This window comes from Arthrobacter sp. TB 23 (genome assembly GCF_000294595.1).
Classification (GTDB): Bacteria; Actinomycetota; Actinomycetes; order Actinomycetales; family Micrococcaceae; genus Arthrobacter_D.
Map to the genome: position 1 here is coordinate 59,493 of NZ_ALPM01000056.1, position 82,579 is coordinate 142,071.

Annotated in this window: 82 protein-coding genes, 2 pseudogenes and 2 riboswitches (2 of these 86 only partly in view); of the genes and pseudogenes, 41 read left to right on the forward strand and 43 right to left on the reverse strand. The window is 62.1% G+C overall.

The window, feature by feature from the left end; all coding sequences use genetic code 11:
• Positions 1–29, forward strand: partial view of a VOC family protein gene (locus B384_RS0107535; protein ID WP_019482507.1) — the final stretch only. The gene continues 331 nt to the left of window position 1, outside the view; 29 of the gene's 360 nt are visible here — the last part of the coding sequence; its start codon lies beyond the left edge, outside the window; its stop codon occupies positions 27–29.
• 203 nt (positions 30–232) lie between these two features.
• On the forward strand, positions 233–898 hold the full coding sequence (locus B384_RS0107540; RefSeq protein ID WP_024477427.1) for a hypothetical protein: 666 nt from the start codon (positions 233–235) through the stop codon (positions 896–898).
• 39 nt (positions 899–937) lie between these two features.
• On the opposite strand, the gene B384_RS0107545 is transcribed toward B384_RS0107540, so the two are convergent.
• The 4 genes from B384_RS0107545 to B384_RS0107560 form a co-directional block, all read right to left on the reverse strand.
• Positions 938–2,191: an ABC transporter permease gene (locus B384_RS0107545; RefSeq protein ID WP_019482508.1), complete on the reverse strand. Its 1,254-nt coding sequence runs from the start codon at positions 2,189–2,191 to the stop codon at positions 938–940.
• On the reverse strand, positions 2,188–3,069 hold the full coding sequence (locus B384_RS0107550; protein WP_019482509.1) for an ABC transporter ATP-binding protein: 882 nt from the start codon (positions 3,067–3,069) through the stop codon (positions 2,188–2,190). The genes B384_RS0107545 and B384_RS0107550 overlap by 4 nt, the downstream gene beginning before the upstream one ends.
• Positions 3,070–3,150: 81 nt before the next feature.
• Positions 3,151–3,840, reverse strand: a complete 690-nt coding sequence (locus B384_RS0107555; RefSeq protein WP_019482510.1) for a response regulator transcription factor — start codon at positions 3,838–3,840, stop codon at positions 3,151–3,153.
• Positions 3,841–3,856: 16 nt separating this feature from the next.
• Positions 3,857–5,203 (reverse strand): sensor histidine kinase, encoded by a 1,347-nt coding sequence (locus B384_RS0107560; RefSeq protein WP_019482511.1) that lies wholly within the window; start codon positions 5,201–5,203, stop codon positions 3,857–3,859.
• A 289-nt stretch (positions 5,204–5,492) separates the two neighbouring features.
• On the opposite strand from B384_RS0107560, the gene B384_RS18165 reads away from it, so the two are divergent.
• Positions 5,493–7,514: a S8 family peptidase gene (locus tag B384_RS18165; protein WP_083850879.1), complete on the forward strand. Its 2,022-nt coding sequence runs from the start codon at positions 5,493–5,495 to the stop codon at positions 7,512–7,514.
• Between the two features lie 32 nt (positions 7,515–7,546).
• Here the strand turns inward: B384_RS18165 and B384_RS0107570 are convergent, their stop codons facing one another.
• Positions 7,547–7,936 carry an SHOCT domain-containing protein gene (locus tag B384_RS0107570; RefSeq protein WP_019482513.1) on the reverse strand — a complete coding sequence of 130 codons (390 nt, stop codon included), beginning with the start codon at positions 7,934–7,936 and terminating at the stop codon, positions 7,547–7,549.
• A 63-nt stretch (positions 7,937–7,999) separates the two neighbouring features.
• On the reverse strand, positions 8,000–8,389 hold the full coding sequence (locus B384_RS0107575) for an SHOCT domain-containing protein (RefSeq protein ID WP_019482514.1): 390 nt from the start codon (positions 8,387–8,389) through the stop codon (positions 8,000–8,002).
• A gap of 209 nt (positions 8,390–8,598) precedes the next feature.
• On the opposite strand from B384_RS0107575, the gene B384_RS19645 reads away from it, so the two are divergent.
• Positions 8,599–9,699, forward strand: coding sequence for a GGDEF domain-containing protein (locus B384_RS19645; RefSeq protein WP_237715259.1), 1,101 nt, complete (start codon positions 8,599–8,601; stop codon positions 9,697–9,699).
• Between the two features lie 74 nt (positions 9,700–9,773).
• Positions 9,774–10,796, forward strand: coding sequence for a DUF808 domain-containing protein (locus B384_RS0107585; protein WP_019482516.1), 1,023 nt, complete (start codon positions 9,774–9,776; stop codon positions 10,794–10,796).
• Positions 10,797–10,841: 45 nt separating this feature from the next.
• On the opposite strand, the gene B384_RS20520 is transcribed toward B384_RS0107585, so the two are convergent.
• The gene (locus B384_RS20520) at positions 10,842–11,084 is read right to left on the reverse strand and encodes a hypothetical protein (protein ID WP_156809012.1); all 243 of its coding nucleotides are present in this window, start codon (positions 11,082–11,084) and stop codon (positions 10,842–10,844) included.
• A 781-nt stretch (positions 11,085–11,865) separates the two neighbouring features.
• Between B384_RS20520 and B384_RS18175 the strand changes: the two genes are divergently transcribed.
• Entirely contained in the window at positions 11,866–13,785 is a 1,920-nt protein-coding gene (locus B384_RS18175) for a CBM96 family carbohydrate-binding protein (RefSeq protein WP_237715260.1), read from the forward strand.
• Between the two features lie 456 nt (positions 13,786–14,241).
• Positions 14,242–14,391, forward strand: coding sequence for a hypothetical protein (locus B384_RS20530; protein ID WP_019482518.1), 150 nt, complete (start codon positions 14,242–14,244; stop codon positions 14,389–14,391).
• A 230-nt stretch (positions 14,392–14,621) separates the two neighbouring features.
• Here the strand turns inward: B384_RS20530 and B384_RS0107600 are convergent, their stop codons facing one another.
• Positions 14,622–14,936 (reverse strand): hypothetical protein, encoded by a 315-nt coding sequence (locus B384_RS0107600; RefSeq protein ID WP_019482519.1) that lies wholly within the window; start codon positions 14,934–14,936, stop codon positions 14,622–14,624.
• Between the two features lie 897 nt (positions 14,937–15,833).
• Here B384_RS0107600 and B384_RS18180 point away from each other — a divergent pair.
• A complete protein-coding gene (locus B384_RS18180) occupies positions 15,834–16,142 on the forward strand; it encodes a hypothetical protein (protein ID WP_019482521.1) in 309 nt (102 codons plus the stop codon).
• Positions 16,143–16,231: 89 nt separating this feature from the next.
• Here the strand turns inward: B384_RS18180 and B384_RS0107620 are convergent, their stop codons facing one another.
• The 7 genes from B384_RS0107620 to B384_RS0107650 form a co-directional block, all read right to left on the reverse strand.
• Complete coding sequence (locus B384_RS0107620) at positions 16,232–16,753, reverse strand: hypothetical protein (protein WP_019482522.1); 522 nt, start codon at positions 16,751–16,753, stop codon at positions 16,232–16,234.
• Positions 16,750–17,139, reverse strand: coding sequence for a hypothetical protein (locus B384_RS18185; RefSeq protein ID WP_156809013.1), 390 nt, complete (start codon positions 17,137–17,139; stop codon positions 16,750–16,752). Before B384_RS18185 ends, B384_RS0107620 begins: the two co-directional genes overlap by 4 nt.
• Before the next feature lie 77 nt (positions 17,140–17,216).
• Complete coding sequence (locus B384_RS0107630; protein ID WP_019482524.1) at positions 17,217–18,278, reverse strand: nucleotidyltransferase domain-containing protein; 1,062 nt, start codon at positions 18,276–18,278, stop codon at positions 17,217–17,219.
• A gap of 121 nt (positions 18,279–18,399) precedes the next feature.
• Positions 18,400–19,461 (reverse strand): ImmA/IrrE family metallo-endopeptidase, encoded by a 1,062-nt coding sequence (locus B384_RS18190; RefSeq protein ID WP_050994889.1) that lies wholly within the window; start codon positions 19,459–19,461, stop codon positions 18,400–18,402.
• Positions 19,451–20,341 (reverse strand): hypothetical protein, encoded by an 891-nt coding sequence (locus tag B384_RS18195; protein WP_019482526.1) that lies wholly within the window; start codon positions 20,339–20,341, stop codon positions 19,451–19,453. Before B384_RS18195 ends, B384_RS18190 begins: the two co-directional genes overlap by 11 nt.
• A complete protein-coding gene (locus B384_RS0107645) occupies positions 20,338–21,354 on the reverse strand; it encodes a hypothetical protein (RefSeq protein WP_019482527.1) in 1,017 nt (338 codons plus the stop codon). Before B384_RS0107645 ends, B384_RS18195 begins: the two co-directional genes overlap by 4 nt.
• A 704-nt stretch (positions 21,355–22,058) precedes the next feature.
• Positions 22,059–25,427 (reverse strand): NACHT domain-containing protein, encoded by a 3,369-nt coding sequence (locus B384_RS0107650; protein WP_019482528.1) that lies wholly within the window; start codon positions 25,425–25,427, stop codon positions 22,059–22,061.
• 291 nt (positions 25,428–25,718) lie between these two features.
• Here B384_RS0107650 and B384_RS0107655 point away from each other — a divergent pair, with 291 nt between their 5' ends.
• From B384_RS0107655 to B384_RS20915, 3 genes are all read left to right on the forward strand, one after another.
• Positions 25,719–26,060 carry a hypothetical protein gene (locus tag B384_RS0107655; RefSeq protein WP_019482529.1) on the forward strand — a complete coding sequence of 114 codons (342 nt, stop codon included), beginning with the start codon at positions 25,719–25,721 and terminating at the stop codon, positions 26,058–26,060.
• Positions 26,061–26,294: 234 nt separating this feature from the next.
• A complete protein-coding gene (locus B384_RS21280; protein WP_019482531.1) occupies positions 26,295–26,609 on the forward strand; it encodes a DNA-processing protein DprA in 315 nt (104 codons plus the stop codon).
• A 22-nt stretch (positions 26,610–26,631) separates the two neighbouring features.
• Positions 26,632–27,279, forward strand: coding sequence for a DNA-processing protein DprA (locus B384_RS20915; RefSeq protein WP_083850870.1), 648 nt, complete (start codon positions 26,632–26,634; stop codon positions 27,277–27,279).
• Here the strand turns inward: B384_RS20915 and mobF are convergent.
• A complete protein-coding gene (mobF, locus tag B384_RS0107665; RefSeq protein WP_035766706.1) occupies positions 27,209–30,739 on the reverse strand; it encodes a MobF family relaxase in 3,531 nt (1,176 codons plus the stop codon). The genes B384_RS20915 and mobF overlap by 71 nt on opposite strands.
• Positions 30,740–31,339: 600 nt before the next feature.
• On the opposite strand from mobF, the gene B384_RS21060 reads away from it, so the two are divergent.
• From B384_RS21060 to B384_RS0107685, 4 genes are all read left to right on the forward strand, one after another.
• Positions 31,340–31,645, forward strand: coding sequence for a response regulator transcription factor (locus B384_RS21060; protein ID WP_237715265.1), 306 nt, complete (start codon positions 31,340–31,342; stop codon positions 31,643–31,645).
• Positions 31,646–31,866: 221 nt separating this feature from the next.
• On the forward strand, positions 31,867–32,097 hold the full coding sequence (locus B384_RS18205; protein ID WP_019482534.1) for a hypothetical protein: 231 nt from the start codon (positions 31,867–31,869) through the stop codon (positions 32,095–32,097).
• Between the two features lie 144 nt (positions 32,098–32,241).
• A complete protein-coding gene (locus B384_RS0107680; protein ID WP_202802714.1) occupies positions 32,242–33,471 on the forward strand; it encodes an XRE family transcriptional regulator in 1,230 nt (409 codons plus the stop codon).
• 3 nt (positions 33,472–33,474) lie between these two features.
• A complete protein-coding gene (locus B384_RS0107685; RefSeq protein ID WP_019482536.1) occupies positions 33,475–33,762 on the forward strand; it encodes a hypothetical protein in 288 nt (95 codons plus the stop codon).
• Between the two features lie 1,185 nt (positions 33,763–34,947).
• Here the strand turns inward: B384_RS0107685 and B384_RS0107690 are convergent.
• Together B384_RS0107690 and B384_RS0107695 are read right to left on the reverse strand one after the other, a co-directional pair.
• Positions 34,948–35,373: a DUF302 domain-containing protein gene (locus tag B384_RS0107690; RefSeq protein ID WP_019482537.1), complete on the reverse strand. Its 426-nt coding sequence runs from the start codon at positions 35,371–35,373 to the stop codon at positions 34,948–34,950.
• Between the two features lie 38 nt (positions 35,374–35,411).
• Entirely contained in the window at positions 35,412–35,669 is a 258-nt protein-coding gene (locus tag B384_RS0107695) for a metal-sensitive transcriptional regulator (protein ID WP_019482538.1), read from the reverse strand.
• A 126-nt stretch (positions 35,670–35,795) separates the two neighbouring features.
• Here B384_RS0107695 and B384_RS0107700 point away from each other — a divergent pair, with 126 nt between their 5' ends.
• From B384_RS0107700 to B384_RS0107720, 5 genes are all read left to right on the forward strand, one after another.
• A complete protein-coding gene (locus B384_RS0107700; protein WP_019482539.1) occupies positions 35,796–36,419 on the forward strand; it encodes a rhodanese-like domain-containing protein in 624 nt (207 codons plus the stop codon).
• Positions 36,416–37,330, forward strand: a complete 915-nt coding sequence (locus B384_RS0107705; RefSeq protein WP_019482540.1) for a sulfite exporter TauE/SafE family protein — start codon at positions 36,416–36,418, stop codon at positions 37,328–37,330. The genes B384_RS0107700 and B384_RS0107705 overlap by 4 nt, the downstream gene beginning before the upstream one ends.
• Before the next feature lie 90 nt (positions 37,331–37,420).
• Positions 37,421–37,747 (forward strand): rhodanese-like domain-containing protein, encoded by a 327-nt coding sequence (locus B384_RS0107710; RefSeq protein WP_019482541.1) that lies wholly within the window; start codon positions 37,421–37,423, stop codon positions 37,745–37,747.
• Positions 37,748–37,947: 200 nt separating this feature from the next.
• Positions 37,948–39,351: an MBL fold metallo-hydrolase gene (locus B384_RS0107715; RefSeq protein ID WP_019482542.1), complete on the forward strand. Its 1,404-nt coding sequence runs from the start codon at positions 37,948–37,950 to the stop codon at positions 39,349–39,351.
• Positions 39,352–39,441: 90 nt separating this feature from the next.
• Positions 39,442–40,725: an MFS transporter gene (locus tag B384_RS0107720; RefSeq protein ID WP_026041034.1), complete on the forward strand. Its 1,284-nt coding sequence runs from the start codon at positions 39,442–39,444 to the stop codon at positions 40,723–40,725.
• Positions 40,726–41,760: 1,035 nt separating this feature from the next.
• Here B384_RS0107720 and B384_RS0107725 read toward each other — a convergent pair.
• The 3 genes from B384_RS0107725 to B384_RS0107735 all read right to left on the reverse strand — a co-directional run bounded on the left by B384_RS0107725 (position 41,761) and on the right by B384_RS0107735 (position 44,467).
• Positions 41,761–42,150 (reverse strand): peptidoglycan DD-metalloendopeptidase family protein, encoded by a 390-nt coding sequence (locus B384_RS0107725; protein WP_035766709.1) that lies wholly within the window; start codon positions 42,148–42,150, stop codon positions 41,761–41,763.
• 500 nt (positions 42,151–42,650) lie between these two features.
• A riboswitch (cyclic di-AMP (ydaO/yuaA leader) is annotated at positions 42,651–42,819 on the reverse strand.
• 124 nt (positions 42,820–42,943) lie between these two features.
• Positions 42,944–43,858, reverse strand: a complete 915-nt coding sequence (lgt, locus tag B384_RS0107730; RefSeq protein WP_019482545.1) for a prolipoprotein diacylglyceryl transferase — start codon at positions 43,856–43,858, stop codon at positions 42,944–42,946.
• Positions 43,859–44,083: 225 nt separating this feature from the next.
• Positions 44,084–44,467 carry a DsrE family protein gene (locus B384_RS0107735; protein ID WP_237715261.1) on the reverse strand — a complete coding sequence of 128 codons (384 nt, stop codon included), beginning with the start codon at positions 44,465–44,467 and terminating at the stop codon, positions 44,084–44,086.
• 90 nt (positions 44,468–44,557) lie between these two features.
• Between B384_RS0107735 and B384_RS0107740 the strand changes: the two genes are divergently transcribed.
• From B384_RS0107740 to B384_RS0107770, 6 genes are all read left to right on the forward strand, one after another.
• Entirely contained in the window at positions 44,558–45,817 is a 1,260-nt protein-coding gene (locus B384_RS0107740) for a hypothetical protein (protein ID WP_192813070.1), read from the forward strand.
• A 70-nt stretch (positions 45,818–45,887) separates the two neighbouring features.
• Positions 45,888–46,049, forward strand: a riboswitch (cyclic di-AMP (ydaO/yuaA leader).
• A gap of 4 nt (positions 46,050–46,053) precedes the next feature.
• A complete protein-coding gene (locus B384_RS18210) occupies positions 46,054–46,899 on the forward strand; it encodes a C40 family peptidase (protein ID WP_083850871.1) in 846 nt (281 codons plus the stop codon).
• Positions 46,900–48,248: 1,349 nt separating this feature from the next.
• Positions 48,249–48,995 (forward strand): DsbA family protein, encoded by a 747-nt coding sequence (locus B384_RS0107755; RefSeq protein ID WP_019482549.1) that lies wholly within the window; start codon positions 48,249–48,251, stop codon positions 48,993–48,995.
• A complete protein-coding gene (locus tag B384_RS18215) occupies positions 48,995–49,861 on the forward strand; it encodes a cytochrome c biogenesis CcdA family protein (RefSeq protein ID WP_019482550.1) in 867 nt (288 codons plus the stop codon). Before B384_RS0107755 ends, B384_RS18215 begins: the two co-directional genes overlap by 1 nt.
• A complete protein-coding gene (locus tag B384_RS0107765; protein WP_019482551.1) occupies positions 49,858–50,379 on the forward strand; it encodes a hypothetical protein in 522 nt (173 codons plus the stop codon). Before B384_RS18215 ends, B384_RS0107765 begins: the two co-directional genes overlap by 4 nt.
• 139 nt (positions 50,380–50,518) lie before the next feature.
• On the forward strand, positions 50,519–51,289 hold the full coding sequence (locus B384_RS0107770; protein WP_019482552.1) for a sulfite exporter TauE/SafE family protein: 771 nt from the start codon (positions 50,519–50,521) through the stop codon (positions 51,287–51,289).
• Between the two features lie 128 nt (positions 51,290–51,417).
• Here B384_RS0107770 and B384_RS0107780 read toward each other — a convergent pair whose 3' ends face one another.
• Positions 51,418–52,212, reverse strand: coding sequence for a GntR family transcriptional regulator (locus tag B384_RS0107780; protein WP_237715262.1), 795 nt, complete (start codon positions 52,210–52,212; stop codon positions 51,418–51,420).
• A 525-nt stretch (positions 52,213–52,737) separates the two neighbouring features.
• On the opposite strand from B384_RS0107780, the pseudogene B384_RS21065 reads away from it, so the two are divergent.
• A pseudogene (locus tag B384_RS21065) lies at positions 52,738–52,928 on the forward strand (hypothetical protein); the annotation flags it as partial.
• Positions 52,929–52,960: 32 nt separating this feature from the next.
• Here B384_RS21065 and B384_RS0107785 read toward each other — a convergent pair.
• The 3 genes from B384_RS0107785 to B384_RS0107795 all read right to left on the reverse strand — a co-directional run bounded on the left by B384_RS0107785 (position 52,961) and on the right by B384_RS0107795 (position 55,122).
• Positions 52,961–53,188: a hypothetical protein gene (locus B384_RS0107785; protein ID WP_019482555.1), complete on the reverse strand. Its 228-nt coding sequence runs from the start codon at positions 53,186–53,188 to the stop codon at positions 52,961–52,963.
• Positions 53,179–53,529 (reverse strand): hypothetical protein, encoded by a 351-nt coding sequence (locus B384_RS18220; RefSeq protein WP_019482556.1) that lies wholly within the window; start codon positions 53,527–53,529, stop codon positions 53,179–53,181. Before B384_RS18220 ends, B384_RS0107785 begins: the two co-directional genes overlap by 10 nt.
• 237 nt (positions 53,530–53,766) lie before the next feature.
• Positions 53,767–55,122, reverse strand: a complete 1,356-nt coding sequence (locus tag B384_RS0107795; protein ID WP_019482557.1) for an MBL fold metallo-hydrolase — start codon at positions 55,120–55,122, stop codon at positions 53,767–53,769.
• 1,203 nt (positions 55,123–56,325) lie between these two features.
• Here B384_RS0107795 and B384_RS0107805 point away from each other — a divergent pair.
• The 3 genes from B384_RS0107805 to B384_RS20535 all read left to right on the forward strand — a co-directional run bounded on the left by B384_RS0107805 (position 56,326) and on the right by B384_RS20535 (position 58,580).
• Positions 56,326–56,601, forward strand: a complete 276-nt coding sequence (locus B384_RS0107805) for an SHOCT domain-containing protein (RefSeq protein WP_019482559.1) — start codon at positions 56,326–56,328, stop codon at positions 56,599–56,601.
• A complete protein-coding gene (locus B384_RS0107810; protein ID WP_019482560.1) occupies positions 56,598–58,064 on the forward strand; it encodes a multicopper oxidase family protein in 1,467 nt (488 codons plus the stop codon). Before B384_RS0107805 ends, B384_RS0107810 begins: the two co-directional genes overlap by 4 nt.
• Positions 58,065–58,295: 231 nt before the next feature.
• Positions 58,296–58,580, forward strand: a complete 285-nt coding sequence (locus B384_RS20535; RefSeq protein ID WP_156809015.1) for a hypothetical protein — start codon at positions 58,296–58,298, stop codon at positions 58,578–58,580.
• Positions 58,581–58,601: 21 nt separating this feature from the next.
• On the opposite strand, the gene B384_RS18225 is transcribed toward B384_RS20535, so the two are convergent.
• A complete protein-coding gene (locus B384_RS18225; RefSeq protein ID WP_202802715.1) occupies positions 58,602–58,892 on the reverse strand; it encodes a hypothetical protein in 291 nt (96 codons plus the stop codon).
• 25 nt (positions 58,893–58,917) lie between these two features.
• On the opposite strand from B384_RS18225, the gene B384_RS20080 reads away from it, so the two are divergent.
• Positions 58,918–59,097, forward strand: a complete 180-nt coding sequence (locus B384_RS20080) for a tyrosine-type recombinase/integrase (protein ID WP_202802716.1) — start codon at positions 58,918–58,920, stop codon at positions 59,095–59,097.
• Between the two features lie 322 nt (positions 59,098–59,419).
• Here the strand turns inward: B384_RS20080 and B384_RS0107830 are convergent, their stop codons facing one another.
• The 7 genes from B384_RS0107830 to B384_RS0107870 all read right to left on the reverse strand — a co-directional run bounded on the left by B384_RS0107830 (position 59,420) and on the right by B384_RS0107870 (position 68,237).
• Complete coding sequence (locus B384_RS0107830; protein ID WP_026041039.1) at positions 59,420–60,130, reverse strand: hypothetical protein; 711 nt, start codon at positions 60,128–60,130, stop codon at positions 59,420–59,422.
• 395 nt (positions 60,131–60,525) lie between these two features.
• Positions 60,526–61,284: a TatD family hydrolase gene (locus B384_RS0107840; protein WP_019482565.1), complete on the reverse strand. Its 759-nt coding sequence runs from the start codon at positions 61,282–61,284 to the stop codon at positions 60,526–60,528.
• The gene (locus B384_RS0107845; RefSeq protein WP_019482566.1) at positions 61,281–62,555 is read right to left on the reverse strand and encodes a hypothetical protein; all 1,275 of its coding nucleotides are present in this window, start codon (positions 62,553–62,555) and stop codon (positions 61,281–61,283) included. Before B384_RS0107845 ends, B384_RS0107840 begins: the two co-directional genes overlap by 4 nt.
• A gap of 840 nt (positions 62,556–63,395) precedes the next feature.
• Positions 63,396–65,132, reverse strand: coding sequence for a KAP family P-loop NTPase fold protein (locus B384_RS0107855; RefSeq protein ID WP_019482568.1), 1,737 nt, complete (start codon positions 65,130–65,132; stop codon positions 63,396–63,398).
• Complete coding sequence (locus B384_RS0107860; RefSeq protein WP_019482569.1) at positions 65,132–65,986, reverse strand: TIGR02391 family protein; 855 nt, start codon at positions 65,984–65,986, stop codon at positions 65,132–65,134. Before B384_RS0107860 ends, B384_RS0107855 begins: the two co-directional genes overlap by 1 nt.
• A 236-nt stretch (positions 65,987–66,222) precedes the next feature.
• Positions 66,223–66,453, reverse strand: a complete 231-nt coding sequence (locus tag B384_RS18230; protein ID WP_019482570.1) for a hypothetical protein — start codon at positions 66,451–66,453, stop codon at positions 66,223–66,225.
• A 278-nt stretch (positions 66,454–66,731) separates the two neighbouring features.
• Entirely contained in the window at positions 66,732–68,237 is a 1,506-nt protein-coding gene (locus B384_RS0107870) for an ATP-binding domain-containing protein (protein WP_019482571.1), read from the reverse strand.
• Between the two features lie 75 nt (positions 68,238–68,312).
• Between B384_RS0107870 and B384_RS18235 the strand changes: the two genes are divergently transcribed.
• Complete coding sequence (locus B384_RS18235) at positions 68,313–69,554, forward strand: MFS transporter (RefSeq protein ID WP_156809023.1); 1,242 nt, start codon at positions 68,313–68,315, stop codon at positions 69,552–69,554.
• Positions 69,551–69,910, forward strand: a complete 360-nt coding sequence (locus B384_RS0107880) for an ArsR/SmtB family transcription factor (protein WP_019482572.1) — start codon at positions 69,551–69,553, stop codon at positions 69,908–69,910. Before B384_RS18235 ends, B384_RS0107880 begins: the two co-directional genes overlap by 4 nt.
• 30 nt (positions 69,911–69,940) lie before the next feature.
• On the opposite strand, the gene B384_RS0107885 is transcribed toward B384_RS0107880, so the two are convergent.
• Together B384_RS0107885 and B384_RS0107890 are read right to left on the reverse strand one after the other, a co-directional pair.
• On the reverse strand, positions 69,941–70,294 hold the full coding sequence (locus B384_RS0107885) for a hypothetical protein (protein ID WP_019482573.1): 354 nt from the start codon (positions 70,292–70,294) through the stop codon (positions 69,941–69,943).
• Complete coding sequence (locus tag B384_RS0107890) at positions 70,288–70,653, reverse strand: hypothetical protein (RefSeq protein ID WP_156809017.1); 366 nt, start codon at positions 70,651–70,653, stop codon at positions 70,288–70,290. Before B384_RS0107890 ends, B384_RS0107885 begins: the two co-directional genes overlap by 7 nt.
• 318 nt (positions 70,654–70,971) lie before the next feature.
• Here B384_RS0107890 and B384_RS18240 point away from each other — a divergent pair, with 318 nt between their 5' ends.
• The 6 genes and pseudogenes from B384_RS18240 to B384_RS18250 all read left to right on the forward strand — a co-directional run.
• Complete coding sequence (locus B384_RS18240) at positions 70,972–71,370, forward strand: ArsR/SmtB family transcription factor (RefSeq protein WP_050994891.1); 399 nt, start codon at positions 70,972–70,974, stop codon at positions 71,368–71,370.
• A complete protein-coding gene (locus tag B384_RS0107900) occupies positions 71,367–73,283 on the forward strand; it encodes a heavy metal translocating P-type ATPase (protein ID WP_019482576.1) in 1,917 nt (638 codons plus the stop codon). Before B384_RS18240 ends, B384_RS0107900 begins: the two co-directional genes overlap by 4 nt.
• A 17-nt stretch (positions 73,284–73,300) precedes the next feature.
• The gene (locus B384_RS0107905) at positions 73,301–73,759 is read left to right on the forward strand and encodes a hypothetical protein (protein ID WP_019482577.1); all 459 of its coding nucleotides are present in this window, start codon (positions 73,301–73,303) and stop codon (positions 73,757–73,759) included.
• Between the two features lie 471 nt (positions 73,760–74,230).
• Complete coding sequence (locus tag B384_RS18245; RefSeq protein WP_019482578.1) at positions 74,231–74,449, forward strand: hypothetical protein; 219 nt, start codon at positions 74,231–74,233, stop codon at positions 74,447–74,449.
• Between the two features lie 50 nt (positions 74,450–74,499).
• Positions 74,500–74,886 (forward strand): YkvA family protein, encoded by a 387-nt coding sequence (locus B384_RS0107915; protein ID WP_237715263.1) that lies wholly within the window; start codon positions 74,500–74,502, stop codon positions 74,884–74,886.
• A gap of 361 nt (positions 74,887–75,247) precedes the next feature.
• A pseudogene (locus B384_RS18250) lies at positions 75,248–75,601 on the forward strand (phosphatase PAP2 family protein); the annotation flags it as partial.
• Positions 75,602–75,611: 10 nt separating this feature from the next.
• Here the strand turns inward: B384_RS18250 and B384_RS0107925 are convergent.
• The 7 genes from B384_RS0107925 to B384_RS19655 all read right to left on the reverse strand — a co-directional run bounded on the left by B384_RS0107925 (position 75,612) and on the right by B384_RS19655 (position 81,194).
• The gene (locus B384_RS0107925; protein ID WP_019482581.1) at positions 75,612–75,923 is read right to left on the reverse strand and encodes a hypothetical protein; all 312 of its coding nucleotides are present in this window, start codon (positions 75,921–75,923) and stop codon (positions 75,612–75,614) included.
• Positions 75,924–76,073: 150 nt separating this feature from the next.
• Complete coding sequence (locus tag B384_RS0107930) at positions 76,074–76,367, reverse strand: hypothetical protein (protein ID WP_019482582.1); 294 nt, start codon at positions 76,365–76,367, stop codon at positions 76,074–76,076.
• Positions 76,301–77,443, reverse strand: coding sequence for a DedA family protein (locus B384_RS19650; protein ID WP_019482583.1), 1,143 nt, complete (start codon positions 77,441–77,443; stop codon positions 76,301–76,303). Before B384_RS19650 ends, B384_RS0107930 begins: the two co-directional genes overlap by 67 nt.
• A complete protein-coding gene (locus tag B384_RS18260) occupies positions 77,440–78,936 on the reverse strand; it encodes a sensor histidine kinase (RefSeq protein WP_019482584.1) in 1,497 nt (498 codons plus the stop codon). The genes B384_RS19650 and B384_RS18260 overlap by 4 nt, the downstream gene beginning before the upstream one ends.
• Positions 78,926–79,603, reverse strand: a complete 678-nt coding sequence (locus B384_RS0107945) for a response regulator transcription factor (protein WP_019482585.1) — start codon at positions 79,601–79,603, stop codon at positions 78,926–78,928. The genes B384_RS18260 and B384_RS0107945 overlap by 11 nt, the downstream gene beginning before the upstream one ends.
• A gap of 33 nt (positions 79,604–79,636) precedes the next feature.
• Positions 79,637–80,380, reverse strand: coding sequence for a DedA family protein (locus B384_RS0107950; protein WP_019482586.1), 744 nt, complete (start codon positions 80,378–80,380; stop codon positions 79,637–79,639).
• Positions 80,381–80,615: 235 nt separating this feature from the next.
• Positions 80,616–81,194 (reverse strand): PepSY domain-containing protein, encoded by a 579-nt coding sequence (locus B384_RS19655; protein WP_019482587.1) that lies wholly within the window; start codon positions 81,192–81,194, stop codon positions 80,616–80,618.
• A 263-nt stretch (positions 81,195–81,457) separates the two neighbouring features.
• On the opposite strand from B384_RS19655, the gene B384_RS0107960 reads away from it, so the two are divergent.
• Positions 81,458–82,129, forward strand: a complete 672-nt coding sequence (locus B384_RS0107960; RefSeq protein ID WP_083850882.1) for a VIT1/CCC1 transporter family protein — start codon at positions 81,458–81,460, stop codon at positions 82,127–82,129.
• Positions 82,130–82,224: 95 nt separating this feature from the next.
• Here the strand turns inward: B384_RS0107960 and B384_RS0107965 are convergent, their stop codons facing one another.
• Positions 82,225–82,455 (reverse strand): ferredoxin, encoded by a 231-nt coding sequence (locus tag B384_RS0107965; protein WP_019482589.1) that lies wholly within the window; start codon positions 82,453–82,455, stop codon positions 82,225–82,227.
• A 110-nt stretch (positions 82,456–82,565) separates the two neighbouring features.
• Here B384_RS0107965 and B384_RS21490 point away from each other — a divergent pair, with 110 nt between their 5' ends.
• Positions 82,566–82,579, forward strand: the 5' end (the start) of a protein-coding gene (locus B384_RS21490) for a recombinase family protein (RefSeq protein ID WP_443110855.1). It continues 1,474 nt past the right edge of the window; only the first 14 of its 1,488 coding nucleotides appear in the window; it begins with the start codon at positions 82,566–82,568; its stop codon lies off the right edge, out of view.

Below are 82,579 nucleotides of genomic sequence, written 5' to 3' on the forward strand. Positions count from 1 at the left end.
GCCACCCCTTCTGCCTGTGTGTCGCGTAGACAGCGCCATGCAGATAGGATCCCTGGCTGATATCGAGCTGAACATTCCTGAGCAACTGATCCGCAACGGGTAGGAGCACACCACGAGGCACCAGGACGTTGTATAACGGTTGGCTCACGTAACCAAGTCGTGCTGTCGGTTGGCGCGCCGCATCGGTAGTGTCCAAGCTATCTACCGACCAATCCTTACGAAAGCACAGCCCGTGAAGAAGTTCTCGCCCCTTCTTGCCCTCCCCATCGCAGCCCTGCTCCTTGCCGGCTGCGTTTCCAACACTGAGCCCTCGGCGGAGGTGACCAGTTCAGAGTCGAGCGCCTCCCCCGCCACCACGTCGTCGGCCACCCCCACGCCGACCGCTGAGGGTTCGTCGTCGCCTGCGGAAACTCCTGACGCTCCCGAATCGGCTGGTCCCGTACCGGGCGCCGAACCGTCAACAGCACCGGCGCCCGAACCGACCGAGGACGCTACCAATGTCACAGCGCCGACAGAAGCGCCAATCACCGAAACGTCCGAACCTCCGATTCCCGGGTTGTCGGGTTCTTACGATGACCTCGAACTGGTCTCCACCTGGGATGGGCTACGGGTGGTCCGCCATGTCGGAACCACCTGGAACGTCGTCGGCTCCGGCTATGCACCCGGTGCGGAAATCCAGATGAACTTCGGACCCGCCCAAACCGATTCGTCGCTGATCGGATACCCCCTTGTGTATGCCGACGCCAACGGCAATTACACCTTCCAGATCAGCCTGGCACCAGATCTCGCGCCCGGCGATTACGGCCTCATGGCCATTCCTACGGGTCTTGGTTTCGAGGAGTCGGAGGCAGCCAAGCGGTTTGCCCTCATTGAGGTTGTCTCCACCTGGGCGCCGTAAACCGCCCAGGTGGAGACACCGCCGGCTCCCCTCGGGATGCTACTGCTCCAGCTTGATTGCTTTCCGTAAGCTCAGCGCCCCACCACCCTGCATGACTGCACGTCGGTAGATCTTCTCGCCGACGTGCAGCAAGGCAACGGCTGCCGCCAAGGCGATCACCAGTGATAGGAGTGGCTCCCAGAGAGCCACCGGCGAGTTCAGTACCCGGATCGGCATCGCCACCGATGACACCACGGGGAGGTAGGAAGCCACCACCAGGAGTTGGCCGGAGGCGAACAATCCGACAAAGAGAGCCGCAAAGATCAGGGCCATCACCGGCGTCGAATTATTGTTCAGATCCTCCGGCCTGCTCGCCAGCGACCCGAGAACAGCCCAGATCGCGGCGAGGATCAGAAATCCGAAGAGGAAGAACACCAGGAACCAGCCCGAAGCCGGAATGATACTTCCCACCAGATCGGCTGTGTCAGTCAGGTTCAGGGCCAGCAGGGCAGCACCGCCGTAGAGGGCTAGCTGGACCATGGCCAGGATGGTGTTGCCCAACACCTTGCCGTAGAGCAGTTGGCGGATCGGGATTGCGGTAGCCAGGATTTCCACCACCCGGTTCTGTTTTTCCTCGACCACCGAGTTGGCAATGGCCATGCCGAAGATGATTGATGCCATATAGAACAGGAAGCTGAAGACGAATCCGGCGATCGTAGCGAGCAACTGGTTTTCTTCGCTGCCTTCCAGTAGGGATTGTTCCAGGTCGGCCCCCGATAGCAGCTGCTCCGCCGTGGTTCCTGCCGCAGCGGCGTTCTGGCCCAACACATACTCGTTGAGCGACTCGTCAATCTGCTGGCTGATCCCCGAATCGACCTCGGTCTTTCCCGTGAGCTGCCAGCTACCGTCGGTTTCCCGCAGCAACGCAGCGTCAGCTTCCTCGGCACGTACCAGTTCCACGGCAGCATCCGCGGACGCTGCGACGACGGCGGTGAAGGTGACGTTCCCGTCGTCGGCCTGGCCCGCCTGATCGGCGAGCTCGACGACGGCAGCGGCCGCTGAATCGGACTGCACGGCAACCGTGAAGTCGTCGCCGCGGTTCATCATGAAGGCGTTGAACACAACGCCAGCGACGATCAGCACCAGCGTGACGACCGTGCTGATCGCATAGCTGCGATCCTTCGCCTTGATCATGACCTCACGCAGCGTCACGATCAGCCAGGGCGGTTGGGTTCCTGGTGGCTGCGGTCTGGGCCCCGATGCTGGCGACGGCGCGCCGCCGTCGCGCTCTTTGACTGGCGTTTCGGTGCTCATTGGGAGACCTCCCGGTAGATTTCGCTCAGGCTGGGCCTGATCCGGCTGAATTCGTGCACACTGCCGCGGGTCATCGCTGAGGCGAGCACGCGCTGCGCGGCGTCGTCGTCGTCGAATTCCACCACCGCGTCCTGTCCTGCGACGTCGATGACCCGCACCTCGGCTTCCTCACGCACCCAGCCGGCATCGGGGGTGACCGTCATCCGGTGGCGCCGGGGTGCTTTTGCCCGGAGGTCGTCGCCGGAGCCGGACGCTACGAGGCGCCCTTGCCGCAGGACCACCAGGTTGTCGCACAACCGGTCCACCAGGTCCAACTGGTGGCTGGAGAACAGCACCGGCACTCCGTCGGCTGTCCGGTCGCGCAACAGTTCGACCATCGAGTCGACTGCTACCGGGTCCAGCCCGGAAAACGGCTCATCGAGGATCAGAACCGTGGGCCGGTGAAGCAGCGACGCGGCAATCTGGACGCGCTGCTGGTTCCCGAGGGACAACGATTCGAGTTTGTCCTTGCCGCGGCCGCCGAGCTGAAACCGATCCAGCAGGTCCTGCGCTTGTGCCCGCGCGTCGGAGGCCGTCATCCGATGCAGTTGGCCGAGGTAGACCAGCTGATCGAGAATGGGCTGCTTCGGGTACAGTCCCCGCTCTTCGGGCATGTAACCAAAGGTTGACCGGTCGTCGGCTGTAATGGGTCGGCCGTCCATCAGCACCTGCCCACCATGCGATGTGAGCACCCCCATGATCATCCGCATAGTGGTGGTTTTACCGGCACCGTTGGCGCCAACAAATCCGGTCATCTGACCGGACGGGATGGTGAAGCTGACGTCGTCGACAGCGGTATTCTCACCGAATCGTCGCGTGAGGTTCTGGACCTGCAGCATGTGGTGTCCTCCTGTAGATTTCCCTGGAATCAACCCTAGGCAACGCCCCCGCCCGGGGGATGAGTCAAAAGGCTGAACCTGCTACTCCCCCGGACGGATGAGACCACTTTCGTAGGCGAAGACCACGGCCTGCACCCGGTCCCGAACCTGCACCTTCGCCAGCAACGATGACACATGCGACTTGACGGTGGCCTCCGCCAGAAAGAACCTACCGGCCAGTTCGGCATTGCTGAGACCGGTCGCCAGGCTGGAGAGAATTTCCTTCTCCCGCTGTGTCAGCGAGTCAAGCCGTTTGCGGAGTTCAGCGCTGGGCTGGGCACCGGGGGTGGTCTCCCCCGCAACCTCGAGGGACCTGGCGAAGCGTTCGATCACACGAACGGTCACCTCGGGTGCGAGCAGTGCGTACCCGCCGGCAACCGCCTGCACCGCGGCGATCAAATCGTCAGGATCGGCGTTCTTCAGGAGAAACCCGCTGGCACCACTGCGGATAGCGTCAAAGAGATAGTCATCGCGTTCGAAGGTAGTCAGGATGATGACTTTCCCGCGGCCGGCCCGGGTGATCAGCTCGGTAGCCTGGATGCCATCCATGAGTGGCATCTGCACGTCCATCAGGATCACATCGACCTCGTGCCGGTGGGCGAAATCAACCGCCTCCTGACCGTTGGTGACCTGACCGACCACCTCAATGTCCTCCTCGATGGAGAGCATGGTGGCGAAGCCTGCCCGAACCAGGGCCTGGTCATCGGCAAGCAGAACGCGGATCGAATCCATGGAATGTCTTTCTGGGTTAGTGAACGAGGAACCTGGCACGGACACGCCAGCCGCCTTCGGAGCGTGGTCCAATTTCGGCAGTGCCCCGGTGCAGTGCCACCCGTTCTCGGATGCCCTGCAGACCAAACCCGGACCCTGGCTCGGATTTGGGACGCGGCATCCCATTGTCCACTGTTTCGAGCTCGACCCACCGCTGGTCGCCGACGAGTCCGGTCCGCAGCGTCATCACCGCGGAACCGGCGGTCGAATGGCGCCGCACGTTGGTGAGCGATTCCTGGGCCGTCCGGAATAGCGAAAGGGCCAGTGGTGCCGAAACTCTGGCCAGTGCGCCGGGGATGTCTTCCACCATGCCAAACTTGACGGTCAGCCCAAGCTCCCGATGCTGGCGGGCCAGTGCTTCCAGATCGTCCAGGCCGGGTTCGGGGCGCCGCCCGCCGTCGTCGGTGTCGCCGAGATCGGTGCTCTCGGATCGGAGCACGCCAAGGAGGTTCCGCATATCCGTCACTGCTTGCCGGCTCGCTTGCTCGATGGTGCGCAGTGATTCGACGGCGACCTCCGGCCGCTTCTCGATAACCCGGCGTGCCGCACCCGCCTGAACGCCGATCACCGAGACGTGGTGCGCGACGACGTCGTGCAGTTCACGCGCGATTCGCAGCCGTTCCTCCACCACCGCACGCCTCGCCAGCTCGTCGGCCTGACGGGTGATCTCCGCGGCCTGTTCGGCGAGCTGGGTTCGCTGCAAGGCGTTGCGCCACGAGGTCATTCCGGCCAGGATGGCGCCGCCAAAGTAAGCGAAGTTCACCAGAAAGTTGTAAAGCGCCACCGATGCCAACGGATCGAGGATCCCGCCAACGAAATCAGGGTTGTCTTCACTCTGCGCCAGGACACCGTCGAAGGTGTTGGCCACCGTCAGGGCGAGGATGAGCCACAGGGCCATCGCCGCCACCACCACCGCGATGCCCAGCCACAACATCCGACGGTCCTTGGCCCACGCAATAGCCGAATACAGGGAGGCGAAATACGCCACCTGGTACGAGAGCTGAAGCGACACCAGGGGTGACAGCAGGCTCAGCCCGATGAAGAGGGCTGACATCGCCAGCATCACCAGGACCGGGTATTTGCGCCGGAGCACCAGGGGAACGATCATCAGTGCCAGCACTCCGTGCTGGACCCATACCGGGTGGTTGTCCTCCTCCACCATCCCAAAGCCGCGGGTCAGTTCCAGGGCGAACGCGCTGACCAGCGCGAAGATGACGACGCCGATGACGTCCCTGCGGAGCTCATCCTTTGTGGGACCGGGGCGTTCCCAGTTGTTGTCGTGGTCCCCGACCGTCTGGGATTTCAGCCGGGCGAGGAGGTTCACCGGTCCGGCCTTCCGGGAGCAGGGCGCGCGGGATCCATCATGAGTGCCAGTTTAGTCAGCGGGTGGTGCGCCCCGACTCCCCCGCACGGCCTAGTCCGATCGGATGACCTCCCCCCTCCTCGCTTTGGATCGAGTCAACACATATGGCAGGTTTGGTGCCGGAATGTGGCTATTTGTGTTGACTCGATCCGGGTTGGGGTGGGGCTGGGAAGTGGAACGCTGACCGGTTGTATGATTCCGGTGGGGGATGTCATGGTGGTCCCTTGACCTCGCTCTCAAGGAACTTGTTATGACGTTTGGCCCCAGTCCCCGGCATCCGAAAAGTTCCTGGCTGACTCGATCAATCGCTTCCGCTGCTGCTGCAGCCCTGCTGGCCGGGTCGATCACGGCGCTGCCCGCCTTCGCTGGGCAACAGTCCGACAAAACCGCTGGGGTTGCCGAGGCGCTGACTACGGACACCAATCCCGCAGACCATCCTGCTGACCGCTTCATTGTGAAGTTCGACGGCAACGGCGACGGCACCAGCGAACGGGGTAGGACCTACCAGAACACCGTCAACAGTCTCGGGATACCGGTCACCGAGGTAGGCGTCACCGTCGATGGTGCAACGGTGGTGGAAGCGACAGAGGACCTGACTGCCGAACAATCGGACGGCGTCGTCGCCGCTCTGGAATCGCGCGGGGATGTCGAATACGCCGAGGTCGATGTTTTCATGCAGCCGACGGCGATCGCCCCGGACGATGACCTGTACGACTCCCAGTGGAACCTGTTCGAGGCGGAGGCGGGGATGCGCGTCGATTCGGCCTGGGAGCGGTCAACTGGTGCGGGGGTGACGGTGGCTGTCATTGACACCGGGATTACGGAACATAGCGATTTGGCTGGGAACATCATTCCCGGCTACGACTTCATCACCAGCCCACAGATCGCCGGTGATAATGACGGCCGTGATTCAGACCCGACCGATGAAGGCGACCAGTGCAATTCCGATCCGTCGTCCTGGCACGGAACCCACGTAGCCGGAACGATTGGCGCCGTAGCGAACAACTCCCAGGGCATTGCCGGCGTCGCCTACGACTCACAGATTCAGCCAATCCGCGCTCTTGGAGCCTGCGGTGGGTACACCAGCGATGTTGCTGCCGCCACCCTCTGGGCCGCCGGCGGCAGCGTGCCAGGCCTCCCCCTGAACCCCACCCCGGCGAAAGTCATCAATCTCAGCCTCGGCGGCGCCGGCACCTGCGGGACAACCTTCCAGACCGCCATCAACTACGCAAACAGCCAGAACGCCGTCGTGATAACCGCCGCGGGCAATGAAAACACCTTCGCAAAATACACGACGCCAGCGAACTGCAACAACGTAGTTGTGGTCGGGGCCACCGGTCGTGAGGGAAACAAGGCCAACTACTCGAACCACGGGCCTGAAGTCGATGTAAGCGCTCCCGGCGGCGATGCGTCGACCGGCCGCTCCAGCGCAATCCTGTCCACCCTGAACAGCGGAGCCGGCCCGGAGACCGAAAGCTACGGCTATCTGCAGGGAACCTCGATGGCGACGCCCCATGTGGCGGGCGCCGCGGCGCTGATGCTGTCGGTTGATCCGTCGCTTACCCCGGCGCAGGTCGAGGCACAGCTCAAGGCGACCTCCCGCCCATTCCCTGGAGTTTGCTACACCGGAGGTTGCGGAACAGGGCTGGTTGATGCCGCGGCGGCAGTGAAAGCGGTAGCACCGGCCGTTAACCCGCAGCCATTCAGTGACGTTCCGGAGGGCATGAAGTTCCAGCGGGAAATGTCGTGGATGGCGGCCAGCGGAATAAGCACTGGGTGGACCGAATCCGACGGGGCCCGAGCATACCGGCCTCTGACAGCAGTGAACCGTGACGCGATGGCCGCGTTCATGTACCGCATGGCGGGCAGCCCGGCGTTCACTCCCCCAACAAGATCACCGTTTGCCGATGTGGATACCAGCCAGAAGTTCTATCTGGAGATGGCCTGGCTGGCATCCACCGGCATCAGCACCGACTGGGCTGGACCCAATGGCACAAAAACCTACCGTGCCCTCACCCCAGTGAACCGTGACGCGATGGCCGCGTTCATGTACCGCATGGCGGGCAGCCCGGCGTTCACTCCCCCAACAAGATCACCGTTTGCCGATGTGGATACCAGCCAGAAGTTCTATCTGGAGATGGCCTGGCTGGCATCCACCGGCATCAGCACCGGCTGGGCTGGACCCAATGGCACAAAAACCTACCATGCCCTCACCCCAGTGAACCGTGACGCGATGGCCGCGTTCATGTACCGGTTCTCCGAGGACTACTGAAGTGACTGACCCTGACAGGACCGGTTCCACGACTAGGCGCTCAGCGCCTTCTGCTTGATCAGGGTGTACTCCTCATCGGTGATGGTCCCCGCATCGAGGAGTACCCTCGCCTTATTGATTTCGTCACTGAGACTGACACCGGACACCGACCGGATATACGCGGACTGGGCGTCATGCCGGGCGACTGCCTGCTGTTCGTTCCGAGCCGTCATGCCGTCGCCGCGGGCGATGAGATACACAAGGATCGACAGGAAAGGCAAGAAAATGAGGCCGACCAGCCAGGCTGCCTTATGCCATCCTTTGAGGGTCTTGTCCCGGAAAAGATCAGCGATGACTGAGAACAGAATTGTGACAAAAGCCAGCACCGCGTAGATCCAGAAAAAGAACCAGAAGATGCTCCAAAAACTGTTCCAGAAATCCATAACTACTCCCTAGAGAAGGTGACGCCCGTTGAGCGTCGCATGTTGACTGGCACCGCGAGTGCGTTACCGGGCTAGCATCCGCTGTTTGATGAGCTCGTATTCCTCGGCGCTGATGGTTCCCGCATCGAGGAGAGCGTGGGCCTTGGAAATCTCGTCGCTGATGCTGGGACCGGCGGCCGACCGGATGTACTCGGCTTGCGCCTCCCTGCGTTCGGTGACCAGTCGCTGGCCCCGGTCCGCCATCCCGTCCCCCCGTGTGATCAGGTAGACCAGGATCGAAATGAACGGGACAAACACCAGGAAAACAAGCCATACCGCTTTGAGCCAACCGGACAGGGTCTCGTCGCGAAACAGATCTGCCACAACCGAGAACAACAGGGTCAGGAAGGCGATTACGGCATAGATCCAGATCAGTAGCCAAAAGAAGTCCCAGATTGTTGAAAGGATTTCCACTTTTACTCCTTCAGCGACGTGCGCGGGTTATCAGGACCTGCGGTGGGGTCCCGATGCTTGTACCTCAGCACTGTGCCCCTGCGCAGAGGTAACCACATCACCCGCATTGGATGAACCAACGTTTTCTTCTGCTGCAGGTTGGCCATAAGCCCCTTGCTGCTCTGAGCGGTTCGCCAGCAGATGGGCTACTGAACAGCAAGGTCTCAGCCATGTACACACCCCCACGCACCAACTCTCCTGCTGCTTTCGCGAGCCTCCTGAACTGGTTGCGCCGAACCCGGCCCTTCCCCTACCCGCGGGAGGTGGCTGTCTCCGCCATGGCCCTGTTCTATCTGGTGGGTGGCGTGGCGATGCTCCTCGTCCTGGTTTTCCCCCACCCGAGCACGTTGAATGATCGCCTTCTGATCGGACTGGGAGTGCTCCTCATCGTGATCGGTCTACCCGTCTACAAGCTGCGGCACCGGACTCCGCTGGCGGTTCTGCCGTGGCTGTTGGCTGCTGGCACAGCCGTCATCACCGCGCTGACCGCTACCGGCGGCAGTACTTCGGTGACGGTGTCATTCAGCTTTTTTTACCTCTGGGTGATCATCTTTGCGCTGCTGTTCCTGAATCCGCTGGTGGCCGCCGTGGAGATCAGATTCGCCGCCGTCGCCTACCTCAGCGTCGCAGTGCTCCCCCAGGAGCAATCCACCCACCAGTTGACCGCCTTTGAACCGATCGCACTTTTCACCGTCATTACCACCACCGGTGGTGTCATCATGTGGCTATCCCAGGCCCGTGAACACAGCGAAATAGACCCGCTGACCCTTGTCATGAACCGTCCAGGCCAGGACCGGATCCTTCAAGCGGCTCTGAGCGGGGACGATCCAACTGGCAAGAGGCTGGTCGCGGGACTGATCGACGTCGATCATTTCAAGAGCGTGAACGATCGTCAGGGTCACGCGGCAGGTGACCGGCTATTGGAGGAACTTGCGGGCGCCTGGCAGAGGGTACTGAGATCCGGTGACACCCTGGGGAGGATCGGCGACGACGAGTTTGTCGTCCTATTACCCGGTTGTTCCGCGAGCGAGGCAGACGGCATCCTTGAACGTCTCCGGGCAGCAGCGCTTGATCTGCAGGTGACCTGCTCGGTGGGGGCGGCCCTGTCCGAGAATCGGGACAGCGCGTCGCTGCTCCTCGGCCGGGCCGATACCGCGCTGTATCAGGCGAAGAACCTTGGGCGCAACAGGGTTGCGTGGGCTGTCGCCGGAACCAGGAGCCGGGTGAGCGCCACCATCCCTGTCGAATCTCCATCCGGACCATATACTTGAAGCATGCTGATCACTCGCCTCAACCGAGGCCCACGCACCCGGTTCTCCGCTCTCAAACAGTTTCGACTTGAACTGTGAGCGGCGGTCTCGTCGCCCTGCTGGACGATGTCGCAGCCCTCGCCCGCATAGCGGCTGCCTCGGTGGACGATGTTGCTGCTGGCGCCGCCAAGGCTGGCGCCAAAGCGGCAGGCGTGGTGATCGACGACGCCGCCGTCACCCCGCAGTACATGTCCGGGGCGGACCCGTCCCGCGAACTGCCGATGATCAAGCGAATCTTCTGGGGCTCGCTCCGTAACAAGCTGCTGATCATTCTGCCGGCATTGCTGCTCATCAGTGCCTTCATCCCGTGGATCATCCCATTCATCCTCATGCTGGGCGGCACCTATCTGTGCTTTGAGGGTGCCGAGAAGGTCTGGCACAAGCTCCGCGGGCATCACGATGCGGAAAAGGCGCCGGCGGTGGACCGGGGACCCGAGGCGGAGGCTAAAGTCACCAAGGGTGCCATCACCACCGACTTCATCCTGTCCTGCGAGATTATGGTCATCTCGATGAACGAGGTGGCTGACGAATCGATATGGGCCAGGGCGATTATCCTCGTCGTCGTGGCGATTGCGATCACCGTGATCGTCTACGGAGCCGTCGCTCTGATCGTCAAGATGGACGACATCGGCCTGCATCTGACCACCAAAGACTCCGCTAGCTCCAAGCGATTCGGCGAGGCGCTCGTGAAGGGGATGCCCGCCGTCCTCGCCGCCATCACCTTCATCGGCACAATCGCCATGCTGTGGGTCGGCGGGCACATCATGCTGCAGGGTGTGTATGACCTTGGCTGGCACCTACCGTACGACCTGGTCCATGCCCTTGAGGCCCCGTTCGTCGGGATCGCAGTGGTCGGCGATTTCCTGGCCTGGCTCGTGAACACCCTATGCTCGACCGTCTTGGGACTCGCCTGGGGTCTAATTGTGATGGCAATGCTGCACCCACTGCTCAAGGTGTTGCCGTTCGGCAAAAAAGAGGGCGGACACGAAGAGGGAGACCTCCGCGCCGCAATCGCCGGACATCGGCCAGCCAAACGCGACTCCGAGCCTGCCTCCTAGCGACGACGACGGCCCTGCCGGCACGAGGGTGCCGGAGGCCTCCATTCAGCGCCCTCGCCGGGGGCCAGCTAGCAGCCACCCGACGATGCCACCGAGCACAGTAAGACCAGGAACGAGATTCCACGACAGGCCCTGCAACTCACGTATTATTCCGGGGCTGGCTTCCAGCACCGGTGTGATCAGCGTGTAGCCGACGTATGCCAAGACAAAACCCAGACTGGCTCCGCCCAGCGCTCCCCAAAGCCGCCGACGGTATTCACGCCTGCCCGGTGCCGGTGGATCCTTCATGGCTCTCCTAGGGTCGCTTGTGTCTACGAGTATCGCAGGCTGCGCAACCGAACCGTTAGCATCTTCCGCGACAGGCGCTTCCCTGAGCTGACGCGGACTAATCAGACATTAGCGGGCTAAAAGTAATCCGCTGGAACAACTGATCCTTCCAGTTGTTCCAGCGGATCGTTGGTGGAGCTAAGGAGATTCGAACCCCTGACCCCCTGTTAGGGGATCGAGATTTCTCCTACGTTCCTGTGATGTCCAGTAATGCCCCCTAAGATCTCGTGATTTCCCCGTCAGGACGGGGGTGAACGGGGGAAGAATCCGGTTCAGTGTCAGGCTGTCCACCGTCATCACAATCGGGGGGTTGCTTTAAATGCTTGAACCATTTATTATGTACGAACTTGGGGGTCGAAATGACTGTGTGGACTGAAAGGTCGACGTTCAAAGTCCGGAGAGCAACATGGGCGGGCGTGGTAGAGGTCGCAGGGCTTTCTGGCATGGCGGCGTAAGGCGGAGAGGTGGTCGCTCGGCTGGTTTTCGCCCAGGCGGGTCGCGGAATCTGCGGCTCCAAGCACTGCTGACAACGCTGCTGCTTGCGGTGGGTGTTCTGGTGGCGCCTGTTGGGGCGTCGGCCGCTCCGGGTGATGTTGGGGTTGAAGGTCCGTCTTATTCAGGGACGGGAACACCTACGGGTTCGAAGCGGGCAACGAGTGGTTTGTGGTTCAACGACGGGCTCTGGTGGGGGAACCTGTGGGACCCGGCGAGCAGAGATTTTCATATCTTCCGGTTTGATGCCATGACGAGCTCGTGGGCCGATACAGGTGTGACGACGGACCCGCGGGCAAGCACCCATCATGACGTGTTGTGGGACGGGACGACGCTGTATGTGGCGAGCTACCGCTTCCTCAACGACGGTCGGCCGGCTGAGCCGAACTACCCGACGACGATGCGCCGATACAGCTACGACTCCAGTACGAAAACGTACATGCTGGTGAGTTCTACACAGATCAACAATCACCGCGTTGAGGCCCTGACCGTCGACAAGGACTCGACTGGTCGGGTCTGGGCTACATGGCAGCAGGACAACCGGATCTACCTGAACGTCACTGGAACCGACGGCACGACGTGGGGGACGCCGTTTCCGCATCCTGCACCGTTGAGCAACGTGTCGGTGGATGACACGTCGGCTGTGATTGCGTTCGGTGGGGACAAGATCGGTGTGATGTGGAGCCGGCAGCTCGGTGACTCCAACGATGGCATGTACTGGAGCTACCACGACGATGGAGCGTCGAACACCGCCTGGACCACCCCCGTGGCGGCGGTGCAGGGGCAGCGCAGCGGTGATGACCACATGAACCTGAAGTGGCTGGACTCCTCGGGTGATCAGGTTTTCGCCGCTATCAAGACGTCGTACACGTCCGCGTCCCAGCCGCTGATCCAGCTGTTGGCATTGAGTGGTACGACGTGGTCTGCGCACACGATCGCGACTGTGGCGGAGTGCCCGAACCGGGTAATGCTCCTGATCGATGAGAGCAAACAGGAGCTGCGTACCTTTGCTACCTATCCGAAACCGAGTGGCACGACGAACGCTGGTGTCTGCACCAGTTCGGGCGGCGCGATCTACGAGAAGTCCACGCCGCTGGGCGACATCAACTTCACCACCACGAAGACGGCTCGCATCGTCGACGCCGACCAGTATGTCCACAACGTGACGTCGACGAAGCAGAACCTGAACGCTGCGGCGTGGGGAACGGCCAACAGTGGGCTGCTGGTGCTCGCCAGTGTGAGCGCCACCAGTCGGTACTGGCACTTCTACGACCCTGGCAGCGGCAGCGGCAGCGGTGGTGATACGACGGCTCCGACGGTGACGGGTACGTCTCCGGAAGCAAGTGCGACGAGTGTGGCGGTGGGTACGAATGCGACGGGGACGTTCTCGGAGGCGATGGATGCCTCGACGATCACGTCGGGAACGTTCACGCTGCGGTCGGGGACGACGACGGTGCCGGCCGCTGTGATGTACAACAACACGGACATGGTGGCGACGTTGGACCCGGCTACGGATCTGGCGGCGGGCACAACGTACACGGCGACGATCAGGGGCGGATCCAGTGGGGTGATGGATGTTGCCGGTAATGCGTTGGCGGCGGACAGGACGTGGGACTTCACCACTGCGGCTGCCGCGGACGACGGCACGTTGGACGTGCCTGCCGAGGGCGGCGGCACATCGGAGACAGTCACCCTCACGGCCACCGCTGACAGCTATGTGTCGAGCGGGGCGACGGGGACCAACTATGGCACAAGTACCATCTTGGGTGTGGATAACAGGCCGGTGGAGGTCATGTACTTGAAGTTCGACCTGTCGGCGTATGCGGGTAGGACGTTGGAGAGTGCGACGCTGCAGCTGCACAGCGCCAGGAGCGGCTCAACGGGTATGCAGAACGTCAAGCTGGTCGCTGATGACAGCTGGACCGAGGGTGGGATCACCTACCTCAGCCGGCCGGCGCTCGGCACCAGCATCATCGGCACGCTCGGCCCGACAACGAAAGACATCAGCTACAGCGTTCCGCTGGCGGTCACTGGCCTGACCGGTGATCTCGGCCAACAGCTCTCTCTTGGCATGGACTCCAGCAGCAGCGACGGCCTGGACCTCAATTCCAGGGAGGCCGGCAGCACGGTCGCACCCACGCTCGTCCTCAACCTGGGCGAGGTCCAGTAGGAGGAGGAGTAGGCTGGCCGGAACCGCATCCGTGAGGATGCCAGCACTGCCCTGCCAGGAGCCGGGGGCTTGATGGAATACCAGCACATGTGTCCGGTCATTGAAGTGAACAACGACCTCCGTGGATTGGTCATTAGGTGCTGAACCGTACCGGTTTTCAGGTCCGGACCGTCAGATCCGGGGCGCAGGGCATAGCCGAGGCAACCATTTTACCTGCTTGTCCCTGATAACCCTCGAAAGCAGATTGCCACGATGGACGGTCATGAACTGGTGTACGCACTGCAGAGGCTGAGCCCTGTGCCGCTGGCGTTCCTTCCTCGTGGCAGAACAAAACGACATCCTAGCCGAAATGGGCCTCCAGGGATGCCACCTATGTGCACGTGGGTCTCGTGTCCAGCTCCGCCCGTAATTGCCGGTCGAGGCGTCCGGGCCCTGACCACTCATGATGGCGCAGCTGTGGACACCTGGTTGCATCAGCTCCGCGCCGACGTCGCCGAGCCACAGGTTAATCATGAAATGGCGCTGCTTCTGAAAACTCAGCCGTTGACCTTCATCGCCACCGCTACCTCCACCCTCGGCGCCATTGAGCAGTTCCTCGATGCGTAATGCACAACTCATCAATTGGGGGCGAGCAGCAGGTCAAGTCTCGCGTCACCCACCTGCCTGGACACAAATGATCCAGTGAAGCGTCGGCGGAGGGTCACACGTCATAGCCTGATTGAAAAATCACGAAAAACACACGAGGCTCACAGAATCAAAGACTCTCGGAAGGTTGAAGCGCTAGTACGCCGCAGCCAGAAAGTGGGCCTTGCGACAATCCCTCTACCCTGCCGTCCTCATCGGGTGGCGGCAGCGCTGATCATCACGGCAACAGCGAACCCGTCCTCGGGCGCATCCTCGACATCGTCCCAGAACCAGTCCAGCGTGCTGATGTGATCGCAACGGCTCTCACCAATGTTGCCGGCCTCAGCGGTGTCGTCTTCCTGGTCGTCGCCTACCGCAAGCAGCGCGACCTGGAGCGTGGCCGTTCTTTCGAACACCTCGGGCCGCAGCGCAACAAGTGGGCCATCCCGACCCAGCGGTCTGGATGGCTGGCGTTCACGCGATGACTGGGTGTGGCAGACCAGATCCGCGGACTCAAGCGGCAGCATGCATCAATGTCCTCTGCGGCAACCTCCGGCTTCCATATAGGTCGGACATTGGAGTGAACTGGCGAACTTCAGGATATTTTCGACCAGAAGTCGAGGAGCACCACAGCTACCGACAAACAACCAGGTCGTCAGGCAGGCCGTCGTCAGCGTCATTTCTTCCCACTTGAGGGTTACCGCCGATACTTCATGGTCAGGCTGCGGCTTCAATTTCCATGGAGTGGTGCTTGAAGTTGCACGCTTTGAAGGTGCCCTCTTTCCCGCCGACGCCCGCCTCGAAGGAGCCTATTCTGACCGGCGACTCCTGGTTCGGAGGAGTCAACCTTGCTGGCGACCCCCGGTTCGTCGAAGCTCGCTCCACCGGCCCAATCACGAAGGTCTAGAGCACATGGTTCAGCGGTGATGCCCCGTCCCCTCGGGTGCACTTCGGTTCAAACTCAGTCTTCTTTATCTATCCCAGAAAAGGAGATACGTCTCCCTATTTCGAATAGGATGACGGTCTGACCATCAAGCCGGGCAACGTTGAGCCTGTCGAATGGCCACCCGTCGTCATGGATCATCGTTGACGTGGACCGAGCGCCGACGTCGACTACGTCGCCGTGGAAAGCACTCGCAGTGTCGTGACAACAGGCGAATACCGCAAAGAAACGCTTGACTTCCCGGATTGCCCCGTGTTTAAAACCACAAAACGGGGGAAAGCGAGGGAAGGACCTATTCGGGCAAAAAAAACCCGCTGAAACAACTGATGCTTCCAGTTGTTCCAGCGGATCGTTGGTGGACCTAGCGGGAGCATTTTCGAAACTTGCCCCTCCCTTGGCTCAGATGGCGGCCAAGCACTTGGCGATCAGACGTAGGACCAGACGTTCAGGCCGCCGGGAATCGCCGTGTGTAAGGCAGCAGGTGATCGTCAGTGAGGATCTCTTGCTCGGGGCGGAGGCGCGCTATAGGGCGGGGGCGACGTTACGAGAGGCCGCCGTTGACTTGGGCGTCAGCCGTCCCGCGCTATCGTCACTGCTTCGCTCACGAGGGGTGCAATTGCGGCGTCGGTCGCCGTTCGAGGCCGAGGTGGACGAGATGAGGTGCCGGTACGCGGCCGGTGAATCGTTGGACCGGATCGGGCACGGGCTAGGATTCTCAGCCGGGACCGTCCGCGCCTGGCTGCTCACCGAGGGCATGGTCATGCGGGACTCGCATGGACGGCAACGGTGATAGGAACGGAGTTGCCGAGGGCTCTTCCTTCATCCTCCGGTCAGCAGCGAATCGGGGCTGACTGCTTCACGCCCCGCAGACTCGGCCGATCATGCGTCGTGGCGTTTGATAGCCGCAATGTAGGCGCGTCGGGCGTCGTCGCTGCGGGAGCGGTCGTAACGTGAGGCGATCGGCACACCCTTGTCTCGCCGCGTGGGACGGCCTCGCCAAACGGCTGACATCGTCTTGCCGGCTTCGGCCCGCGCTGAGGAAACCAGTGCCTGGTACGCGGTGCTGATCTCAGAGTGCGCATGGATGTCCAGTAGCGCGCAGTAGTAGGACAGGCGCGACTGGATGTCACTGATGTGCGTGGTGATGCTCTGGCGTGCGGAAGCTGACCCGTCGCGGCGGATTATGAGGTACGGAGCTTCCAGGTAGTCCTCGACTGCGCGCAGCGCCTCGCTATAGATGACGGCTCGCCGCTCTTTGCGGGCGAGCCCTTGCTGGATGCTGTACCCGATGATGGCGACGATCGTGGCGAGGAGCGCGGCGATGATGGTCGCGATGCCGTCCCAGCTGACGGTTGCTACCGTGAGCACTGATTCGGTGGAGGGCAGCGGTGTCGGGGTCATCGTGTTCTACCTGGGTAGCCGTGGGGTGCCTCTGGTGCGAGCCACTTGCCGCCTCGACGGCCTCCGGTGTGGCGCCAGTAGGTTTCGAAGTAGATGTGGTCACCGGCGAGATCGAGGAGCGCGAGGAGACCGTCGTCTGCTGTCCATCTTCGCTCGGGTGGGTCTGCGGGGTAGAAGAGGCAGAGGCTGTCGTCGGGCATGCGGTGAGGTGAGGCCAATCCGGGGTCGGCAAACACTCGCGGGTAGTCCTGGGGTGCAAGCCCGTAGGTCTCGTAGAACGGGTGCGCTTCGAAGCGAATCTGTAAGGGAACTGGCTGATCGCGTCCAGGGATATCGAGGCCCTCGTGACGGTAGAGGAGGTAGTCGCGGCGCAGTTCGATGGACATGGCTTGGCCGTAGTGTCGTCTTGCGTCGCGTTGGAACGGGAGCGTCCACACAGGGTCGGCCCCGTACCACCGGATGGTCAGGCTCCCCATGAGCGTACGTTTCCACGAACTCGACCAGCGGAGGCGCCGGTGCCCGTCAGGAGGGCGGGCGAGCCGAAGGTCTTGGTGTCCTTGGTCTTCTGCGCGGTGATCCGAAGGGCTTCTTCCTCCATTACCGCGACGGGGTCCGGGGCGGGCATCATCTCAGGATCGTTGAAGAACTTCGCGAGTTCGTTGTGGGCGAGGACGATGTAGCCGTCCTTTTCGTACTCGATGGCACGATCGAGCTTCTCCAGTGCGCGGGTGAGTCGGCGGATGACTTCGGTTCGGGTGGCGTTGAGCTTGATGGGGTTCGTCGCGACGCCAGCGGGATCGGGGGTCTCGCCGCGGGAGAGCTGCTCGATCGCGTGATCGAACCATGCGTGGAGCCCCGGAATTAGGGCTGTCGGGGCAATGATGCAGTCGAGCGCGAGCGCCTTAATGTTCCAGGAGCACATCGGTTTGCTGTTGCTACGGTTCCAGTGCTTGAGTAGTCGCACGACACGGGCGAAGCGGGCCTCGGTGATCTTGTTCGCGGTGTTGACGAGTTCGGTGTGCTTCTCGGGGTGGGAGCGATCCCAGGTATCGAATCGAGGGATGTAGAGGCCCGCGCCGTCAGGGTTGTCGATGGCGACGATCACGTCGGCAGTGAAGTCCGGTTGTCCCGGGGCCACCGGGTCGCGGAATCGCACGAGGATGGAGCGCTTGCGGCCCTTGACCTCGACGGCAAGGTCTCCGTACTCCTCCTTTAGACCGGCACGGATAGCGTCCGCGGCACGCTCCTTGAGGTCCTTCGGTCCGCGCTTGCCCGGCCCGTACTCCTTGTCCGGGTCGGGCACGACGACGCCGAGATCGACGTCGGCGAGTGGCGTGAGTGCGTCGCCGTGGGCGATGCTGCCGTTGACGTAGGTGCGGCTGGCGATGAACTCGTTGCGCAACGCGGCTCCGATCGCAGAACGGCGCTTTCGTGCTTCTTCGAGTTCGGGGTCGGAGACCTCGATCCTGCGGCGAGCATCATTGACGATCTGTTCGAGAGTGATGGTGGGGCTGATGGTTGTCATGGCGTTCTCCTCTCCGGGGGTGTGAGCTGGTGACTCTCCCGGCGTCGAGTCCCACGCGGAGCATTACTTCGATGCTCTACTGAAGACAGACGACGTAATTCGCTTCGGCTGTCGCTGGGGTTCAGGCGCAGTCCTGACACATTCCAGTTTTCTCGTCGAAGAGATGGGATGCCTTCACCAGGTAGCAAGCCGGACAGGTCTGTTCGCGCAGCCGGAAGCCGCAGTTGCACTGTCCGCACTCAGGACATGTAGGCACACCACACTGCTCACAGGGGCGCTCGAACGTGTGGAACTCGTGGCCGCACGCGCCGTGCTCACAGATTCTGTACACGCCTTTGGGACCGCTGTCTCTGCGTGGCAACGACAGCTTGCGCCATGCAGCTCGTTCGGTCACGGAGACGACCACGGTCATGCCGCCCATGTCGGTTGCCTGCGCATAGAGTTTCTGCCCGCGAATGCCGTCCCGGTAGAAGAACTCCGTCTCATCCTCGATGATCCGGCCGGGCGCACGTAATGCTCCCTGCACGATCCTGCCCCGGGATTGGTCGCTGCCGCGGCGCAGCGGGGGAAGTTCACGCGAGGAGGAGAAGACAACGATGCCGTTCTCGTCGAGCAGCGTGACGTGACCAGGGGTTTGGAGTGTCAGGGCCACGCGGACGCAGACAGCTGCCCTGGAGACCTGCGGCGCGGCTTGCCACAGGGACAGCGCGGTCGCCGCTGACGGCCCCCGGTCCGTGATGTGCTGGTGGACAAGCTCTTTCGGCAGCAAGATGGCGGAGGCGAAAGTGTCGCAGGCAGCGTCTTCCAGGTTGAGCCCACCGTCGGCTTGCTGCGTCAGGCGTTCCATGAGGGCGTATACGCTCTGCTGGAGGTGATGGCCGTATTCGTGTAACGCGGTGAAGGCCCGTCGACCGCGGCTGGCTGCTTCTGAGACGGCGAGAACGGGCGGCGTGTGGTTGGCAAGGTACCCACCCGCGACGCTGCATCGGGAGGCGTCAACCTCCTGATCGGGAACGAGACGCACATCGATGTCGTTTCGGGCTGTCAAGGTGCCCACGGCATCGTCGAAGAGCTGCGATCGGAGTCCTGGGTCAGAGGTGTTGGTGTGGTCGAGCATGGCGGTCACCTGGTCGATAACCAGGCTTCTGGATACGCCGGTGGGAGGGCGACGTTCACTGCTCATTAAGTACCGCCGCGAAGAGTGTGTCGAGTCGGAGGTCCCAGTTTATGGCCTTCGCGCCTGTCTGCCGCGCTGCGAGGGCCCAGGTCTGGTATGCGACGTCACGGTAGGCGGTAGGAACATCCACACTGCGCCGTGCAGCGTATGCAAGAACCTGGCGGTGCCGCGCCGGTTGTTCCAGGCAAACAATGAGGTCAGATGGTGGCGTGGGGTTCGCCGCCATGATCGCGTCTACCGACTCACCGAGCAATGGTGCGAAGGTCTCCGCCTCCTCGCGACTGAGGGGCACCTGACCACGCCAGATAGCGAATGCCCTCTGCGGTGTCGCTCCAAGCGCGTCGGCGACATCCTGAACGCTCAGTCCTGCGCGTTGCAGGGTGACGCTGAGTTGCCCTGACCCGCCATCCGACCATTGCGCGGCCGCAAGTTCCTCCATCGTGTCTTCGAGCAAGGCGCGATACACGCGTACCGGGTGTGGGACGGAACTATCCTCAGCGGCCGGAATGGGCTCCGAGGCCAGGGTTGCTGTGGCGTCGGGAGCCAGCTGACCGACGAAACGGTCGAAGACCGCGCTGGGCAGAACCTCTGGGAGGCCGTGCCAGGCGATCAGCGGAACACCGAACGGGTTGGCTTCAGCCGCGATGCGCGTGGTTGTCGAGTCGGTGTAGTCGAGGTCGAACGACAGTGGCAGCACCGTGGTTCGTCGCTCTGTGCCGAGGATGACAACGAGTTGTACCCTATCGCCCCACCGCGCACGCCAGACCTGTCCAGCGGTCAGTCCCGGCGCGGTATCGGTCCACGCCTGGCGAACCGCCTCGGGAACGGTGACCCTGGAAGCGGCTGCTTCAAGTCTTGATTGCGGGCGTGCAGCGTCACGAATCACATCGGCTCCTCTCTCGGAGACCGCGACGCGTGCGGTCCTACCTTGGACAGACGACGTGATTCGGAATTTTCGGCAGCGATCTCCACCATCCGCAGAACGATCTCCTCACAATCATCGTCCCCGACGGTCGCCAATTTGAGCCGTTCGGCGAGGGCCTCGCTCAACGCCTGCGTCACCGCGCGTCCCATACCTGTCGCGGCTCGCCGCGCCTCCAAGCTCTGCCCGAGGATGGGCAGAAGTGCTTGTTCCTCCGCGGTCAGCGTCAACCAAAGCTGTTCAGCTCGTTCTCGTACGCCCAGATCGGCAGTTGGGTCATCGCCCGCGGTCAGCAGGGCGGTCGCGGCAACCGTGAATGGACCGTCGGGAACCTCGATAAAGACTGGCGGCGCGAGTAGTGCGAATCGTCGCTCGATGACTGCGGCGAGGTCCTCATCACGAACGGCGCCGTCCGCGTGATCGATTACTCCGTGCGAGACCGCAGTGAGCGCGACCACTGTGTGCTTCGGCGTTTGCCCAGCGGTGTTCCAGCTCAGGATCTGATAGCCACGCACCCGAGCCGCCGCTTGGTGCAGCTCATCGAGGTCGCCTTGCCACAGGTTCATGGCCCGATGCACAAGCGCCCAAGCCCAAATGCCCTTGAGGTCAGGCGGCCGAACGAAACGATCATCATCAGTGAGAAGAGTGTCCAGCCGGCGTCGAAGCTTGCCGCGTTCAGTTCCCTTGGCTTGATCGATCAGGAAGTTGCGAATGCTCTTCAGGATGAGTCGTTCGAGAGAATTCTGATCGGTTGCTTGCACGTAACACGCGAGGACGAAGACCCGACCACGTGCTGGGTCCTTCGAGAACATGTCCGCAAGCAGGTCATTGACTGCTTCGGGACTCCAGCTTTGGTGTTCGGCTGGAGGCGGGAAGGACGACGCGCGCGTCACCTGAGCACCAAGCTGGCGCAGCAAAGCGACGGTTTCGGTCCCACCCGCATCTGCGCGCCGACCTATCTCATCGAACGCGCTCACGCGGACTCCTACCGACGGACCCAGATCACGTGGTCATCGTCTCACCTCGGCGAGACAGCGGCCGTGCGACACGCAGAGTGAGTAGTCTGGCTCAGGCGATAGGCGGGTGCAGCCGCCAGGCAGAGTCCGCTTCTGGCGCGCCAAGCCATTCCCCGGAGTCGAGCACAGCGGGAGCTCGGTGCGTAGGCGGTCTCTACCTGCTACGCCCCGCCGTCGGATGCGGTGGCATGCCTGGACGGCCTCGGCTGGATAGTCCTTCAAGATTCCTTGTCGCTGGAGACTTGCAGAGGACTGTCGCAATGTTCCGTCTGATCTGGCTCGCCAGCGTACACGCCCGCTAAAGTTGCGGGGCTGTTGCCTGATCCGGAACAACGCTTCGCGATCACCGGTTTCGAATGCGGAGCCTCCGGCACGTCCCGCGTAGGCGGCCGCGCGCCGGTCGAGGTGTTCGAGAGGGGCAGGGCGCCGTAATGTCGCCGTCGGGCTCCACACATCGCCTGGCCGCAGACCTCAAGAGGTCGGGGAGCCGGAGCCGGCCCGGGCCGCTGAGGCGTGTCAAGGGGCCGGCAGAAATTGCCCGATAGCGCATTCCGCGTCGGTTGCAGTTTGCACTGATGGTCGACGACCGTCAGCAAAGGGGGCCATACAAGGGGCTCCCCATCATTCGGCTACTCCGAGTCGCCCACGCCGCGCTACTGTGCTCTTTATCGATAGGCGGGCTTCGCGTCAACTTTGAGCCACTTTCCTTCTCGGGCAACGCTGAGCAGCGGGGCCTGCGTCGCCGTACTATGGCGGGCTGCGGATGCCACACCATATCGCCCCGCCGTCGACGCCCCAGGGGCGCGGAGTTGGTTGAGGGCGGCTAGCTCTGGGTCGTCCGTGGCCGCTGTCACCGGTCGGTTGTTCAGCCAGCCGTAACGGGCAATCTGTTCGGCGGCTCGCAAGACTGCGCTGCGGCGTGGCGGAGGAAGTTGGTCGAGCACGGTCTCCAGCGAGGGCAACAGTTCTGAGACGACTGGACCGGTTGCGGTACACCAAATGGAGAGTGCCCATTCCGCTCTTGCTAGATCGTCGTCGAGCGCATCGAGCTGCTCGCTCCACCATTCGGCTTTGCGGCTGTTACTGCGGGTCTGGGCGAGCAGTTCGGAGGGGTGGCTCGTGCTGCCGAACGGGGTCGTACCGGGCTTCTTGGTGTAGGCGGGCGGGAACGGAGATGCAGCGCCGATGATGGCGATCTCGGACGCAAGCCAGCGTCGTCCGGTATGTTCGTGCAGCGCGGCGGCGGTCTCCGACCAAGGAAATGTGCTGCCCTTCTGCCCGGCTTTGAAGGCTCGCTGCCTAGCGATCTGGGCGTACGGAGATCCGGCCTTTCTGAGCTGGTTGATCGCCTCACTTCGGCGGCGTTTCGTCTTCTCATCGCTGGCGATGAAACCTGTCTTGGAGCTCGTGAGGAAATCTCCTGGAGAGAGGGCGACCGCGACCTGTGCCGGCATGGATCGGGTCGATGTCACACACGGGCACTCGCCATCCAAGACGGCGTCGAGAAGCGCTGCTTCGAGTGCGCCTCCGGGCAGTGGAACGAGGCCAGTGCTCAGGAAGAGTTCCGCGGCGCCATCGGACAGGTCGATGTGCTCGAACGATGCAGTGGCGCCTGCGCCAGCTTCGCATTCGGCACCGATCCTGAGCCACGCGTTCTGCTGAGGGGTGCCGATGGCTCCGGTGAGTTGCTCGTACCACCATGCTGCGAACTGGCTGCGCTGGTTCAACAGCTCTCGCAGGGCGCTTACACGTTGCGTGTTTTCGTTGTCCGTTGGGACATTGCTGATCTGCGTCGTGAGGCGCGTCCAAGTGGGGTCGGCCCCGTCGTCGCCGGGGAGATCCGGCAGGTCAGGCAGGGCGACGATGTCGCGGCGGTCGAACGCGGACAACAGGAACGCGATCCCCCTGTCTGAGCAGAGTGCCGTGAGGACCTTGCGTGCCTCGCGGGGGCGGCGCTGGAAGACTCCATCGGTGAGCAGTGCCCATGCGGCCAGGTAGGATGCGGGTGACGTGCTCTGCGCCAGCTCCTCCTCGATTCCAGCGGTCAGCGGATAGATGCCGTTGCCCTTCGCGTTGCCGCCGTAAAATCTGGCGGTGTTGAGCCAGTACGGTCGACGCAGAAGCTCGCGCAGCACGGTCGTGCTGTCGAAGGCCGTGTTGTCCTCGCCCGCGTTGTGGTAGAGGAACCGGCCCGCGAAGTACTCTCGCAGGGAGAGGACCTCGAATTCGTAGGTCCCCTCGACCTTGCTGGTTAGCGCCCACAGGCGGTCGCTGGCTCCTTCGAACAGCTGGTCGACGATCGACTCACGGTTGCCGTAGGTGCGTTGGAAGTGCCGCATTGCCTCTTTGAGCTCGTCCACGCTCATGCGGCCGTTGATCTGGGATTCCTCAGTGTGCGCGTGGAGGTACCAGCCGAGGAACGGGATGATCTCGATCAGTTCTTCCTTGTGGTCGCGAACCGCCTTGGGGTGCTTGTTCGCTTCGCGGGCCAGGAGAAGCTCGACGTACTTGTCGTAGAGATCGGTGCGCTGGGTGGGAGTGGCCGCTCCCTGCTGGTGGAGGAGGTCCAACAGAATCGTGAGCTGCATCGGGTTACCGGCGAGTTCATTGATGTACGGCTCGCGGCTCTTCTCCCTGAAGCTCTTGCGCAGGGCGCGACCGTCCTTGCCCCTGATCCCCCGGACTGAGCACCATTTGCGCAGGTAGGCGTCACGTTGCTCCACGGTGAGCTGGTTGAGGGTGACGATCTCGAACAGGTTCGGTGACGGCTCGGGGAGTTCACCGGCGCTGGGCCGCGTAGTGACGACGACCCTCGGCGGGTCGGTGTAAGCCTTCCCACGACCGACAAACTTGTCTATCTCTTTGACGACCCTGCCGCGCATGGTGGCGCTGCCTACCTCGTCGAGGCCGTCCAGCACGACCAGGCTTGGGACGCGCTCGAAGATGTCCTGAACCGTCTTCGCTCCAGCGGCGATCCCTCCGCTCTCGTGCGTCATTAGGTCGGCGAGGAAGCACTCGATCGTCGCCTGCTCACCCTTACGGGCCTTGGCCTTACGTTGCTTGCGGTCCTCGGAGTGGTCCCACACGTCGTTGCCGCCGAGCCAGAGCGCGTAATCGCTCAGATCCAGTCTGATAGGGAACCGTGGTTGATCCAGCTCGGGTAGTGAGTCAGGTCGCTCCGCCTCGGGAATGAACGACTTGCGGTGGACCTGACAGAGGTACTGGCTGAGGGTCGACTTGCCCTGTCCTGGCGCGCCCCGGACGAGGGTGAAAGGCGCCGGTGCGCGCAGCAGGTAGGCCGCGGCACCGCCCAAGGTGGTCGGTGCTTGTGCTTGCAGGTGTCTGCTGGCTGCGGTGTGGACGCGGTCAGCGGTGACGTCGACGAAGAGGTCCACCACACTCTCGCGGTCCACATCGGACTGGCTGAACTTGACCCGCTTGTCGTCTTCCCACTGTGCCGCAGCTACCTTGCGGATCAGGTCACGATGCGCCTTGTCCTTACCAATGCCGACGTGCTCTGCAACCAGGTATCGGATGAGATCCCAACCCGCGAGCATATCGGCGTAGGCCCACTTCGTCTCGGTCGGGGCGTTGTCGACCCACGGGTTTAGCGCTTCGCGCCAGATGCAGGTCATCTGCTCGTAGCCGAAGTCTTTCGCGTATGCTTTGAGTTTTTTGTCCAGCTGGTCGAACGTGCCTGATTCCGGCTTGGCCGTGCTGCCCACGTTGGTGACCAGGATGTAGTGGCGGACGCCTTGGCCGGCCAGGCGCCGCAGGCTGGCCTCCTCCTTCCGCACGAACTCATCGAGCCACGTGACTGGGTCCTTCTCTTTCCCGTTGACCGACCACTTGACCTGATAGATCAGCACCTTCGAGGCATCACCCTTGCGCAGGCCATCACGGCCGCCATCAGCCTGGCGGAGAGCCATTGGGATGTAGTCGGGAAACTGATGCGCGAGCACAGCGCTGACGAGCTGCTGGAAGTCGTGGTCACCGAGGCGCTCGTAGAGGTAGCGATGTCGACTCTCGGGCATTGTCTGCTTTCTCTACTCCAGCCCGAACATCTCGCCGGGCGTCGTCGGGAACCCCTCACCTGTTGCATCCATTGAACCCTGTTCGCTGTAAGGATGCACGGAGCCACGCAGGCCGCACGCGCACTCGGTCTCTCGTCGTTCTCTTCCATCCCAGCGGCACCAGCGGTATCTTGGAGTTGGCGGCCTTTACCTGCTTGACCATCGCCGGACGCGGTGGGACGGCCAGACGGCTACGGCCGGAGCGGTCATTCTTGATTCCTTGTCGCCGGAGACGAGGAGAGGACTGCGCTCATGTTCCGCTTGATCTGGACCGCCAGCGTCCACACCCGCTACTTCCTGCGCTGCTATATGCCCACGAACATCCTGCTCGATGCAATTCGCACCCGCCGCGGTCTCAAGTGGAGGCTCCCGGCGATGCTGCTGGTCATCCCCTACCTGTACGTCGCGGGCATCCTGAGAGTGCTGATCGAGGATGGCGGACCGGGTTGGCTGCATCTGCTGGTGCTGCTGTGCGTCTGGAACGCGATGAAGTTCGCGATCATGGGCCCGGTCAGCTTGGTGCTGCTGATCCGCGTCCGGGCCGCGGAGCGGCGGGATCGCCGGGTCGCTCGCCATTCCGTCGTCGCGGCGTAACCGCCCGCACATACCCGCCTCTGACCGGTGCCGTGCTCCTTCTCGACGTCATCCGACCGAGAAGGAGCCCCAGATCATGTCCGCGATCACCGATCTGACCCACGACGAGCGCACGGCGCGCATGCTGCTGTCGATCCTTGCCGAGCCGGATGATTCCGTCACCGGTCGTGTCCTCCCCGCGTCGGTGCGATCGAGACACTACGTCTCATCGACGACGAGGACGCGATCCCAGGGATGAACCGTGTGGACGCCACGATGTGGCGTGACCGCTTGGCGCTACCGCACCGGCCGGAAGATATGGCGAAGCGCATGAACGGCATCGAGAAGAGTGCCTTCACCGTCCTGATACCGGGTGACGAGCACTGGCCGAAGGCCCTCGCCGACCTCGGTGATCGCACCCCGTACGTGCTGTGGGCACGGTGCGCGACGTCGTTTCTCGCACGTCCGATGGAGGACTTCGTGACGATCACCGGCTCGCGAGCGTCGACCTCCTACGGGCAACACATGGCTGGCTCGCTGGCCGCCGATATCGCCGGAACGAGCATGTAGTCGTTGCCGGGGCGCATACGGGATGGAGGGCGCGGCGCACCGTTCTGCGCTGGCTGCGGGCGGGGACAGGATCGCGGTATTGGCCGGTGGCGTCGACCGCCCCTACCCGGCCGGCCACCGAGAACTGCTGGACCGAGTCGCAGACGTCGGTCTGATGGTGAGCGAGATGGCGCCGGGCACAACCCAGACGCGGCGGCGGTTCCTGGCCCGCGGACGACTCATGGCGGCTCTGTCCGAAGCCAGTGTCGTCGTGGAAGCAGGAGTGCGCTCAGGTTCACTCCGTGTCGCGGCCGAAGCGTGCGTACTGGGTCGCGGCGTCGGCGCGGTGCCCGGCCCCGTGACCTCGGTGACTAGTGCGGGCACGCACATGCTGCTGCGTGATGGGACAGCTCGTGTCGTCACGAAATGCCACGGACGTCGAGCACCTGACCCGTCGCCCATCGGAGCATGGAGTCGAACGTTCGGAGCTGGGTCCGGAATCTTCCCGCCAGCAGAGGCCGAGCCCGACCGGGCATACGCGATCTATGTAGGCCACCACCCACGTTCCCTGGGGCCTTGCACACGAGTCGGTGCGTGGCCCTCTCTGCGCGGGAGCCCGCCTACAAGCCCAGCTCGGGGGTGGTCCGTTGTGCCGGTTGCCGCTCCGGAGCCGGGTTCGGTTGAGTGTTGAGTGCGCTAAGTGCTGCTTCCGCGCGGGCGCGGTCGATCTTCTGAGCGGTCGAATCGGGTGAGGCGCCGAGAGGCATCGGGTCGGTGATGGCGTACCGGTCGCGGTAGGCCGCAATCACCCGTGCACCCCGCCGCCACAGACGTGTCCTGGGTGCGTCGTTCGGCATCGGCCCGAGTGCGCTGGTCCAGGGCTCGTTGTACTGCATGGCCGTGTCGAGGACGGCATCGGCTCGGGCCTCGATGAGGCGGTGGCGCTCATCCAGAGCGTCGCGCATGTCCCTACTCATGGGACCGTCGGCGTGTGGGATGAGGCCGGCGATGAGACGCGAGGACTTGCGGTTGCGCCCGGACCCAGCCGGGCGGGCAGTCGCCCGAGCGAGGCGGTGGTGGATGGCGGAGGCGACGTCGTCGGCGTCCTCGAATCCTCGCGCCCAGACGAGGCGTGGCAGGAGCCGGTCGATGTCGTGGTGGTTGGCCTCGGCGCGACGCAGCTCGGCGGCGAGGGCGCCAAACGCTTCCGAGTCGATGACGGCTCCGGCCTGCTCTTCGTTGAGGCCGCTGGTGCGGACGAGCCCTGCCCACCGGTCGTGCTGCGCGGCCGCGGCGATGGTCTCGTACTCGGCGGCGACCTGGGCGATCGACCCCAAGGTCTCCTGCTCGGCGGTGATGGTCTCGTGGGCGGAGAGCTCAGCGCCGACATGCTGGAGCACCCCGAACAGCACCGAGCGCGCGGTGGCATCGGGGTAGTCGGAGGGGTGTGGGGCGGCGTGATCGTCGGGGCGGTTCAGCACGACGTAGGCCCGGTTCGACTGGCGTCCGCGGGTCATGGCGACATAGAGGTTCTCCCGGGCCGTCGTCGCCTCGATCAGGACGTGGGCGGTGTCGGTGGTGATGCCCTGCGCACGATGCGCCGTGACCGCGTACCCGAGATCAACATGCTCGGCCACATACAAAGCGGGCAGGACGATAGAGCCGCCAAACCGGCGACCGGCCCTGCGGATGGTGATGGAGCCGTCGTCGCGGACACCGGTGATCGTCCAGCGTTCGCCGTTGCGGACCCAGTCCTTGCCGTTGCGGAGGCGGCGGTCGTTGCGTCGGGTGATGATCGTGTCCCCAACGCCCGCCTGGGTGCCGCCGTTCAGCTCGACTTCCCGGCCGGGCTCAAGGACACCGACTAGGATGAGGTCGGCGCGGGCACGGCGGTTGAGCGTGGCTGCGTCCTCGCGGAATTCCGCGATCAGCACCGACACCAGCCCCTTCGCGCAGTCGGCGCGCCACGCCGTGTAGGCGGTTTCACTCATGGCGTCGGCCTCGCCGCCGGCGACGCGGTCGCGGTCAATGTACGTGTCGATGACCTCGGTGCGCCCGTGCCGGAGGGCCAGGGATGCGGTCTTCTCCCACTCGTGGGTGAACCGGTGGACGTCGACCAGCTCCGGCGCGTCGTCACGATCCGCGACCAGGAGACCGAACGTCCCACCGGCTTCGACCGACTGCAACTGCGCATAGTCGCCCACGAGGAGGACTTTCGCACCAGCACCGGCGGCTACCTTTGTAATGCGGTCCAGGGAGAGGGTGCCGGCGAGCGAGGCTTCATCGACGATCACCAGTTGTCCGGCCTGGAAAGTGGCGCCACGGAGTCGATGATTGGTCCACCACTTCGCCGTGTTCTCCGTGGAGATCCCGAGATCGTCAGCGAGCACCTGCGCCGCGACTGCCGAGGGCGCGAGTCCCACGACCGATCGTTTGCCGTGCTCGGTCTCCCATGCTCGGCGCAGGCTGCTCATCGCGGTGGTCTTGCCCGCGCCCGCCGGCCCCACCAGCACATCAACAACACGACCCGAGACCGCGACGGCGGCGAGGGCCGCAGCCTGGTCGTCCCCGAGCAGTCGCCCGTCGCGGTCGGGCTTCGCGGTGACCTCCTCAACGGCGGACAGTGGGACGGTCGGCCCGGTCATGGTGCGGCAGCGCTCCAGGAGTCGGTCTTCGGCGGCGAGGAGTTCCTCGGAGGAGAACACCGTCGAGTGCCTCGGCCGGAACACCGAGGACCCATCGGGACGGCGGAACAGCGCCGGGCTGGTCGCCAGCTCCGGCGGAGTGAGCCGCAGCGACGCGGACTCGGCTGCATCAACGACGAGACCCACGATGGCCTCGCGGTCTTCGGTGCTGGCGAACCGGTACCTCATCGTCTGCCGGGCCGCCTCCGCGGCCAGGTTCCAGCGCCGCCAGGTCGACCGCTTCTCCCCGACCGTCCCGACCACGCTGCGCCCGAACTCAGCGATGACATCGAGCGGGACGTCATCGGCGCGCAGCAACAATGGAGCGTCGTTCGACGTCACGCGACCTGCCCAGGTGGTGGCGTCCTCGCCCAACAAGCCGGTGGCGCGGCGGCGCCAGTCGCCGGTGAGATCCGCAAGTGAGCGGACTTCCTTCTCCGGCCGGGTCACGAGGGTCGCTTGGGCACGGATCTTGAGGATTGTCACGGTCGAGGGCTGGCGGCCGTGGCGCTCGACATACTCCTCGATCAGCCGGTTCTTCTCCACCTCGATGTGGCGGGCTCGGGTGGAGAACTCCGCCACCAACCTCTCCGGCACGCCGGCGATGGCCCAAGCAGGATTGCGGTCGCGCCCCATATCCCGCTGCTCCCAGCCGACACCGAAGGCACGGGTCATATGATCAGCAAACATCGCCTCGTGCAACTCCGACAGGGCTACCGTCGCGGCGTGCATCGGCCGCCCATCCAGCGATCGCCACTTCCCGTCCTGCGCGGTCTGCACCTTGTTCGAGATCACCACATGGGTGTGCAGATGAGGGTCGCCGGCGCGGGAGTCGTAGTGGTCGAACGCGGTCGCGATCACCCCGGTCACGTCTACCTGCGCGACCGCACCGTCCGGGCCGGTTGCACCCACCCTGGTTGCGGCAACCTCCCGCTCGATGAACGCAACCATCTCCGCCACCGCCGCATGATGCGCCTCCGCAATCAGCGCCTGCGTGCCCGCATCGGCAACGGCCCATAGGACGCTGGCTGACTTCGGGATCGAGAAGGTGTAGTCGAACCCAGCAACAGCCCTGCGCGTGCCCCGCGTAGCCTCCTCGGCCTCGATCGCAGCGACAGCATCGGCGCGTTCGCCAAGGCTCAGGGCCGGGTCGAGAGCCTCCACGCGGTCCGCGACGCGCTCGGAGACAAACCGATATTCTGGGTATGCGCGACCCAGAGGCTCGCCGGTGACCGGATCGCGGCCCATCCCCACGAGGAGCTGTAGCTGAGGCTCGGAGACCTCATCGCCTTCATGGAGTTGCCCGGCATCCAAGGCTGGTAGCCCGCGGCCAAGCCAGCGGCCCGGTGGGTTCCCTGCTTCGGCGTAGTACCGCGTCAAAGAGGTCGACAGCGACCTGTCACCGTCGGCCGCGGCGACCGTACGCAGCAGGTACTTGTATCCGTCGCCCGCCGACATCACGCGCATCGAAACCGTCACTGTCGCCTCCTCGACGGTCAGGTGAGCGACCAATGACCGCCTCGCACCGAAGGCGGTGGACGGCGATCCGCCGGCGACGTGTCAACACTGGTTGACAAGGCTCTGACCTCGTCTGCAAGACGCGTGGTGGTTCAGAGTAGAGGCGAGGACGAGGACTTCGTTGAGCCGGCTCGGGAGGTCTACAGGGGCGATCGCGGGACGTGTGGCGAGCACCTGGCAGGTGACCAGCCCGGTCAAGAGTCTCCGAGAGGACGACGGCCGGGGATCACCGATCTGCCGGAGTCCTCATGCGCCAGTCGAACGACGAGACCCAAGGCCGTCGTCTACGGATCGGGTCGCTGTTCTCCGGGTACGGCGGGCTCGACCTGATTATTTACTCAAAGACATCGCTCCAGGTGATCTGCGTCAGGCCATCCGGATTGTCGCCTCAGGGGAGACTCGCTCCTCTCCCCTGCCATTACCCGAAAAGTCCTGGATTCACTGGCTGGCAGCCATAGATCAACAGTCAGCGACGAACCCCTGAGGTACCTGACCGAACGCGAGCGCGAAGTACTCACCGAAATCGGGCGGGGACTCTCCAACGATGAAATCGGGGCGAAGCTATACATCAGTCCAGCTACCTCCCGCACCTACGTCAGTAGACTCCTGGCGAAACTGCAGGCCAGGGACCGCGCGCAGCTGGTCGTTCTGGCTTACGAGACCGGACTGATTCAGCCGGGGACTCCATCGGCGCCGGGCAGGTCGACGGAACAGCCCGGTTCGGAGGCCTCCCGGCTTTCGACGATCAGGCGTAGTAGGGGGCGGTGGCGCGGGCGCTGCGCATTGCGCGCGCCCAACATGCGAGTTGGCCCAGCAGCTTTGTGGCGGCCTTGTCGCTGCGTTCCGGGTCCATGAACCCGGCCGGAATCATCGAAGCTATCCCAGAAGTTTGTGAAACTGACCGTGTTTCGAATGGTGGTGGCGTGGGAGTCCTACATGCCTATTCGAAACAAAGCGGCCAGACCGTCAAAATCCGTTCCTTGCTACACAAGATTGCCAACTCACCAAGGGCAGCGAGTGACCGGTCAGTTATCCCCCAGCGCCATGCCCGTCTAACGTCAGCGCAGTCGGATGAGATGACGGCCAGCTACAACGCCGGCGTGACGGTCAAGGAACTGGGCGAGAAGTATGGCATCCACCGTGGAAGCATTAGTAAGCACCTCCGGCGCCGAGGCACGCCCATTCGAAAGGTAGGTCTTGACGCGAAGCAGATTGAGGAAGCCGCTCGGATCTACGCCGAGGGCAAGTCGGTGGAGACGATCGGGCGTGGCATGGTTTCAGCGCGAACACTATTCGCAAGCGGTTGATCGAGAACGGCGTAGTGATGCTCACCAGCTATGATCACTTGCTGCGCTGACCCTGAATATCGCAATGATTCGTGTTGGCACTGGCGCCTCAAGCTTTTGTCCGGCGGGACCCCGCTCGGTGGCATCCCTTTCGACGTTCTTCCCATGCTCCCTGGCGACGCGGCCTCGAGCAAAGTCGACGACATCGACGTTCGCATCAAAAAGCCGCGCATGGGTGAGACCGCGGGCTCGGCGAATGTCTGCCACAATCGTTCATCACGGGCGCTCGCGGACGCCGCGTCCTTTTTCAACGGCCAACGGCTCACTATGGCGCGCCAGCTCGCAGGATTGAAGAAGTCGCAGCTGGCGGGACTGATCGACATGTCGCCCGCGTCGGTCACCGGATGGGAGAGCGGCGGAATACAGCCAAACCGCGCGACCGTGGCCAAGCTAGCCCTGGCGCTCAAGGTTGAGCCACAGTTCTTTGCCGGGGATGCCCCAACCGTTGTTGGCCGGCCGCACTTTCGGTCGTTGCGATCCACTCCTCAGATTGCCCAGGACGAAGCTGAAGCATACGGGCGCCTGGTGGCCGAGATCTCGGGGCTGCTCGACAACGCCGTGGAGTTCCCCGAGGCGCTTCTACCTGACCTCCCGGTTGACCCCAATGAGCACACCGGCTCGCCCGAGGATGCCGCGCGCACAGCGCGGGAGTACTTCAGCGCCGGCTCTGGACCGATTCAGCATGTTGTCCGGCTCGTCGAACGTGCGGGCGTCGTTGTGGTGTTCAGCGAGCCGGGGGTGGCCGGCATCGACGCTTATTCAATGCACACCGCGGTGAGGCCGATCATTGTGCTGAACCCGGTTAAGGACGACTACTACCGACAGCGCTTCGATGTCGCCCATGAGCTGGGCCACTTGATTATGCACCACGATGCGGAACCGGGCGGCAAGGTTTCCGAGGAACAAGCTAACAGGTTCGCCGCCGAGTTCCTCATGCCCGCTGAACAGATCCGCTCGTCACTCCCGTCCTCGACTGCAGGTCGAAGTTGGAAGCATATTGCGGAGCTCAAAGAGCACTGGGGCGTGAGCCTTTCGTCGCTGCTCTACCGCGCCCGGACGCTCGGCGTCATGGGCGACGTTTCGTACCGAAACGCAATGATACGCATGTCACAGAACGGCTGGCGTCGCGCCGAACCCGGGCGCACCTCAGCACTTGAAATGCCATCAATGCTGCCTCGCGCTCGTGAAGTGTTAAACAAGGCGGGTATCGAAGATTATGAGTTTCTGGCTGGCTCTGGGCTGCCAGTTAACCTTTACCGTATAGCCGCGTCCCGCGTACCCACCGCGCGGGTCGTCTCTCCCGTCGCTTTGGGCAACGGGTCGGTTGAAGACTGAGCTATGGCAACTATTGACCAGCAGATTCGTAGTGCGAACCAGACTATTCGTGGTGCCATCGATGCTCTGAGACCGAATCGTCCTCTACTCTCGCAGCAGGTCTTGGGCCAGCTTCGTAACCTGGTGGAAGGTGTCGCCGCTCGGTGGCACACGGGGTATGGAGACGCCGCCTACGACTACAACACGATCAAGACAGCCGTGGAGAAACTCGGTTCAGCACCGAAGAAGCTTCACTTCCTTCACCGCTTTCACAAGCTCTTGCAGGAGAGTGCTGGTGACGCGCACACGTGAGTACCCGAAGATTTTCTGGACGTCAGAGCCATCCGTCAGCATCCTTGGAACCTGCGAACGACGGGAGGTGTCCGCGGCCCTGCCCATCATGGCGTCTCTTGCTGCACGGCGAGGGTGACCTATAAGTGTTGTAACACTCAAGTTCCAAATGTCATACCCACCAGCAATACTGACGCCTCCACCGTCACCACCATAACTGGCTGGGAGGCCACAATGAACCTTGTTCCACCCCACATACCCACCGTTTTCGCCCTCACCGTGACCCGAGGAGTCTACGCGAATCCTTATGGCCGTCGCCGCCGAATGGCTGCACTCTACCGGCAACGCTGACCGCGGTCTCACTACCGTCGACCACCGAAACACGCTTGGGCATTACGGCTCACTTCGACCATTTCGGAAGCTGCCCAGACTGACAAGTCGAAACGTCGGCTTCATGGCTGGTTACGGGGGCGATGGACCGATTTTGGCGCTCGATCCATCCCGTGAGCTGCTACTGAAGCTGACTGATTCTCACCTGTTACGAGCAACCGAGGTTCTACTGGTCGACTTTCACCCAGGAGTGGCACTCACGGACCGCTGGCTCTGTGCCACTGGTGCAATTGAACTTGCCACGAGGAGAAAGTACGTCTCGGACGAAAAGCAGAAATTGGATCCCGTCGTTCTCGCGGCCTTCGAGGAGCTCAGGGATTCACACGTCGGTCAGCTCTGTACTCCCGAGCATTCCTACGATCCGAATGGTGTGACCGCTCTTCGTAAGCTCAAGGAACACAACCACAAGCTCGATGAAGATGCACTCGCCGTGTGGGCCGTATTCAATGGCATCGCGGGTCTCGAAAATTCGCCCAGGGGGTTGTCAAGAGCAAGTCCAACCATGCATATCAACGAAAGTCGCTGGGAAGCTGGAAACCGAGCTACCAGAGACGGGTCGAGCGCAGCGCTGCCGGCGCAAACGCATCAATGTGATGGGGACCGTCTGCCAGCTTCTGCCTCGCGTTCCCGGGAACGGTGTCGAGCTTCGTCTGGCACTGTGCGAGGTTTGCCACCCGGACGGATGGTCGATCATGGTCGCTTGGACGTACGTCGTCCACGTATCAAACCTTCCGCCCAGCCGACACGCCAATGCTAAATTTCGAACGAGCCACCGCTTTATGTGAATGTGCCCTCACCCAATACCTGAAGGAGGTATCACACCGAAACCTCCTGTGCGCCGTTGAGACGTGCGAGGGCTTTGCGGAGACGCCCATCGGCATCGTCTGCGATCTCCCGGACGGCCGGGGTATCGCTGAGCTGGATCATGGTTCGAGGATCAATGGCCTCGATTGTGGTGTCACTCGCGCCTCTGCCCCGGCGGACTACGACATTGCACGGCAGTAGCACGCCGAGCTCCGGCTCCTCAGCGAGGGCACGACTTGCCAGGTCGGGGTTACAGGCGCCAAGTATCAGGTAGTCGCCGACGGCGTCGGCTGAGTCCGTTCCGAGTTTGGCTTCGAAGGTGGCGCGGACATCAATTTCCGTGAGGATTCCGAAGCCCTGTTCAGCGAGAGCGTCGCGGGTCTGCTGGACCGCTTCAGCCCATGAGAGAGGAACGGTGACGGTGTGCGTATAGCTCATAGAGACTCCTTGTGCTGATTGGCTGATGCCGGGGCGGTTCAGGCGAGGGACAGGAAAAGCTTCTCCAGGTCTTTCATGTCCATGCTCGCGTCTTTACGGACGATGCACTGTTCCAGACCGCTGGCAATAATGGCGAACCCGGCACGGTCCAAAGCCTTCGACACAGCGGCAAGCTGGGTGACGATGTCCTTGCAGTCCCGCCCCTCCTCCAGCATCCGGGTCACAGCGGCAAGCTGGCCCTGAGCGCGCTTGAGCCGGTTGACCACGGGGGTCAGTTCTGTTGAGTCTAGTTGCATGACATCTCCGATGGCGTGAATTTGTATTGTTATTGTATACCCCAAGGGGTGTGTTGACTACCCCCCGGGGTATACGTATGCTCGGTGAGTATCCAATTCCAGCGCAACTGTCCCGAAAGGACCTTCATGGCTCCCCTATCCACCGCACCCACCGTCACTCCCCTCGCGCCAGAGGTTTTAAGTTCTTGGATCGAAGAGCACCAGGATCTCGTGGTGATTGACGTCCGCTCCGCGGCTGAGTTCGAATCCATGCATATCCGCGGCTCTTACAACGTGCCCCTGCCGTTGCTGTCCGAGCACACGGACGAGCTTGCTGCCCGGCTAGGTAGCCGCGTTGTCCTGGTGTGCCACTCCGGAGCCCGCGCCGAGCAGGCCCGGCAACGCCTCGGTGGTTCCGGCATCACCACTGCTTATGTTTTGGCCGGGGGCGTTCCGGGATTCGCAGCTGCCAATGGAAACGTAGTCCGGGGCAAGGCCCGCTGGGATCTGGAGCGCCAGGTGCGCCTGAGCGCAGGTTCCCTCGTTATCCTCGGCTTGGCGGGGGGCAGGTTCGTCTCCCCGAAGATCCGGCTGCTTGCTGGCGCTATCGGCGCCGGCCTGACTTTCTCCGCCGCGACAAATACCTGCGCTATGGGCCGGGCAATCTCCGCCATGCCATGGAACAAGGCAGCAGAAGAGCCCACGCGTGAAAGCGCCATCCTCCAGTTCCCAGTCGGGTCCGGCGCGGCGGTTGAGACCAAAGCGTCGTGACCGAGACCCTAATCCTTGTCCTTGCCCTATCCGTAATGATTGGGCTCTCGCTCGGAGTCCTGGGCGGCGGTGGGTCCATCCTGACCGTGCCAATTCTGGTCTATGTGGCCGGTTTCGAGCCCAAGGAGGCGATTGCGGCGTCCCTGTTCGTCGTCGGCGTCACCTCTGCGGTGAGCGTTATCAGCCATGCGCGCGGCGGACGTATTGTGTGGCGGACCGGATTGATCTTCGGCGCAGCTGGTATGGCCGGGGCCTTTGTTGGCGGACTGCTCGGAGGTCAGATTCCCGGCCAGATTCTGTTGATTGCTTTCGCAGTGATGATGGTGGCAACCTCCGTAGCCATGCTCCGCGGCAGGAAAAAAGGCCGCGGAAATGGCGCCGCCGAACCGGTGAAGCACGAACTTCCCCTGGGCCGGGTGGTGCTGGACGGCGCCGTCGTCGGCCTCGTCACCGGCCTGGTCGGCGCTGGCGGTGGATTCCTCGTCGTTCCCGCATTGGCGCTGCTGGGCGGCCTACCGATGTCCGTCGCTGTCGGAACCTCGCTGGTCGTCATCGCCATGAAGTCCTTTGCCGGACTCGCCGGTTACCTCACCACGGTACATCTGGACTGGGGTCTGACTCTGGCCGTGACCGCGGCGGCGATCGTGGGAGCTCTCATTGGCTCCCGGCTCGCAGGTCGCATCCCGGAAGCCGCCCTGCGCAAAGCGTTCGGCTGGTTCGTCCTGGCCATGGGCTTTTTCGTCCTGACCCAACAGGCGCCAGCAGACCTCCGGTTAGTTATCGTCGCGGCCACGCTGGCCCTTGCAGCGGCTGCAGCCACGATCTGCTGGTTCTTCGTGAGCTCTTGCCCGCTCCGTAAAAACCACCGGAACAACCAAGACCGGAGTGGCCAGCCCTCACCGGCAGCCTGACCATGCTCCACCCAGCCAGCATCAATGTATTGCTCCAGTGTGGCGAACTTATCCGCCAACAAACAGTTCAACTACGCGAAAGAGAAACTCATGGCTGAAATCACCATCAGCGAAACCAACCAACCTCGCAACGAGGCCCGGATCCTCGATGTCCGCGAAGACTTCGAGGTTGCCGAAGGTATGATCCCCGGCGCCTTGCACATTCCCATGGACCTGCTCCAAGACCGACTGTCGGAATTGGATCCCGCCGTGCCCGTGATTGCCGTCTGCCGCAGCGGCAACAGGTCCGCCCGCGCCGCCGACGTCCTCAACGGTGCGGGGTTCACCGCTGACACTATGGCCGGCGGCATGATCGCCTGGACTGAGACCGGACTCCCCACCGACGGACATCTGCAGGAACCCGGCACCATTTCCTAATCGACGCCTCACCTCGGAAGGACACGTCCTTAGTTTGAGCAAACCCTAACGCCCAGCCACAGTGTTGGCTGTGCCAACTGGTTACCCCCTCGATACTCAGTCGAAGGCACCCTTTTAGTTGCCATATACCCCCTAGGGTATTATTGTTGTAATCGGACGACGGGGATAACTCCCCCACCCCTTCACAAAGGAAGACATCAATGCTTATTGAGCGTATTTACGATGAAGACCTGGCCCAGGCCAGTTACCTGATCGGTTGCCAGGCCAACGGCACGGCCGTGGTTGTTGATGGCCGACGTGATATCGCGGTGTACCAAGAGTTGGCCGCGAAAAACGGCATGAAAATCGTGGCCGTAACCGAAACCCACATCCATGCCGACTACCTCTCCGGCACCCGGGAGCTGGCCGCTGCCACTGCCGCGACGATCTACGTCTCGGGCGAGGGCGGACCGGAATGGCAATACGAATTCGACGGCGAACGGCTATTCGACGGCGACAAGATCACCGTAGGCAACATCAGCATTCGGGCAGTTCACACCCCCGGGCACACCCCCGAGCACTTATCCTTCCTCGTAACCGACGGCGCATTCAGCGACCAGCCCGGCTACCTACTCTCCGGCGACTTCGTCTTCTCCGGCGATCTAGGACGTCCTGACCTGCTGGACGAGGCGGCAGGCGGAATCGACACCCGGTTCGAGGGTGCCAAGCAGCTCTTCGCCAGCTTGCGAGACAAGTTCCTGACTTTGCCCGATTACGTCCAGGTCCACCCAGCGCACGGTGCCGGCAGCGCCTGCGGCAAGGCCCTGGGCGCCATCCCGTCATCCACGATCGGTTACGAGCGTCTGTACGCCTGGTGGGGTCCGTACCTCACGGCCAACGATGAGGCTGGTTTTATCGACGAATTGCTCGATGGCCAGCCCGACGCGCACGCCTATTTCGAACGGATGAAACGCGAGAACCGCGAAGGCCCGGCGATTATGGGCGAACGTACCCCGCTCGCCGAACTGGACCCTGTAACCGTTGCCGAAGGCCTCGCCGAGGATACGCTGACCTTTGTCGACACCCGCCCTCACGGCAAGGTCCACGAGGGTACGGTGACCGGCTCCCTGAACATACCGGCCGGTAAGTCGATGGCAAGCTACGGCGCGTGGGTTGTCAACCCCGAAATCGACAAGAACCCGCTGGTGCTGCTTGCCGACGGAAGGGAACAGGCTCAGGAGCTGTGGGATCACCTGATCCGGGTGGGGATCGACAACGTGTCCGGTTACGTCACCACACTGGCTGGACTTCCCCTGAGCACCCCCCGCCTAATCCAGCCGGAGGAACTGGAAACCTTCGATGCGGCATTGGTGCTGGATGTCCGTAACCGCACCGAACACGCGGCAGGGCACGTCCCCGGATCAACCCAGCTGAGCGGCGGCCGCGTCATGTGGCACCTCAACCAGCTACCCGCCGAAGGTACCATCATCACGTACTGCCAGAGCGGCGTCAGGAACTCTGTCGCGGCCAGTGCCCTGCGCCGTGCTGGGTACAACATCGTCGAACTCGATGGCAGCTACGCAGCCTGGGCTGAACACCAAAACCTGGCAGCCTCCACAACATAACCGGACAGCACCAGAATCCATGCATCAGCAGCGGCGGCTCGGGAAACCNCGCCGATGACGTCCGAGCCAGCAGCACGGAGTATGCACCACATGACCGATGGCACCCCCTCCCGCCCACAATCCGGGACAGTCGGAAGCATCGTTCTGGGCCTACGGCAAAATTGGGCCCAATTTATGCTACTCGTGGCGGTGAACGCCCTCGTCGGCGGCACCCTCGGCCAAGAACGCACCGTGCTGCCCCTCCTCGCCGAAGATGTTTTTCACCTCGACCAGTACACGTCCGCCCTGACCTACATCCTCGCATTCGGCCTCGCGAAAGCCGCGACCAACTACTTCGCTGGCTCCCTTTCAGACCGTCACGGTCGCAAGCCCGTCCTGGTCGCTGGTTGGCTCATCGCCCTCCCGGTGCCGGTGCTGTTGATCTTCGCACCCTCCTGGGAGTGGATCGTCGTGGCAAACGTTGTCCTGGGCATCAGCCAAGGTCTAACCTGGTCCACCACGGTGATAATGAAGATGGACTTGGTGGGTCCCGAACGTCGGGGCCTGGCCATGGGCCTGAACGAAGCCGCTGGATATCTCGGCGTTGCCGGCACTGCCCTGGCGACGGGTTACATCGCGTCCGAGTACGGGTTACGCCCCGGCCCTTTCCTCCTCGGCGCAGCCTTCATCGCCGTTGGACTCGGCTTGTCCGTCCTGACCGTGCGCGAAACCCGCCACCACGCCACGGCTGAAGCCGCCACCCACGCACCGCTTCGCGTCGGGAACCACCCAGAGCTCAGTAACCGTGACATCTTCACCCTAACCAGCTTCCGCGACAGGTCATTATCCTCGGTTAGCCAGGCTGGCATGGTGAACAACCTCAACGACGGCCTGGCCTGGGGCCTGTTCCCCATCCTATTCGCCGCCGCCGGGCTCAACCTTGAACAAATTGCTGTTCTCGCCGCCATCTATCCTGCAGTGTGGGGAGCCGGACAACTGATCACCGGCGCCCTCTCCGACCGGATCGGACGCAAACCACTGATCGCCAGCGGCATGATCGTCCAGGCAGCAGCGCTAGGCATGGTCGCCGTCGGCCAAGACTTCGGAACCTGGCTCGCCGGTGCCATCCTGCTCGGCGCCGGCACAGCCATGGTGTATCCCGCGCTGCTAGCCGCCATCGGCGATGTCGCCCACCCGACCTGGCGGGCGAGGTCCGTCGGCATCTACAGGCTCTGGCGCGACGGCGGCTTCGCCATCGGTGCACTGCTCTCCGGCCTCCTCGCCGACGCCTACGGAATACCCACGGCAATTGCCGTGGTGGCCCTTCTCACAGCAATCTCCGGTGTCGTGGTAGCCCTACGCATGCGTAGCACCGATCACCAGCTAAGTCCGTGATGGGCGGGCGCCCTCCGGGTGGCTGGCATCAGCTGCACCTTGGGAGAGTGAGCCGGGCACTGGCGGACCTACTGCAAGGATTCATCAAAGCTATAAGTGGAAAAGAGGGCCCCGTGAGATTTGAATTGCGCGGCATTCCCGGCTGCCTTAATACGGACGCCACCCACGCTCTGTTGGTGGAGGCCCTTGAGCCCCTCGATGCCACGCGATACACCTGCGGGTGATCAGCACCCATGATCAGGCGAAGGCTATGGACTTTCACGGTTCTCCAACCTTCGTCCTAGACGGCCGGGATGCTTTTTGCACCGTAGGCGAACCGGTGATCTCCTACCGGGTCTACAGAAACGGGATAGGTTTGGCGGACCTTCCAGCAATCGCCGACCTACGATCTGCGATCCAGGGAGCACGTAGCGAGGCACCAAGCGCAACGGACCCCTGCGGGCGCACTTCGAAGTGGGAATCACCCCATTCATAGTTCTTAAGCTAGGCCACGGATCCCCGATGCTGGTTACACTGCTGGACATGAACGACGTCAGTTCGCCGGAAGCCTTGATGGCGAGCCGATAGCTAAGAAAATTTTTCGCGCTACGCTAACCATCTAGTGCAAAGATGCAAAGCGCCCATGGGTGATGACCCCGCCAAGACCGCTAGCAGACGCCGCAGGAAAAAAAGTCGCGGTGTTCGCGCGCTGGGTCTGAACCGGGTGCGCAGCTCTGGCCACCTTTTCTACCGGCGCAGGAATAGTCGTGAAAAGAATCCCTCCTTTCCTTTAGCTTCCTTTACGTGGCCACGACATTTCTGAGAACTTGGCACTCCCCGCATCACCTGATCGACGTGCTGTCCGCATCCTGCCCAAGTTGTCTTTCCGCATTGTTTGCATGTAGCTGTCCGACACATGGTGCCTCCTAATTCTGAAACCGTATACCCCATAGGGTATCGACTCGAAAGAAGAACTACAAGATGAGATCCCTCCCTCCCTCCGCCGGGTTACAAAGAGCGGGTTTCGGTGCCGGCGCAGGTAAGACCGGCCCCCGCTTATAGCCAACCGGCCGGGTCCACGATTGCGCCATCGAGAAGGACCTCGAAGTGCAGGTGTGACCCGGTGGAATTTCCTGTGGTTCCGGCATTGCCGATCGTCTGTCCCTGCCCGACGTTTTGGCCTACCGACGTGTTGATGGCCGATAAATGGTTGTACGTGGTTTTCAGTCCATTTCCGTGATCGACTACGATGCGGTTTCCTCCGCCATACGAACTCCAGCCTGCTTCCACCACAGAGCCGGCAGCGGCAGAGCGCACTTGGGTGGCGCAAGGTGCCTTCAGATCGATTCCGGTGTGCAGTTCTCCCGCTGATCCGGTTAGAGGATTTGTGCGGTACCCGAATGAGGACGTCGTGGACATTTGCGTCAGCGGCGGCGACAACCGCATTCCTGCACCATCGGCTGCCGGCGCTGGATCAGCTCCCGGCACTGGACCAGGCGGAAGAACGGCCCGGGAGTCCGTCTGATCATCAGTCCGCACCGACTCATCCTGGGACGGCGCCGGGTCCGGTTGGGGATTCTTTTCATGGATTCGGCCGGCAGGCCCTACCTTGTCCGTGACTCCCGGGGGTTCTGTTGGGGTTTTCACCCCTGGAGCGGGTGTCCTGCTGAAGTCCAGGGTCACCCCGGCGTCTGCGGTGACGTTGGCGGGCAGGGGGGCCTGTCGGCTCGCAGCTTCCGGTCCCCGTATGGTGCCTGCGGACTGTCCCGGATTCAGAGCTGCGGCAACCAGCCCCGTTGCAGCCAGGAGTCCTGCTAAGGGTCTGACCCATTTTGGATTGATGCCGGATTTCGATGCGGCAGAGCGTCGTCCGTGGTTCTTGCGTGGCACCGGTGCAGGGCGGCCGATTTGGCTCGAGCGTCCGGGGGGCTTTTTCGAAGTCAAGAGTATCCTTTCTCAAACGCCGCCGAAGTTAGCTGTCGGATTCGGGTTGGATCAGCCCGGCCAATACAGAGAATCACCTCTCTATTGGCTTCACCCCAGGGCAGCGGCCATGGCTGCCGTCAAAGATGGGTCCTCCGCCCCTGCCGTTTAGGAGTGATGCGTTTGTTCCGCGGCAGGGTTGGGCGTCGGAACAAAGCGCACTTGATGAATCAGATGCGGGACTTACTATATACCACTGGGGGTATTTTGTTATGGTTTTGTGATGAATTGACTCGCGCCCGCATGCGTTTGGACACTAGCCGCTCCGGGGTTCCATGTCCGTGTCCGATCGGTCGCGCTCCCCTGCCCGAGCGTTGTCCCGGCCCGTAGCGGACCGTGCCCGCCCGCGAAGGTGCAGGAACATCAGCACCCCACCGATGAACAGGATGCCGGAGACCCATGTGTTCACGCGCAGCCCGAGCAGGGTGTTGGCGTAATCCGAGCGCATGAGCTCGAAGAAGAATCTGCCAGCCGTGTAGACCGCGACATACAGCGCGAAAACGGAGCCTGCCCCGATTTTGAATCTGCGGTCGATGACCAGCAGGACTGCCGCACCGGCGAGGCACCATAGCGACTCATATAGGAAGGTGGGCTGGAAATAGCCCAGGACGACAGGCGCACCGGCTGGATCGAGGACGGCCCTGCCTGTCGAGGGATCCATTGAGTGTATTTGGAGCTTCCATGGGGCAGTGGTGGGATCGCCGTAGAGTTCGTTGTTGAACCAGTTTCCCCATCTGCCCACTGCCTGCGCGAGGAGAAGTCCCGGCGCGGCCGAATCCACAAACGCAGCAAAGCTTACGTGGTGCCTGCGGCAGCCGATGTATGCGCCAACTGCTCCGAGGGCAACCGCACCCCAGATCCCCAGCCCACCGTCCCAGATTCTGAGAGCGTTCCAGGGATTCTTGCCCGCGGCAAAATATAGCTGGTAGTCCGAGATTACATGATAGAGGCGGCCACCGATGATACCGAAAGGCACGGCCCAAATGATCACGTCCAGGGTTTGGCCGGGTGTGCCTCCCCGGGCTGTGAGCCGCCGGTTTGTGAGCCAGGCAGCTAGGATGATGCCGGTGAGGATGCACAGCGCATAAAAGGTGATCGTCACCGGTCCAAGCTGCAGGGCGCTGAGCGTGGGGGAAGGGATGAACATTTCCGTGGAAGCGTTTGCGTTCATGATTTACACATCCAATGTTTGGTCGGGGTGGTCGGAGCCAAGATCAGAAGTCCCGATGGACTGCCACCAGCATGGCGGGGCCGGAACCGGAATTGCCGGACACTCGCGGCGACGTTCCAGCGGAATCAACGTTTCCGACAGCTAGACCGCCCGGCGCTCTTGCCGCGCCGCACCTTGGGGACGCAGGTCGCCGGCGCCCACAGCCGGAGCAGCCGTTTCGTGGACTCAGAGCCGGACGTAGGCCCATCCTTCCCACTGGCGGGTGGCCAGATGGGCGGTCGCAGCGGGCACGACACCCACACCGGCCAGCAGTTGGTCCAACTCCACGCCGGCTGAGCGCATACTGTTCTCACACGCCAGCACCCGCAGTCCCCTTTCAAGGACCTCAGCAACTTCCGCAGTCATTTCCGATCCCGCGGTCAGCAATGCCACACCGCGCCCTTGGATGACGATCTCGATGGCCGTGCCGTCGGGGAGAGCGGTCATCGTGTTGATGGCGCTGCGCAGCACACCGGACAACCCGTCCGTTGCCCCTTGACCTGCACCATGCAGCAGTACCCCAGGTGCGCCGGTGGCATTGGAGGTCGGCGTAGGTTCGCTGGTGGACATATTGGCTCCTTTACTTATACCGGCCCGGTTGGAACCGACGGCGTGATGCAGGCGATCGTTTTTCAGGTTCATGCTAACCTAATTTCTTAAATGTATAAACATTCAAAGAGTCGGGTGATCCTCGCATTCTCCCTGGCCGCCCTGCTAGGGATCACAGGTTGCACTCCCGACCGAGATGACCCCGGCGCCCGGCGCGTCGATGTCGGCGACCCTCCGACAACTGCCGAGGACTCTTCGGCCGATAAGAAGTTATTCCCTGGGTACACCATTACGTCCGAGGTGATGATTGACAGCACCCCGGCGGCCGTGGGCGGAAAGTTTCTGGGTTTGGCCTTTCCCCAAGGCAGCCGGTCCGATCTGAGCTTCTACGGCTTCGACTCGACCGGAACCACATGGCGCGTGGACACCAACCCGTCCTGCGTTGGATCGGTGCCCACACGCGTCGAAGGCGAACCGGCCATCGTCATTCTGGACTCTAATGCTCGGGCGGACGGGAAGGGGCCCGTGAGCGTCACTGTGGCAACCGCGTTTTCCGTCCAGGACGGTAGCGTCCTCTGGGGTCCCACCGAGGTTCCGGGGCCTTCCTCTGGAAGCGGACTGATCTTCGCGAATACACCAAAGGGGCTCACGGATAAACGGACGCCGGGAACGCTACTTAACGCCCACACCGGTGTCGTGATCGAAACCGGTGGAACCGCTCTTTACGAACACCACGGGACAGCCCTGATCGGCACCGAAGAAACCTTCTCAGCCATCGATAGCCGATCCGGCGAAACGTTGTGGACCAGTACAGGGATGAGCGCCCCACCCGGCATAAGCGCGCAATCGACGGCCAGGTTCAACAACAGCTACGGCCCTTCAACCGGCGGAGTGGTGACTATCGAATGGAGCGCGCCGAACGGTGACAGCGCAACCGTAATATACGACCTCCGGACCGGCGAAACCCTGGGCACGGTCAGCGGGAAGCCCGCAGGAATGGCAGCCGTCGATGATTCAACGGGAATCGTACTCCTGACCTCGCGCCGGGCCGACGACACACACAACATCACGGCCGTGCATTCCGGGCGGGGCATCCTCTGGCGCAGAGATTTCGCGCGAGGCGCCCGGGTAACGGCAGCGGGGGCCGGACTGGCATTCGCCGAAACCGGCGGCGCGGCCGTGAAGATTGACAGTGAATCCGGATCCATCCTCCAAGCCGGCGATTTCGCTCTACCCGCCGCCATGACTTCCGATGGGACGGCTTTGTTCCCCACCGGCCGGCGGAACATCTACGCAGTGGCGGTCCCGAAAAGCACTCCCTTCACGGATGAATCACTACCCCACCGATGCAGAGCTTTCTTTTTAGCGTAAATGTCTATACATTTTAACCGAGCGCCGCTCATACGATTTGGCGCTCTTGGCCTATTACCGAACTCTGCCGCTGGCCAAGATACATAGATCAGAAAGTTCCGGCAGAGGCGGGGGAACCAAAAACGGGTCACTAAGACCCTTGGGGTTAAGCCGTCCGGACATACACGTCCGGCGGCCGGGTGGCTCCCACCCGAATCCGACAGCTCACCTCGTAGGTATCGGGAGAGGTTAGACACATGTCATTAGGAAATACACGAGGCCGTCACCGGGCGAGCAGCAGCACATTGTCCATCATCGCGAAAAGCGCTTCCGGGCATGGACGAACCGCAAGTCGGCAGGCAGCTGTTCTCGTTGCCGGTTCGGGGCTGCTACTCACCATGGCCGTGCCCGCCCAGGCAGGAGCCGTGGCCTCGGATCTAAATACAGGAGCCGCCGCGAATACGGTCTCCTCATCGAACGCGCTGCCCGCCGGAAGGGACGCCGCTGACGTACGAACGTACACAGTCAGGTCAGGGGACACCCTGAGTCTGATAGGAGAACGCCACGACGTCAGTCTGACCACGATCCTGTCCCTGAATGGCCTCAGCATGGATTCAGTCATCTATCCGGGGGACGTCATCACGCTCTCCGCAGTGAATAGGTTAGACACTGAACCGGCCGTCACCGCCACATCCTCATCCTCATCCTCGGGCGGGACCTATCTTGCTGCCGTCGCCGAGTCGGTCACCTATGAAAAGGAAGGCGCGCCATCATCCATCAACCAAGCGATCCTCGACGCTGCATTGGCACAAATGGGCGCCACCCAGGACTGCACCGTTCTCGGCGAAGCTGCATTGCGGGCAGTCGGAAAACAAGGTGTGGGCGATGAATCGCCCGAGTCCTTGATGACGTACGCAACCCCGGTGTCAATCCCCCAGCCCGGGGATTTCATCTACTATGCCGATGGCGGAATGGGCTTTTCACATAACGCCATCTACCTCGGGAACGGTCAAGCCGTGCACAGCGGGTGGAATGGCAATCAGACCGTCATCGAAAGCGTCAACGTGGGCTCCGGCCCTGTCTATTACCGGGTCAATGGTTAGGTACAGCATGCACCGGGCGCCTGCTGACATGCGGGTAGGCAGAAACTGGGTGCCTACGGAATAGGCACCGCTCCCGGCCTTGCCGGTGCCAGGGTGCCATCCGATGCCCGGGGTAGAAGGGGNNNNCCCCTTCCCTTCGCGCATACAGCCGGGTGACATGGCGGAAGTCCGCAACGGGCAGCCTCGTCGCGCCACGCACCCGTCCCGCTAAGCCGAACCATGAAAGTGGCTGGATGCCGCACGGCGCCGAAGGATCGACCGCATGCCTGAGGAGATGGCTTGGGTCGTCCACCCTTTTGCAGCTGCCGAATCGGGGCAGGTTCACTACTTGCGGTCCCGCTAGCGCCGAAGAGACCGTCCATCTCAAGCCTCCCTGCACCCAGCCACGGCTGATGAATTCTCTGCAGGGAAGGAGCGCAGCCGCAGGCTGTCGGAGATAACGAACAGCCTGCGACAAGGACATTGCCGCAGCGGCGATGGGTGGGTTGAGCATTCCCACCGCAGCAATCGGGATCGCGGTGATATTGTATCCAAATGCCCAGAGCAGGTTCACGCGGATCGTTTGGAAGGTCCTGCGAACCAGGAGGGCGCCGTCCATTGCCGCGTTTATATTGTCCCTATCAATGACAATGTCAATGTAAATGTCAGCTGACCTGATCGCAATGTCGGTGCCCGAGGCAACCGCCATGCCAAGGTTCGCGGCGCCCAGAGCTGCCGCATCGTTGATGCCGTCGCCGACCATGGCCACTTTTGCGTTCCTGATGTTTGAGCTTTCAATCATCATTGCCTTTTCCGATGGCAGCACGGCAGCGAGCACGTCGTCGACACCGATACTGGCACCAACGCGCTGCACGTCGGCGGTAAACCATGCCAGCTCATTTGGCAGAAGATCACTTCGGGAGCAATGCAACACCCGGTTCTGCTTCATCATCGTCTTGCGCTGCCTTCCCAACCGTCAGTGGCAAACCGCCCATATGCTCGCGGAACCGGTGCTCCAAACCACCTTGCGGCACCGATCACGGGCAACGGCAGAGCGCCGGAAGATTAGCGACTGCCAGATTCCGCTGCACATCAGTGTTTGTAATGCACAAACACTGATGCATACCTACTGCCACTCGACTCAACCCACTCCGTCGGGTGGGCATCGGCCAGGATGCGCCGCGCGTGGATCACGGCCAAAGATTGATCCATGGCACTCGATGCAGCAACACACAAGCACCGAATTGGGCGCCCCACAGGGGGCAAAACAGCAGACCCTGCGACTTGGGCGGGTGATTTCACATAGATGGACACCACCCGTAGAGTAAATGTATAAACATTACAATCACTTATGTAGGTCAGGAGTCTGAATGTCGTCGCCTCAAACACCCACTAGCGGTGATTCGCATCGACGAATCATCATCGTGGTGGTCGCCGCCCTCGCATCAGCCGTACTGTTGCTGTTTGTTGGAATCTTTGCCTATCAGGGCGGAGTCTCCCAGCAGAATGCCCAAGCAGGGCAAGAGACCCAAAGCTCCTCCGGGTCCAGTGAAACGGGGCTAGACGTGGCCCGCAGGATAGCGGATGACCCGACTGCACTCGGCGATGTTGACGCCCCTGTTGTGATGATCGAGTACGCGGACTACCGTTGCCCCTTCTGCGGACTATTCGCCCGCGATACCCTACCTCCGCTGGTGGACAAATACGTCGAAAGCGGAGACCTGCGGATCGAATGGCGGGACCTGCCCGTCTTCGGCGACGAATCCTTTGCGGCCGCGGTCGCAGGCCGTGCGGCCGGAGAGCAGGGCCTGTTCTGGGAATTCAACAAAGCGGTCTTCGACATCGCACCCGAACGCGGCCACGCCGAGCTACCCCGCGAGCGTCTCCTGGAAATCGCGGCGGAGATCGGTGTCCCGGATATGGCTAAGTTCGAAGCGGACCTGGACTCCGAGAAACTGGAGCAGGCCGTAACCACCGATGCGCAGGAGGCCGCAACGCTCGGCGCGACCGGAACGCCCACCTTCCTGGTCAATGACACACCGTTTGTCGGGGCTCAGCCGCTGGCCACCTTCGAAGAAGCCATTGACGCCGCCCTTGAACAAGCGGAAAGCAGCTAATGGAAATCGGTTACGCCGGAGCCTTTCTGGGGGGCATATTGACCCTGCTGAGCCCGTGTTCGGCCCTGTTGCTGCCGGCGTTCTTCGCCTATGCCTTCTCCACGAAGAGCAGGCTCATGGCGCGGACCGGGCTTTTCTACCTGGGTCTGATCACCACGCTGGTACCGCTCGGCATTTTTGCCGGTGCGCTTGGATCGCTGGTGACCCAGCACCGCAGCATCCTGATCGCAGCGGCGGCCACGCTTGTGATCGCGCTGGGAGTGGCGCAAGTCGCCGGGATCCGGATGCCATCCTTTATCCGCAACAGTGCCCAGGCCGGCTCCTCACGGTTGTCAGTCTTCGTACTGGGAACCGTCTACGGTGTTGCCGGTGTGTGCACCGGACCAATTCTGGGGTCCATCCTGACAGTCGCGGCAGTCGGCAGCAACGCACTGTATGGCGGCATCCTGCTGGCCATTTACGCACTGGGCATGGCGCTGCCGCTGTTCGCGCTATCCCTCATGTGGGACCGTCTGGGCATCTCTGGGCGCCGCTGGCTACGCCCACGCCCGGTCACGATTGGACGCTGGTCCAACTCCTGGATCATGATCATCTCGGGCATTCTCTCCATTGGCATCGGAGTACTGCTCATAGTCACCGACGGCACCGCGGGACTCGGCGGAGTTCTGACCGTCTCAGATCAGTTCCAACTGGAAAATGCAGCCAGCGGAGCAGCGTCCGGTGTGACCAATACCCTGTTCTCTGTTGGGGCGGCGGCGGCACTGGTGATAGCCGTCATTCTGTATGTCCGCAGCCAACGAACCAGTTCTCGTCGCAACGGCGTCAAACCCGGCTCGACACCGGCGGAGAAGGAGCACAACAAATGAGCAGCCGCCCACCCCTCAAGTCCGCGCTGGCGCTATGGCCGCGCCGCCGCTGGCTCGCCGCTGCGGGGGCCGCAGTCATTACTTACGTCGTCATTGCCGTTCCGACTGATCTGATCGACACACCCTTCTTCACCCGCGAAGTCCCGCCCACATGGTGGTCCTTCCCGGTGGCCGGGATCACCGCTATCCTCACCGGACTAGTGGTTGCCACCTATGTGTCGCGTCTACCCACGCCAGCCGCCGAAGGTAAGGCGCGGTCCGGCGCCGCCGGCACGATCCTCGCCTTCTTCGCCGTCGGCTGTCCTGTCTGCAACAAGTTGGTCCTGCTAGCGTTGGGCACCTCCGGCGCCATGCAGTACTTTGAACCCATCCAGCCGCTGCTGGCTGCCGCTTCTATCGGGCTGCTGCTCTGGGCCTTCCATAAACGCGCAACATCCGAGGACCGCTGCCCACTACCGTCCCAAGTGGCCCTCAAGCGCGGAGAAGCCGCTCGAAGTTCCGAAACGAAAACGCGGTGACCAAATGGATCATCCCGACCGGCATAGCTGATCGTAGATTCCTCGTGTCCGCGGACAAAGCCTGCCAGACGTCCTCGGAAGCAAAACAAACTCAACCCGATCCCGCGTACCGCACAGCGGATCGTACGGAGCGAGCCGCATGATCCCGGCGGTTGCCCTGGGCCTCATCGTCGGTATCGCCCTTGGCCTCATCGGTGGCGGCGGATCCATCATCGCCGTGCCGGCACTGGTCTACGGCGTAGGGATGGAACCTGGCGATGCCATCCCTACCTCGCTGCTGGTTGTGGGACTTTCATCCCTCGCCGCGGTGCTGCCACGTTTCAGGAATGGGGTCAACTGGCGAATCGCACTCATTGTCGGCGCGGCCGGCGTTCCTGCCGCGTGGGCCGGCACCGCGCTCGGTCGGTTGCTGGACCCCAACGTTTTGATGTTGGGCTTTTCCGCACTAATGATCGCGGTCGGGATTCGGATGCTTCAGAACACCGCGGAGTCCTCGGGACCCTGCAGCCCAAAAGGGGGTAGCGCTTGGAAACCTTGCATTCTCCGCGCTCTGGCCGTGGGTATCTTGGTTGGAGTGCTGACGGGGCTCCTGGGCGTTGGAGGTGGGTTCCTGATCATTCCGGCCCTAACCCTCTTGCTCGGAATTCCCATGAGGCAGGCCGTAGGTACCTCGCTGGTGATCATTGTCATTAACTCCACCGCCGGGCTCTGGGCCCACGCCTCCAGTTTCACCATCGACTGGTCAATTGTCTTGGCCTTCAGCGGAGCTGCGGTAACCGGTTCCTTCGCTGCTTCCCGGCTCTCGCACAGGCTCAATGACCGTGTTGTCAACATCGTATTCGCGGTAGTGATCTTTATCGTCGCAGCTGGCGTGGCCATTGGCGCAATCATTGACCTCAGCCGAGCGTAATAGCGTTCTTAGCTAAGTACTTCAGCTGAAGCTTGAGAGGGCTCCGCGGCAAATCATTGTCGACGTCGTTCTTCGAGAGCCGTACAGCGCGGCCAACCTTACCGGCGCTGACATAATGATCCGGCAGCTTATTCTCCCTCGTTATCATCCTGCGCAGCTGTCTCCAATTTGCATCCGAAGGACGTGCTGATGGCGAATCTTTCGCCCAGCACGTAGCTGCGACGAAACTCGAGCGAATTTGCGCGGTAACATCCGATCCGCTCGACTAACAGCAGCGGAGAACCCGCCGGGCAGCCCAAATGGCCGGCTTGCACCTCAGTCGCGAGCACAGCCGTAAGCTGCTCCGTTCCGCCGTCGAGCACAATTCCGCAACGGCGATCCAACTCGCCATACAGTGCCTTATCAGAAAAGTCCACGGTTAGAAGGTTGCGGACAATATCTGCAGGTAGCCAGACCTGATCCAACACAATAGGCTCCCCGTCCGCAAGGCGCACACGCGACAGGTGGAACAATTCAACCTCCGGCCCCAAAGAAAGTCTCGCCGCAACCTCGGGTTCGTTAACGATGTTTTGCTCCAGCACCACACTGTGGTGGCTCATTCCCGATTCACGAATAGATGCCAGGACGCTATAAATCGGTCCGAAGGCAGTGCTCATGCCAGCGACGACCTTCGGCTTCCTACCGGGGTGCGCCGTCACGTGCCCAGCGTCGCGCAACGGCCTTAAGGCAGCCCTTATGGTTCCGCGGCTGACACCGTATTTTTCGGCTAGCGCCAGCTCCCCCGGAAACCCCTGGTCGAACGCGCCACCGCGCACCTCGCTGAGCAGATCGGCGCTTACGGTTTTCCACAACGGAGCCGAAGATCGATTTCCAGTCTTGTTTACTGGCGAACCCAATGCCGACTTCTGGTCGTGATTGATCAACTGACCTCAACTATTTTGTGAAAACTTCTTGATGCTACGAGGATACTTCATTCGAACAACCCCGGCATTGGCCCAGCACTAGTGCCCGGCTGGAGCAGTGGACATCGTCACTCGGAAGGGCACGACTATCCGTGAATACTTGCTTCGAAAACCGGTCACGTCGGCACGTTCGTAGGCTGTCCACAGTTAGCTGTCGGCATGCCTAACATACCGACAGCTAACCAAGTGGACTAGTCATCACAACCAGCCGTCACATTCGCACCCATGGAGGTGGGCTCTCCACCATTGTAGTAGACAATCACGAAATGTCTAAACATTTAACTCGGTCAGGTCCCCATTGCCGAGCGCTGCCGCGTAGCGCTTTCCGGAAAAAAGATCCCATGCCGGCCGCGCTCCCCTGCCGGCAATAGCCAGATCAAAGACGAGATTCACATGACTCGGTCTCCTCGTCATTGTGTGTGACCATCACCACCAGTTTGTCAGCGGCGGTGGCCCGTTAACTGACGGCCCGGAATCCGCTCAAGGTCCATCTGGCTGAACCTCGTCGAACGATGGTTCCGCGAAGTGACCGACAAAGCGCTGCGCTGCGGGGTCTTCCACTCGGTATCCGAACTGATCGCCGCGATCGAGGACTACTCGACACCCACAACGACGAACCCAAACCACTGATCTGGACCGCAACCGCCCCCGCCGGCGCGTCACACTCAGAACCGTGAAGCAAGACTGACACCGCACTAGCAGGAACTTCTCAGCATCCGTTTCTGGCGTGAACAGCGTACGTTCCCTCCACCTCGGCCAGATACCGTTGCAGCACGTAGGCGTCTTTGGCTGCACCAATTTCCCCGTCGCAGGCGTTGATGATCAGTTCCGCCCGGGCGCGCTGTGCTGCCGCGAGCTTCACCGCGGTGGGAAACTCTGAACCGCCGCGACCGGTAAGCCCCGCCGTTATGAGGTCCCCGATGATAGTCACCGCCATGGCTGTTCTCCGATCCGGTGCCGCAGGGTTTCATCGGGTTGCCGGGAGGGTGGCCGGAAGATCACAGCACCGATTCCTGCCACCAGGCAGGCGATGCTCACGGCCCGAAGGGCCCATCCGCTGCCGGTTCCCAGGGCGCTCCCATGTACAGCCACGGCCGACCACAGCACATAGGACACGGAGTGAATGCGCGCCCACCATTGATCCGGGACACTGTGCCGCAGCACCGATGTCGCTGTCACTGCAATCAGCAAGTCAAAAACAACAGTACCGAGCCCCACCCAGACCGGCTCATACCCGGAAGTGAAAGGTACGACGACGGAGATCCATCCGATGTCCACGTAGGTCTCAAGGACGTGTCATGTCTCAGGTCTGAGCGGCCTAGTTCGTGTCTCGGGACCTTGTGGACAGTTGATGCCTCAAGGGCTGTAAACAGTTGTTGTCGGCTTGGTTGTTCAAATCACCCCGGCAACACCAAACCCACCGGTGGATTCAGGGTTAGATACGGAGTCGAAAGTCGGGGCGGTCAGGTGTTTCCTGTCCGCCCCCAAAAACCGGCTGGCGCCTTGAGCGACGGGTCAGGATTCCAGCGGGACGCCTGCCTTTTCGGCTTGACCGAACATGGCGTCAATGTGGACGACGTCCTTGCCGGCGCGTTGCAGGAGGCTCGCGCCGACGCCGGAGCGGTAGCCGGAGCCGCAGTGGATCCAGAGCTTTCCTGCGGGGACTTCTTCCATGCGGGTGAGTAGTTCGTGCAGGGGGATGTTCACGGCCCCCTGAATGCGGGAAGCGGCGTATTCATCGGCGCGCCGGACGTCCAGAATGGTCTCGTTGTCGGGGCGTTGCGCGAGCATTTCGTCCCACCCGAAACGTGGGTAGGAGACGACGGCGGTGTCGGCGGCGAGCTCATGTGGGTCTGTTCCAAGGGCGGCGTCGGGGGAATCGATGCCGATGCGGGAGAGGTCGCGGATGGCGTTTTCGACGTCGTCGCGTTCTCCGACGAGGGTGAGCTTCTTATCCCAGGGCAGGACCCAGCCGAGGAAGGTGGTGAAGCTCGATCCGTCACCATATTCAAAACTTACTGATCCTTGCAGGTGGTTCCTGGCGTAGGCCACCCGATTGCGGAGGTCCACGACCCATTCGCCGTCTTCAAGCCGGCGCGAGAGCTCCGCGGGTTCCAGGGAGTCTGGGACGAATAGATCCGCGGGCCCAGGGCCCCGCGTGTTGGCCAGCCCCATATGGGCGTAGTACGAGGGGTACGCGGTGAGGTTGGCGATCAGTTCGCGAACGAAGTGTTCTTCGTCCGGATCGGTGAGTGCGTGGTTGGTGGAGAGTTGCTCGCCGACCGTGGATTCTCCGGCGCCGGTGGCCGGGCCGGAGGAACAGAACGATCCGAAGCCATGGGTGGGATACAGGGCAGCTTCGTGGGCTGCTTCCTCGACCAGGCGGCGGACCGAGGCGTACTGGTCATGGGTGAGCTGGACCGTATCGTCGGCGCTGACCAGGTCGGTGCGGCCCACAGACCCGTAGAGGAGGCTGCCGCCGGAGAAGACAGCCTGCTCACCGTTTTCGGAGGTGGCGATGTACGACAAGTGGGTGTGGGTATGGCCGGGGGTCGCCACCGCCTTCAGCAGGAAACGCCCTATCTGGACGGTCTCGCCGTCGCTGATTGGGGTGCGCTCATAGGTCACCGGATCAGCGGCGTTCACCAGATACACCGCGCCGAGCTGGTTGGCGAAGGCCAGGCCGCCGGTGACGTAGTCGTTGTGGATGTGGGTTTCGGCGATGTGCGTGATCCGCACACCGGCCTCGGCCGCGGTCTTCTCCACCCGGTCGGTGTCCCGTTGCGGGTCGATGACCAGCGCCACCTCGCCGTCGTGGATCAGGTAGCTGCGGTCCCCCAGTTGGGGGGTTTCAATGATAGAGACGTCCATCGTTTTCTCCTTGAGATAGAGTGTTGCATTCGGTAAGACCATACCCTATGGGGTATTGTCTTTGCTATGGTCACCTTCGAGGGCGCAGTACCGACCTGATCCTGCGGACGCGTCCCCGTACCCATGCCGCGACCAATGTGCGGGGCAGGAAGATGCCGCGGTGGCAACCGACGGGCCACAATCATCAGGGCGAAAGCAATGAGGATGATCTGGCCGGAAATAGGCCCGCCCAGCAGCCCGCCGATAAAAGCTCAAGCCAAATCCGCGATGCCAAAGAGCAGCCCCGTGCACCACATGACACGCCCACCGCTGGCCTAGCTCATGACACTGACCGCTGATGTCACTGACATGTATTTAAACCCCACATCGACTTCAGTCGCCGTATGCTCGGCCTCCGGTTCGACTGGCGCTGAACCTGTAGGCGGTGCGTGCCGCAGCCGGGTAGCAGCGAGGATCGCGGCGACAGCGACAGCGACGGTTAGTCCGCTTGCGAATGCCGCGCGCGGCCTTCAATAATGTCTTACCCAATTCCGCGGGGCGTCCACCCGCCGCCCGCAATGGCAGGCGGCTATGGCTTCCCCGAGCCGTGCGCGGCAACAGACAGTTGCTATGCATGCCCTCTCACGCAACCGCGCTCAACCCCTCGAATTCATAACCGATTGCAACCCTAAATACCCCGTTACATATCCGCAGCGCCGGGAGATGTAACAACCCTCACTCAACGCAATCACGCAGCGCCATCTGGAAGAGTAATGGATCCACATGGACGCTGGGTCCGGGGTCGATCCTGCCGAAGACAACTGGTGGCGGCGGGCCTGCTGCAACGAGAGGTCGTATACCTGACCCCCGCGTTACGGCTGATGTCTAACGACTGCTGGCAGGTGACTCCACCTTGCAGGGTTTCTGTGCCTGTTCATCGCCATCGAAGTCCAAGACGAAGCAAGCACTTCTATGGATACCCCTAGCGGTATAATGATTCGTATAGGCACCCAGAAAGATCTCCACCGGACCCTGTTCCACCGACTTCCTACAAGGAGAGTTTATGCTCGTCGAGCGCACCCATGACAAGGGCCACTCCCCGGCCAGATACTCTGACCTGTGCCATACCACCGGTCAGACCCTAGTAGTCGATCAGAACGATGACGACCAGGGGCGAGCAGGCAACGCTGCGGTGACTGAACGACGGAACGGAGCGAAGTCATAATGGGCGGCGATGGAATGGTTGGCATGGGCTGGGGTTGGATCTTCTGGTCCCTGCTGATCATCGGGGTACTGGTGCTGGTGTTCGTGCTGGTGAGGTCTCTCACTGGTCCCGCCGGCGCAGAACGTGGCAGCACGCAGGGTGGAGACTACACTCGGCCGACGGGGGCGGGCCCGGGCGGCGCCCGAGAAATCCTTGAAGAGCGGTACGCCCGCGGGGAGATCAGCACCGAGGAATACCGCGAGCGACTGCGGACCCTTGAAGAGGGTGACCGGTGAGTCAACCTACGCGCCGGCAGCTGCTGGTCCTGGGCCTGGCCGGTGCGGGCATGACGGCCACCGGCGGAGCCGGACTGTGGTGGTCCAACAGCGGTCGCACCTTCGGGGGCGGCCAGAAGTTGCTGCAGCCGGAGATGCTCACCAGCACCAACGGGGTGCTCCAGTTGGCATTGGAAGCCGCCCCTGCCCGCCTGGAGGTGGGCGGCCGGACCGCCAACCTCCAGGCCTTCAATGGGTCCTTACCCGGGCCCACCCTGCGTGTGCGGGGCGGGGACACGATCCGGGTGCAGATGACCAACAAGCTGCAGGCGCCCACGAACCTGCACGTGCACGGGTTGCATGTCTCACCGCTAGACAACGGAGATAACCCGTTCGTGAGCATCGACCCTGGAGATACCTTCAACTATGAGTTTGTCCTGCCCGCGGATCACCCGCCGGGCACATACTGGTACCACCCACACCGTCACGGCCACGTAGCCGACCAGTTGGCCGCTGGACTCTACGGGGCCATCGTTGTGGAGGGCCCCAGTCCGATACCGGTGAGCCGGGAGCGGGTGCTGGTGGTATCGGACCTGTCCTTGGACGCGTCCGGGAACCTGTCCGATGTCACTGCCATGGAGCAGATGATGGGCCGTGAGGGGCAGATCGTGCTGGTCAACGGCCAGATCAGCCCGCAGCTGAGTGCCGCGCCGGGGGAACGGGAGCGGTGGCGGATCGTCAACGCCTGCCCTGCCCGCTATTTGCGCCTATCCCTAGGCGGCCAAGGGGTACGGTTGCTCTCCTTCGACCTGGGTCAAGTGCGAGAACCAGCAGAGGTCACCGAAGTGGAGTTGGCGCCAGGCAACCGGGTGGAACTGCTCGTGGACACCCGTAAAGGCACCTCCACCCTGGTGGCGACGCCCGTAGATCGCGGCGGCATGGGCGGGATGATGGGTGCTGGTAACGATCAACCTAACAACAGCGATCCAGTCGATCTACTGCACCTGGACGTGTCCGGAGATTTGGCCGCGCCCCTTCCGGAGGTCCCCGCCGGGCCCGCGCTGCGGGACCTACGGAACGGGACAATCAGCGGCCGCCACACCCTCGACTTCGCCATGGGCATGAGCGGCGGCATGGGCAATGGCAGCGGTGGGGGCATGATGTCATTCACCATCAATGGCCGGGCGTTCGATCCCGACCGCCTCGACACCGCAGTGCAGGCCGGTGGGACTGAGGAGTGGACCCTGACGAACTCCAGTTTCATGGACCACCCCTTCCATCTGCACGTGTGGCCCATGCAGGTGATCCAGGATGGGGCCGGTGATCTCACCGAGCCTACCTGGCAGGACGTTGTGAACATCCCGGCTCGCAGCCAGGTAAAAGTACTGGTGGCCTTCGATGGCTTCCAGGGCCGCACCGTCTACCACTGCCACATCCTCGACCACGAGGACCTCGGCATGATGGGCACCGTCGAAGCCCGCTAGTTATTGTGGAGCCCTAGGTTGTTGTCGCGGGTGGGTTGATCAGATGAAGAATGGGCTCCTCAACTTGGGATGGAAGTTCCCCCACCTACATCAATACGAGAGAACCCGTTCCTCACCTCAAGCCGCCCCGACCATTCCAAGCCGACCCGCAATCCGTTGGAAGCAACGAACCCGAAGGAGTCCTTGATGTCTACGGCCAAGCCTCCCTAATGCCCCTCCCCCAATCCCATCATGCCGAAGCCCGAAAACAAGCTCCTGTGGATCGTCACACCCCTGTCGGAGTTCTTGTTCGGATGCGGGATCGCATCGTTGATGATCGATCTGTTGGTAGCCGCGTACCTTGAAGTGTCCGGGTCGACGCTTTCCTGCCGGCGTTCGGGTGTCGGTGGGTACGGTGGCGGCGATCATGGCGGAGAACGGGTGGGCAGCGAAGCGGATGCGCGCCTTCAAACGCACCACGATCCCCTCGGATCCGAAGACGGTCTTTGCGGATCCCTGCACCCGTCTGGTCGGTGACATCTAATGCCGTCGTCGGCATTAAATGTCCCATGCCGACCTTTGGACTATGCCGATGATGGCTGGGGGTGCCGGGTCGGCAGTGGTTTTTGGGGTAGGGATGTCGGCATAGTCAAAGTGCGGTGAGCCAGGCCAGGATGCCTGGTCGGGATAGCAGGTCCAGGGAGCGACCTCGGGCGGTCTGGTCCGGTCGGCGGCGGCCTGCTTGATTGCTATGTCAGCGTGGAGGTATGCGTCGGTGCTGTGCGTATCGGCGTGACCGAGCCTGAGTACGACGACGGATACGTCCACGCCGGCGGTCAGCAGGGTCATAGCTGCGGTGTGACGCTTATGTGGAATTCCACATAAGCGACACTCGGCGGCGGTGGCGTGGCTTGAGGCCGGGGTTCATATCAAGGCCGTCTCTGACCTGCTCGGCCATTCCTCCATCGCGATCACGGGCGACGTGTACGGGCATACTTCGGACGACACAGCGAAGTCAGCGGTAGACGGGCTGTCCGTGGCGCTCGGGCTGTGATGTGGGTGCTAAAAGCTGGTTTGGGTATCCATTTGGGTACGGCATGGAAAAAGGCCATCCAAGATTTCTCTCAAGCCGCCTCTGACCTGCGCCTTTATCTGTCGGGATGACAGGATTTGAACCTGCGACCCCCTGACCCCTGGGTACGACCGTGAGGCCGACTCCGCCTAGCTGCTGCGAACTATCGTTGCTGAGGGGGTCAGATCACCTCACTGATTGCTCGTGTTGCACGATTGTGGTCACTTTTCTGGTCCCCCATCGCTAGCTGGAGGCGATCAGATCGCGCCCGAGTCGACCGCACTTTTGCTAGCGGAGGCGGCTACTACTGTCGGCCAACTGCGTCGGGGTGCACCTCGAAGCCGAATGCACCGCCGGTCTCACCGAGTGCGTGGTTTCGCCCGCTGACCGCGATCATGATCCAGAGGCGCTCGATGGCGAGCGCGATGCGCTCGTTGAGGGAGGTGTAGAAGCGATCCCACGCTTGGTTATTCGATACTTCTGCTATCGCAGCTGCATATGTCGCGGCGAGCTCCGGTTCGATGAGCGCGGCGGTCTCAATCTCCTGCCAATACCCATCGGGGCTTTCCCACTGCTGCGCGTCATCACCCAGCAGGTCCAGATGGTAGAAGCGACCCATTCGCCCGTACATGTCGAGAGCTGCAATGAGCGGTGGAATCACGGGGTCCCCCTGGACCTCATCTAGCAATCCTCGCACGTAATCGCTCTTGTCGGCCGTGCGCACATGCAGCTCAGCTATGACCGCCTCGTGCATATCCGCAAGATTGTGCCCTTTCACCTTCATCTGTGCCTTCGTCGGCCACGACCGATCACGGTCGAGCGCGGCAAGTCCGAGCGTGAGCTTGTAAAGCTTCTCCACTCCGATCGAGAGCATCGTCAGGATCGGGTCACGAGTTGTATCGATGAACGCCCCCGTACGGACAACGCGCACGCCGTAGGCCAATAGGTTCCGCGTAGAGGTTATCTCTGCGATGAGCGCGAACGCCCGCTGCTGGTCTAGATCGACGATCGGCATAGCACCTACTGTATCGGCGCCTAGCGACACTCGGGTCACATTTCGTGCCGTCCATCGACCGATCGATCAGGCCCGGCAAAGAGCAGATGATGTAGCCGACTGGCCACGGGCGCGCTAACGGTGCTCCCGGTCAGGTGGAGACAGATTCGTAACCAAAGGACGGAAAGACGTGCGTCGGGTGCTCTGGGAACCGTACGTCGGCGACGACATCGAAACCGTTACTGCCGTCATATTGCTCCGCGAGCATCTCACTGGTAAACGAATCCTGCCCTCCTGAGCTGTGGGCGGTCGCGCGCAATGCAAGGCGTCGTTCAGAAAGGTCCTCTTTCCTCAACTTCAGAAGACGCAACAGAAGGTTAGGGTTCCTTCTAATGGGCGGCTAACGTGCATTCCGCTCAGACGGTAAGGAGGGTATCGGCGAGCGAGTCTGAGATGACATCGATTGAGCCCGAGTCGATGGCGAGCTTTTTAAGGTTGGCCCACAACTGATGACGCGCCGCGTCCTGTGAGGTCCGCCAGATGCGCCCGAGGTGGTGTTCGATAGCGATCGTCGCGCCCGGCACTTCCGCCCGAACTTGCTTGGCGGGAAAGTCTGTTTCCGGCAGGATTCGATCACGGGGCATCGCCGCAACAAGGTCTTCGTTCATCGCGTTATTGACGGAGAAGTATGCGCCAACGGTGACTGCCCGCGCGACTTCCTCGGCAGTACCCAGAAACCAGTGAAGAATCATGCCGGAGTGAGGATGGCGTTCGATGAGGTCAACGACCTCACTGGTGCGTCCCGTCGAGTGAACCGAGATGAATACTGGCTGGTCGACGCAGGCATCCAAGATATCGATCAGTATCCGTTCCTGCTCTTCCCGAGGGCCGCGCTTGTCGAGACCTACTTCGCCTACAAGCGCGAACTGAGGAAGTAGCCGACGGAACGTGTCGGGGTCGTAGCCTTTACGGGCTGTAGGAACGCCAGGGTGGACTCCGATGCCCCAAGTCAAATGGCGGTCAGCGCGATCTGCTACCAGGGCCGCCTCCGACAGGCTGCGCGTCATGGCGAAAATGTGCGTGTTGCCGAGGGTGGCGAGTTGGCTGCGGGTCACGTCGGGCGCGACATGAGCATGGCAGTCCAAGCTCGGGAGTCCAAGATGGTCTGCCGTCATGGAAGATCCAGAAGTGCCAGCTCGTTGAGGCCTCTTTGTACGAGGTCTTCAGTGCGGTCGAGGTCGTAGTCGGGCGGCCACGTACCGGAGTCGATAGCGTCGATATCAACCCCGGCTTCGATGGCGTATCTGACCGCCTCGATGTCACCTCGCCGAGCCGCGATAAGGTCCTTGAGGTTCGGACCATCAATGGCCTGGAAGAGGTACCGTGTGGTATCGACGATATTTGCTTTAACGAACGTCGCCCGGCGAACCATGCACGGAACGCAGAGACCGCAATTTAGATTCGGAGATCCGGCGAACCAATTCCCGCCGAGCTTGCTGCACGACAGTGTCTTCGCTGCTGCATCCTCCCAGCCGTCGGGCGGCTGAATATCACGGACGCTCTCCATCGCTTCGCCTTTGGTCATCCATTCGAATGGGTTCGAGATGCTCAGTTCGATGTTGAGGCCGGCGAGGATATCGGCGACTCGTCGGAAAGTTTCGGGATGAGTGGAACGTGTGGAGAGAGCGCCACCGCGATTGGGTCGCAGCGGCAGGTTGATCCCCGTGTAGCCGTTCTCGGGAACGATCAGACTCTTCGAGCCGGTGCTGTTTGCTAACGCGATCCCGAGGCTTAGGAACATGAAAGCTCGGCTTCGGCTACTCGGCTCACGGCGTCGGGTTGCCTGTGCGAGCTGGAGCCGCGTGTAGGAGGGTGCGGGGGCGAAGGATTTCGCAAGCCAGGTTCCCACCGCGGTCTGTGCGCCTCGGATTGAAGTGGCAGTGTCTTTGTGTCCAACGAATGTGGGAGTCGTGCCGGATTTTAGGAGTTGAATTGCGCCGAGGTATGAGTCGAGTCCACCACTGAGTAGGCTCACGGGACCACCGTCTCCGATCTCGATGGTGTCCTCGAAACTGACGTCGGGCGCAGCCGTGACTGTGAGGTTCCAGTTGTCGCCGGTCAGCCATCCGAGGAGGTCAGCGGTGGTGTCTAGGAGTTCATCTGTCCATGCGTCGCGCGCGAGTACGGCGACTTGGATTGCGATGTCGCGACTGAATCGGACACCACGCTTCGTACTGCGATCGGCCATGTATGCGCCCGCGGCAATGTGAACGAGGTCTGCTACCTCACGGGTGAAGCCTTGCAGGGGCGCCAGATTCCAGGCGAGGTCCGATACGACGGACTTCGTATGGCCCGGCATCGAGGGCCACTTGAGGGGCGTGTAGCCGTCAACGTCCGCTCCCTGATTGCCCTGAGCCCGCACTAAATAGGCGCCGGATGCTGGCATGGTTATTCGCCCTTCAGGAGTCGCAGTACGTCGGCGCTCATCTGCCGGGCGACTTGGTGGAAGTCACGCGTGGCGACGGTGCCGTATCTGCCTAAGTCGAGTCTGCTCACTTTTGCCTTGACCCATTGCCGGAGACCAGTCTCGCGCTGATGTGCCTGCTTGGCCGTAACAGTGTTGGCGAGGATCTGATCTCGTAGCTCGATGAGGCCGAGGCGGACCGTGAGTTCTCCTATGAACTCTCGGATGGCCACGAGTCCGGGGATGTTTGCCGCCTCGGGGCCTCCGGCGAGTAGCGCCTTGATCTGTTCGAGGGATGCCTGACGCATCGCCTGTTCGTCTGGGTGGCCTGCTTGCCCGATCGCTACGTCAAGGATTCGGGCGTAGCGCATTCTGGGCGACAGGGCATCGAGATCCTCCAGGGTGAGGCCGTAGCCCGCCAGAGCGGCAGCATCGCGATCACGATATGCCGCGGCCGCCCCGATAGCGCTGCCGCCGCGAGCCGCCTGAGATGTGACTCGGCGGCNGCCGCTCGACGAGCCTCCGCCACCGCCACCACCTCCGGTTCCGCTACCGGCTGCTCCTCCGCGCCCGCCTCCACGGCGAGGAAGTGTCGCAGACAATGGAAATGTGGGAACCGAAGGTCGCCTGGCATCGGGGTCTTCCCCTATGAGAGCGCCTGCGATCGCTGCGATCAAAGGGTCGTACGGGGAATCGCTTCCCGCGGGCGCGATGCCATCGGCGTCAGCCGTGTCGCTGGCGTCGCCCGATGAGCTGCCAAGAGAAGTCCACTGATCTCTTGCTTGCTCCCAAGCTGCCGCGCCGCTTCCTCCGAAGGCCCCGTTAGTGCCCATTGGAACTCTCGATTTCGATCTTTGCGGCTTGTGCCACCATGTTGTCGATTCCGTCTTCGCGCGCCAGCCGTTGAAGTATCGGCTGATAGTGCGACTTGAGCTCCGCGCCGTTCATGTTCACGACAGTGCCAGTGGTCAGTCGATGAAGTAGTTCGCCGGCGCCCTGGATGACGAGATCTACAAGACTGGGCGTCTTATCAGCCCACTGGACCGTCATTTCAAAAAGTACGTCCAAATCCTCTAGGCGCCTGCCTTGCCTCAGGGCGAACTCCATCGCGGCCCGTTGCTCTGTTTCGCCCAATGCGGTTAGTTCCACCAGGGCCGCTGCACGCGCGGCGGTGCTATTGCCGAGAAGATCACCGATCAACCGAATTACCGCGTCGGTGGTCTCCTCCCCGGCGCGCACGTTCAGGAGCGAGGCAGCGAGATCGAGGTAGAGCCCGAGGTCCAAACCGAGGTCCGCGAGCGACGGTTCACTTGCAGCCCAATGGCGGGTCTCCTCGTTGATGTTGTCCGGACGATGGGCCTTCTCTTCGCCGTGCGCCCAGGCTTCCCAAGCGGTGAGCAGCGCGGGCCGGTCGGACTTGGCAGTAGCGGCCAGCACTTCGAAAGAGGTTCGATGGAGATCTTCGAGTAGAAGCATCTTCATGAGAACCGCAGTCGTGATCGTGACTTTTCGGGATTGCGCGACCATTGATCGCACTCCGAAAGCGTTCAGAAAGCGCTTGATCTGGCGGGGGTTCGCGAGCCGATCGGACGATAGCCCTTCGGCCAACTGCGCCGAGAGGTCCAAGGTCTCCTGACTGGGTGTCCAGTTCAGGTTGCCCAGATCGCTCAGTAATGGAGCCAAACCCTCTTGCCTTCGATCGGAGCAATGTCTAGCCAACGCGTCAAGTTGAGCGACGGTCGCACCGTCGGTGCGCGTGAGTAGCAGCCCGATGTAGGCTTCCGCGTCGGCGGTAGCGAGTCGAGGGAGCGTCACCGGGAGCTGAATGATCTTCTCCAGGTACCGTGTAGCGAATGCTCCGCTGCGGTTGGTCTCGCCAAGACTGATCGCGATGGAGTCCCGAACCATCTCCTGATCGGCGGCGATCACAAAGACCATCTTCGGCACCGCAAGGAACAACTTGATCCCTTCAAGCGTTGCCATGACAGCGGGTGGCAGACAGCGGTCGAGGTCGTCCACAAGCACGACGACTCGGTCGATGTCCGGCAGTCCCTTTACCAGCGTGTTGAAGGCGTCTTTGAAACCGGCCATCGACCTGTCATCCGAACGGCCTCTTGGCGCGAACGCATCGATGAGTTCATCGGGTTTCCATTGCATCGTGAGCGCTCCCTTGCCGAGAGCAAGTCCCACGCGCGTCCAACTGATCCGCTTGACCAAATCAGTGATGCGATCCTTGATCGTTCCGTCCGAGTTGAAGGTCGAACCGAGCTGATCGAGGACTTCCGCGATCAGCGATCCGCGAACATCATCGTGGTTGTCATACTGCCAAGGGTCAGTACGGATGACCACATAGCGACCAGCGGTCTTGAGTCGTTTCTCCAACAGATTGAGCACTGTGGATTTGCCGCCACCCCAGGGACTGTGCACCCCTATGGCTAGCGGATCGACGTCGGCTGTGCCGATAGCTTCGACGATAGGCTCGACGACTGCGTCAAATCCAAGTAGATCGACAAGGCTTGGGTTGTCATCCCATAGTTTGAGCTTGGTCGTTTCAGACATCAATTGTCGCCTCGTGGCGTCAGCCTCTTCATTGAGTCCAGCCGCCGGTGTGTGTAGGAGAAGAGCGAAAAGGCATCGTAGAAATCAATCAACTCTTCGTCGAATGTGATCCTGCTGGAATGTGCGCGTGGGTTTCGGAAGTGACCATGAATTCCAATAAGGAGGTTCTTGAACCCGCGATGCTCACTGACCTCGGAGTCTGACTCATGGGCGTTGATCGACCATGAGGGATGCGCTCGGTTCGTGCCGAATACGCCGTCGTATAGAGCTGCACCATCACCCGCGAGACCCGTGATGCCGCGGACCCTCGTCGGGATGCTCTTCGATGCTTCTGACATTGCGTGGAACAGAGAGCGGCTTATGAGCTCTTCAGCGCAGTATCGAAGCAGTTCCGAATGACATCCGCGGCGCTTCAGCTCGGTCTGAAAGCGCCCGGCCAGCGCCGCACCTTCAGAGATACTGAAGGCCTTCTTTCCTGTCACGAGCTTTCCTGCGTCGCTGATGGAGTATCCGTAAAACACCAAGAACTCGTTGAGCTGGTCGCGTAGATCGTTGAAGCGGGATGGCTGAGCCGCATATCGTCCAGGGCTCAGGGCTTTCGCGATGAACGCGCCAACGATGTTGCCTGCCTGTTGACGTACCTGGACGTTGTACAGCGTGATGTAGAGACTCTCGCGCTTGTTACCAGCAGGTTCACGCTCGGGCACTCGTACCATCTGGAGCAAGGCGTCTATCTCAGGCCCCGCGAGTCCTGGGAAGTCTGTCTGTGCGATGACATTGCAGACACCTTCGACGAAATCTGGAGGAAAGGGCGTGATCTTCTGCGGTCTCTGCTGGGTTGCGGTGATCGCCATCGAAGGTCCTTGTTTTCAGGCGACGGAGGTAAGTACGTCTTGCCTGGATAGTTGTGGCCATGACCTTCCTATGATCTCGCACACAAGTCGAACCCAGTGGTTCGACACGGCGGATGTCCCGCACGAGTGTGTCGTTGTCCATGGCGAAACGGACGGCACGCATCGCGTCACAGCATGTGACGCCTGAGCTAGCTTGAGCGATCGTTCAGTTCAAAACAGGAGGGAGTCGCAGCTCGCTAGGCATCGTTTCCCACCGCGACCTTCTGGTGCACTTGGGCGGCAGTCCACCCGCGCTCTCGGGTCCGAACGTGGGCGAGCAACACGAGGCTGACCGGACCGATCCAGAGGAACTTCATTGCATTCCAGATGAACAGGATGACGAGGATGTTCAGCCACACAGGTCCTCCGTCTTCCATAAGCTGCACGCAGATCGCCGCGGTAAGAAGGTAAGGAATGGCCAGGAGCATCGCGGGAGGCCCCACTTCAGGCCGCGGCGGGTGCGGATGAGGTCGAGCAGGATGTTGCTGGGCATGTAGCGCCGAAGGAAGTAGTTGGTGTGGGTGCTGGCGGTCCAGAGTGGCCGGAACATGGCGTTGTCCTCTCATCAGTGATTTGACAGCAGATGTCTGATAGAGAGAACCCAACCGAGGAAGGGTTGTACCGCGAGTATGGAGCAAGCGGCGAGTGAAGGCTATCTTTCCTTAACTTTAGGACGTTCGACCGCGCGGGGGAAGCTTTCACTCTGCTAAAGCGCCATTCCGGAGCGGTTCTGTCCTCTGGTGGGTGCGTCTCGCTGAGTCGCGTCTGGGACCTGTGCCAATGCCTGTGCCTTCTTGAGAGCGGCTTTGGCTCTGGTCTGATCGAGGTTCTGTGCGGCTGTGGCTGCTTGTGGTGGGAGGACCTGGTTTTCGGTGATGCCGTACCGGTCGCGGTACGCGGCGATAGTGGCGGCGTGCGTTTGCCATCGTTTCAGCGGCCCGCGCTGGATGGGCGGTTGCCCGAGCCCTGCGATCCATGGCTCCTTGGCGATGACCGCAGCCTGTGCGAGAGCGTGTGCCCGTTCGGTGATGAGGATTGCTCGTTCGGCGAGTGCCTGACGCATTTCGTCCGCCATGGGTCCTGTGGCTTCAGGAATGAGGCCGGCAATCAGGCGCGGCGCTTGGCGGGGACGGCTGCTGCCGGTCGGCAGGTTTGTTGTCTTCCCGAGTCGGGTGTGTAAGACGGCCGCGATATCGTCTGCGTCGTCAAATCTCCGTGCGGCAACGAGGCGTGGGAGCAGCGTGTCGACGTCGCGCTGGTTCGCTTCGGCCCGACGCAGCTCCGCAGTCAACGCCCCAAAAGCCTCCGACTCAACAACTTCATCGACCTGGACGCCGGAGAGTCCCGATCGTTCGATGAGACCCACCCAGCGCTCGTGCTGGGCGCTGGCGGCAATCGTTTCGTACTCGGCGGCCAGCTGGGCAATATTCGACCAAGTCTCTTGCTCTGCTTCAATCATCTCGTGCGCGGAAAGTTCCCCACCCACATGACTAAGGACCCCGGACAAGACAGCCAATGCCGTCGTATTCCCTTGATCGTCCGGGTGCGGATGCTGGTGGGTGTCGTCGGGGTGGTCGGTGGCGACGTAGGCGGTGTTCGCCTCGCGGCCACGGGTCATGGCGACGTAGAGCGTCTCACGGGTCATCGTCGACCCGTGCACGACCGCGTGCACGGTGTCCACCGTCAGCCCCTGTGCGCGGTGGGCGGTCACCGCGTAAGCGAGTTCGAGGTCTTTGGCCACATATCCGGCTGGAAGAACCACCGATGATCCGAGCCGGTGTCCGGCCCTGCGGACAGTGACGGACCCATCCGTGTTCGTTCCAATGACCGTCCAGCGGTCACCGTTTTTCACCCATCCCCTACCCGCGGGCAGGCGACGGTCGTTGCGGCGTGTGATGACGAGGTCCCCCTTCGAGGCGCCAGTGCCATCGTGCAGCCGCATCTCCCCGGTGTCCGCGACGTGGCCAGCGATCAGCAGGTCCAACCGCGCACGGGTATTGAGCGCGCTGACGACGTCGTGGGTTTCGGCGATCAGCACGCTCGCTTTCCCTGCGGAGAGGTCTGTTCGCCAGGCGGCGTAGGCGGTATCGAGCATGACGTCGGTGTCGCCGTCCTGGATGCGTTGGTGGCTCTGGTAGGCGTCGATGACTTCCGTGTTGCCGAGGCGTAGTTGCACCATCACTGGTAGTACCGCGTCGAGTGCAATGACCATTCGCGTTTATGTGCATAAGTGTGCACTTATGCTATACATTAAGTTGGTTGGTTTCTATCAGTGGAGAGGTTCATGATGCTTGAGGTGTTACGGGTCGGCGCGTATCGGAAGCTGTTCGCGGCGCAGATTGTTGCCCTGCTCGGTACCGGGCTGCTGACTGTGGCGTTGGGCCTGTTGGCCTTCGATCTGGCCGGCGGGCAGGCAGGTGCGGTGCTCGGAACGGCGCTGACCATCAAGATGCTGGCCTACGTTTTCGTTGCCCCGGTCATGGCTGCGCTGGTGGAGCGGCTGCCGCGTAAGACGGTGCTGGTCGCCGCGGATCTGGTGCGCGCAGGCATTGCGCTGAGCCTGCCCTTCATTGATCAGGTCTGGCAGATTTATGTGCTGGTGTTCATCCTCCAGTCCGCCTCTGCTACCTTCACGCCAGCCTTCCAGGCACTCATTCCGGTGGTTCTACCGAAGGAGAAGGACTACACCCGCGCGCTGTCCCTGTCCCGCCTTGCCTATGACCTGGAATCACTCCTCAGCCCGGTGCTCGCGGCTGCGCTGCTGGTGTTCGTGTCCTACAACAACCTCTTTGTCGGCACGATGGCCGGCTTCCTCCTCTCGGCTCTGATGGTGATTACCACGCGGTTGCCGCAGATACCGCCCGTGGAACGCTCCGGGTCGCTGCTGCATCGCACAACCCTGGGAACACGGATATTCCTGCGCGAACCTTCCCTCCGGGGGCTGATGGCCCTGAACCTGGTCGTCGCCTGCGGAACAGCGCTGGTGCTGGTAAACACCGTTGTCTATGCCCTGGATGTATTCGGGGGATCGAATACCGATCTGGCGATTGCCCTTGCCTGTTACGGTGCCGGCTCCATGGTGGTCGCCCTCACCGCTCCACGAGTGCTCGACCGGGTGCCGGACCGCTCCCTGATGGCCCTCGGCGGCATTATTCTGCCCCTGGGAATTATCGCGGCCGCGGTAATTGCCTGGACCGAACAATCCTGGCCATTACTCCTCGCCGTCTGGGCGATCCTGGGCGCTGGAACATCGATGATCAACACCCCATCAGCCCGACTGCTGCGCCGCGCAGCCACCGACAACACCCGCGCCTACCTCTTCACCGCCCAGTTTTCCCTCTCCCATGCCTGCTTCATCCTCACCTACCCTGTCGCCGGATGGGTAGGTGCGGNCCGGACAGCCGGCGGCAGCAATTGTCTTGGCGGTTCTGGCTACACTGGGCACATTGGCTGCATTGCGGCTCTGGCCGCACACACAGCAACCTGCCGCACCGGAAGTCCCCGCCACTCAGAAGGACCGCTGATGTGAATAAACCCCAACTCCACGCAGAGCCAAGCCTGCACCACGAGGAACCGCCCAACGCGGCCCGCCTCGAAACAGGGGCGGCCACGTTCCGGATGCTGTCCGACCCCACCCGGCTTCATATTCTGTGGCTTCTCACCCAGGGTCCTGCGGATGTCACGTCGTTGGTGGAACAGACCGGCGCCACCCGGACCTCAGTCAGCCAGCACCTGGCAAAACTGCGGTTCTCCGGGCTGGTGAGCACCCGGAAGCACAGCCGGCACGTGGTCTACAGCATCATCGACGGGCACCTTGCCCGGCTCGTTGAAGAGGGAATCAACCACGCCGATCACCGCGTCAGCGGTGAACCCCCACACGACTGAAGCCGGAGGAGCGTACCCGGTTACGGATTACTACACCTTGGGTTCGGATCCCTGAACGGCCTCCGCCAGATAGGCCGGCAGATCCCACCGCAACGCGCGCCGAATCAGCACCGCGCGACACACCACCAGCCAGGCCGCACCGAAGAACACCGCACCCAACCAGAAAATTGCCTGTGACGGACGCACGACCGGTTCCGCGGAACCAAACAATAGCGGCACCAAATACCAGAGCGTGAAACCAAACCAGACGAAAGTACATACTCCGGCGGCGGCCATCAAAGCCTGCCGACCAAGCCTGCGGCCGTTGCTGGCAAAGCCCACAGGCAGCAGAGCTATCCCCAGAAGCGTGATCGCCGGACCCCAGAACAGGAACTGTCCTAACACGGCGCCGCCAGGACCAGCGAGGCCCCCACCATAATGAAACGGCGATGGCGTAGCGGCAAACGAATCGAGCCAGGTCCGGCGGCGACAACAGCCGCTGTCAGGGCCGCAAGAATTTCCTCTTCCGAAGGAATGATTGGCAATTCCCTGTCTGCCACTAGGAAGCCTCCGGCCTCCGCGGGCAGAGAATCTCTCTCGCTGGAGGAGGCAACCGTGACACCATCAATCCGCAGGATGGGTATAGCGGGATCCCTGTTCACCGCGTTTGCTGTGGCCTTAGTGGCGGTGACTGTGGTGATGTGCTCGTAGGGTGCAACATCGGCCAAAATCCGCTCCGTCCTCTCCCTGAGTGTGGATGCCACGGAAGATCCCTTGCTGTTCAGCAATTTAACCCGCATGGATAAAGCACCTATCTTCGATCATTCTCAGCCCTACCCAGACTGGTGAAGTAAAAAATCGCGGTCAAGTTCACCCCTAGCAAACCCTGCGAAAATTCACACGGCAGCATCCCCTATCGTGAGCTGCGACCCTTGGCGATACACGAGACGGTGAAAACACAATTTTTTGTCCTCGCGGGCCATCGAGACTTTAACCCACTTCTGCGCTGGCCCTCCCAGGAGCTTACCTTTGAGTCATCGGACGACCCATCTTCAGACAGCGTCGTGAGCTAGTATCTAAGTATGAGTGAAGATTTGAAGTTATGCAGCTTTGATGTGGAGAGCCAGTATGTCGAGTTGGCTGTCGAAGTTTTCGCGATGTTGGCCGATGCCACGCGGGTGCGTATCATTTTGGCGCTGCGGGATGGCGAGTTGTCGGTGAATCATTTGGCGGATATCGTCGATAAGTCACCGACAGTTGTCTCCCAGCATCTGGCGAAGCTGAGGTTGGGGCGTATCGTGGCTGCCCGGCAGGACGGGACGCGGGTGTTCTACCGGCTGGTTGATGGACACGCTCGTACGCTGGTGGCCAATGCGGTCTATCAGGCCGAGCATGCCCTGGGTGGCGCACCCGCCCACCACCGGATAACCGACACGGACTCCGAAGAGGGCGCCGCCGTTACTGCGACGGTGCACTCATGACCGTCCTTGCCTCCGATGTCACTTCTGATGGTGGGCGGGTTCTCGCCAAACCGCCCTCAATCTTCACCACTGCGCTACGGCTGCCCGAGGTCCGTTGGGCCGGGATCGCCCTGCTTCTGTTCCTCCTCGGTTCTATCGCCCAGTCCACCGGCATGCCACCGGTCGTGTGGTGGGTGCTGTATCTTGCGTGCTACGTCGCGGGCGGCTGGGAACCCGCCCTGGCCGGCCTCCAGGCGCTGCGGGCAAAAACCCTTGATGTTGACCTGCTGATGATCGTTGCCGCGATCGCCGCGGCGTCCATTGGTCAGGTATTCGACGGCGCGCTGCTCATTGTTATTTTCGCGACCTCCGGTTCCCTCGAAGCGATCGTGACGCAGCGCACCGCCGATTCGGTCACGTCCCTGCTGGATCTGGCCCCGGAACAGGCTACACGCCTCCGCGGAGCTGACGGGGATAATGCGGAAGAGTATGTGGATACGGCGGAGCTGCGGGAAGGGGATGTGATCCTCGTGCGGCCGGGGGAACGTATCGGCGCGGATGGCCTGGTAATCCATGGTGTCAGTGAGGTGGATCAGGCCGCGATGACCGGTGAATCCGTTCCTGTGGTCCGTGGTGTGGGGGATGAGGTGCTCTCCGGCACCCTCAACGGTACCGGGGCGCTTCAGATTAAGGTCACCCGGGAGGCGAAGGATTCAGTGGTCAGCCGGATCGTCACCCTCGTGGAGGAAGCATCAGCCACCAAAGCCAAGACGCAGCTGTTCATCGAAAAAGTTGAACAGCGCTACTCCCTCGGCGTTGTCATTTTTACCCTGTTGGTGTTTTCTGTTCCGTTTCTCCTTGGGGAACCGCTGGAGGAATCCCTGCTCAGGGCCATTACCTTGATGATCGTCGCTTCGCCGTGCGCGGTGGTGCTCTCCACGATGCCGCCGCTGCTGGCCGCCATCGCCAACGCCGGCCGGCACGGGGTATTGGTGAAATCAGCCACTGTCATGGAGCAAGTCGGACAAACCACGATCGTCGCCTTCGACAAGACAGGAACCCTGACCGAAGGCCGCCCCCACGTCATCTCAGTCGACCCCGCAGGAAACACCCACGATGAGGACACAGTGTTGATGCTCGCCGCTGCGGTCGAGCAATACAGCGAACACCCGCTGGGCCGGGCCATACTGGCCGCCGCACGGCAGCGCGGAATCGCGATTCCTGATGCCGAGGAATTCCTGGCCCGACCAGGAGTAGGTGTCTCCGGAATCGTCGACGGTGAACGGATCAGCGTTGAACGACCCGCGCACCCGACCCCGGGAGCGACGGGTACCACCGTCGATGTCCTGGTCAACAGCACCGTCATCGGCCGGATTACCCTGCAGGACACTCTGCGTGCGGACGCCGCCGACACTGTGGCAAAGCTCCGCAACATCACCGGGAACCCCGTACATCTTCTGACAGGAGATAACCCCCAGGCCGCAGCACACATCGCCGGCCAAACCGGAATCGACGCAGTCCGCGCCGAACTGCTCCCGGCCGACAAAGCCACAGCCGTGCAGGAAATGGAACAAGACGGACAGCGGGTCCTCATCGTCGGTGACGGCGTCAACGATGCCCCTGCCCTAGCCGCCGCAAGCACCGGAATCGCCATGGGACGGCACGGATCAGACCTCGCTTTGGACACCGCCGACGCGATCATGGTCCGCGATGAACTCAGTGCCCTGCCTGCACTGATTGCCATGTCCCAACGCGCCCGCCGGTTTGTCATCGCCAATCTCATTATCGCGGCGACCTTCATCACCGTGCTCGTCACCTGGGATCTGATTTCCACACTGCCGTTGGCACTGGCTGTTGCTGGACATGAGGGATCCACCGTTATCGTCGCCCTCAACGGGCTCCGGCTTCTACGCAGCAAGGCATGGCAAGTATGAGCCGAAATGCCTCGCCCATGAATGAAACGCGGGTGCCGCTGCGCGCTGAAATCCCTTACAAAGGACACTTCACGCTCACCGCGGCCGCCACCGAAATGGTTTACGTCTTCGGAGGAGCACTGCACTGCTACGACGGACCCGGAGGCTGCCGAAAAAGAGGGCTCTTCTTCTCACGGATCCAACCCAAAAAAGCCATCTTCTGCCCCCTAACCACTGCCGACAGCGACGCACAGCCTTCCGGCGTTGCCCATATGCCGGCCCTGGAAATCAGTGTCAGCACCTCCCTCGCCGAAATACTGAACGAAGCAACCCTGGACTTCGGCAACTACACCGGCAAACAACGATTCGCCTGGACCCGCATCCCAGCCCTGAAAACCCCTCCCTGTACCTGCCTGCGCTCTATCGGTGCATCATCAGGGAAGCGTTCCCCATGCCTAGACGACCAGAACCTCGGATTCACAGACCTAAAACCCTGAGCCCGGCAGGTAATAGGTGAAAACTTCGAAGTTTCCTCGTCCGGTGAATCCAGCACGTGCCCCGGGCACATTTCCAACACGTCCCGTCCCGTGATTCCACGGGCCAAAACTAATATCCGAGGCGACGAGGATGATTAGGCCGCACACGAGTGAGCCCTCTGTCCACATTCTCAAAGCCTGGGCGGTTCTCTCCCGCCGTCATCGCTGTTGGTCGTCCGCACACCCGCCCCTATACGCCCGTTTGTGGGCGATGGCTGGGACAGGAAGTGGAGGTGGTTAGATCCCATCACGGAGAGCGTGAGAGTAGTCGGTCAAGCCGTGCGAATGTGGGCCGGTTCGAGAACACACTGGCGCCCCGGAAAACGAGAGTGGCTTCCGCGGTAACCTGTTTTCAGCACCCTGTCCCCCATCCTCGCCACAGAAGCACACCGTGAGGGTCACGGCACAGATTTCACTGTCCAGGAACAAGACATGACGGTCATTCAGCTCAGCATCAGCAATGACCTCGCCCCGAAGATTGGCGGAGCCCTGCTGGATTTCGGTGAATACAACAACGTGCACCGGTTCATCTGGTTGACCTTGCCCGCGGTCAAGGGCCCGCAATGTACCTGCCGCCGATCCTTCGGACCGTCTGCGGGAAAACGTTCACCGTGCCTGGATGATGAGCGGCCCGGGCTCAGCGGCCCGTGAACGAAAACGAGGCGGCGGCATTCGTGTGGTGGCAGAGCGTATTAACGGTCGTGGGAGGACTACTTGTCCTTTATGTGGTGCTGTTGATCCTGCTGTGGTGCTATGCCCGGAAGCACCCGGAGACACTCACTATGAAGGACGCGCTGAGGCTACTGCCGGACCTCTTGCGGCTACTCAGGTCCCTTACCGCCGATAAGTCCTTACCTTCGGGTGTCCGCTTCAGATTGGTCCTGCTGCTGGTCTATCTGCTCATGCCCATCGATATTGTTCCGGATTTCCTGCCTGTTATCGGCTATGCGGACGATGTGATCATCGTTGCCCTGGTTCTACGCTCCGTTATCCGCCGGGCGGGGCCGGACGCGCTGGTCAAGCACTGGCCGGGCAGCGTCGAAGGGCTGCAGGTTGTGATGAGGCTCGCGGGCTCCGGGTCCTGGTGACACTTTCCTTAAGCGACTCTGCGGCTGCGGCGCATACCGTGCCTGTCCGCGGCTTCTGCTGTGCGGGGAAGCTCACATAGTTCGGACTGCCGGTTCGTAGGCATACCCGATGCCGGTCGTAGGATTGCCCCTTACCCTGCCTCAACTGGGCCTTGGATGGGTTGGATTATGCGGTGCCCGATGAAGTAAGCAAAGAACATTTCCACGGCCGGCCACGGTCTGATGGTGCGATGCGTGATGACCGCTTTATGGGCGGGTAGGACCTCACCGAGTGGGGGAACGCCCCGGCAGATCCCTTGCCCGGTGGATGCATCGGATAAGCGGTCTGTTGAGCCCGCAGCCGCGTTGATTCTCACGCTGGCCGTTTGAATATTCGGCGTCGTTTCCCAGTGGACATTCTCTTAACGCGGTAATCATCGCCGGTGTGGTGGCTTATCTGCTCATCCTGCGCCAAACAACGCGCCAGGCTGGGATCCTCACTGTTGCCGCGGCGGCGGTGTTTGCGGTGACCATGGGATTGAGCAGGGTGTTCCTGGGCCATCACTGGTTTACTGACGTCCTGGTCGCGTGGACTCTCGGCGTTGCGTGGCTCGCCCTGGTCGTCACGGCCCACCGCCTGTACCTGACCGCCCGGCACCGCGGAATCTCGTCATCCATCGATGGCAGTCCCGACGGCCCGGCGGAGAATTCTCCGCCGACCACGGGACACTCGTGATCGGTTTGCCCTAAAGGGTTGACTCGTCGGTCCGGCGGGTCGCGCGTCCTTCACCTTCACGGATCCTGTTTTCCACTTCGGTGTGCGGCTCCGGAATCTGGTTGCCGGCGGACGCATGCGGGATTCCCTGTGCCGGCTGTGTGTTCCCTGCCGGGGCGGCGGGAGCACTTTGGTGAATAATGGACGCCGATGCCTGGTGGCCGGGCTGAAAGTCAGCGGCCAGCGCAGCCCCCGCCCCGGTGAGGTTCAGCCCGGCGACCAGGGTGAGGACGAGCGCTTTCCTACCCCAAGTGCTCCTGCGGTGTTCTGGTTCGCGTCGCATCTCATTCTGCTTTCCATGCCGGTACTGCCGTCTTTGGGTTCGGGTTCATCTTCGCCTATGGTTCCTGAAAAACACCTGAGAAGACGGCCGCACACATCAACAAGCAGTCAGCAACCGCCGATCCGGTGCCGACGACGTCGTCCCTAGCGGTCACTGTGCCTGTGCTGCTGGTCCTGCCAGTCGTGGCTGGTGGGCCCGGGGCGCGCTCATCAGGGCGGAAAAGCCCAGTGCCCAGATGGTTCCTGCGGCCCAGGCGAGGATGGTGTCGGTGGGTTGCTGCCCGGCAGGGTAAAGGTGGCTGACGACGAGCAGGGCGGTGACGGAAACCAGGCCCGCCAGAAGGATCACTTTCGACGTCCACGAATCGTGGTGCCGGATCAGGAACCAGGCGGTGGTGGTGAGGATGGCGGTGGAGACCAGTGTTGTCCCTGCGGGTGCTGCCAAAGAGATTCCCAGTTGACCGGAATGGACCGGGGCCGGGGTCCGGCAACCGCCAGGTGACCGGCAGCGGTGATGATGAGTGCCCCGGCGGCGGTGACTGCGGCGGGCGCGACAGCGTTGCGTATGCCGCTGTGTGGGAGGACGATAGCGGCGATCGCGATGGCAGCGGCGATCGCGGCCGGATGACCGAGGACGGTAATGATGCTCATGATGGCGGTGAATTCATCGTCCTGATGGTCCATAAACCAGGCCAGGACCGGTTGATTGATTCCCCGCAGTGCCTGACCTGTAGGGGACATCCGGCTCAGCAGGGTATATCCGGCGGAAATGAGAACCACGGTCGACAGTGCTCCGCCGACCGCAGCCAGTCCCTGCCTGGTGCGCAGGCCCGCCGCGGCCGGGCGGGTGACTTTGCGAAACGCTGCGGCTGCTCTGGACGAGCGCATTTTGTGCACCTGCCGCTGTGTCCACTGGTAGTTGCGCAGCGCGAAACGGACAACAAGGGCAAGCAGGAGGAACCCGGCGAGGATCAGGGTGAGGATCAGGCTGGCCCTGCCCAGGTACTGTTCGACCGTTTTGTAGGACTGCCCGGCGAAGTAACCCAGGAGCACCACGGTGGTGGCCCAAATGGTGCCACCGATGCTGTTATACAGCAAGAAGGTGCGGTAGGGCATGCGTCCCATTCCTGCCAGCGCGGGCACCAGTGCGCGCAGCAAACCGACCCACCGTCCGATCAGGACCGCACTTCCGCCGCGTTTGCTCAGGAACTGTTCACCTTTGGCCCAGCGTTCGGCTCCGACAAACCGTCCGGCCCGACTGTTTTTCAGCCCGGTCCCGAACCGTCTGCCGATTTCATAGCCTACGGAGTCCCCGGCGATGGCGGCCAGGACGGCGACCGCGAGCATGATTCCGAGATTGATGTGTCCCTGGCTGGCGATCACCCCGCCGATGAACAGGGCGGTCTCCCCGGGCAGGACCAGCCCGATGAACGCAGCCGCTTCACCGAAAGTGAGAGCGCCGACGATCACATACACCAGTGGTCCGGACAGGGACATGATGAAGTCGATGATCTGACTCACAGGCCAGTTTCCTGCACCGGATGGTCCCTGTCTGCCAGGTCCTGTCCTTCCCGGTTTTGCGCCGTCTGTTGTTGCGGCATGTCCGGGTGTGTGGTCTGCAGCGGTACGGTGAGGCGGAAGCGGGTGTGCCCTTCGGGTGTTTCGGTGGCGTTGATCGTGCCGGCGTGGGCGCGGAGAATTTCGCGGCTGATGGCCAGGCCGAGTCCGCTGCCGCCGCTTTCGCGGGTGCGGCTGGCGTCGAGGCGGACGAACCGGTCAAACACTTTCTCCCGCAGATCGGCGGGGATGGTGTCTCCGTCGTTGTCGATCATGATGACCGCTGCGCCGCCATCGGTGGTGAGGTTGATGTCCACCCGGGTGGCTGCGTGTCGGTCGGCGTTGATCAGCACGTTGCGGAAGACCTGCGCCAATCTGTTGGCGTCGCCGGTGACCCGCACCGGAACCAGGCGCCCACTGACCGTGCGGGTGGAGATGGATTTGAGTCTGATGATTTCCTCATGAAGGACATCGTCGAGATCCACGTCGACCATGGTGAAGCGCAGCCCGGCGTCGTCAAGTTTGGCCAGGGTGAGCAGGTCCTCCACCAGGTAGCTCATGCGCCGGGTCTGGGTCTGCAGGATCCCGGTGGTTTCCCGCCAGGTGTGCCCGGTGGTGTCCGCGGCGGCGATTTCCAGGCCGGTGGTCAGGGTTGCCAGGGGGCTGCGCAGTTCGTGGCTGGCGTTGGTGACAAACCGTCGCTGCGCCTGGTCCGCCGATTCAAGCCGGCCGAGCATCTCGTTCATGGTGGCGGCCAGATGTTCTATTTCGTCGCGGGTGGCAGGAACTTCGACACGTTCGTTGAGGTGCTGGCGGGTGATACCTGCCACGGTGGCACGGATCCTTTCCACCGGCCTGAGGGACCGCCCCACCAAGATCCAGATCATTGCCCCGGCCAGGGCGAGCAGCACCGGGACCCCGCCGAGAAGAAACCAGGCGACGGTGGTGACGGCATCGCGCTGGATCGAGGTCGGAACGGCGACCACCACCGTGGCATTCCCCTCAGGCAGTCCAATACCTGTTGCGGCGGTCAAATAGTCGTCGAAGTCGGTGATGCTGAGCAGGCCCGGCTGCGCGGAGACGTAGGTTTCCCCTGGTGATAGTGCGCCTTCGTCGTAGAGGGGTTCGGTGAAGGCATCATCGGAGGTGGCTTCCAGGGTGCCGTCGGCGCGCAGGATCTGAGTGATCTGGGTGTCGGTGCCGGTGATGTCACCGGCGATGTCGACGCTGTCGTCCTCACTGATCTGCTCCACCACTGAATCCAGGTGTTGGATAGCCAGTTCACGCGCGTTATCCAACAATGAGGAGCGCAGCAACACCAGCAGGACCACACCGGCAATGGTGAGCACGAGGGCCAGGGCGGCGACCGCGGCGGCCGTGGCCTGTCTGCGCACCCCCCATTTACCCCGCCCCCGTCCGATGCTGCCGTGAAGTGTCCGGGCGGGATCAGCGTTCATCGGAGACCAGGCAATACCCCATACCGCGCACGGTCTTCAGAGTATTCGTGCCAAACGGTGCGTCGATCTTTTTGCGCAGGTAGCCCATGTAGACCTCGATCACGTTGTCGCTGCCCTCGTAGGCGGAATCCCACACGTTGTCGAGGATCTCAGCTTTGGACACCACCTGATCGTGGCTGCGCATCAGATACTGCAGGATCGCGTACTCTTTCGGCGTCAGCGCCAGCACGGTGTCCTGCCGGGTAACCATTCTGCGGACCGGGTCCAGGATAAGTGAACCCACGGCAACGTTGACCGGTCGCTCGGGGGCGCCCCTGCGGATCAGCGCCCGGAGGTGGGCCACGAGGACGATGAAGCTGAACGGTTTGGTCAGGTAGTCATCGGCTCCGAGGTCGAAGGCATCGGTTTGGTCGTATTCGCCGTCCTTCGCGGTCAGCATCAGGACGGGGGTCCAAATTTTAGCTTCCCTGATTTCCTTCAGGATCTGGTAGCCGTGTTTTCCCGGCAGCATGATATCCAGCACGGCGACGTCGTAGGGGTTCTCCAGGGCCAGCCAGGCACCGGTCACGCCGTCATGGGCGACGTCGACCACGAACCCCTCGTTGGTCAGGCCGCGGCGGATGGACTCCGCGAGATCTTTTTCATCCTCCACCAGCAGAATCCTCACAGTGGACCTCCTTCCGCGGTGCTCAGCCTCATCCTAGTCAACCCCGCAACCATCCCCGCCAGTAGAAGACCCGGAGGCAATGGGTGCAGCCGCCCCGGCGACTGCACCGGCGGGGGTAGTCTCCGTCCGGTTCCGGCGGACCTGCCGGATAATTTCGATCACTGTCGGGACCACTGAGACGGCAACAATGATCAGTGCAATCAGATCCACATGCGCGGCGATGAACGGAATACCGCCGAGAAGGGACCCGGCGATCGTCACCCCAGCACCCCACAGCACAGCGCCGAGCACATTCCAGAGCAGGAATTTCCGGTACTGGTAGTGGGCGGTACCAGCCGCCAGAGGGACAAAGGTCCGCGCAAACGGCACAAAGCGTGCCAGAACCAGGGACCGGCCTCCGTAGCGGGCAAAGAAGGTTTCCGCGCTGATCAGGTACCTGGTTTTCAGCACACGGGCATCGTCGGTGAACAGCCGGCGGCCGAAGCGCCGGCCCAACCAGTACCCGACCTGGTCCCCCAAAATCGCAGCAGCCACAATCACCGCGACCAACACTGGAAGGTTCAGCCCAAGACGGGCATGCAGCAGACCGGCCGTGAAGATCAGCGAATCCCCCGGCAGGAAGGGGAAAAGTACCCCTGATTCAATGAACACCATGCCGGCCACCACGGCCAGCGCCCACCCACCCAGTCCCTGCAGCAGGGCACCAGGATCGGTGAGATTTGGCCACTGTACGGCGGCCACCATATCGGCAGCGGCCATGGGCAGGTAAACAGTCATCAGAAGAATCCCTTCGGATACGGGCCATAAAGTCGGGCTATAGTTCTTTCCTGCCAGCCTGCCCCATGGTTGCTGAAGGAATCCTGAGAATGCTCACCCCGAAGTTGGGTTTTGTGTATACCTCTGGGATGCTGCTGGTCCGGAACGTAGGCCGGCCGCACACCGTTTGGGGGCGGGTGTGCGGCCGGATTCTATTTGGTTGTGGTTACCCGCGGCCCGTCCGCGGTTTTGAGGGTTACTTGGTACCGGTCGATGCGGCCTCCTGTGCGTCATCGAGCTCGCCGTCGGCTTCATTGTCAGCGCCGTCCTGCTCCTCGGCGCCCTCCGAAGCTTCATCCTCGCCGGCCTCGGAGGCTTCGTCTTCCCCGGCCTCGGTGGCCAAGACAGTAGCGTTGCCGGCGTCAACCTTGACCTCGGTCAACACCCCCTCACCGTCCTTGACGGTCACCTCATACACCAGCGACCCGTTCTCGTCCCCGAGTTCGGTAGAGACCACACTGGACCCTGATACCGATCCAGTGGCGGCGGTTTCGGCGGCCTTCGCATCAATGGTCGCCAGCTTCTCCAGCCCCGCGGCCTCATCTGCCTCGGACTGCTCCGTGGCAGATTCCTGAACCGAAATGGAGCCGTTCAGCTTCGGTTCCTGCTGCTCATCGTTCTCTGCGCTGTCCTGGTTTGCCTCAACCGGCGGCGGAGCGGGAACTGTGGCGGCGTTTGCCGCGCTCAGACCGACCGCTGCGGTTCCTCCGATAAGAGCCAGCCCGGCAAGGGAGCCGACGAGCATCTTCTTTTTGTTGCTGGGTGTGGTGTTCATGGTGATGCCTTTCAGTGAGGACTTGGACCCCTCCGGCGTTTGCCGTTCAGGTCCGGCCCCGTTTCCCGGTGCCTGTAACCACTCTGACCCCCACCCGCTAAGAGAACGCTGAGAGAACCTGAAGGCCAGATAAGTGCACACCCATGCGAAGCCGGAACCCGGTGCTGTCTGTGCTCCTTCACAGAAGGGTGCGGTACGCTCTTGCCCAGAAATAAAGGAGATTTATGCCTGTGCATGCGTATCCTGAGCCACACGCTTCAGGAATGTCCGGACGTTTGAACGCGCTTCGCGCCGCGGTCCTCGGCGCCAATGACGGCATTTTGTCCATGGCAGGACTGGTGATCGGCGTCGCCGGTGCTACCACCCAGGTTCAGCCGGTGTTCATCGCAGGAATGGCCGGCCTAACAGCCGGTGCGGTTTCCATGGCGCTCGGTGAATACGTCTCGGTGAGCAGCCAGCGCGACAGCGAGAAGGACTTGATTGCCAAGGAAAAACGTGAACTCGCCGAGAACCCGGAGGCCGAACTGGAAGAATTGGCCGGACTCTATGAGCAGCAAGGACTCAGCAGTACCACGGCAGCTGCGGTGGCCCAGGAACTGACGGCCCGGAATCCGCTCAAGGCCCACCTACGAATGGAACTTGGCGTCGATGAGGAGGAACTGACCAATCCGTGGCACGCCGCAGGATCCTCCGCCGTGGCCTTCCTGCTCGGTGGGCTCCTGCCGGTCCTGGCCATCCTACTCTCCCCGGTCCCGATAAGAGTATGGATCACCTATGTGATCGTTCTGGTGGCCCTGGCGCTGACCGGTGCGGCCGGCGCCAAAATAGGCGGCGGCTCAGTTAGTAAGGCGGCGCTGCGGGTCGTGGTGGGCGGGGCTGTGGGGCTGATGATCACGTACGGCATCGGATTGCTGTTCGGAGCCACCGTCATCTGACCGGCCTCTTGATCGGACTTCCAGCAGTGTACTGGATGGGGGCGGGAGCACAGGCCCGCCCTCGCATTGGAGCCGATGGGTTCGGCTATGACCGGTTAGTGGTTTGTGCGCCAGTAGAGGGCGCGCGCCGGGCAATACTTCACGGCAAGTCGCGCCTCGCGGCTCTCCGGGGCGGGACCGTTGAGTATCGGATAGCCCCATTCGTCGAGGGTGATGTGTTCGGGCAGGATAGTCGCGCACACCCCGTGTCCGGTGCAGGCGATCCGGTCCACCGCAAGGAGCCGTCCAATTACTTTCCCTGTCCCCGCGCTGGTTTCATTGCTCATGCTGCGGCGCCGCGTTGCCTGATCGTGCAGGGACCGGCGGCGTGATCTTCCAGGTGCACGGCGAACACGGTCAGGGCGCTGGCAGTGAACGCTGCGATACCGTCCGGGAAGTGGCAGGCTCCCC

Coding starts and splice junctions, on each gene's coding strand:
- B384_RS0107545 (WP_019482508.1), bottom strand. CDS start 2,191: ATGAGCACCGAAACGCCAGTCAAAGAGCGCGACGGCGGCGCGCCGTCG.
- B384_RS0107550 (WP_019482509.1), bottom strand. CDS start 3,069: ATGCTGCAGGTCCAGAACCTCACGCGACGATTCGGTGAGAATACCGCT.
- B384_RS0107555 (WP_019482510.1), bottom strand. CDS start 3,840: ATGGATTCGATCCGCGTTCTGCTTGCCGATGACCAGGCCCTGGTTCGG.
- B384_RS18165 (WP_083850879.1), top strand. CDS start 5,493: ATGACGTTTGGCCCCAGTCCCCGGCATCCGAAAAGTTCCTGGCTGACT.
- B384_RS0107570 (WP_019482513.1), bottom strand. CDS start 7,936: ATGGATTTCTGGAACAGTTTTTGGAGCATCTTCTGGTTCTTTTTCTGG.
- B384_RS19645 (WP_237715259.1), top strand. CDS start 8,599: ATGTACACACCCCCACGCACCAACTCTCCTGCTGCTTTCGCGAGCCTC.
- B384_RS20520 (WP_156809012.1), bottom strand. CDS start 11,084: ATGAAGGATCCACCGGCACCGGGCAGGCGTGAATACCGTCGGCGGCTT.
- B384_RS18175 (WP_237715260.1), top strand. CDS start 11,866: ATGACGAGCTCGTGGGCCGATACAGGTGTGACGACGGACCCGCGGGCA.
- B384_RS0107600 (WP_019482519.1), bottom strand. CDS start 14,936: ATGCTGCCGCTTGAGTCCGCGGATCTGGTCTGCCACACCCAGTCATCG.
- B384_RS0107620 (WP_019482522.1), bottom strand. CDS start 16,753: ATGACCCCGACACCGCTGCCCTCCACCGAATCAGTGCTCACGGTAGCA.
- B384_RS18185 (WP_156809013.1), bottom strand. CDS start 17,139: ATGTCCATCGAACTGCGCCGCGACTACCTCCTCTACCGTCACGAGGGC.
- B384_RS0107630 (WP_019482524.1), bottom strand. CDS start 18,278: ATGACAACCATCAGCCCCACCATCACTCTCGAACAGATCGTCAATGAT.
- B384_RS18190 (WP_050994889.1), bottom strand. CDS start 19,461: ATGAGCAGTGAACGTCGCCCTCCCACCGGCGTATCCAGAAGCCTGGTT.
- B384_RS0107650 (WP_019482528.1), bottom strand. CDS start 25,427: ATGCCCGAGAGTCGACATCGCTACCTCTACGAGCGCCTCGGTGACCAC.
- B384_RS0107655 (WP_019482529.1), top strand. CDS start 25,719: ATGTTCCGCTTGATCTGGACCGCCAGCGTCCACACCCGCTACTTCCTG.
- B384_RS21280 (WP_019482531.1), top strand. CDS start 26,295: ATGAACCGTGTGGACGCCACGATGTGGCGTGACCGCTTGGCGCTACCG.
- B384_RS20915 (WP_083850870.1), top strand. CDS start 26,632: ATGGAGGGCGCGGCGCACCGTTCTGCGCTGGCTGCGGGCGGGGACAGG.
- mobF (WP_035766706.1), bottom strand. CDS start 30,739: ATGCGCGTGATGTCGGCGGGCGACGGATACAAGTACCTGCTGCGTACG.
- B384_RS18205 (WP_019482534.1), top strand. CDS start 31,867: ATGACGGCCAGCTACAACGCCGGCGTGACGGTCAAGGAACTGGGCGAG.
- B384_RS0107680 (WP_202802714.1), top strand. CDS start 32,242: ATGCTCCCTGGCGACGCGGCCTCGAGCAAAGTCGACGACATCGACGTT.
- B384_RS0107685 (WP_019482536.1), top strand. CDS start 33,475: ATGGCAACTATTGACCAGCAGATTCGTAGTGCGAACCAGACTATTCGT.
- B384_RS0107690 (WP_019482537.1), bottom strand. CDS start 35,373: ATGAGCTATACGCACACCGTCACCGTTCCTCTCTCATGGGCTGAAGCG.
- B384_RS0107695 (WP_019482538.1), bottom strand. CDS start 35,669: ATGCAACTAGACTCAACAGAACTGACCCCCGTGGTCAACCGGCTCAAG.
- B384_RS0107700 (WP_019482539.1), top strand. CDS start 35,796: ATGGCTCCCCTATCCACCGCACCCACCGTCACTCCCCTCGCGCCAGAG.
- B384_RS0107710 (WP_019482541.1), top strand. CDS start 37,421: ATGGCTGAAATCACCATCAGCGAAACCAACCAACCTCGCAACGAGGCC.
- B384_RS0107715 (WP_019482542.1), top strand. CDS start 37,948: ATGCTTATTGAGCGTATTTACGATGAAGACCTGGCCCAGGCCAGTTAC.
- B384_RS0107720 (WP_026041034.1), top strand. CDS start 39,442: ATGACCGATGGCACCCCCTCCCGCCCACAATCCGGGACAGTCGGAAGC.
- B384_RS0107725 (WP_035766709.1), bottom strand. CDS start 42,150: ATGCGGTTGTCGCCGCCGCTGACGCAAATGTCCACGACGTCCTCATTC.
- lgt (WP_019482545.1), bottom strand. CDS start 43,858: ATGAACGCAAACGCTTCCACGGAAATGTTCATCCCTTCCCCCACGCTC.
- B384_RS0107735 (WP_237715261.1), bottom strand. CDS start 44,467: ATGTCCACCAGCGAACCTACGCCGACCTCCAATGCCACCGGCGCACCT.
- B384_RS0107740 (WP_192813070.1), top strand. CDS start 44,558: ATGTATAAACATTCAAAGAGTCGGGTGATCCTCGCATTCTCCCTGGCC.
- B384_RS18210 (WP_083850871.1), top strand. CDS start 46,054: ATGTCATTAGGAAATACACGAGGCCGTCACCGGGCGAGCAGCAGCACA.
- B384_RS0107755 (WP_019482549.1), top strand. CDS start 48,249: ATGTCGTCGCCTCAAACACCCACTAGCGGTGATTCGCATCGACGAATC.
- B384_RS18215 (WP_019482550.1), top strand. CDS start 48,995: ATGGAAATCGGTTACGCCGGAGCCTTTCTGGGGGGCATATTGACCCTG.
- B384_RS0107765 (WP_019482551.1), top strand. CDS start 49,858: ATGAGCAGCCGCCCACCCCTCAAGTCCGCGCTGGCGCTATGGCCGCGC.
- B384_RS0107770 (WP_019482552.1), top strand. CDS start 50,519: ATGATCCCGGCGGTTGCCCTGGGCCTCATCGTCGGTATCGCCCTTGGC.
- B384_RS0107785 (WP_019482555.1), bottom strand. CDS start 53,188: ATGGCGGTGACTATCATCGGGGACCTCATAACGGCGGGGCTTACCGGT.
- B384_RS0107795 (WP_019482557.1), bottom strand. CDS start 55,122: ATGGACGTCTCTATCATTGAAACCCCCCAACTGGGGGACCGCAGCTAC.
- B384_RS0107805 (WP_019482559.1), top strand. CDS start 56,326: ATGGGCGGCGATGGAATGGTTGGCATGGGCTGGGGTTGGATCTTCTGG.
- B384_RS20535 (WP_156809015.1), top strand. CDS start 58,296: ATGCCGAAGCCCGAAAACAAGCTCCTGTGGATCGTCACACCCCTGTCG.
- B384_RS18225 (WP_202802715.1), bottom strand. CDS start 58,892: ATGACCCTGCTGACCGCCGGCGTGGACGTATCCGTCGTCGTACTCAGG.
- B384_RS0107830 (WP_026041039.1), bottom strand. CDS start 60,130: ATGCCGATCGTCGATCTAGACCAGCAGCGGGCGTTCGCGCTCATCGCA.
- B384_RS0107840 (WP_019482565.1), bottom strand. CDS start 61,284: ATGACGGCAGACCATCTTGGACTCCCGAGCTTGGACTGCCATGCTCAT.
- B384_RS0107845 (WP_019482566.1), bottom strand. CDS start 62,555: ATGCCAGCATCCGGCGCCTATTTAGTGCGGGCTCAGGGCAATCAGGGA.
- B384_RS0107855 (WP_019482568.1), bottom strand. CDS start 65,132: ATGTCTGAAACGACCAAGCTCAAACTATGGGATGACAACCCAAGCCTT.
- B384_RS0107860 (WP_019482569.1), bottom strand. CDS start 65,986: ATGGCGATCACCGCAACCCAGCAGAGACCGCAGAAGATCACGCCCTTT.
- B384_RS18230 (WP_019482570.1), bottom strand. CDS start 66,453: ATGCTCCTGGCCATTCCTTACCTTCTTACCGCGGCGATCTGCGTGCAG.
- B384_RS0107870 (WP_019482571.1), bottom strand. CDS start 68,237: ATGGTCATTGCACTCGACGCGGTACTACCAGTGATGGTGCAACTACGC.
- B384_RS18240 (WP_050994891.1), top strand. CDS start 70,972: ATGAGTGAAGATTTGAAGTTATGCAGCTTTGATGTGGAGAGCCAGTAT.
- B384_RS0107900 (WP_019482576.1), top strand. CDS start 71,367: ATGACCGTCCTTGCCTCCGATGTCACTTCTGATGGTGGGCGGGTTCTC.
- B384_RS0107905 (WP_019482577.1), top strand. CDS start 73,301: ATGAATGAAACGCGGGTGCCGCTGCGCGCTGAAATCCCTTACAAAGGA.
- B384_RS18245 (WP_019482578.1), top strand. CDS start 74,231: ATGACGGTCATTCAGCTCAGCATCAGCAATGACCTCGCCCCGAAGATT.
- B384_RS0107925 (WP_019482581.1), bottom strand. CDS start 75,923: ATGCGACGCGAACCAGAACACCGCAGGAGCACTTGGGGTAGGAAAGCG.
- B384_RS18260 (WP_019482584.1), bottom strand. CDS start 78,936: ATGAACGCTGATCCCGCCCGGACACTTCACGGCAGCATCGGACGGGGG.
- B384_RS0107950 (WP_019482586.1), bottom strand. CDS start 80,380: ATGACTGTTTACCTGCCCATGGCCGCTGCCGATATGGTGGCCGCCGTA.
- B384_RS19655 (WP_019482587.1), bottom strand. CDS start 81,194: ATGAACACCACACCCAGCAACAAAAAGAAGATGCTCGTCGGCTCCCTT.
- B384_RS0107960 (WP_083850882.1), top strand. CDS start 81,458: ATGTCCGGACGTTTGAACGCGCTTCGCGCCGCGGTCCTCGGCGCCAAT.
- B384_RS0107965 (WP_019482589.1), bottom strand. CDS start 82,455: ATGAGCAATGAAACCAGCGCGGGGACAGGGAAAGTAATTGGACGGCTC.